The organism is Pseudomonas brassicacearum (assembly GCF_000585995.1).
Lineage (GTDB): Bacteria > Pseudomonadota > Gammaproteobacteria > Pseudomonadales > Pseudomonadaceae > Aquipseudomonas > Aquipseudomonas brassicacearum_A.
In genome coordinates, this window is sequence record NZ_CP007410.1 from 4,577,709 (window position 1) to 4,693,051 (window position 115,343).

At 61.6% G+C, this 115,343-nt stretch carries 84 protein-coding genes, 3 tRNA genes and 1 pseudogene (1 of these 88 only partly in view); 42 read left to right on the forward strand and 46 right to left on the reverse strand.

The window, feature by feature from the left end:
- Positions 1–53 precede the first annotated feature (53 nt).
- The 4 genes from CD58_RS19425 to CD58_RS19440 are packed head-to-tail and all read left to right on the forward strand — an operon-like array spanning position 54 to position 5,614.
- Positions 54–1,217 carry an isovaleryl-CoA dehydrogenase gene (locus CD58_RS19425; protein ID WP_025214656.1) on the forward strand — a complete coding sequence of 388 codons (1,164 nt, stop codon included), beginning with the start codon at positions 54–56 and terminating at the stop codon, positions 1,215–1,217.
- An 11-nt stretch (positions 1,218–1,228) separates the two neighbouring features.
- Entirely contained in the window at positions 1,229–2,836 is a 1,608-nt protein-coding gene (locus CD58_RS19430; RefSeq protein WP_025214657.1) for a carboxyl transferase domain-containing protein, read from the forward strand.
- A gap of 13 nt (positions 2,837–2,849) precedes the next feature.
- Positions 2,850–3,665: a gamma-carboxygeranoyl-CoA hydratase gene (locus CD58_RS19435; RefSeq protein ID WP_025214658.1), complete on the forward strand. Its 816-nt coding sequence runs from the start codon at positions 2,850–2,852 to the stop codon at positions 3,663–3,665.
- Entirely contained in the window at positions 3,665–5,614 is a 1,950-nt protein-coding gene (locus CD58_RS19440) for an acetyl/propionyl/methylcrotonyl-CoA carboxylase subunit alpha (RefSeq protein WP_025214659.1), read from the forward strand. Before CD58_RS19435 ends, CD58_RS19440 begins: the two co-directional genes overlap by 1 nt.
- 29 nt (positions 5,615–5,643) lie before the next feature.
- On the opposite strand, the gene CD58_RS19445 is transcribed toward CD58_RS19440, so the two are convergent.
- On the reverse strand, positions 5,644–6,291 hold the full coding sequence (locus tag CD58_RS19445) for a LexA family protein (protein ID WP_025214660.1): 648 nt from the start codon (positions 6,289–6,291) through the stop codon (positions 5,644–5,646).
- 129 nt (positions 6,292–6,420) lie between these two features.
- Here CD58_RS19445 and CD58_RS19450 point away from each other — a divergent pair, with 129 nt between their 5' ends.
- Together CD58_RS19450 and CD58_RS19455 are read left to right on the forward strand one after the other, a co-directional pair.
- On the forward strand, positions 6,421–6,762 hold the full coding sequence (locus tag CD58_RS19450; RefSeq protein WP_025214661.1) for a DUF6124 family protein: 342 nt from the start codon (positions 6,421–6,423) through the stop codon (positions 6,760–6,762).
- Positions 6,763–7,265: 503 nt separating this feature from the next.
- Positions 7,266–8,417, forward strand: a complete 1,152-nt coding sequence (locus CD58_RS19455) for a M14 family metallopeptidase (protein ID WP_025214662.1) — start codon at positions 7,266–7,268, stop codon at positions 8,415–8,417.
- A 154-nt stretch (positions 8,418–8,571) separates the two neighbouring features.
- Here the strand turns inward: CD58_RS19455 and CD58_RS19460 are convergent, their stop codons facing one another.
- Together CD58_RS19460 and CD58_RS19465 are read right to left on the reverse strand one after the other, a co-directional pair.
- The gene (locus tag CD58_RS19460; RefSeq protein WP_025214663.1) at positions 8,572–9,108 is read right to left on the reverse strand and encodes a cytochrome b; all 537 of its coding nucleotides are present in this window, start codon (positions 9,106–9,108) and stop codon (positions 8,572–8,574) included.
- The gene (locus CD58_RS19465) at positions 9,105–10,184 is read right to left on the reverse strand and encodes a catalase family peroxidase (RefSeq protein ID WP_025214664.1); all 1,080 of its coding nucleotides are present in this window, start codon (positions 10,182–10,184) and stop codon (positions 9,105–9,107) included. Before CD58_RS19465 ends, CD58_RS19460 begins: the two co-directional genes overlap by 4 nt.
- Positions 10,185–10,350: 166 nt before the next feature.
- Between CD58_RS19465 and CD58_RS19470 the strand changes: the two genes are divergently transcribed.
- Together CD58_RS19470 and CD58_RS19475 are read left to right on the forward strand one after the other, a co-directional pair.
- Entirely contained in the window at positions 10,351–10,857 is a 507-nt protein-coding gene (locus tag CD58_RS19470; protein WP_025214665.1) for a sigma-70 family RNA polymerase sigma factor, read from the forward strand.
- Positions 10,854–11,606 (forward strand): anti-sigma factor family protein, encoded by a 753-nt coding sequence (locus CD58_RS19475; protein WP_025214666.1) that lies wholly within the window; start codon positions 10,854–10,856, stop codon positions 11,604–11,606. The genes CD58_RS19470 and CD58_RS19475 overlap by 4 nt, the downstream gene beginning before the upstream one ends.
- A 134-nt stretch (positions 11,607–11,740) precedes the next feature.
- On the opposite strand, the gene CD58_RS19480 is transcribed toward CD58_RS19475, so the two are convergent.
- Positions 11,741–12,577 carry an IclR family transcriptional regulator gene (locus CD58_RS19480; protein WP_025214667.1) on the reverse strand — a complete coding sequence of 279 codons (837 nt, stop codon included), beginning with the start codon at positions 12,575–12,577 and terminating at the stop codon, positions 11,741–11,743.
- A 243-nt stretch (positions 12,578–12,820) separates the two neighbouring features.
- Here CD58_RS19480 and CD58_RS19485 point away from each other — a divergent pair, with 243 nt between their 5' ends.
- The 8 genes from CD58_RS19485 (at position 12,821) to CD58_RS19520 (ending at position 20,965) form a co-directional block, all read left to right on the forward strand.
- The gene (locus CD58_RS19485) at positions 12,821–13,846 is read left to right on the forward strand and encodes an ABC transporter ATP-binding protein (RefSeq protein WP_025214668.1); all 1,026 of its coding nucleotides are present in this window, start codon (positions 12,821–12,823) and stop codon (positions 13,844–13,846) included.
- Positions 13,843–14,712 (forward strand): ABC transporter permease, encoded by an 870-nt coding sequence (locus CD58_RS19490; protein WP_025214669.1) that lies wholly within the window; start codon positions 13,843–13,845, stop codon positions 14,710–14,712. Before CD58_RS19485 ends, CD58_RS19490 begins: the two co-directional genes overlap by 4 nt.
- A 6-nt stretch (positions 14,713–14,718) precedes the next feature.
- Positions 14,719–15,513, forward strand: coding sequence for an ABC transporter permease (locus tag CD58_RS19495; protein WP_025214670.1), 795 nt, complete (start codon positions 14,719–14,721; stop codon positions 15,511–15,513).
- Positions 15,514–15,520: 7 nt separating this feature from the next.
- Positions 15,521–15,811, forward strand: coding sequence for a (2Fe-2S)-binding protein (locus CD58_RS19500; protein ID WP_025214671.1), 291 nt, complete (start codon positions 15,521–15,523; stop codon positions 15,809–15,811).
- Positions 15,812–15,977: 166 nt separating this feature from the next.
- A complete protein-coding gene (locus tag CD58_RS19505; RefSeq protein WP_025214672.1) occupies positions 15,978–17,333 on the forward strand; it encodes an NAD(P)/FAD-dependent oxidoreductase in 1,356 nt (451 codons plus the stop codon).
- Positions 17,330–18,445 (forward strand): NAD(P)/FAD-dependent oxidoreductase, encoded by a 1,116-nt coding sequence (locus CD58_RS19510; RefSeq protein ID WP_025214673.1) that lies wholly within the window; start codon positions 17,330–17,332, stop codon positions 18,443–18,445. Before CD58_RS19505 ends, CD58_RS19510 begins: the two co-directional genes overlap by 4 nt.
- 17 nt (positions 18,446–18,462) lie before the next feature.
- Positions 18,463–19,524 (forward strand): ABC transporter substrate-binding protein, encoded by a 1,062-nt coding sequence (locus tag CD58_RS19515; protein ID WP_025214674.1) that lies wholly within the window; start codon positions 18,463–18,465, stop codon positions 19,522–19,524.
- A 94-nt stretch (positions 19,525–19,618) separates the two neighbouring features.
- A complete protein-coding gene (locus CD58_RS19520; RefSeq protein ID WP_025214675.1) occupies positions 19,619–20,965 on the forward strand; it encodes a leucine-rich repeat-containing protein kinase family protein in 1,347 nt (448 codons plus the stop codon).
- Between the two features lie 3 nt (positions 20,966–20,968).
- Here CD58_RS19520 and CD58_RS19525 read toward each other — a convergent pair whose 3' ends face one another.
- Positions 20,969–21,673: a YebC/PmpR family DNA-binding transcriptional regulator gene (locus CD58_RS19525; RefSeq protein WP_003199952.1), complete on the reverse strand. Its 705-nt coding sequence runs from the start codon at positions 21,671–21,673 to the stop codon at positions 20,969–20,971.
- Positions 21,674–21,892: 219 nt separating this feature from the next.
- On the opposite strand from CD58_RS19525, the gene CD58_RS19530 reads away from it, so the two are divergent.
- Positions 21,893–23,299 (forward strand): type VI secretion system Vgr family protein, encoded by a 1,407-nt coding sequence (locus CD58_RS19530; protein ID WP_025214676.1) that lies wholly within the window; start codon positions 21,893–21,895, stop codon positions 23,297–23,299.
- A 130-nt stretch (positions 23,300–23,429) separates the two neighbouring features.
- The gene (locus CD58_RS19535; RefSeq protein WP_025214677.1) at positions 23,430–23,978 is read left to right on the forward strand and encodes a cytochrome b; all 549 of its coding nucleotides are present in this window, start codon (positions 23,430–23,432) and stop codon (positions 23,976–23,978) included.
- A gap of 7 nt (positions 23,979–23,985) precedes the next feature.
- Here CD58_RS19535 and CD58_RS19540 read toward each other — a convergent pair whose 3' ends face one another.
- Both CD58_RS19540 and CD58_RS19545 read right to left on the reverse strand, forming a co-directional pair.
- Complete coding sequence (locus CD58_RS19540; protein WP_025214678.1) at positions 23,986–24,894, reverse strand: 1-aminocyclopropane-1-carboxylate deaminase/D-cysteine desulfhydrase; 909 nt, start codon at positions 24,892–24,894, stop codon at positions 23,986–23,988.
- 1,799 nt (positions 24,895–26,693) lie between these two features.
- Positions 26,694–28,733: an FAD-dependent oxidoreductase gene (locus CD58_RS19545; RefSeq protein ID WP_025214679.1), complete on the reverse strand. Its 2,040-nt coding sequence runs from the start codon at positions 28,731–28,733 to the stop codon at positions 26,694–26,696.
- Between the two features lie 239 nt (positions 28,734–28,972).
- Here CD58_RS19545 and CD58_RS19550 point away from each other — a divergent pair, with 239 nt between their 5' ends.
- The 3 genes from CD58_RS19550 (at position 28,973) to CD58_RS19560 (ending at position 32,531) form a co-directional block, all read left to right on the forward strand.
- The gene (locus CD58_RS19550; RefSeq protein ID WP_025214680.1) at positions 28,973–30,190 is read left to right on the forward strand and encodes a DUF3422 domain-containing protein; all 1,218 of its coding nucleotides are present in this window, start codon (positions 28,973–28,975) and stop codon (positions 30,188–30,190) included.
- 170 nt (positions 30,191–30,360) lie between these two features.
- Positions 30,361–31,491, forward strand: coding sequence for a carbon-nitrogen hydrolase family protein (locus CD58_RS19555; protein WP_025214681.1), 1,131 nt, complete (start codon positions 30,361–30,363; stop codon positions 31,489–31,491).
- A 2-nt stretch (positions 31,492–31,493) separates the two neighbouring features.
- Entirely contained in the window at positions 31,494–32,531 is a 1,038-nt protein-coding gene (locus CD58_RS19560; RefSeq protein ID WP_025214682.1) for an AraC family transcriptional regulator, read from the forward strand.
- 322 nt (positions 32,532–32,853) lie between these two features.
- Here CD58_RS19560 and CD58_RS19565 read toward each other — a convergent pair whose 3' ends face one another.
- From CD58_RS19565 to CD58_RS19610, 10 genes are all read right to left on the reverse strand, one after another.
- Positions 32,854–33,666 (reverse strand): DUF2242 domain-containing protein, encoded by an 813-nt coding sequence (locus CD58_RS19565; protein WP_025214683.1) that lies wholly within the window; start codon positions 33,664–33,666, stop codon positions 32,854–32,856.
- A 227-nt stretch (positions 33,667–33,893) separates the two neighbouring features.
- Positions 33,894–35,765, reverse strand: coding sequence for a SurA N-terminal domain-containing protein (locus tag CD58_RS19570; RefSeq protein WP_025214684.1), 1,872 nt, complete (start codon positions 35,763–35,765; stop codon positions 33,894–33,896).
- 224 nt (positions 35,766–35,989) lie between these two features.
- Complete coding sequence (locus CD58_RS19575) at positions 35,990–36,262, reverse strand: HU family DNA-binding protein (RefSeq protein ID WP_002552737.1); 273 nt, start codon at positions 36,260–36,262, stop codon at positions 35,990–35,992.
- 148 nt (positions 36,263–36,410) lie between these two features.
- Positions 36,411–38,807: an endopeptidase La gene (gene lon / locus CD58_RS19580; protein ID WP_025214685.1), complete on the reverse strand. Its 2,397-nt coding sequence runs from the start codon at positions 38,805–38,807 to the stop codon at positions 36,411–36,413.
- A 160-nt stretch (positions 38,808–38,967) separates the two neighbouring features.
- Positions 38,968–40,251, reverse strand: a complete 1,284-nt coding sequence (gene clpX / locus CD58_RS19585) for an ATP-dependent Clp protease ATP-binding subunit ClpX (RefSeq protein WP_025214686.1) — start codon at positions 40,249–40,251, stop codon at positions 38,968–38,970.
- 107 nt (positions 40,252–40,358) lie between these two features.
- Positions 40,359–41,000: an ATP-dependent Clp endopeptidase proteolytic subunit ClpP gene (gene clpP / locus CD58_RS19590; RefSeq protein ID WP_003183177.1), complete on the reverse strand. Its 642-nt coding sequence runs from the start codon at positions 40,998–41,000 to the stop codon at positions 40,359–40,361.
- A gap of 93 nt (positions 41,001–41,093) precedes the next feature.
- The gene (gene tig / locus CD58_RS19595; RefSeq protein ID WP_025214687.1) at positions 41,094–42,404 is read right to left on the reverse strand and encodes a trigger factor; all 1,311 of its coding nucleotides are present in this window, start codon (positions 42,402–42,404) and stop codon (positions 41,094–41,096) included.
- A gap of 416 nt (positions 42,405–42,820) precedes the next feature.
- Positions 42,821–42,905, reverse strand: a tRNA-Leu gene (locus tag CD58_RS19600).
- 58 nt (positions 42,906–42,963) lie between these two features.
- Positions 42,964–43,039 (reverse strand) — tRNA-His (locus CD58_RS19605).
- Positions 43,040–43,079: 40 nt separating this feature from the next.
- Positions 43,080–43,156: transfer RNA gene (locus tag CD58_RS19610), tRNA-Arg, on the reverse strand.
- A 281-nt stretch (positions 43,157–43,437) separates the two neighbouring features.
- On the opposite strand from CD58_RS19610, the gene folD reads away from it, so the two are divergent.
- Both folD and pbpG read left to right on the forward strand, forming a co-directional pair.
- Positions 43,438–44,292, forward strand: a complete 855-nt coding sequence (gene folD / locus CD58_RS19615; RefSeq protein ID WP_025214688.1) for a bifunctional methylenetetrahydrofolate dehydrogenase/methenyltetrahydrofolate cyclohydrolase FolD — start codon at positions 43,438–43,440, stop codon at positions 44,290–44,292.
- A 343-nt stretch (positions 44,293–44,635) separates the two neighbouring features.
- Entirely contained in the window at positions 44,636–45,574 is a 939-nt protein-coding gene (gene pbpG, locus CD58_RS19620) for a D-alanyl-D-alanine endopeptidase (RefSeq protein WP_025214689.1), read from the forward strand.
- A 250-nt stretch (positions 45,575–45,824) separates the two neighbouring features.
- Here the strand turns inward: pbpG and CD58_RS19625 are convergent, their stop codons facing one another.
- Both CD58_RS19625 and CD58_RS19630 read right to left on the reverse strand, forming a co-directional pair.
- Entirely contained in the window at positions 45,825–46,028 is a 204-nt protein-coding gene (locus CD58_RS19625; protein WP_025214690.1) for a DUF6021 family protein, read from the reverse strand.
- 100 nt (positions 46,029–46,128) lie between these two features.
- Positions 46,129–46,806 (reverse strand): hypothetical protein, encoded by a 678-nt coding sequence (locus CD58_RS19630; RefSeq protein ID WP_025214691.1) that lies wholly within the window; start codon positions 46,804–46,806, stop codon positions 46,129–46,131.
- 224 nt (positions 46,807–47,030) lie between these two features.
- Here CD58_RS19630 and CD58_RS31275 point away from each other — a divergent pair, with 224 nt between their 5' ends.
- Positions 47,031–47,192 (forward strand): hypothetical protein, encoded by a 162-nt coding sequence (locus CD58_RS31275; RefSeq protein ID WP_185045864.1) that lies wholly within the window; start codon positions 47,031–47,033, stop codon positions 47,190–47,192.
- A gap of 73 nt (positions 47,193–47,265) precedes the next feature.
- On the opposite strand, the gene CD58_RS19635 is transcribed toward CD58_RS31275, so the two are convergent.
- Both CD58_RS19635 and CD58_RS19640 read right to left on the reverse strand, forming a co-directional pair.
- Positions 47,266–48,015, reverse strand: a complete 750-nt coding sequence (locus tag CD58_RS19635; RefSeq protein WP_025214692.1) for a TerC family protein — start codon at positions 48,013–48,015, stop codon at positions 47,266–47,268.
- A 27-nt stretch (positions 48,016–48,042) separates the two neighbouring features.
- A complete protein-coding gene (locus tag CD58_RS19640) occupies positions 48,043–48,294 on the reverse strand; it encodes a hypothetical protein (RefSeq protein ID WP_025214693.1) in 252 nt (83 codons plus the stop codon).
- Positions 48,295–48,434: 140 nt separating this feature from the next.
- On the opposite strand from CD58_RS19640, the gene nhaR reads away from it, so the two are divergent.
- Positions 48,435–49,331 (forward strand): transcriptional activator NhaR, encoded by an 897-nt coding sequence (gene nhaR / locus CD58_RS19645; protein WP_025214694.1) that lies wholly within the window; start codon positions 48,435–48,437, stop codon positions 49,329–49,331.
- On the opposite strand, the gene CD58_RS19650 is transcribed toward nhaR, so the two are convergent.
- Complete coding sequence (locus CD58_RS19650) at positions 49,328–50,485, reverse strand: MFS transporter (RefSeq protein WP_025214695.1); 1,158 nt, start codon at positions 50,483–50,485, stop codon at positions 49,328–49,330. The two genes, nhaR and CD58_RS19650, sit on opposite strands and share 4 nt — an antisense overlap.
- Positions 50,486–50,771: 286 nt before the next feature.
- On the opposite strand from CD58_RS19650, the gene sstT reads away from it, so the two are divergent.
- Positions 50,772–52,004, forward strand: coding sequence for a serine/threonine transporter SstT (sstT, locus tag CD58_RS19655; RefSeq protein ID WP_025214696.1), 1,233 nt, complete (start codon positions 50,772–50,774; stop codon positions 52,002–52,004).
- Between the two features lie 215 nt (positions 52,005–52,219).
- On the opposite strand, the gene CD58_RS19660 is transcribed toward sstT, so the two are convergent.
- Positions 52,220–52,729: a DUF1993 domain-containing protein gene (locus CD58_RS19660; RefSeq protein ID WP_025214697.1), complete on the reverse strand. Its 510-nt coding sequence runs from the start codon at positions 52,727–52,729 to the stop codon at positions 52,220–52,222.
- 131 nt (positions 52,730–52,860) lie between these two features.
- Here CD58_RS19660 and CD58_RS19665 point away from each other — a divergent pair, with 131 nt between their 5' ends.
- On the forward strand, positions 52,861–53,508 hold the full coding sequence (locus tag CD58_RS19665) for a YceH family protein (RefSeq protein ID WP_025214698.1): 648 nt from the start codon (positions 52,861–52,863) through the stop codon (positions 53,506–53,508).
- Positions 53,509–53,515: 7 nt separating this feature from the next.
- On the opposite strand, the gene CD58_RS19670 is transcribed toward CD58_RS19665, so the two are convergent.
- Positions 53,516–54,334, reverse strand: coding sequence for a shikimate 5-dehydrogenase (locus CD58_RS19670; RefSeq protein ID WP_025214699.1), 819 nt, complete (start codon positions 54,332–54,334; stop codon positions 53,516–53,518).
- Positions 54,335–54,592: 258 nt separating this feature from the next.
- Here CD58_RS19670 and CD58_RS19675 point away from each other — a divergent pair, with 258 nt between their 5' ends.
- On the forward strand, positions 54,593–54,943 hold the full coding sequence (locus CD58_RS19675; protein WP_025214700.1) for a hypothetical protein: 351 nt from the start codon (positions 54,593–54,595) through the stop codon (positions 54,941–54,943).
- Between the two features lie 87 nt (positions 54,944–55,030).
- Here the strand turns inward: CD58_RS19675 and CD58_RS19680 are convergent, their stop codons facing one another.
- The 5 genes from CD58_RS19680 to CD58_RS19700 all read right to left on the reverse strand — a co-directional run bounded on the left by CD58_RS19680 (position 55,031) and on the right by CD58_RS19700 (position 62,750).
- Positions 55,031–56,551 carry a nucleobase:cation symporter-2 family protein gene (locus CD58_RS19680; RefSeq protein ID WP_025214701.1) on the reverse strand — a complete coding sequence of 507 codons (1,521 nt, stop codon included), beginning with the start codon at positions 56,549–56,551 and terminating at the stop codon, positions 55,031–55,033.
- A 134-nt stretch (positions 56,552–56,685) separates the two neighbouring features.
- Positions 56,686–57,510 carry an arylamine N-acetyltransferase family protein gene (locus CD58_RS19685; RefSeq protein WP_025214702.1) on the reverse strand — a complete coding sequence of 275 codons (825 nt, stop codon included), beginning with the start codon at positions 57,508–57,510 and terminating at the stop codon, positions 56,686–56,688.
- Between the two features lie 113 nt (positions 57,511–57,623).
- Entirely contained in the window at positions 57,624–58,418 is a 795-nt protein-coding gene (xth, locus tag CD58_RS19690) for an exodeoxyribonuclease III (RefSeq protein WP_025214703.1), read from the reverse strand.
- Positions 58,419–58,488: 70 nt separating this feature from the next.
- On the reverse strand, positions 58,489–61,065 hold the full coding sequence (locus tag CD58_RS19695; protein ID WP_025214704.1) for an EAL domain-containing protein: 2,577 nt from the start codon (positions 61,063–61,065) through the stop codon (positions 58,489–58,491).
- Positions 61,066–61,178: 113 nt separating this feature from the next.
- A complete protein-coding gene (locus tag CD58_RS19700; RefSeq protein ID WP_025214705.1) occupies positions 61,179–62,750 on the reverse strand; it encodes a diguanylate cyclase in 1,572 nt (523 codons plus the stop codon).
- A gap of 299 nt (positions 62,751–63,049) precedes the next feature.
- Here CD58_RS19700 and chrA point away from each other — a divergent pair, with 299 nt between their 5' ends.
- The gene (chrA, locus tag CD58_RS19705; RefSeq protein WP_025214706.1) at positions 63,050–64,408 is read left to right on the forward strand and encodes a chromate efflux transporter; all 1,359 of its coding nucleotides are present in this window, start codon (positions 63,050–63,052) and stop codon (positions 64,406–64,408) included.
- On the opposite strand, the gene arsN2 is transcribed toward chrA, so the two are convergent.
- Positions 64,405–64,836, reverse strand: coding sequence for an arsenic resistance N-acetyltransferase ArsN2 (gene arsN2 / locus CD58_RS19710; protein WP_025214707.1), 432 nt, complete (start codon positions 64,834–64,836; stop codon positions 64,405–64,407). The genes chrA and arsN2 overlap by 4 nt on opposite strands.
- Before the next feature lie 175 nt (positions 64,837–65,011).
- Here arsN2 and CD58_RS19715 point away from each other — a divergent pair, with 175 nt between their 5' ends.
- The 3 genes from CD58_RS19715 (at position 65,012) to CD58_RS19725 (ending at position 66,190) form a co-directional block, all read left to right on the forward strand.
- On the forward strand, positions 65,012–65,278 hold the full coding sequence (locus CD58_RS19715) for a type II toxin-antitoxin system RelE/ParE family toxin (RefSeq protein WP_049866994.1): 267 nt from the start codon (positions 65,012–65,014) through the stop codon (positions 65,276–65,278).
- 2 nt (positions 65,279–65,280) lie between these two features.
- Positions 65,281–65,568 carry a helix-turn-helix domain-containing protein gene (locus CD58_RS19720; protein WP_025214709.1) on the forward strand — a complete coding sequence of 96 codons (288 nt, stop codon included), beginning with the start codon at positions 65,281–65,283 and terminating at the stop codon, positions 65,566–65,568.
- A 133-nt stretch (positions 65,569–65,701) separates the two neighbouring features.
- Positions 65,702–66,190 carry a hypothetical protein gene (locus CD58_RS19725; RefSeq protein ID WP_025214710.1) on the forward strand — a complete coding sequence of 163 codons (489 nt, stop codon included), beginning with the start codon at positions 65,702–65,704 and terminating at the stop codon, positions 66,188–66,190.
- A 32-nt stretch (positions 66,191–66,222) separates the two neighbouring features.
- On the opposite strand, the gene CD58_RS19730 is transcribed toward CD58_RS19725, so the two are convergent.
- Positions 66,223–67,248 carry a DeoR family transcriptional regulator gene (locus tag CD58_RS19730; protein ID WP_025214711.1) on the reverse strand — a complete coding sequence of 342 codons (1,026 nt, stop codon included), beginning with the start codon at positions 67,246–67,248 and terminating at the stop codon, positions 66,223–66,225.
- A 183-nt stretch (positions 67,249–67,431) separates the two neighbouring features.
- On the opposite strand from CD58_RS19730, the gene CD58_RS19735 reads away from it, so the two are divergent.
- A complete protein-coding gene (locus CD58_RS19735) occupies positions 67,432–68,583 on the forward strand; it encodes an MFS transporter (RefSeq protein ID WP_025214712.1) in 1,152 nt (383 codons plus the stop codon).
- A gap of 217 nt (positions 68,584–68,800) precedes the next feature.
- On the opposite strand, the gene CD58_RS19740 is transcribed toward CD58_RS19735, so the two are convergent.
- From CD58_RS19740 to CD58_RS19790, 11 genes are all read right to left on the reverse strand, one after another.
- Positions 68,801–71,236 carry a TonB-dependent siderophore receptor gene (locus CD58_RS19740; protein WP_025214713.1) on the reverse strand — a complete coding sequence of 812 codons (2,436 nt, stop codon included), beginning with the start codon at positions 71,234–71,236 and terminating at the stop codon, positions 68,801–68,803.
- Positions 71,237–71,334: 98 nt separating this feature from the next.
- On the reverse strand, positions 71,335–72,318 hold the full coding sequence (locus CD58_RS19745; protein ID WP_025214714.1) for a FecR family protein: 984 nt from the start codon (positions 72,316–72,318) through the stop codon (positions 71,335–71,337).
- A 37-nt stretch (positions 72,319–72,355) separates the two neighbouring features.
- On the reverse strand, positions 72,356–72,856 hold the full coding sequence (locus CD58_RS19750; RefSeq protein ID WP_025214715.1) for a sigma-70 family RNA polymerase sigma factor: 501 nt from the start codon (positions 72,854–72,856) through the stop codon (positions 72,356–72,358).
- Positions 72,857–73,117: 261 nt separating this feature from the next.
- Positions 73,118–73,558, reverse strand: a complete 441-nt coding sequence (locus tag CD58_RS19755; RefSeq protein ID WP_025214716.1) for a carboxymuconolactone decarboxylase family protein — start codon at positions 73,556–73,558, stop codon at positions 73,118–73,120.
- 307 nt (positions 73,559–73,865) lie between these two features.
- Positions 73,866–75,308, reverse strand: a complete 1,443-nt coding sequence (locus CD58_RS19760) for a mechanosensitive ion channel family protein (RefSeq protein WP_025214717.1) — start codon at positions 75,306–75,308, stop codon at positions 73,866–73,868.
- A gap of 208 nt (positions 75,309–75,516) precedes the next feature.
- Positions 75,517–76,383, reverse strand: a complete 867-nt coding sequence (locus CD58_RS19765) for a pirin family protein (protein WP_025214718.1) — start codon at positions 76,381–76,383, stop codon at positions 75,517–75,519.
- A gap of 226 nt (positions 76,384–76,609) precedes the next feature.
- Positions 76,610–77,224, reverse strand: coding sequence for a response regulator transcription factor (locus CD58_RS19770; protein ID WP_025214719.1), 615 nt, complete (start codon positions 77,222–77,224; stop codon positions 76,610–76,612).
- A 115-nt stretch (positions 77,225–77,339) separates the two neighbouring features.
- On the reverse strand, positions 77,340–77,774 hold the full coding sequence (locus tag CD58_RS19775; RefSeq protein WP_025214720.1) for a response regulator: 435 nt from the start codon (positions 77,772–77,774) through the stop codon (positions 77,340–77,342).
- 143 nt (positions 77,775–77,917) lie between these two features.
- A complete protein-coding gene (locus CD58_RS19780; protein WP_025214721.1) occupies positions 77,918–81,139 on the reverse strand; it encodes a transporter substrate-binding domain-containing protein in 3,222 nt (1,073 codons plus the stop codon).
- 344 nt (positions 81,140–81,483) lie between these two features.
- The gene (locus tag CD58_RS19785) at positions 81,484–82,818 is read right to left on the reverse strand and encodes a lysine N(6)-hydroxylase/L-ornithine N(5)-oxygenase family protein (protein WP_025214722.1); all 1,335 of its coding nucleotides are present in this window, start codon (positions 82,816–82,818) and stop codon (positions 81,484–81,486) included.
- A 144-nt stretch (positions 82,819–82,962) separates the two neighbouring features.
- Positions 82,963–83,445, reverse strand: a complete 483-nt coding sequence (locus tag CD58_RS19790; protein ID WP_025214723.1) for a sigma-70 family RNA polymerase sigma factor — start codon at positions 83,443–83,445, stop codon at positions 82,963–82,965.
- 458 nt (positions 83,446–83,903) lie between these two features.
- Here CD58_RS19790 and CD58_RS19795 point away from each other — a divergent pair, with 458 nt between their 5' ends.
- From CD58_RS19795 to CD58_RS31950, 4 genes are all read left to right on the forward strand, one after another.
- Positions 83,904–85,055, forward strand: a complete 1,152-nt coding sequence (locus CD58_RS19795; protein WP_025214724.1) for an efflux RND transporter periplasmic adaptor subunit — start codon at positions 83,904–83,906, stop codon at positions 85,053–85,055.
- A complete protein-coding gene (locus tag CD58_RS19800) occupies positions 85,056–87,026 on the forward strand; it encodes a MacB family efflux pump subunit (protein ID WP_025214725.1) in 1,971 nt (656 codons plus the stop codon).
- A 10-nt stretch (positions 87,027–87,036) separates the two neighbouring features.
- Complete coding sequence (locus CD58_RS19805; protein ID WP_025214726.1) at positions 87,037–88,431, forward strand: efflux transporter outer membrane subunit; 1,395 nt, start codon at positions 87,037–87,039, stop codon at positions 88,429–88,431.
- Between the two features lie 836 nt (positions 88,432–89,267).
- Positions 89,268–89,444, forward strand: a complete 177-nt coding sequence (locus CD58_RS31950) for a DUF6124 family protein (RefSeq protein ID WP_419178808.1) — start codon at positions 89,268–89,270, stop codon at positions 89,442–89,444.
- Between the two features lie 204 nt (positions 89,445–89,648).
- Here CD58_RS31950 and CD58_RS19815 read toward each other — a convergent pair whose 3' ends face one another.
- Positions 89,649–91,271 carry a hypothetical protein gene (locus CD58_RS19815; RefSeq protein ID WP_025214727.1) on the reverse strand — a complete coding sequence of 541 codons (1,623 nt, stop codon included), beginning with the start codon at positions 91,269–91,271 and terminating at the stop codon, positions 89,649–89,651.
- Positions 91,272–91,586: 315 nt separating this feature from the next.
- Here CD58_RS19815 and pvdM point away from each other — a divergent pair, with 315 nt between their 5' ends.
- The 5 genes and pseudogenes from pvdM (at position 91,587) to CD58_RS19840 (ending at position 101,320) form a co-directional block, all read left to right on the forward strand.
- A complete protein-coding gene (pvdM, locus tag CD58_RS19820) occupies positions 91,587–92,957 on the forward strand; it encodes a pyoverdine-tailoring dipeptidase-like protein PvdM (protein ID WP_025214728.1) in 1,371 nt (456 codons plus the stop codon).
- Positions 92,954–94,234 (forward strand): aminotransferase class V-fold PLP-dependent enzyme, encoded by a 1,281-nt coding sequence (locus CD58_RS19825; RefSeq protein WP_025214729.1) that lies wholly within the window; start codon positions 92,954–92,956, stop codon positions 94,232–94,234. Before pvdM ends, CD58_RS19825 begins: the two co-directional genes overlap by 4 nt.
- A gap of 24 nt (positions 94,235–94,258) precedes the next feature.
- On the forward strand, positions 94,259–95,134 hold the full coding sequence (locus tag CD58_RS19830; RefSeq protein WP_025214730.1) for a formylglycine-generating enzyme family protein: 876 nt from the start codon (positions 94,259–94,261) through the stop codon (positions 95,132–95,134).
- 348 nt (positions 95,135–95,482) lie between these two features.
- The gene (locus CD58_RS19835) at positions 95,483–97,141 is read left to right on the forward strand and encodes a cyclic peptide export ABC transporter (protein ID WP_025214731.1); all 1,659 of its coding nucleotides are present in this window, start codon (positions 95,483–95,485) and stop codon (positions 97,139–97,141) included.
- Positions 97,142–97,178: 37 nt separating this feature from the next.
- A pseudogene (locus CD58_RS19840) lies at positions 97,179–101,320 on the forward strand (amino acid adenylation domain-containing protein).
- A gap of 204 nt (positions 101,321–101,524) precedes the next feature.
- Here the strand turns inward: CD58_RS19840 and CD58_RS19845 are convergent.
- The 3 genes from CD58_RS19845 to CD58_RS19855 form a co-directional block, all read right to left on the reverse strand.
- Positions 101,525–103,990, reverse strand: a complete 2,466-nt coding sequence (locus tag CD58_RS19845; RefSeq protein WP_025214732.1) for a TonB-dependent siderophore receptor — start codon at positions 103,988–103,990, stop codon at positions 101,525–101,527.
- A 527-nt stretch (positions 103,991–104,517) separates the two neighbouring features.
- Positions 104,518–107,745 (reverse strand): non-ribosomal peptide synthetase, encoded by a 3,228-nt coding sequence (locus CD58_RS19850; RefSeq protein ID WP_025214733.1) that lies wholly within the window; start codon positions 107,743–107,745, stop codon positions 104,518–104,520.
- Positions 107,742–115,343, reverse strand: partial view of a non-ribosomal peptide synthase/polyketide synthase gene (locus CD58_RS19855; RefSeq protein ID WP_025214734.1) — the 3' portion only. It continues 5,946 nt past the right edge of the window; 7,602 of the gene's 13,548 nt are visible here — the last part of the coding sequence; its start codon lies off the right edge, out of view — the gene reads right to left on this strand; the stop codon is at positions 107,742–107,744. The genes CD58_RS19850 and CD58_RS19855 overlap by 4 nt, the downstream gene beginning before the upstream one ends.

A 115,343-nucleotide genomic window follows, 5' to 3' on the forward strand; every position in this document is an offset into this window, starting at 1 on the left:
TGAGAGCCATTCCTCAGCTCTCCGCACCCGATAAAAAAAGCCAAAGGTGTCCCATGAGCTACCCATCCCTGAACTTTGCCCTCGGCGAAACCATCGACATGCTGCGCGACCAGGTTCAATCCTTCGTCGCCAAAGAGATCGCCCCCCGCGCCGCTCAGATCGACATCGACAACCTGTTTCCCGCCGACCTGTGGCGCAAGTTCGGCGACATGGGCCTGCTGGGCATCACCGTCCCGGAAGAATACGGCGGCGCCGGCCTGGGCTACTTGGCCCACGTGGTGGCGATGGAAGAAATCAGCCGCGGTTCAGCCTCGGTCGCCCTCTCCTACGGCGCCCACTCCAACCTCTGCGTGAACCAGATCAACCGCAACGGCAACCATGAACAGAAAACCAAGTACTTGCCCAAGCTGATCAGCGGCGAGCACATTGGCGCCCTCGCCATGAGCGAGCCAAATGCCGGTTCCGACGTGGTTTCGATGAAGCTGCGCGCCGACAAACGCGGCGACCGTTACGTGCTCAACGGCAGCAAGACCTGGATCACCAACGGCCCCGATGCCAACACCTACGTGATCTACGCCAAGACCGACCTGGAAAAAGGCGCCCACGGCATCACCGCCTTCATCGTCGAGCGCGACTGGAAAGGCTTCAGCCGCAGCAACAAATTCGACAAGCTCGGCATGCGCGGCTCCAACACCTGCGAGCTGTTTTTCGATGACGTCGAAGTGCCGGAAGAAAACATCCTCGGCGTGCTCAATGGCGGTGTGAAAGTACTGATGAGCGGCCTGGACTACGAACGCGTGGTGCTCTCCGGCGGCCCGACTGGGATCATGCAGGCCTGCATGGACCTGATCGTGCCCTACATCCACGACCGCAAACAGTTCGGCCAGAGCATCGGAGAATTCCAGCTGATCCAGGGCAAGGTCGCCGACATGTACACCCAACTCAACGCCAGCCGCGCTTATCTCTATGCCGTGGCCCAGGCTTGTGAGCGCGGCGAAACCACCCGCAAGGACGCCGCCGGGGTGATTCTCTACAGCGCCGAACGCGCCACGCAAATGGCCCTCGACGCGATCCAGATCCTGGGCGGCAATGGCTACATCAATGAATTCCCGGCTGGACGTCTGCTGCGTGACGCCAAGCTGTACGAAATCGGCGCGGGCACCAGTGAGATTCGTCGGATGTTGATCGGCCGCGAACTGTTCAACGAAACCCGCTAACGGAGCTGACCATGGCCACGCTGCACACTCAGCTCAATCCGCGTTCGCCGGAGTTCATCGCCAACCGCGATGCGATGCTCGACCAGGTCGAGGCCCTGCGAACCTTGCTCGCGCAAGTCGCGCAAGGTGGCGGTCCGAAGGCACAAGAACGTCACACGTCACGGGGCAAGCTACTGCCTCGTGAGCGGATCAATCGTCTGCTGGATCCCGGCTCGCCGTTTCTGGAAATCAGCCCACTGGCCGCCTATGAGGTGTATGGCGAAGACGTTCCAGCCGCCGGGGTGATTGCCGGCATCGGCCGCGTGGAAGGCATCGAATGCATGATCGTCGCCAATGACGCCACCGTAAAAGGCGGATCGTATTACCCGCTGACGGTGAAAAAACACCTGCGCGCCCAGACCATCGCCCAGCAGAATCGCCTGCCCTGCATTTACCTGGTGGACTCCGGTGGCGCCAACCTGCCGCGCCAGGACGAGGTGTTCCCGGACCGCGAGCATTTCGGCCGGATCTTCTTCAACCAGGCGAACATGAGTGCCCAGGGCATCCCGCAGATCGCCGTGGTCATGGGCTCCTGCACCGCCGGTGGCGCCTACGTGCCAGCCATGGCTGACGAAGCGATCATGGTCCGCCAGCAAGCCACGATTTTCCTCGCCGGACCGCCCCTGGTGAAAGCCGCCACTGGCGAGGTGGTCAGTGCCGAAGACCTGGGCGGTGCCGATGTGCATTGCAAGATCTCCGGTGTCGCCGATCATTACGCCGACAGCGACGAACATGCCCTGGCCATCGCCCGCCGCAGCATCGCCAACCTCAACTGGCGCAAGCTTGGTGAAGTGCAGCAGCGGGCTCCAATCACTCCGCTGTACAGCAGCGATGAGTTGTACGGCGTGGTGTCGGCCGACGCCAAGCAGCCGTTCGATGTCCGGGAAGTGATCGCGCGGCTGGTGGACGGTTCGGTGTTCGACGAGTTCAAGGCGCTGTTCGGGACGACGCTGGTGTGCGGCTTCGCCCATCTGCACGGCTACCCCATCGCGATCCTCGCCAACAACGGCATCCTGTTCGCCGAAGCCGCGCAGAAAGGCGCGCACTTCATCGAACTGGCCTGTCAGCGCGGCATCCCTTTGCTATTCCTGCAGAACATCACCGGGTTCATGGTCGGCCAGAAGTACGAGGCCGGCGGCATCGCCAAGCACGGCGCGAAACTGGTGACCGCCGTGGCGTGCGCCAAGGTGCCGAAATTCACCGTCATCATCGGCGGCAGTTTCGGCGCGGGTAACTACGGCATGTGCGGTCGCGCCTACGATCCACGTTTCCTGTGGATGTGGCCGAACGCCCGAATTGGTGTGATGGGCGCCGAACAGGCGGCCGGTGTCTTGGTGCAGGTCAAGCGCGAACAGGCCGAACGCAGTGGCCATCCTTTCAGCGCCGCCCAGGAAGCCGAGATCAAGCAACCGATTCTCGACCAGTACGAAGAACAGGGTCACCCCTACTACTCCAGCGCGCGGTTGTGGGACGACGGCGTCATCGACCCCGCCCAGACCCGCGATGTGCTGGGCCTGGCCTTGTCCGCGTCGCTGAACGCGCCCATCGAACCGAGCCGCTTCGGCGTGTTCCGGATGTAAACGGTGAATGCCCATGGATAACTTCAACACCCTCGAACTGCTCACCGACTCCCGTGGCGTCGCCACCCTGTGGCTCAGCCGCGAGTCGAAAAACAACGCGTTCAACGCCGAAATGATCCGCGAGCTGATCCTGGCCCTGGATCACGTCAGCAGCGATCCGAGCCTGCGCTTCCTGCTGATCCGCGGGCGCGGCAAGCACTTCAGCGCTGGCGCCGACCTGGCCTGGATGCAGCAATCGGCCGAGCTCGATTACCACACCAACCTCGACGACGCCCGGGAACTGGCGGAGCTGATGTACAACCTCGCCAAGCTGAAAATCCCGACGCTGGCGATCGTCCAGGGCGCGGCGTTTGGTGGCGCCCTGGGGTTGATCAGCGCCTGCGACATGGCCATTGGCGCCGATGAAGCGCAATTCTGCCTGTCGGAAGTGCGCATTGGCCTGGCACCCGCCGTGATCAGCCCGTTCGTGGTACAAGCCATCGGTGAGCGCGCGGCCCGGCGTTACGCCCTGACCGCGGAACGCTTCGGTGGGCAACGGGCGAGGGAAATCGGCTTGCTGTCGGAAAGTTACCCGGCCGCGACACTGGATCATCAGGTCGAGCAATGGATCGACAACCTGTTGCTCAACAGCCCGGCCGCGATGCGCGCCAGCAAGGACCTGTTGCGAGAGGTCGGCAACGGCGCCCTCACCCCGGCGCTTCGGCGCTACACCGAGAATGCCATCGCCCGCATCCGTGTCAGCCCGGAGGGCCAGGAAGGGTTGCGGGCCTTCCTGCAAAAACGCGCGCCGAATTGGCAAGCCGAATCGAATAACAAGGAGCCGCGTTGATGAGCGCCCCCGTCCTCACCACGTTGCTGGTGGCCAATCGCGGTGAAATCGCCTGCCGCGTGATGCGCACCGCCAAGGCCATGGGCCTGACCACCGTGGCCGTGCACAGCGCCACCGACCGCGATGCCCGCCACAGCCGCGAAGCCGACATCGGCGTCGACCTGGGCGGCAGCAAGGCCGCCGACAGCTACCTGCAAATCGATAAACTGATTGCCGCCGCGAAAGCCAGCGGCGCTCAGGCGATTCACCCTGGTTATGGTTTTCTTTCGGAGAACGCTGGGTTCGCCCGGGCGATTGAAGACGCCGGCCTGATCTTCCTCGGCCCGCCCGCCTCGGCCATCGACGCCATGGGCAGCAAATCCGCCGCCAAGGCCCTGATGGAAACCGCTGGCGTGCCCCTGGTGCCCGGGTATCACGGCGAAGCCCAGGACCTCGACACCTTCCGCGACGCCTGTGAACGCATCGGTTATCCGGTGCTGCTCAAGGCCACCGCCGGTGGCGGCGGCAAAGGCATGAAAGTAGTCGAGGACGTCAGCCAACTGGCCGAAGCCCTGGCCTCGGCCCAGCGAGAAGCGCAATCGTCGTTCGGCGATTCGCGGATGCTGGTGGAAAAATACCTGCTCAAGCCGCGCCACGTTGAGATTCAGGTCTTTGCCGACCAACACGGTAACTGCCTGTACCTCAACGAGCGTGATTGTTCGATCCAGCGCCGGCATCAGAAGGTCGTCGAAGAAGCACCCGCGCCGGGCCTGAGTCCGGAGCTGCGGCGTGCCATGGGCGAAGCCGCAGTGCGCTCGGCGCAGGCCATCGGTTATGTCGGCGCCGGTACCGTGGAGTTTTTGCTGGATGCGCGCGGCGAGTTCTTCTTCATGGAGATGAACACGCGCCTGCAAGTCGAACATCCGGTGACCGAAGCCATTACCGGACTCGACCTGGTGGCCTGGCAGATCCGCGTGGCACGTGGCGAGCGACTGCCGATCACCCAGGAGCAAGTGCCGCTGCTGGGCCACGCCATCGAAGTGCGGCTGTACGCCGAAGACCCGGCCAACGATTTCCTGCCGGCCACCGGGCGCCTGGCGTTGTATCGCGAATCTGCCGAGGGGCCGGGACGTCGTGTGGACAGTGGCGTCGAAGAAGGTGATGAGATTTCGCCGTTCTACGACCCGATGCTCGGCAAGCTGATCGCCTGGGGCGAGGACCGTGAACAGGCGCGCCTGCGATTGTTGAGCATGCTCGATGAATTCGCGATCGGTGGGCTGAAAACCAATATCAGCTTTCTGCGACGGATCGTCGCCCACCCGGCCTTCGCGGCGGCGGAACTGGACACCGGATTTATCCCCCGTTACCAAGCACAACTGCTACCAGAGCCTGGCGAATTGGATGACGACTTCTGGCTCGCAGCGGCCCAGGGCTTCGCGTTGAGCCTGACGCCGCGTGTACGCTGCGACGACCCCCACTCGCCCTGGGCCAATGCCGCCGGGTTGCGCCTGGGGCTGCCAAGGGAAACCACCTTGCACCTCAGCTGCGAGGGTCAGGATCGGGCGATGACGCTGGACGTTAAAGCCCCTTGCACGCAACTCCAGGGCGATCAACTGATCATCGAGCACAACGGCCTGCGCCGCAGACATCGCGCCATCCGCCAGGGCGACAGCCTGTATCTGCAATGGGAAGGCGACCTGCACCGAATCGATGTGTATGACCCGTTAGCCGCCGCTGAGTCCAGCCATGGCCATCAGGGCGGCCTGACCGCGCCTATGAACGGCAGCATCGTTCGCGTACTGGTCAATGTCGGCCAAACGGTAGAGGCCGGGACGCAACTGGTGGTGCTGGAGGCGATGAAAATGGAGCACAGCATCCGCGCGCCCAAGGCCGGGGTGATCAAGGCACTGTATTGCCAGGAAGGTGAAATGGTCAGCGAGGGCAGTGTGCTGGTGGCGTTCGAAGAATAGGCATCGGCCCTTTGTTCGGGCCGATCCAGTTAGAACCTGATGGTGGCCTGCACCACCACACCGATAATGCGGCATTGTTCGGTGTACAGGTTTTTCGGGTAAGTCGGATTGAGCGGAACCAGGTAACGCTGCCCGCTCTCTTCGATCAGTTTGCGAAAGGTCGCATCGCTGCTGTCAGGCAACTGAGCGACCACCAGTTTGCCCGGCACCGCCTCGATGGCCGGGTCCACGAGGATCGACATGCCCTCGGGGATGCTCAACCCGCTCGGAGCGGTCATCGCATCGCCGACCACTACCAACCAGAACGCGCGCCCCTGGGCGTGGTAATCCGTCAGCTCATAGCGCGCCTGGCGGTAGGCGGTGAGATCGCCTTCGCGGATTTCACCCACCTCGTTCCAATCGCTCACTGGGTAGCGGAAGTACGGGTTGTACTTCTGCGCCAGGGCCATGCCTTCTTCGGTCGTGGTGTCCGGCTCGCGAATTACCATCGCCACTTCCAGAAATTCCAGCCCCAGCTCCTGCAGAACCCGATTCATGTCTTCGACACTGGGCTGCCGGCGCTTGGTCAGCCAATGGCCGACGCCGCCCTGAGACATGCCCAAACGTTCTGCGAGCACCACTTGCGTGACGCGCAGCTCCTTCATCTTGGCCTTGACCAACTCTATCCATTTATCCATGTGCGGCACGATACGTGGCTGGCTCTGACCATCAAAACACAAATTGTAGTATTTAAATTATCGTCACAATTACGATAAGTACTATTCTGGACTGAGGATTTCAGCCCCCACACGGAGAATCTCGACATCATGGACACCCCCAACAAGGATCAGCCCAACAGCCCTTTCAACAGCACGTTTCCTTCACTGCAGGATTGCCCGGCCGCCCAACGCGCCCTCGACTACTACTTGAAACCAAGTGTTTCGGATGCACAGCAAGAGCACCGTTTCTTCGACGTCAACCACAACATCAGCGCAGAGGAAGCCCTGGTTCACGCCTGTGACCTGCTGCGCTGTGCGGCGGCCACCGCCCACGAATCCGCCAACCAACTCAATGGCTCGAGCCGTGACCTGGCATTTTCGGTGGTGCATATGATTGATCTGGTCAAGGTGATGCTTGACCGATCCCTGGATGGCTACCCTACTCGCTAGGCGTAACACAGGGGAATGGCGTGGCGAACGCGCACGCGAGAAAAAAAATTCCAATCGATGCGATAAAACCATTTGACTTGCAAATGATAATGATTATTATTGCATCAGCTGGTCGCGAGATCAGTCGATAGGCCAGAAGACCTTAGGTCGGACTTCTGGAATATCTCCTCATCAGGCTAATCACGGTTTTTGACCCGGCTTTTTGCCGGGTCTTTTTTTTGCCGATTTTCGGCTTATGGCTTCAGGCTAATGAAGTCTTTGGGTGTCGCAAATTCGGTGGCGGCGATGATAGCAAATGAATATTCATTTACAAGCATCCGTCCGCCACACCGGCGAAAACAATCGATAGGCAAGCACTTGAGTATCCATCGCTGACTCTCTAAGCTGCTTTGGCGTCCAGGGAGGGCGCCCCCTTCTTCACCCCTTTTTCAAATGACGCAAATCGTCTGACTTTTCCCTTCTTGCGTGTAAAGTAACGGCCATAAAAATCCTTTTCAGGAGCCGTGACCGTGGCTAAATCCTCTTTTGATATCAGCGCCAATTTTGACAGCGGCAACATTCAGGTCGTCGACATCAGCAACCCGTTGCAGTCGCTGCTGAAGATCAGGCCCGACACCCGCAGCGCCCACTTCCAATGGTTCCACTTCAAGGCCAGCGGCCTGCATGTGGGTCAGGAATATTCCTTTCGCCTGCTCAATGCCAGCCAATCGTCCTACAACAAGGCGTGGACCGGTTACCAGGCGGTCGCCTCTTACGATCATGTGAACTGGTTCCGTATTCCCACACAGTTCGAAGGCGACGCCCTGCGCTTTCACTTGGAAGCCGAACAACCTCACGCCTGGTTTGCCTACTTTGAACCCTACAGCCGCGGCCGTCACGATTGGCTGATCGAGCAAGCGCTGCACAAGGCCGGTACCGAACTGCTGGCCACCGGTAAAAGCGTGGAAGGTCGTGACATTCCATTGTTGCGCAAAGGTAGCGGTGCGCCAGGACGGCGCAAAATCTGGATCATCGCCCAGCAGCATCCGGGCGAGCACATGGCCGAGTGGTTCATGGAAGGTGTGATCGAACGCCTCCAGCATCAGGATGACGCGCAACTGGAGCAACTGCTTGCCGAGGCCGATCTGTACCTGGTGCCGAACATGAACCCGGACGGTGCGTTTCATGGCCATCTGCGTACCAACGCCATGGGCCAGGACCTCAACCGAGCCTGGCAGAACGCCAGCCCGGAAGTCAGTCCCGAGGTATTTTTCGTACAACAGCAAATGGAAAAGTACGGCGTCGACCTGTTTCTCGACGTTCATGGCGATGAAGAAATCCCCTACGTCTTCACTGCCGGATGCGAAGGCAATCCGGGCTACACGCCGCGCATTGCCGAACTCGAAGAACGCTTTCGCAGCCATCTCAAGCATCAGACCAAAGACTTCCAGACCACTTATGGCTATACCCGCGACGAACCGGGCCGTGCCAACATGACCCTGGCCTGTAACGCAGTCGGTCAGAAATACGATTGCTTGTCCCTGACCCTGGAGATGCCGTTCAAGGACCACGACGACCACCCGAACCCGCTCACTGGCTGGTCCGGCAAGCGCTCGATGCAATTGGGCAAGGATGTGTTGAGCACCGTTGCGAGCATGATCGACGAATTGCGCTGATCCAACGATTCCCGTGGCGAGGGAGCTTGCTCCCGCTGGGCGGCGCTGCCGTCGTAAACCGGCCGACACGATCCACCTGGAAGATCGCGTCAACCCATCTAGGGGCGGCTTCGCCACCCAGCGGGAGCAAGCTCCCTCGCCACGGGTTTGCCCATCAGCCCTTGCCTCGCAACATACTGTCCAACACCTCATCCCGGCGCACCCAACCGTGAAACAGCGCCGCCGCCAGATGCACCAGCACAGTCAAGAACAACACATACGCCAGGTACCCATGGGCCTTGCGCAGCAGTGCGAAAGTCTGGGCGTCCGCCGGCAGGATCGAGGGCAGTTGCAGCGAGCTGCTGAGCATCACCGGGTCTCCGGCCGCCGAAATCATGCCCCAACCCAACAGCGGCAGGATCAGCATCAGTGCATACAGCAAAACGTGCGAGGCTTTGGCCGACAACATCTGCCAGCCCGGCAGATCGGCCGGTAGCGGCGGTTGTCGGGTACTGAAACGCACCACCAGGCGCACGATCACCAGCAGCAGAATCGCAATGCCCAACGGCTTGTGCAGTTGGATCAGCCATTCATGGCGCTCGGACACCGAGGCAACCATGCCGGCGCCGATAAACAACATCGCAATGACCATCAATGCCATCAGCCAGTGCAGCAACCGGGCCAACGGGGCGAAGTGACGAGGGGTGCTCATGGGCGGGACTCCTTGGCAGGCAGTTGGCTGACTTCACTGGTACGCCGCAGATAGGAACTGGCATAGGCGGCGGAACGCGCCGCCAGCAGCGGGTCTTCGGAGCCTTCGATGCCGCTGGGCAAGATCAGCGGGTCATAGTTGATATCGCGGCACTCGCCATTGTCCTGTGGCTGGGTACGCTCCAGCACCAACGTGCCTGCATTGAGTACCTTGCGATCAGAGGGCCAGGCTTTGCTGGCATCGTTCACCGGGTCGCCCGGATTGGCCAGGGTGATGTTCAACTGCCAGCGCAATGGCCCGGCAGCGAGACGTTTCACCAGATCCTGCTCGAGAAAATCAGCGCCCTGGGGTGGCATCGCATCGGCAGCATCCTGGCTCATCGGCACCACGCCCCAGCGCACCGCCTGTCGTTGCCCCGCCGGGTTGACCAAATAGAACGCATTGATGCCGTTGTAGGTTTCAGTGGCGTAACTGGCCGACGGCTTGGCGGTCTTGATCCATTGCAGGAAAGGCACAGCCTCCGGGTGCGCGGCGAAGAACGCCGGCACGGCGGCAGGGTTCGGTTTCCCTGTGGCCGGGTCCGGTGATTGAGCCTGTTGAAGTTGATAGAAGGCTTCGGGCGTGCCCACCGGAAACACTGGCATGCTGTTCATGCCGGTGCGCCATTGCTGGCCGTTGGCCTGGGTGAAACGCAACGCCAGGCTGCGGATCGGCACGCTGCCGTCAGGTGCATAGGGGTTGCCACTGGGCAAGGCAAAACGCCCGACCACCGGCGTTCGCGCGTCCATGAACACCTGAGCGCTGGAAAAGACCCGGGCCTCGCCGCTGCTCTCGAAGTAGCCGGCGACGCAGACACCTTTTGAGTGATTACGCCGGAAACCCGGGTGAACACCGTTATTTTTTTCCAGCACGTTGACCAGCGCATCCGGCGTCAGCCGCTGTGGGTCGAGGGTGCCATGGACATAGGCAAACGCCCCGGCCAGCGCGGCGACGATCACGGCAATGCCGCCCAGGCGCAGCGTCAGGCTGGCCACGCTCAACGGCGGCCGACTCAGTGAAGAGGAAGGGTCAACCATGAAGAAGCTCCAGGGCTCAAGGCCATTTGCGGAAAGGACCCGTCAGACGAAGCCCTGACAGGTTTATTCCCACGCCTCATATTTATTTTTCCTGCACTGGAATAATCTCGTGCGCGGGTCGTCTTTCCAGTCCCGGTGCAGTGATGCCTACAGAAGCCATATTCCCATGAACGAACTCGACGAACAGTTGCGCGAGCTCATCCCCAGGCTACGGCGTTTTGCCGTGTCGCTGACGCGTAACCCGAGCAACGCCGATGACCTGGTGCAGGCATGCCTGGAGCGGGCGTTGTCCAAATGGAACGACAAGCGCCCGGACGGCGATCTGCGGGCCTGGCTGTTTTCGATTCTTTATCGGCAGTTTCTCGACGCCCATCGCCGCTCCCGGCGCTATGCACGCATGTTGGAGTTTTTCACCGGCCGCGACGATGCCCATCCCTCGGCCGAGCGCAGCGTGATCGCGCAATCCTCCCTCCAGGCTTTCGAGCAACTCACCACTGAACAACGAGCACTGCTGCTATGGGTGTCGGTGGAAGGCTTGAGTTACCAGCAAGTCGCCGACATCCTCGGCGTGCCGACCGGCACCGTGATGTCTCGGCTGTCCCGCGCCCGCCAAGCCCTGCGCCAACTCAGCGACGGCGAAATCACCCGCCCTACCCTGCGGAGACTCAAATGATCAACATGCCCCCCAGCGACAGCGACCTGCACGCCTATGTCGATCGCCAACTGAGTGACGACGACCAGCGCCTGATGGAAACGTACCTCGGCACTCATCCCGAAGTCGCCGCTCGGGTCCGCGCCTGGCAACAGGACGTGCAACACCTGCGCACGGCCCTGAGTGGTGCTTTGCAACAGCCCGCTAATCCGGATCTCGATCCGGCAATGATTCGCCAACACCTGAAACATCGCTCCCGTCGCCATCTGGCCAGCGCCGCGGTGTTGCTGCTGGCGGTCAGCGTGAGTGGCTACAGTGGCTGGCAGGCACGGGAAATGACCTTCATCAGCGCCGCAGCGCCCATGGCAGATGCCCTGGAGGCGTACCGGTTGTTCGCCCAGCAGGGCATCCTTCCAGCCGATTACCAAACGGGTGACGAGGGCAGCATGCAAGGCTGGCTCGACCGTTACTTCACCCAGGCCAACCGCTTGCCGGACCTGTCGGGCGCGGGCTTCAAGCCGGTCAGCGGCCGCTTGCTCAGCACCGAGCAAGGCGCGGCGGCGATGGTGGTTTATCAGGACCCGAGCGGCCAGAAAATCAGCTTCTACGTACGCCCGCCCGGTCCGAAAAACTACCTGCTGCCCCGTGGCAGCCGCCGTGACGGCGAGCTGTTGGCCGCGTATTGGTCCGGGCCGGGATACAACTATGCGATGGTCATACCCAGCGATACGCCGACGGTGCAAAGGCTCAAGCAGACGTTGGACTTCTGAGCTCCACCGTTCCCTTGTGGGAGCGGGCTTGCTCGCGAAGGCGACGGTACATCCAACATTGATGTCGTCTGGCACACCGCTTTCGCGAGCAAGCCCGCTCCCACAGGAAATCTGCGGTGTTCATCTGAGTCCACTCACCCCTGCCCAAACACCTGCGAAGGCCTGCGCAGCAGCGGGTCGAACGGGTTGACCCGCGGTCCGATCAGGGCCGCCTCGCGCTTGAGCATTTCCACCACGGTTGGCAGGCGATCAGGCCCCAGTCGATCACTCACCGTTGCCACGCTCAAGGCCGCCACGGCCCGGCCTTCACGGTCCAGGATCGGCACCGCCACCCCGGCCATGCCTTGCAATACGCCGGTGTTCCGCCCGGCGTAACCCAGCGTGCGCACGTTCTCCACTTCCGAGCGCAGGAAGACTTCGTCGTACAAATGGAAATCCTTGAGTCGTGGCAAGTTGTATTGAATCACTGTGTCACGCTCTTCCTCCGGCAGGAACGCCAGGATGACCAGGCTGCCCTGCCCTACGCCCAACGCCACGCGTCCGCCGATGTCGCCCGTAAACGTACGGATCGGAAACGGCCCTTCGCTGCGGTCCAGGCAGATGGCATCAAAACCGCTGCGCGCCAGCAGAAATAACGAATCCCCCAGGGATGCCGACAGCCGCAGCATGGCCGGCCGTGCAAGGTCGCGCAGGTTGCCGGTGTTGCCGGCGCGGGCGGCCAAGGCGAAGAAATCCAGGCTCAGGCGGTAGCGTTTACTGCGCGCGTCCTGCTCGACCATGCCCTCGTCCATCAGGCTGCGCAGCAAGCGATGGGTGGTGGGCTGGGACAGGCCGATGCGCTGGGCCAACTGCGTCACCCGCTCCCCGCCTTCGACGGTGTCGCCCAGGCTGCGTAATACGGCAAACAGCCTGGAGACCGCGCCAACACCCACTTCGCTTTTCTCATTATTCCGATCAGTGGAATCTTTCATTAAATTTCCAATTAATAAATTTACTCACCGAATGAAACTGAAAATAGTCTTCGCTTCAGTGAAATAGTCCATTGAGCCCATCCTATTCTTCGTCCTACTCTGCGTCCATACAGGGGCGATTCGAACAACAGCGGCAGCCGACTAAGGTCGAGCGCCAACGCACCCCGCAGCACCCTTTCGTATCTGCCCATAAAAAAAGCGCGCCCCACGGCGACGCATAACAATCTCAGGTGGAGCGCAGCGATGGCTTTTGTGCAACTTGAAGGACTTGGCAAACGTTACGGTGAGATCGACGCCGTGGTCGCCACCAACCTCTCGGTGGAGAAAGGCGAATTCGTCTCGCTGCTGGGGCCCTCCGGCTGCGGCAAAACCACGACGCTGCAAATGATCGCCGGCTTCGTCGAAGTCAGCAGTGGCCGCATCCTGCTGGACGGTCGCGACATTACCCACGCCAAGCCGGCCAGCCGAGGCCTGGGCGTGGTGTTCCAGAGTTACGCGCTGTTTCCCCACATGACCGTCAAGGACAACGTCGCCTTCGGCCTGCGCATGCGCAAAGTGGCCAACGTCGAGCTGCAACAACGGGTGGATCGGGTGCTGAAACTGGTGCGCCTGGACCCGCACGCCGAACGTTACCCACGGGAACTCTCGGGCGGCCAGCGCCAACGCGTCGCCCTGGCCCGGGCGTTGGTGATCGAACCGCCCGTGCTGCTGCTCGACGAACCGTTGTCCAACCTCGACGCCAACCTGCGCGAGGAGATGCAATACGAAATCCGCCGCATCCAGCGAGAAGTCGGGATCACCACATTGATGGTGACCCACGACCAGTCCGAGGCGCTGTCGATCAGTGACCGGGTCGTGGTGATGCAGGCCGGGCGCATCACCCAGATCGACGCGCCATACACCCTTTACGAACACCCGCGCACCGAGTTCATTTCCGGCTTCGTCGGCAAAGCCAACCTGCTGCCCGGCACCCGCGACAATGCAGGCGCCGTTCAAGTTTGCAGCCCGGGCAACGGGGGACTGACCCTGAGCCTGCGCCCGGAAAAAATCGACCTGTGCGAAGCCGGTTCGGGTCGCCTGCAAGGCACCCTCACCAGCCGCTTCTTTCTTGGCAGCCAATGGCTGTATGGCGTCTCGACCAGCCTGGGCGAACTCTGCGTGGTGCGCCGCAACGACGGCTCCGCGCCCATGGCCGAAGGCACGGCGGTGGGCCTGGACTGGGACCCGGCGCTGCTGCGGGTGCTGAGCGTGGACGAGGTGCCGGCATGAAGCTGCTCGACGCGATGCGCCGGGGACGCCAGGGTTACCTGATGTCTGCGCCGGCCCTGGCCTTGTACGTGGGACTGCTGGTCATTCCCCTGGGCCTGACGCTGGTGCTGTCGTTCAACGTCTTCGACTACAGCTCGGGCATTGACGGCGACGCCTATACCTTCGACCACTACGCCAGCCTGCTGGGCGACCCGTACTTCTACGAGATCTTCCTGCGCACGCTCTGGATCAGCGCCCTGACCACAATTTTGTGCGTACTGATCGGCGTGCCCGAAGCCTACGTCCTCAGCCGCATGCGGGCGCCGTGGCGCTCGATCTTCCTGATCCTGATCCTCACCCCGCTGCTGATTTCAGTGGTGGTGCGGGCCTTCGGCTGGAGCCTGTTGCTCGGCGCCGATGGCCTGGTCAACCAGGCCTTGCAAGCCTTCGGCGGCTCGCCGATGAAGCTGCTCTATACGCCGTTCGCCGTGGTCATCGCCCTGGTCCACGTGATGTTGCCGTTCATGATCATTCCGGTCTGGACCTCGCTGCAGAAACTCGACCCGGCCGCCGAACAGGCCGCGCTGTCCCTGGGGGCCAGCCAGTTCACGGTGATCCGCCAGATCGTGCTGCCGCAGATCATGCCCGGCGTGCTGTCGGGCACGCTGATTGTGTTCGGTCTCGCCGCCAGCTCCTTCGCCATTCCCGGCCTGCTCGGCGGCCGCCGTTTGAAAATGGTCGCCACGCTGATCTACGACCAATACCTGTCGGAGCTGAACTGGCCGATGGGCGCGGCCATCGCCGTCGCGCTGCTGCTGCTCAACCTGCTGATCATGCTGTCGTGGAACCGGATGATCGAAGGCCGCTACAAGAAGTCATTGGGGTAATCAATCATGTCCAGGAACGGTCCTTTCGCCCTGCTGTTTCATGCCTTGGTGGTGGTGTTCATGCTGGCGCCGCTGGTGGTGGTCTGCCTCGTCGCCTTCACCCCGGAAAACACCCTGAGCCTGCCGACCACGGCATTTTCCCTGCGCTGGTTCCGCGCAGTGTTCGAGCGCGCGGATTTCATCGATGCGTTCTGCAACAGCCTGATCCTCGCCTTCTGCGCGGCCTCGCTGGCGACGTTGATCGCGGTGCCGGCGGCCCTGGCGATCACCCGGCTCGAGTTCCCTGGCCGAGACTTTTTCAACGGTCTGTTCCTGTCGCCGATCATCATTCCGCACCTGGTATTGGGCGTGGCGCTGCTGCGCTTGTTTGCGCTGATGGGCGTGAACGGCAGCTTTGCCTGGCTGATCTTCGCCCATGTGCTGGTGATCACGCCGTATGTGCTGCGCCTGGTGCTCGCTTCGGCCATCGGCCTGGACCGCAGCGCCGAACAGGCCGCGCAATCGCTGGGGGCCGGGCGCTTCACACTGTTTCGGCAAATCACTTTGCCAATGATCCTGCCCGGGGTGGCCGGGGGCTGGTTGCTGGCGTTCATCAACAGTTTCGATGAAGTCACGTTGTCGATTTTCGTCACCTCGCCGGCCACGCAAACCTTGCCGGTGCGCATGTACGTCTACGCCACCGAATCCATCGATCCGATGATGGCGGCGGTGTCGGCGCTGGTCATTGCCCTGACTGCGGTGACCATGATTCTGCTCGACCGGGTCTATGGCCTGGATCGGGTCCTGGTAGGCAAACAATGAGGGCGCCATGGCTCTGCTGAAACGACTGGCCGAAGGCGACCGCCCGGCCCTGGACTTTACCCTCGATGGCAAACCTGCCAGCGGCCTGCTGGGTGACACGCTGCTGACCGCCGTGCTGACCTGCAGCGAACATCTGCGCGGCAGCGACTTCAGCGCCGAGCCCCGGGCCGGTTTCTGCCTGATGGGCGCCTGCCAGGATTGCTGGGTCCGCCTGGGCGACGGCCGCCGCGTCCGCGCCTGCTCGACCCTGCTCGAAGCCGGGCAGGACATCCGCCGCGAGCCGGGGCGTCAGGTATGAACAATGCCGCCTGGAATGGCCCCATCGCGAGCAAGCTCGCTCCCACAGGGAAGCGGCAGCGCTCACACAACCAAAACCCGGCCCCGATCCAATGTGGGAGCGAGCTTGCTCGCGATGGCGGCTTCAACAGCACCATAAATCCACAGCGCCTGTCGATGAGGTGGCTATGAAACCCGTCGTCATCATCGGCGCCGGCCCGGCCGGTATCCGTGCCGCGCAGACCCTGGTCGCCCACGGCGTGTACCCCGTCCTGCTGGACGAAGCCGCCCGCGGTGGCGGGCAGATCTATCGGCGTCAACCGGCCAACTTCAAGCGCTCGCCCGCCAAGCTCTATGGCTTCGAAGCGCACAAGGCCAGCGCCCTCCACCAGACCCTCGACGAGTTGCGCGAGCAGCTCGATTATCGTCCCGACACACTGGTGTGGAACGCCGAAGCCGGCCTGCTGGACACTTTGCATGAAGGCCGCGCCGATCGTCTTGAATACGCCAGCGTGATCGTCGCCACCGGCGCCACCGACCGGATCCTGCCCGTGCCGGGATGGACCCTGCCCGGGGTGTACAGCCTGGGCGCGGCGCAGATCGCGCTGAAGTTCCAGGGCTGCGCCATCGGTGAGCGGGTGGTGTTCGCCGGCAGCGGTCCCTTGCTGTATCTGGTGGCGTATCAGTATGCCAAGGCCGGTGCCAGCGTGGTCGCGGTGCTCGACAGTTCGCCCTTCAGCGCCCAGGCCCGCGCCCTGCCCGGCTTGCTGGCGCAACCGGTCACCCTCGCCAAGGGTCTCTACTACCGCGCCTGGCTGACCGCCCACGGCATCCGCGTGCATCAAGGCGCGAGTCTGTCGCGTATCGACGGGGAGCGCCGGGTCCAGTCGCTGACATGGCGCAACGCAAAAGGTGAGCAACCCCTCGCTTGCGACGCGGTGGCCTTCGCCCACGGTTTGCGCAGCGAAACCCAGTTGGCTGACCTGCTGGGCTGCGAGTTTTCGTGGAGCGCCCTTAACCGCGCCTGGCTGCCACTGCGCGACCACGCTGGACGCAGCAGCGTGCCCGGGGTTTACCTGGCGGGTGACGGTGCCGGAATCATGGGCGCCGACGCCGCCGAGATGGCCGGTGAACGGGCGGCCCTGGCCTTGCTTGAAGACATCGGTTACTTGATCGACCCGCAGCGCTGCACCGAGCTGGAACAATCCCTCAAGCGCATCGGCCATTTCCGACAAGGCCTGGAGCGCGCATTTGCCTTTCCCGAAGATTGGGCCGCCGACGCAGCTGACAACCTGATGATCTGTCGCTGCGAAGAAGTCAGCGTCGGCGACATCCGCCAGGTGGTGGGCGAAGGTCATTGGGAGATCAACCGGGTCAAGGCCCATTGCCGGGTCGGCATGGGGCGTTGCCAGGGACGGATGTGCGGTGCCGCCGCAGCGGAAATCATTGCCCGCGAGAGTGGCCGCCCGGTCGCCAGCGTCGGCCGCTTGCGGGCCCAGGCGCCGATCAAACCGGTGCCGTTCGGCCTGGAGGTCGAGCCATGATCGACGTGGATGTGGTGATTATTGGCGGCGGCATCGTCGGCGCCTCGGCGGCGTTGTTCCTGAGCAAGGCCGGACGGCGGGTGGCCCTGCTGGAGCGGGATTTCTGCGGTTCGCACTCCAGCGGCGTGAACTACGGCGGTGTGCGCCGCCAGGGACGGCCGTTGTCGCAACTGCCCTTGTCGCAACGGGCCCATGAAATCTGGAGCCAGTTGCCCCAGTTGATCGGCATCGATGGTGAGTACCAGCGCAGCGGCCATCTGAAACTGGCCCGCAGCGCTGAAGACCTGCAAGCGTTGCAGGACTATGCCGCCAGCAGCCAGGGTTTCGGCCTCGATCTGCAACTGCTCGACCGCGATGAGCTACGCGCGCGGTTTCCGTGGGTCGGTACCGTCGCGGTCGGGGCGTCGTTTTGCCCGGATGACGGCCATGCCAATCCGCGCCTGGTGTCGCCGGCGTTCGCCCAGGCGGCCCGCCGGCATGGCGCGCAGGTCCACGAACAATGCGCCGTCAGCGCCGTGGCGCACGACGGCCAGCGCTTTGGTGTACACACCGAAACGGGCCTGGCATTCCACGCGCCCTGGCTGCTGAACTGCGCCGGCGCCTGGTCGAGCCAGTTCGCCGCACAATTCGGCGAAGCGGTGCCGATGTCTGCCGGGCACCCGGCGATGCTGGTCACCGAGCCGTTGCCCTTGGTGATGAATGCCAGCACCGGTGTCGAGGGCGGCGGCATTTACGCCCGCCAAGTCGCGCGCGGCAATTGCGTGCTGGGGGGCGGCCAAGGTTTCGCCCTGGACGCTGCTCGCGCCCGGCCCGGGCAGAACGCGGTGATTGAGATCTTGCGCCAAGCGGTCGAACTCTACCCATTTTTGGAAGGTGCCCAGGCGATTCGTACCTGGAGCGGCACCGAAGGTTACCTGCCCGATCGCCAGCCGGTGATCGGCCACAGCAGCACCCAACCCGGTCTGTTGCATGCATTCGGCTTTGCCGGTGCAGGCTTCCAGATCGGCCCGGCGGTGGGCCAGGCGCTCACCGAGATCATCTGCAGCGGCGCCTCAACCACGCCGCTGGATGCGTTTTCCATCACCCGGTTTCACTCCATCTCCGTTGCTTGATAGAGGAAGGTCGCGCCATGAATAACGTCAAACGCAGTGCATTGTTCGGTTTCTGCTCGCTGGGTTCCGCTTGCCTGGGCGCCCTGCTCCCGGTCACCCAGGCATTGGCCGAACCGACGCTTTACCTGGGCATGAACGGCGGAACCATGGAGCGGCTCTACGCCGACAAGGTCTTGCCGGCTTTCGAGAAAGCCAACAACGTCAAGGTGGTGATCGTTCCCGGCACCTCTGCCGACATCCTGGCGAAAGTCCAGGCCAGCAAAGGCAACCCGCAGATGCACGTGATGTTCCTCGATGACGGCATCATGTACCGCGCCATCGCCATGGGCCTGTGCGACAAGCTTGAGGACAGCCCGACCCTGGCGCAGATTCCGGCCAAGGGTCGCATCAAGGATCAGGCCGTGGCCGTTAGCCTGGGGGTGACGGGGCTGGCCTACAACACACGGTTGTTCAAGGAAAAAGGCTGGAGCGCGCCGACCTCATGGATGGACTTGGCCGATCCGCGCTTCAAGGACAAAGTGGTATTCCAATCGATGGCCTCGTCCACATTCGGCCTGCACGGTTTCCTGATGTTCAACCGGATCCAGGGCGGCAGCGAGGCCGACGTCGAGCCGGGTTTCAAGGCCTGGCCAAACACCGTCGGACGCAACGTGCTGGAGTACATCCCGAGCTCGGCGAAGATTTCCGAAATGCTGCAGACCGATGAAGCCGCGCTGTTCCCACTGACGCCGACCCAGGTCACCGCGCTGAAACTCAAGGGCATGTCGGTCGAGTACGCGCAACCGAAGGAAGGTGCCGTAGTACTCAATGTCGCCGAATGTGCCATCGCCCAAAACACCCAGCCTGAACTGGCGCAAAAACTTGCCGCGTTCCTGCTGTCCCCGCAAGCCCAGGCCGTCGCCCTGGAAGAAGGCGACCAGATCCCGTCCAACCCCAACACCCCGACCACCGACAAGACCCGTGGCCAGGTCGAGGCGATGAAGCAATATCTGGAAACCGCGATTGCCGTGGATTGGGACCAGGTCAACGAACAGCGCCCGGCCTGGAACGCACGCTGGAACCGCAGCATCGAGCGCTAGAACGGTGGCGAGGGGTTTTGTGTTGGGTTGATTATTGGTTAACTGTCGGGCTTCGGACCTAGCGCCCGCCCCTTGATCAACAGCGAACCCCTCCATGGATACCCTCGCCCAACTCCGCGCCGGCCAGCTGTCGGGCATCACCCGGCTGGACTTGGCCTGCGGCCTGACGCAGTTTCCCCGGGAAATCTTCGACCTGGCCGATTCCCTTGAGGTCCTCAACCTCAGCGGCAATGCGCTGGACACGCTGCCCGACGACCTGTATCGGCTGACCCGCCTGCGCGTGCTGTTCTGTTCGGACAACCGCTTTACTGAACTGCCCGAATGCCTGGGCCGTTGTGCCGCGCTGACCATGATCGGCTTCAAGGCCAACCGCATCGAGCGCGTAACCGGCGCCGCCCTGCCGCCGCTGCTGCGTTGGTTGATCCTGACAGACAACTGCGTCAGCCAATTACCGGATGAGCTGGGCCAACGCCCACATCTGCAAAAGCTGATGCTGGCCGGCAACCGTTTGCAGCAATTGCCGGCGAGCCTGGGCCAGTGCCATCGCCTCGAACTGCTGCGCATTGCCGCCAATCAGCTGACCGAACTGCCGCAATGGTTACTGGAGCTGCCCCGCCTCAGTTGGCTGGCCTATGCCGGCAACCCGCTGGAAGCCCAAGCCGATGCCCTCGCTGCCACAACGCCTCTCGACTGGTCGCAACTGAGCCTGCAACAGCGGTTGGGCGAAGGGGCGTCGGGGGTGATTCACCAGGCACTCTGGCAGCCGCCAGGCCAGGTTGCGCGCAAAGTCGCGGTGAAGTTGTACAAAGGCCAGATCACCAGCGACGGCTCGCCGCTGCATGAAATGCAGGCCTGCATCACCGCAGGTCGGCATCCGAACCTGATTGACGTGTTGGGCCAGATCGTCGGGCATCCCGAGGAACAGGCCGGGCTGGTGATGGCGCTGATCGGGCCCCGTTACCGTAACCTGGCCGGGCTGCCGAGCCTGGCCTCGTGCACCCGCGACGTGTATGCCGACGAGCTGCGCTTGAGCGCCCCGGTAGCCTTGCGCATCGCCCGCGGCATCGCTTCGGTGGCGGCGCACCTGCATCGCCAGGGCATTACCCACGGCGATTTGTACGGACACAACATCCTTTGCAATGACCAGGGCGATTGCCTGTTGGGGGACTTTGGCGCAGCGTCTTTTCACGCCAGCGCCGATACCTTGCAAACTCGAGCGCTGCAACGCATCGAGGTGCGGGCCTTCGGGATTCTGCTGGGGGAATTGCTGGCGCGGATCGAACCGGCGCTCGGTGCGCAGGATCTTGCATGGCTGTTGGATTTGGAGGCGCGCTGCTGTCAGCCGGATGTGCTGGCAAGGCCAGGCTTCGATGAAATCGAAGGTTCACTGCGCGTCCGTGGCGAGGGAGCACACTCCCTCACCACAGGGCATGGCGGGTAGTGCTTAACCCGCCAACCCAACGAACATATCCTGCACATCATCATGGTTGTCGAGGCCTTCAAGGAACGCTTCGACTTCAGCCATTTGTTCATCGGTCAGGCCGCTGACCGGGTTTTTCGGCTGATAGCCCAGCTTGGCCGACAACACGGTAAAGCCCTGCTCCGGCAGCGCCTTCTGCACGGCGTCAAGGTCGGCAGGATCGGTGAGGAACAACGTCGCACCTTCTTCGCCCGGCTCGAAATCCTGGGCACCGGCCTCGATGGCGGCCATTTCCGGATCGGCGTCCGGGCTGTCCGGCGCGGCCTCGATCATGCCGACATGGTTGAAGTCCCATGCCACCGAACCCGAGGCGCCCAGTTGGCCCTTGCGGAACGCGACGCGAATTTCGGCAACGGTGCGGTTGATGTTGTCGGTCACGCATTCAACGATCAGCGGCACCTGATGCGGGGCGAACCCTTCGTAAGTGACGCGATGGTATTGCACGGTCTCACCGAGCTGACCGGAGCCTTTCTTGATCGCACGCTCCAGGGTCTCGCGGGGCATCGAGGCCTTCTTCGCCTGCTCGACCACCAGTCGCAAGTGCGCGTTGGTCGCGGTATCGGCGCCGTTGCGCGCGGCGATGGTGATTTCTTTCACCAGCTTGCCGAAGATCTTGCCCTTGGCGTTGGCAGCCGCTTCTTTGTGTTTAACCTTCCACTGTGCGCCCATTACTCACTCTCTTGTCTGACGCGCCGAGACATCTGCCGGCCGGCGCTGTGGCGCAAGTTTATACGGCCTAAACCGGCTGATCGACCAAAAAATTTGGCCTGTTGAATCGACATTTGCGCAGGATGTTGTAGGGGGTTTCTGAAATAGCGATTCGCTAGCGCCGTTCTTCCCCAGGGTTTCGTACCCTCTGCGCCTTTCTCCCTGCGAGTAAGAGCCGCGATGCGCAACGACACGGAAAGTCCCTTCAGCCTGACCCTCACGCAAAGCGACTTGCGACTGCAAGTATTGCGGTTCAACGGTCGGGAAGCCCTTAACCAGCCGTACCGTTTTGACCTCGAGCTGATCGGCCTGGCGCCGCCAATGAGTCCCGACACGCTGCTGGGGCAACCGGCCTTCCTGCGCCTGGACGGCGAATCGGGCATCCATGGGATTGTCCACAGCGTCAGCCTGAGCGCTCATGCCCCGCACCGCATCGGCTACCGTGTGACGCTGGTGCCTTACCTCCAGTATCTGGAACAAGGCCCACGGCGCCGGGTTTTCCATCGGCTCAGCGTTGTGCAAGTGCTGCAACGGCTGTTGGAGGACAACGCGTTGCCCACCCACACCTACCGTTTCGATTTGCCCCATGGGCAGTACCCGTGCCGTCCCTTCTGCATCCAGTACGAGGAAAGCGATCTGGATCTGTTGCAACGTTTATGCGAAGAAGAAGGCATCCATTATCACTTCGAACATGGTTTCCAGGGGCATGTCCTGGTGTTTGCCGAGGACCCGAAAAGCTTCCCCGCGCGGCCGGTCGAGCTGACGCTACAACAGGACGCCGGCCCCCAACCGGCGGTCCAGCGGCTGTACCAACGTCACCACTCGATAGCCCCTGGCCTGCCTGCCGGCTTCAGCGACCGGGGGCTGACCGAAACGGCAGCCAGCGCAGCGAATCACGCTTTCAACGGTGTCGACCACGAAACCATGCGGAGCAATCCAGCGCTGGCTTATCGTGACCAGGTCGGTCGCCGACACCTTGAACGGTTGCGCTGTCGGCAACGACAGATCCACGGCCACAGCACCCAGCCGGCCCTGCGCAGCGGTCATGTCGCGCAGATCAGCGAACACCCGGTCTCCGCCTTCAATGACCAATGGCTGATCACAGAAGTCCAACATCGCGGGCGGCAGTTTTCGATTCTTGAAACCGATCTGCCGCCCACACCGCCCGCCCAGGACTATCGCAACCGATTCTCGGCCATTGCCTGGTCCACCGTGTTCAGGCCGGCACTCAAGCATCGCAAGCCGTGCATCCCCGGTTATCACCTGGCTCATGTGCTCGGCCCTGCCGGCCAGCCGGCCAGACTCGATGAGCGCGGCCACGTCAACGTCAGCCTGTGGGCGCCGGATGGCGAAGGCATCACCCTGCCCGTGTCGCGACTGACGCTGGAGGACTGCCCCGCCCTGATAGCCGGCAGTGAAGTACTGGTGAGTTTTCTCGACGGCGACCCCGACCGGCCGGTGCTGTGCCCGGGCGCGGTGGATACCGGCGCAGGATCGGCCGCCGCTGCGCCGAAACCACCGTTGCGCGATCACGATGCGGGGCTGCTGTTGGACTGGCTGCTGAACCCGCCGGACTTGACGCCTTGAACCAACCCCGTCGCGGGACTTCCTGCTGACAAAACTGATCTGACTCAAGCAAACCCAGCGAAACGGGCTTACAGTAAGCACACAACGCCGCAAAAGACGGCGCATTACCCTGATGTTGGAGAGACCTGCAATGCCCTGGAAAAACTCGCAAAGCCGCTACAGTACCGTCACGGTGACCCTGCATTGGCTGATGCTGGTCCTGCTCGCCGTGGTTTACGCCTGCATCGAGTTCCGCGGGATCTTCCCCAAGGGCAGTGGCGGCCGGACCCTGATCAAGGAAGCGCATTTCATGCTCGGCCTGACGGTGTTTGTGCTGGTCTGGCTGCGCCTGTTCGCCCGCAGCATGGGCAAGGCACCGGCGATTTTTCCGGCTTCGCCTGTGTGGCAAACCGTCCTGGCGCGCCTGATGCACTGGGCGCTGTACCTGTTCATGATCGCCATGCCACTGCTCGGCTGGCTGATCACCAGCGCCGAAGGTCACCAGGTGATGTTCTACGGTTTCGATTTGCCGCTGCTCATCGATCAAGACAAGGACTTCGCCAAACGGCTGGAAGGCTGGCATGTGCTGGGCGGCACCATCGGCTATTGGTTGATTGGCCTGCATGCCTTGGCGGGGCTGTATCACCATTACGTGGTGCGCGATAACACGCTGCTGCGGATGATGCCAAAGCGCGGTTGACGGCGGGTTACCCGAACCCTCGGCGGCCTTGCAAGCCGCCGGTGTGCACGAAGATCAAGCGGGTGCCCGGGACAAATCGCCCGGCCTCCACCTGCGCCTTGAGCAACATCAGCGCTTTGCCGGTGTACACCGGCTCCAGCTCGATTGCTTCGGTGGTTTCGATGAAGGCGCTGAGTTCGGCATCGACCCGGGCGAACCCGCCACGGCTGCCGTCGAACAACTCATAACGCGGACTACAAAGCCCCGCCGCCGCCACGATACTTGCGACCTGCTGCGCCACGCCGTGATCCTGGGGCACCGCCAGCACGCCATGGACCGGGCGCTCCCCCGCTTCAGCCAGCACCAGCCCCGCCAGCGATGTTCCGGTGCCGCAGGCCAACCACCAGCCCTGATAATCCGCCCACCCCAATGTCACCAGTTGTTCACGGGCACTGGTCACCCAGCTCATGCAGCCCTGCGCACCGGGCAATCCTGAACCGCCCTCGGGCACCGGATGCAAATGAGGATAACGCGCCTGCCACGGCCCCCAGAAATCCGCGGCGTGTCGCGCTCGGTATCCGCCATACCCCAACCAGTGCAGCGTCATACCGAACGCTTTCAGGTCGAGCACCGTTGGCGTGTCCTGGGGATGGCCGCGCAGCAGCCCGACCGTTGCAAAACCGAAGCGCTTGCCTGCCGCGGCCAGGGCATGCAGATGGTTGGAATACGCGCCCCCCAGGCTCATGACCCCTTCGGCACCGGCCTCGTGGGCGGCGCGTAAGTGGTGAACCAGCTTGAACCACTTGTTACCACTGATCAGCGGATCGATCCGGTCCAGACGCAACACCGCCACTTCAATGCCGGCACGGGCAAGCCAGTCCAGATGAAGGGGTTCGAGGTGGGGTTGGGGTTGCCAGTCGAGGGCGGGAAACAGCATTGCGGTGGGCCAAATTGGAACGAGCTGGAATCTTAACAGCTCCCTCGGGGATGACCTCAGTATCCATGTTCATTGCATTCCCTGTGGGAGCCCGCTCCCACAGGGGACTGGCGGCGGACACTGAGTTTGTGAACGGCCGAGAACAAATGTGGGAGCGGGCTTGCTCGCGAAGACGGCGGTACATCCAACATCGATGCAAGCTGACTCACCGCTTTCGCGGGCAAGCCCGCTCCCACAAGGGACTGGCGGCGGACACTGAGTCTGTGAACGGCCAAGAACAAATGTGGGAGCGGCCTTGCTCGCGAAGACGGCGGCACATCCAACCTCGATGCAAGCTGACTCACCGCCTTCGCGGGCAAGCCCGTTCCCACAGGGGGCTGGCGGCGGACACTGAGTCTGTGAACGGCCGAGAACAAATGTGGGAGCGGGCTTGCTCGCGAAGACGGCGGCACATCCAACCTCGATGCAAGCTGACTCACCGCTCTCGCGGGCAAGCCCGCTCCCACAGGGGACCGGCGGCGGACACTGAGTCTGTGAACGGCCGAGAACAAATGTGGGAGCGGGCTTGCTCGCGAAGACGGCGGTACATCCAACATCGATGCAAGCTGACTCACCGCTTTCGCGGGCAAGCCCGCTCCCACAGGGGACTGGCGGCGGACACTGAGTCTGTGAACGACCGAGAACAAATGTGGGAGCGAGCTTGCTCGCGAAGACGGCGGCACATCCAACCTCGATGCAAGCTGACTCACCGCCTTCGCGGGCAAGCCCGCTCCCACAGGGGGCCGGCGGCGGACACTGAGTCTGTGAACGGCCGAGAACAAATGTGGGAGCGGGCTTGCTCGCGAAGACGGCGGCACATCCAACCTCGATGCAAGCTGGCTCACCGCTTTCGCGGGCAAGCCCGCTCCCACAGGGGACTGGCGGCGGACACTGAGTCTGTGAACGGCCGAGAACAAATGTGGGAGCGAGCTTGCTCGCGAAGACGGCGGCACATCCAACCTCGATGCAAGCTGACTCACCGCTTTCGCGGGCAAGTCCGCTCCCACAGGGGACCGGCGGCGGACACTGAGTCTGTGAACGGCCGAGAACAAATGTGGGAGCGAGCTTGCTCGCGAAGACGGCGGCACATCCAACCTCGATGCAAGCTGACTCACCGCCTTCGCGGGCAAGCCCGCTCCCACAAGGGACCGGCGGCGGACACTGAGTCTGTGAACGGCCGAGAACAAATGTGGGAGCGGGCTTGCTCGCGAAGACGGCGGCACATCCAACCTCGATGCAAGCTGACTCACCGCCTTCGCGGGCAAGCCCGCTCCCACAAGGGACTGGCGGCGGACACTGAGTCTGTGAACGGCCGAGAACAAATGTGGGAGCGGGCTTGCTCGCGAAGACGGCGGCACATCCAACCTCGATGCAAGCTGACTCACCGCTTTCGCGGGCAAGCCCGCTCCCACAGGGGACTGGCGGCGAACACTGAGTCTGTGAACGACCGAGAACAAATGTGGGAGCGGGCTTGCTCGCGAAGACGACGGCACATCCAAAATCGATGCAAGCTGACTCACCGCTTTCGCGGGCAAGCTCGCTCTCACAAGGACTGGCGGCGGATACTGAGTCTGTGAACGGCCGAGAACAAATGTGGGAGCGAGCTTGCTCGCGAAGACGGCGGCACATCCAACATCGATGCAAGCTGACTCACCGCTTTCGCGGGCAAGCCCGCTCCCACAGGGGACTGGCGGCGGACACTGAGTCTGTGAACGGCCGAGAACAAATGTGGGAGCGAGCTTGCTCGCGATAGTTGCGCCTTACAACTGCGCCGCCAACCGTGAGCCCTGGTTGATCGCCCGCTTGGCATCCAGCTCCGCCGCCACGTCGGCACCGCCGATGAGGTGGACGTTCTGCCCCGCCGCTTCCAGGCCTTCCTGCAACTCGCGCAACGGGTCCTGGCCGGCACAGATCACGATGTTGTCCACGGCCAGCACTTGCGGCTCGCCGGTTTCGCCGATGCGAATGTGCAGGCCGTCGTCATCGATCTTCAGGTACTCGACGCTGTTGAGCATTTGCACCTGCTTGTTCTTCAACCCCGTGCGGTGAATCCAGCCGGTGGTCTTGCCCAGGCCGTCGCCAACCTTGGATGTCTTGCGCTGCAACAGGAACACCTGACGCGCCGGGGCATGGGGCTCGGCCTTGATTCCCGCCACGCCGCCGCGAGCCTGGAGCAAGGTGTCGATCCCCCACTCCTTCCAGAACGCTTCACGGTCCTGGCTGGTGGCGACGCCCTGATGAACCAGGAACTCCGACACGTCGAAGCCGATACCGCCCGCGCCGATCACCGCCACGCTGCGACCCACCGGCTTGCGCTCGAGGATCACGTCCAGGTAGCTCAACACCTTGGCATGCTCCACACCGGGAATCGCCGGCACGCGCGGCGCGATACCGGTGGCGAGGATAATCTCGTCGTAACCGCCCGCCACCAGTTGCGCCACATCCACACGGGTGTTGAGGCACAGCTCGACGTGGCTGGTCTGCAATTTGCGCTGGAAGTAACGCAGGGTCTCGAAGAACTCTTCCTTGCCCGGCACGCGCTTGGCAACGTTGAACTGGCCACCGATTTCACTGGCCGAATCGAACAGCGTCACCTGATGACCGCGCTCGGCCGCCACGGTGGCTGCCGACAACCCGGCCGGGCCGGCGCCCACCACGGCGATTTTCTTCACCTGGGTTACCGGCAAGTAGTTGAGTTCGGTTTCATGGCACGCCCGCGGGTTCACCAGGCAACTGGTGAGCTTGCCGCCAAAGGTATGGTCGAGACAGGCCTGGTTGCAGCCGATGCAGGTATTGATTTCATCGCCACGACCCGCGGCGGCCTTATTGACGAACTCCGGATCCGCCAGGAACGGCCGCGCCATGGAGACCATGTCGGCGTCACCTTCGGCAAGAATCCGCTCGGCCACTTCCGGTGTATTGATACGGTTGGTGGTGATCAGCGGGATATTCACCGAACCGCGCAGTTTGGCCGTGACTTTACTGAACGCCGCCCGCGGGACCTTGGTGGCAATGGTGGGGATCCGCGCCTCATGCCAGCCGATGCCGGTGTTGATGATCGTCGCACCGGCCTGCTCGATGGCCTTGGCCAGTTGTACGATTTCCTCCCAGGAGCTGCCGCCCTCCACCAGGTCGAGCATCGACAGGCGAAAGATAATGATGAAATTCGGGCCGACCGCTTCGCGCACCCGACGCACGATTTCCACCGGCAGGCGCATGCGGTTTTCGTAGCTGCCGCCCCAGCGGTCAGTACGGTGGTTGGTGTGGGCCGCCAGGAACTGGTTAATGAAATAACCTTCCGAGCCCATGATTTCGACACCGTCGTATTCGGCTTGCTGGGCCAGCACCGAACAGGTGACGAAATCGCTGATCTGCTTCTCGATGCCCTCTTCGTCCAGCGCCTTGGGCTTGAACGGGTTGATCGGTGCCTGGATCGCGCTCGGCGCCACTTGCTTGGGGCTGTAGGCATAGCGCCCGGCGTGAAGAATCTGCATGCAGATCTTGCCACCGGCCTCGTGTACCGCCCGGGTGACGATCTGGTGCTTGAGGGCCTCTTCTTCAGTGGTCAGCTTGGCGGCGCCGGAGTACACGCCACCCTCATCGTTCGGCCCGATCCCGCCGGTGACCATCAGGCCCACGCCGCCCCGCGCCCGTTCGGCAAAATACGCCGCCATGCGTTCGAAACCGCCAGGTTTCTCTTCAAGGCCGGTGTGCATCGACCCCATCAGGGTACGGTTGCGCAACGTGGTAAAACCCAGGTCCAACGGGGCCAACAGATGCGGGTAATGAGAGGCGGTCATCGGGTCACTCCACAACGGCAATCACGGGAATTGCGGAAGCTCTGCGGCTTCCATCAGTCATGCCCGACAGACTAAGAGCCGGGATGCAGGCGCTCAATGACCGTAACTGACAACTTAATGATCCAAATGCGCAGTGCGCCGATCAACAGCACGTGACTCTCGGCTGGGGGCGCCAGTCCTATGAAGGCTGGCCCAGGTGCTCAAACAGACAATAACGCTAATAACACGGTCGCCACTGCATGCATCCCCAACGAACAATGCTGCACAACGAGTTGCACGCCCGCCCATCGTTGTATTTCGACGAGCCGGCCCACGTCTTTCACCTGGCGTTTCTGGGCGACAATGCCCAGTGCAATGCACTACTTGAGCGCCTGTGCCCTGACACCGTCGTGCCGCATGCCGCACAGGGCATCACCCGGTTGCAAGGGCACCCGCTCAAGTGGGAGCGACACGCCGAGTTTTTCACCCTGACCCTGGTCGTGCCCGCCGACAGCCATGAACTGCAGTGGACAACGCTGCCTGAATACCTTGCCCGGGGTATCGAAGGTCACTCTCAGCACATCATCAACGCCGTTCAGGTCGTGGTGCGCGCAGAAGCTGGTCTCGACCTGCCCAGCTACGGGTTCAAGGACCCCTGCGGCTCTTGCGTGGGCGGTGGCGATGCCGTGGTCTGGAGTGATTTTCGCTTGACCGAGGACGGCACCAACCGCTTGCTGTTCATCAATCGTCGACTCAACGCCTATCGCCAGGGGCGCATGATCCGACGTCTGCTGGAAATCGAAACCTATCGCATGATGGCGTCCTTATCGCTCAATATCGCCAAGACGCTGGACCCGCAACTGAACGAATTCGATCGTACCCTGGTGGCCCTTTCCGAACGTAACGCCAACGCCAGCGGCGTGCACGCCAAAGTCCTGCTGGAAGACATCGCCCTGCTGTCTCGCCAGGTCGTTAGCAGTACGGTCAAGAATCGCCACCGTTTCAGCGCGACCCGAGCGTACGCACAACTGGTGTTCGAGCGCCTGGGCGAGTTGCGTGAGAGCCATCTGGGTGACTGCCAACGGCTGGGCGTGTTTATCGAGCGGCGTTTCAAACCGACGGTGCGCTATTGCGCGGCCACTGAACAGCGTCTCGAACAGTTGGCCATGAGCGTCGCCAACCTCGGCGACCTGCTTCAAGCACGGGTGCAGGTTGAAATGGAAGACCAGAATGCAGAGATCCTGCGCAGTCTCAACGCCCGCGCCGATGCACAGATAAAAATCCAGCGTGCGGTGGAAGGCTTGTCAGTCATTGCCATCGCCTATTACCTGATCAATCTGTTCAAATTAGTCTACAGCGGGCTGCACACACTGGGCGCGAACCTCTCGGCGCGTGATGCGCTACTGGGCATGGCACCGCCCGTGTTGTTGATCATGTTGCTGATTTTGATTCGAATCAGGAAGGCCAAGAGTCATTAGGGCGCCTGGCAATCGCAACGGGCGTTCAGTGGCCTCATGGACGCCGTTGCGTAGGCTCCCAGTCAGCACAAATAAGCCCGCGCCCTTCGCTAATCCCTTGTTTTACCGTACCCTGCCCCGTAGCTCTTGATGAAGCATCACGAACCTGCATACGGCCGCTGACTGTCCCCATGCGCAAATTTCTGTACCTGCTGTTTTCACTGGCCTTGATTGCCGCCCTGATCACTTATGCACTGTGGACGGCGGATCGTCCGGCGGGTCATTACCTGTCAGACCTTCGCATCAACCTGGCGGTCGACCAGGGTACCCGCGCCGACCGGGGCAACTTGCTGGGCATCCAGCCCGAGTTGTTTCCCACCGACTACCAAAGCCCCGAGCACCTGCGTCGCAAACTGGCGGCCTATTTGCAGAACGCACGCGACCTGGGGTTTCTCAATGACAAAACCATCGTGGTCTTGCCCGAGCATATCGGCACCTGGTTGATGGTCAGCGGTGAAAAAGACGAGCTGTATCAGGCCGCCACGTTGAAGGACGCCATGAACTGGTTGGCGATCAGCAACCCGCTGGCGTTTACCCGCGCGCTGTTCAGTGCTCAAGGCAACAATCGACTGGACGATGCTTACCTGCGAATGAAGGCCGATACCATGGCCCGTGACTACCAGGCGCTGTTTGGCGGGTTGGCCAAGGAATTCGGCGTGACCCTGGTGGCCGGCTCCATCGTGCTGCCCGAACCCAGCGTCAGCGAAGGTGAACTGAAAGTTGGCCGCGGCGCGTTGTATAACAGCAGCCTGGTGTTCGGCAGCGACGGGCGGCCGATCGGCCAGCCCCAGCGTCAACAACATCCAGTGTTCGAACAGCGAGACGTGCTGGGGACTGATCGCCCGAGCGCAACCCGTGTCATCGACACCCCTGCCGGCCGCCTGGGCGTACTGATCGGCAGCGACAGCTGGTACCCACTTCACTATCGACAACTCGACGAGCAAGGCGTGGAACTGATCGCCGTACCCGCCTTCGTCACCGGCCGCGACACGTGGGACAAACCCTGGAGCGGCTACAAGGGCGTGTCCACACCGAGCGAAGTAAGCCTCAAGCCTGGTGAAGTCAGTGAAGGCAAAGCCTGGCATCGCCTGACGCTCACTGGCCAGCTGCCCGTCAGTCGGGCCAGGGGCGGTGTCAGTGTCTTCCTGCGGGGCCAGTTCTGGGACAGCGGCAGCGCCGGCCAGAGTTTCATCAGCCACAACGGCGAACAGTTCCCCGACGGCGAGGCCCGTGGCGCCCGCCTGCTGAACCTTTGGCTGTGAGCATGAAACCGCAACCGATGCGCCTGGGGGATCTGTCAGTGGGCTTCGTCCACAGCCTGGCGGACGCTGTTGCCAGCCATGGACAGGACCCCCTGCCCTTGCTTGAACAATACGGCCTGGATGCCGCACGCCTGGCCGAGCCAGGTGCTCGACTGTCGATCCCGCGCTACATGCGCCTGGGCCACGCCGCGATCCAACAGACCCAGGATCCGGCTTTGGGCCTGCGCATGGGTCAACTCAGCCGCTTGAGCCAGGCCGGATTGGCCGGCGTTACTGCCGCCCAGGCGCCGACAGTACGCGAAGCCGCGCGCTGCCTGATTCGCTTCGAGCCGCTGTACGGCTCCAACTATCGTGGCCAATCGAGTTTTCATGAGGACGCCCGGGGTGCGTGGCTGCGGTTCTACTCCATCAGCCCGTATAACGCCTACAACCGCTTCGTCGTGGACTCGATCATCGCCGGCTGGCTGGCGCAGTTGTCCAGCGTGAGCGGCATGGCGCTACGGGCCGAACGCATAGACATCGAATTCGAGGAGCCGGCGTATCTGGAGGCCTACCGACTGTTCGGCGACTGCCCGATCCAGTTTGGCGCCGAACAGAATCAGCTGCGCCTGGGCCTGGACAGCCTCGCCCAGCGCAATCCACAGCATTGCCCCAGCACCTGGCAGCACCTGGTTCAACTGTGTGAACGGGAACTGGAGCAGTTGACCCGCACCCGCAGCCTGCGTGAGCGCATCATTCAACTGCTGGGACCATTGCTCAATGGCGGGCGGGAGCCCGACCTGGAAGAAGTGGCGGCACGCCTGAAGCTGCCGACCTGGACGTTGCGCCGCAAACTGGCCGAGGAAGGCACGCAATTTCGCGCCATCCTCAACGACACGCGCCGAGACCTGGCCATGACCTACATCCGCGATACCGAACTGGCGTTCGGCGAAATCGCCTACCTGTTGGGCTTCGCCTCAGCCGAGGCGTTTCAACGGGCCTTCAAGCGCTGGAACGACCAGACGCCCGGAGAGTTTCGTCGCAGTCACCGGATCATTTGAGCTTCAGCTTGCCGCTTTTGATGTGTCGCCTGTCGCTGCATCAGAGCTCTGTCATTAGAGCCCCGTCATTAGAGCTCCGTCGCATCCTCGGCGGGTTCCAGTGGGTCCAGTTCATACGCCTGGTATTCCAGCAGCTCTTCCTGATAATCATCCATTATGCGTCCTTCCCCTGTCGTTGAAACCGATGCCTGATGGCGCTGGTATCAGCATAAAGCTGCTTTATGAACAAAACATGAAGCAAAAGCTTCATGAATTAAACGTAGCACAGCGTCGGGAAATTACCGCGAGGAGGCTGGCAAGGGGTTAACCCTCGCCGAGCGCCTCAGGGAAGTGGCTGGATTGGCTCGGTCGGAGCCGGCAACGTACTGGGTGGCGGCGCAGTGATGGTTTCCGTCGCTGGCGCTGGCTCTGACGACTCGGGGGCAATCGGCGTCGACTCGGCTGGCGGGGCGATCGGCTCCGACACCGTCGGGGCGGTTTCGGCAGGTGCTGGCGCAGCTTGCGGCGCGGCAGCTTCAGGAGCAGGCGTCAACGCAGCCGGCTCGACCTTGGTTTCCGGAACGCCCAACTCGGTTTTTGGTTTTTCGACGTTCTCAACGGGTTTTTTCGCTTCTGGTGGCAGGAACAGTTCCACCAAGGCAAAGAATCGCTCGTAGAACTTGGCCGCCGACACGGTTTCGCTGGCGACCTTGACCATCGAATCATCTGACGAGCCGATCGGCATCGACACCGACCCCAACACTCCCACGCCCAGACTGGCGGAGTTATTGGTTTTCTTCAGCGCATAACGGTCCTGCAGGGCGTTGGCGAATATGGTCGCACGGTGCCCACCGCCGTCTTCGGCACAGACCAGGTTGAAGCTGATCTCCATGTGGGTTTCGCCGGTCTGCTGAAAGCTCTTGTGACCGCTGACCAGCTTCGCATCGCTGCTGGTAATGATGTAGCCCTGACTGAGCAACGCCCGGCGCCCGGCTTCACATGTCGCGGCATCGCTCACTGGATAAGTCCGCGAGAACGTACCGGAATCATCGAAATTTTCATGCTCGTAAATGGCGGCTTTCTTGGACGAGCAACCGGCTGCGGCGGCCAGCGCCAATGCAAGCCCGAGGGTGCGCATGTGAGGTGATCTGAACATTGAACATCCTGAGAAAAACAGTCCGGGCCGTATTGTGCAACAGAACACGGCTCGGCAGCGTGAAGTAATCACGACTAAAAGGGTGACCAGTCTACTGGGGGTTGTTGGCAGGAAAAAGGTGCGATTTCCACGGATCGACGAACATCCCGCCACTGGCAATAAGCAGATACAAAAAGACCCCGGCTTTTCGGCCGGGGTCTTTGCTTAACAGTAAGCCATCAAGGCACTCAGAAACGCTTGATGTCCGCCTGGCTCTCCAACTGCTTGCGATAAGCCGCGAAGTCCTGCTGGCCGATACGAGAAGCGAGGTATTGACGGTACTGGGCTTTCTCTTCGTCGGTCGGTGCCGCCGCTTCATTCACGCCGTTCAGACGCACGACCACAAGACTGCCGTCGGGCAACGTCACGCTGGTGAATGTCGGCTTGTCTTTCGACTCGGGCTTGGGCATGCGGAACAGTGCTTGCAGCACCGCCGGATCGATACCTTCCTGGTTGCGAGTGGCCGCTTCGCTGACTTTCCAGTTTTGGCCGGCGACAGGTTTATCCAGCGCAGTCTTGCCGTCACGCAGGCCGGCGATCAACTCATCGGCCTTGGTCTTGGCCGCCGCGCTGGCGTGCTCCTTGGACAGCTGGGTGCGAATCGCCGCAGCCACGCTTTCCAGCGGCATTTGCTCAGGCTTGCGGTGTTCCTTGGCGCGCAGCACCACGACGGTTTCCGGGTCCAGTTCGATGGCAGTGCTGTTGGCACCCTCATCCAGCACTTCCGGACTGAACGCAGCCGTCACCACGGCGCGGTTGGCGGCAATCCCCTCTCCGCCTTCGCGACCGAACGCTGCCGACGTGTGAACGGTCAGCTTCAAGTCCTGGGCCGGCTGCGCCAGGTCGGAGGCTTCGAACGAGGCGTCTTCCAGTTGCTTGGTCGCCTCTACGAAACGCTGCTCAACCTGTTGGGTTTTAAGCTCGCGGGTCAGCTTGTCCTTGAGACTGGCAAACGTCGGAACCTCAGGCGCTTCGACGCCCAGCAGCTTGATCAGGTGCAAACCGAAGTCGGTGCGCACCGGTGCCGAGACCTGGTCCTTGTTCAAGGCATACAGCGCCTTTTCAAACGCCGGATCGTAGACGCCAGGACCGGCATAGCCGAGGTCGCCGCCGTTGTTCGCCGAACCCGGGTCCTGGGAGAACTCCTTCGCCAGGGCTTCAAACGATTCGCCTTTGGCCAGACGGGCCTGGACTTCTTCGATCTTTGCCTTGGCCTGGGCCTCGGTGACCTTGTCGTTCACTTCGATCAGGATGTGCGCAGCCCGACGCTGTTCGGACAGATTCGCGATTTCTTTCTGGTAGGCCGCCTGCAGGTCTTCGTCCTTCACGCTGACCTGATTGAAGAAAGAAGCCTTCTTCAACTCCAGGTAATCGATGACCACCTGATCAGGCGTCATGAATTCCTTGGCGTGTTTATCGTAGTAAGCCTTGACCTCGTCATCGGTCAGCTTCACGGCCGACGGGTCGACCTTGATGTTCAAGGTGGCAAAATCACGGGTCTGTTTTTCCAGGCGGGCGAATGCCAGCACCTGGGCATCCGTGACGAAACCGCTGCCTGCCAGACCGGCGCGCAGCTGACCGATCAGCATTTCCTGAGCCAGCATCTGGCGGAATTGCATGCGGTTGTAGCCCAACTGGCGAATCACTTGATCGAAGCGCTCAGGGCTGAATTTGCCATCGACCTGAAACTCAGGCGTTTGCAGGATGACCTGATCCAGTGCGGCTTCGGAGAACGCGAATTTCGCATCGTGTGCGCCTTGCAGCAACAGCTTGCGATCGATCAGGCCTTTGAGCGCCGAGTCACGCAGCATTTTTTCGTCCAGCAGGGAGGCGTCAAAATCCTTGCCCAGCTGTTGCATGAGCTGACGGCGTTGCATTTCGACCGCCTGGCTCAGCTCGTTCTGGCTGATTTCTTCGCCGTTGACCTTGGCCGCGTCATTGCTGTTCCGGGTGGCTTGAAAAATGGCATCGAAACCGGTCAACGCCATCAATGCGACGATAACCCCGATGATGGTTTTGGCAATCCAGCCTTGTGAATTGTCCCTGATATTCTGCAGCATGCGTCCCCCAGAAACGGTTGAACTTCAAAATTAGGCAACCGTGGAGCGTGGGTAGAATCCGGATAGAAGAAAGGCGCATCCGAGGATGCGCCTTCTCGTAACTGGCGGAGCGGACCGGGCTCGAACCCGCAAGCCCTGGCGTCACAGACCGGTAGCAACCGGTCGTATTACCGCTCCGCTGCCAAGCCAGGCATGACCCCGACCCGGATAAACTCAATGAAACCTTAGTTAACGGCTTCTTTCAGTGCTTTACCAGCTTTGAAACCTGGCTTTTTGGCAGCAGCGATTTCCAGCGTCTTGCCGGTCTGCGGGTTGCGACCGATGCGAGCTGGACGATCGGTAACGGAGAAGGTGCCGAAACCAACCAGAACAACGGAGTCGCCAGCCTTGAGAGCGCCAGTGACGGATTCGATTACAGCGTCCAGCGCACGGCCAGCAGCAGCTTTCGGGATATCAGCGGATGCAGCGATAGCATCAATCAGTTCCGACTTGTTCACTCTAAGTCCCCTTATATCTATTTGAGATGATTCTAAGTTTTTTTGGTGAAAGCAAAAACGAGTGCTGAATGGCCTACAGACACTTAAGAGCCGCTTTATAACAAGGGCTCTAAAAAACTGTCAAGGAAGCCCCCCAGGCAAATGCGTATTAATGCGTGCTAATTCTTTCCTTAGAGTCAGATTCTCGCTTTTCGTCCTTCGCGACTATCTCCGGAGCCACATCCGGCAAGGGCTCCGGCGCGTATTGCAGCGCAATTTGCAGGACCTCGTCAATCCATTTAACCGGTTTGATCTGAAGATCTTGCTTAATGTTGTCGGGAATTTCCTTCAGATCGCGGACATTCTCTTCAGGAATGATCACAGTCTTGATCCCGCCACGGTGAGCCGCCAGCAATTTTTCCTTCAGGCCGCCGATAGCCAGTACCTGGCCGCGCAACGTGATTTCACCGGTCATGGCGACATCGGCACGCACCGGAATCCCGGTCAGGGCTGATACCAGGGCCGTGCACATGCCTACGCCAGCGCTAGGACCGTCCTTGGGGGTCGCCCCTTCAGGCATATGGATATGGGTGTCGCGCTTCTCGTGGAAGTCCAGGGGGATGCCCAGGCTCCGGGCCCGGCTACGAACCACCGTCAGCGCCGCGGTGATCGATTCGACCATCACGTCACCCAGGGAGCCGGTCTTGATCAGTTGCCCCTTGCCCGGCACCACAGCCGCTTCGATGGTCAGCAATTCACCACCCACTTGAGTCCACGCAAGACCGGTCACCTGACCAATCTGATCCTGCTGCTCGGCAAGGCCGTAGCGGAATTTGCGCACACCCAGGAAGTGCTCCAGCAGGTCCGCAGTGACCTTCACCGAGAAGCGTTTTTCCAGCGCATGTTCCTTGACCGCTTTGCGGCAAACCTTGGCAATTTGCCGCTCCAGGCCACGTACACCGGCTTCACGGGTGTAGTAACGGATGATGTCGCGAATCGCTTCCGCATCGAATTCCAGCTCGCCCTTTTTCAGGCCGTTGGCCTGGATTTGCTTGGGCGAAAGGTATTTGACGGCGATGTTGATTTTCTCGTCTTCGGTATAGCCCGGCAGACGAATCACCTCCATCCGATCCAGCAATGCCGCCGGGATGTTCATGGAGTTGGAGGTGCAAAGGAACATCACGTCCGACAGGTCGTAGTCGACCTCCAGGTAGTGATCGTTGAAATTGTGATTCTGCTCAGGATCGAGCACTTCGAGCAACGCAGAGGCGGGATCACCACGCATATCGCTGCCCATCTTGTCGATTTCATCCAAAAGGAACAGTGGGTTGCGCACGCCAACCTTTGTCATCTTTTGAATCAATCTTCCTGGCATCGACCCGATGTAGGTACGACGATGACCACGGATCTCCGCCTCGTCGCGCACGCCACCGAGGGCCATGCGCACAAATTTACGGTTGGTGGCGTGGGCAATCGACTCGGCCAGGGACGTTTTACCGACGCCGGGAGGACCGACCAGGCACAGCACCGGGCCACGAATTTTCTTCACGCGCTTTTGCACGGCGAGGTATTCAAGGATGCGTTCCTTGACCTCTTCCAGGCCGTAATGGTCGGCGTCGAGGATGTCTTCGGCACGAGCCAGGTCCAGACGCACCTTGCTCTGGGCTTTCCACGGCACCTGGACCAGCCAGTCGATGTACGAGCGTACAACGGTGGCTTCGGCCGACATCGGTGACATTTGCTTGAGCTTGTTGAGCTCGGCCTGGGCCTTTGCCAGCGCGTCCTTGGGCAGGCCAGCGGCATCGATACGCTTTTTCAGCTCTTCGATTTCGTTGTGGCCTTCGTCGCCATCGCCAAGCTCCTTCTGAATGGCCTTCATCTGCTCATTCAGGTAGTACTCGCGCTGGCTGCGCTCCATTTGCTTCTTGACCCGACCACGAATGCGTTTCTCGACCTGCAACAGATCGATCTCGCCGTCGAGCAATGCCAACACGTGTTCGACACGGGCCGACAGATCAATGATTTCGAGAATCTCCTGCTTCTGCTCGATCTTGAGGGCCATATGGGCCGCCATCGTGTCGACCAGTCGTCCAGGCTCGTCGATGCTGTTAAGCGACGACAGGACCTCTGCAGGCACCTTCTTGCCCAGTTGCACGTATTGTTCGAACTGAGACAACAGGCTGCGGACAAACACCTCTGATTCACGCTCGGGGGCATCCACCTCTTCGATCAGCGACACCTCGGCCCGGCAATGGCCGTCCACTTCACTGAAACGCTCGACTGCACCCCGCTGCTCGCCTTCGACCAGGACCTTGACGGTACCGTCAGGCAGCTTGAGCAACTGCAGAACCGTTGCAATCGTACCTACGCGATAAAGTGCATCCTCGCCGGGATCATCGTCAGCAGGATTTCTCTGAGCCAGCAGAAGAATCTGCTTGTCACCCGTCATCGCAGCCTCGAGGGCTTCGATGGACTTCTCGCGCCCCACGAACAGCGGGATAACCATGTGCGGATACACCACGACATCGCGCAATGGCAAGAGAGGCAATTCGATGGTTGTCTTCATGATTTCGCCTCTACGGCGGCCACAAGGCCGGAAACAGATGGAAGTAAGCTTGAAACCAAGATGGGGGCAGCCTTGAAAAAAAACAAGCGCAAGACACGTCTAAAACGCGCTAAAAGAAAAGGGGCCCGAAGGCCCCTCCTTTGTTCCGGCAGCAGGACGCTTAAGCGTCCGGTGCGACCTTGGCAGTCGGCTCATTGTTTTCGTAGATATACAATGGCTTGGACTTGCCTTCGATAACGCTTTCGTCGATCACGACTTTACTCACCTCGGACTGCGAGGGGATTTCATACATCGTGTCGAGCAATACGCCTTCCAGAATCGAGCGCAACCCACGAGCACCGGTTTTACGCTCCAGGGCACGTTTGGCAACCGATTTCAGCGCGTCGGAACGGAACTCCAGGTCGACACCTTCCATTTCGAACAGCTTGGCGTACTGCTTGGTCAAGGCGTTCTTCGGCTCGGTCAGAATCTGCATCAACGCCGCTTCATCCAACTCGTCCAGCGTCGCCAGAACCGGCAGACGACCCACGAATTCCGGGATCAGACCGAACTTGACCAAATCGTCAGGTTCGACTTCACGCAGGGACTCACCGACCTTCTTACCCTCTTCCTTGCTCCGAACTTCGGCGTTGAAGCCAATGCCGCCACGGGTGGAACGGTTTTGAATAACCTTTTCCAGACCGGAGAACGCACCACCGCAGATGAACAGGATGTTACGGGTGTCGACCTGCAGGAATTCCTGCTGTGGATGCTTGCGACCACCCTGGGGTGGAACGGAAGCGACCGTACCTTCGATCAACTTGAGCAAGGCCTGCTGCACGCCCTCCCCGGAAACATCCCGGGTGATGGACGGGTTGTCGGACTTGCGGGAAATTTTGTCGATTTCGTCGATGTAGACAATGCCCATCTGGGCTTTTTCCACATCGTAATCGCACTTCTGCAACAACTTCTGAATGATGTTCTCGACATCTTCACCAACATAACCCGCCTCTGTAAGGGTGGTTGCGTCGGCGATGGTGAAGGGAACGTTCAGCAAGCGAGCCAAGGTTTCGGCAAGCAGGGTTTTACCCGAGCCTGTCGGGCCGATCAGCAGGATGTTGCTCTTGCCGAGTTCGACGTCGTCATTCTTCTTGTCGCGCTGGTTCAGGCGCTTGTAGTGGTTGTACACCGCTACGGCCAGTACCTTTTTCGCGCGTTCTTGACCAATCACATACTGGTCAAGGATGCCGCTGATTTCTTTAGGCGAAGGCAATTTATGCGCGCTGCTTTCGGCCTGGGCTTCCTGCACCTCCTCGCGGATGATGTCATTGCACAGGTCGACGCACTCGTCGCAAATGAAGACCGAGGGGCCGGCAATCAATTTGCGTACTTCATGCTGGCTTTTGCCACAGAAGGAGCAATAAAGCAGTTTGCCGTTGTCCTCGCCGTTGCGGGTGTCAGTCATTCGATCGATCCAAATCCGATAGGCTTGCAACACAAGATGAAGGCAATTGCGGGCTTTTTCAAGCCCGCAGGCGGCCGGTCATCCCAACCACCTGCATTTTGAGCGGCTTAGGCAGGCATTTGACGCTTGTTGATCACGGAGTCGATCAGACCGTATTCGGCCGCACGCTCTGCGCTCATGAAGTTGTCACGCTCGGTGTCACGCTCAATGGTTTCGAGGCTTTGCCCGGTGTGATGGGCCAGCAGCGAGTTCAGGCGCGAGCGAATATGGAGGATTTCCTTGGCATGAATGTCGATATCCGACGCCTGACCTTGGAAACCGCCCAGTGGCTGGTGAATCATCATGCGCGAGTTCGGCAGGCAGTGACGCTTGCCCGCTGCACCACCGGCGAGCAGGAACGCGCCCATGCTGCAGGCCTGGCCGATGCAGATGGTGGAAACGTCTGGCTTGATGAACTGCATGGTGTCATAGATCGACATGCCAGCCGTCACCGAACCGCCGGGTGAGTTGATGTAGAGATGGATATCCTTGTCCGGGTTTTCCGCTTCAAGGAACAGCAATTGCGCCGCGACCAGGTTGGCCATGTAGTCTTCAACGGGGCCGATCAGGAAAATGACGCGCTCCTTGAGCAGACGCGAGTAGATGTCATAGGCACGTTCGCCACGGGCGGACTGCTCGATAACCATCGGGACCAGGCCGCCTGCGGCCTGGATGTCAGAGCTCTGCTGATAAAAAGAATTGCGGGACATGTCTCGCAGTCACTCCCAAATAGTTATGTCTTGAATACGCATAAGCCAGCGCGAAGGCTGGCTTATGGGTGTGTATTTCTTACCGCAAAACAATCAATCGGCTTGTGGAGCTTCCACCGGCTTGACCGCTTCTTCGTAAGAGACCGCTTTATCGGTCACGCTAGCTTTCTGCAGAACAGTATCCACAACTTGTTCTTCCAGCACAACCGAACGGACTTCGTTCAGCTGCTGGTCGTTCTTGTAGTACCAGGACACGACTTGCTCAGGCTCTTGGTAAGCCGAGGCCATTTCCTGGATCAGCTCGCGAACGCGGGTTTCGTCAGGCTTGAGTTCGAACTGCTTGACCACTTCGGCCACGATCAGGCCCAGCACGACGCGGCGCTTGGCTTGCTCTTCGAACAGCTCGGCAGGCAGTTGGTCCGGCTTGATGTTGCCGCCGAACTGTTGAACAGCTTGCACACGCAGACGATTCACTTCGTTGTCGAGCAGTGCTTTTGGCACGTCGATCGGGTTGGAGGCCAGCAGACCGTCCATGACCTGATTCTTGACCTTGGACTTGATGGCCTGACGCAGCTCACGCTCCATGTTCTTGCGAACTTCGGTGCGGAAACCTTCCAGACCCGTTTCCTTGATACCGAACTGAGCGAAGAACTCTTCGTTCAGCTCAGGCAGCTTCGGCTCGGAAACGCTGTTGACGGTCACGGTGAACTCGGCGGCTTTGCCGGCCAGGTCCAGGTTCTGGTAGTCCTCAGGGAAGGTCAGGCTCAGCACGCGCTCTTCACCGGCTTTCGCGCCAACCAGGCCATCTTCGAAACCTGGGATCATGCGACCAGAGCCCAGCACCAGCTGAGTAGCCTTGGCGGAACCGCCAGCGAACACTTCACCGTCGACCTTGCCGACGAAATCGATGTTCAGTTGATCTTCGTTCTGGGCAGCGCGATCGGCCACTTCGAAACGGGTGTTCTGCTTGCGCAGGATGTCCAGCATCTTGTCCAGGTCAGCATCCGACACGTCAGCGCTCAGGCGCTCGACGGCGATGGACTCGAAACCGGCAACAGTGAATTCAGGGAACACTTCGAACGTGGCGATGAATTCCAGGTCCTTGCCCTTTTCCAGCACTTTAGGCTCGACGGATGGAGCGCCAGCCGGGTTCAGCTTCTGCTCGACAACCGCTTCGTAGAACGAAGACTGGATGACATCGCCCACGGCCTCCTGACGCGCGTCAGCTTCGTAACGCTGACGGATCACGCTCATTGGCACTTTGCCTGGGCGGAAACCTGGGATTTTGGCCTTTTGGGCAGTCTGCTGCAGACGCTTGTTGACCTGAGTCTCGATGCGCTCAGCCGGCACGATAATGCTCATGCGGCGCTCAAGAGCAGAAGTATTTTCAACAGAAACTTGCATGGATATTCCTCGTTGCACAGACGTTGGCCGGGCGTTTCCGACCCCAGAATCAAGGGCATGCATTCTAGTAGGTCAAACTCAAGAAGTCACCCTACTGAAAACGGGCAGGAAACAGGCGCCGAATTTAGGAGCGAGACAAACGGTCATGTCTCGCCCGGTTTGCAAATACAGTCGATCATCCCAAGGCTCTGCACCAACGCTTCTATATATAGAAGCACTGCACCAGCGCCACTGGCGTCCAGCCCCACGAGGGGACCAACGGGCATCGCGCGCATCATCACGAAACACAATCGCGACGAACCGACCACCCCACCCCGAAACGGAGCTGGCGATGAACACAAAACCACTGAAAACAAAAACGGCGCAGCCCTCTTCAGGTACTGCGCCGTTTTCTGCTATTTAAATAGCCACTTGTATGGTGCGGACGGAGAGACTCGAACTCTCACACCTTGCGGCGCTGGAACCTAAATCCAGTGTGTCTACCAATTCCACCACATCCGCGTATCAAGCTTTTAAAGCAAAGGCGCCAGACTGTTAAATCTGGCGCCTTCCTAGAATATGGGGTGGACGATGGGGATCGAACCCACGACAACGGGAGTCACAATCCCGTGCTCTACCAACTGAGCTACGCCCACCATATTGCCTTGTTGCGTTACTTGTGCCAAAGCTGCCTAATGGCGCACCCGGCAGGACTCGAACCTGCGACCATCCGCTTAGAAGGCGGATGCTCTATCCAGCTGAGCTACGGGCGCCTTTTTAATCTGTATTCTTGGACGATTACAAACTAAGTGCTTTCAGCTTTGCCGAGTTTAAACCACCAACTCCGCTCCACCTTCTTAACCAGTGCTAGGCTGTGCCCGACAAGTGCGACGAATCTTATAGACGGCCTTATGGGGCGTCAACTCTTTTTTAAAAAAAATTCATTTAATTAAAGGGCTTAGGGGAATTTGCAGACCAAGCGCCTTTGCCCTCACGCCTCGGCATGCGAGAATGCGTTCTCTTTTTTCCCCCTCTCGATGGTTAACCACGCGCAATGACTGCACAACTTATCGACGGCAAATCGATCGCCGCCAGCCTGCGCCAGCAGATCGCCCAACGAGTCACCGAGCGCCGCCAGCAAGGCCTGCGCACGCCCGGCCTTGCGGTGATCCTGGTCGGCAGCGATCCTGCCTCTCAGGTTTATGTCTCGCACAAGCGTAAAGACTGTGAAGAGGTCGGCTTCCTTTCCCAGGCCTACGACCTGCCTTCCGAAACCACCCAGCAAGCGTTGGCCGATCTGATCGATCGCCTGAACGATGACCCGAACATCGACGGCGTTCTGCTCCAACTGCCCCTGCCCGAACACCTCGATGCCTCCAAACTGCTGGAGCGTATCCGCCCGGACAAAGACGTCGACGGCTTCCATCCTTATAACGTCGGCCGACTGGCCCAACGCATCCCGTTACTGCGCCCCTGCACCCCCAAAGGCATCATGACGCTGCTGGAAAGCACCGGCGTGGACCTTTATGGCCTTGATGCGGTAGTCGTGGGCGCGTCCAACATCGTTGGCCGCCCGATGGCGATGGAGTTGCTGCTGGCCGGCTGCACCGTCACCGTGACCCACCGTTTCACCAAGGACCTGGCGGGCCACGTCGGACGCGCCGACCTGGTGGTCGTTGCCGCCGGCAAGCCTGGCCTGGTACAGGGCGAGTGGATCAAGGAAGGCGCCATCGTCATCGACGTGGGTATCAACCGCCAGGACGACGGCAAGCTGGTGGGTGACGTGGTCTATGAGACCGCCCTGCCCCGTGCCGGCTGGATTACGCCCGTTCCTGGTGGCGTCGGCCCAATGACCCGCGCCTGCCTGCTGGAAAACACGCTGTACGCGGCGGAGACGCTGCACAGCTGATAGACGCGCCAACAAAGACCCTGTGGGAGCGAGCTTGCTCGCGATAGCGGTGCACCGGCCAACATCCAAGTTGACTGACACACCGCTATCGCGAGCAAGCTCGCTCCCACAGGCGTTTTTGTCACCTGATCCTCAACCGACAGGCTGATGTTTTTATAGAAATCACCCAAATTACAAATTTTTCAGATTCGATTCGCCAAAATCACGCCTTCATTAAACTTTATTTATTCACAAGCCCTTGCGGCACAGGCATATAGCGCTGCCGTCGCCCATACTCATAAAATGCGACGTTTTTTAGAAAGCCATCGCCAACGGCACCTTCAACTCCATCGGACCTACTCGCGTGAAAATCCGTCTTTCGATCCTTAGCCTGTTCATCGCTTTCACAGGCACCTTTATCACGCAGAATGTCGATGCGCAGGAAACCATCGCGACCCCACGAGACACGTCAAAACTGCAAGTCGCCTCGGGCAGTGCGATCCTGTTGGATCTGCAAACGGATAAAGTGGTTTATTCCAGCAACCCGGACGTGGTGGTACCGATCGCGTCGGTGACCAAGTTGATGACCGGCTTGATCGTGCTGGATGCCAAACAGAACCTGGATGAATACATTTCCATCACCATCGCCAACACGCCAGAAATGAAGGGTGTGTTTTCCCGAGTGAAGCTCAACAGTGAACTGTCGCGCCGGGACGTGCTGCTGATCGCTCTGATGTCCTCGGAAAACCGCGCCGCCGCCAGCCTCGCCCACCATTACCCGGGCGGTTACGCGGCATTCATCGCGGCCATGAACGCCAAGGCCAAGTCTCTGGGCATGAGCAGCACCCATTATGTCGAGCCCACGGGCCTGTCGATCCATAACGTTTCCACCGCGCGGGACCTGACCAAGCTGCTGATCGCCGCCCGCAAGTATCCGCTGCTCAGCGAACTGAGTACTACCAAGGAAAAGACCGTCACTTTCCGCAAACCGGTGTATAGCCTGGGCTTCCGTAACACCGACCATTTGGTCCATAAGGCCAATTGGGACATTCAGTTGACCAAGACCGGGTTTACCAACCAGGCCGGCCACTGCCTGGTGCTGGTCACGAAAATGGGTAATCGTCCGATGGCGTTGGTGATTCTGGATGCCTTCGGCAAGTACACCCACTTCGCCGATGCCAGCCGGATTCGTAGCTGGGTCGAAACTGGCAAGAGTGCCAACGTGCCGTCGGTGGCCCTTCAGTACAAGGCGGCGAAGAATCTCAAGAGCCGTCAGAGTGGTGTTGTGGAGGCTTCTCAGTAGCCGTGCCTCGCAAAAGCCCCCGACTCGTCGCAATGCTGTTCACTTAAGAAAAATGATGGACCTGTGGCGAGGGAGCCTGCTCCCGCTCGGCTGCGAAGCAGTCGTAAACCGGCGGATGCGGTGTGTCTGATGCTCCGCATTTGGCAGGTTTTGGGTCCGCTTCGCGGCCCAGCGGGAGCAAGCTCCCTCGCCACGGGTTTGTCGGTTGCCTTAAGTGAACAGCATTACCGATTCGTCAGGGCCTTTCAGTTCAAGGCTTTAGATCACCAAGCGCGTCATAAGCCTTGGACGGGGACTTCTCCTGCTTTTCCTTATCCCGAGGCGCCTTGGCCGGCCCGACCGGATCCACTTGAGGATCCCCCAGATCCGGAGAATCAGGATCGAACCCCAGCTCATCGTCACCCGATGAATGCTCGGAAGAATGCGGCCCCGTAGGTGTTTTCGACTGCGCCATACCTGCCTCCTCGAATCATGGCCCGGAAACGCCGGGCCCTGACGATAAGAGCCTCAGGCATGCCTGGTCGTGCCCGGCAAGTGACGAACGGGACCGGCGATCAGTGGGCGGGGTCGAGCGCCTTGGTGGCCCGCGCCGCCTCCTGTTCCTGCCCTGCCCCGGCCAGCTCATCGGCCGCTTTCAGCCAGCGCTGCGCGTTGACATTGGCCGGAAGCTGCGTCGGACGCTGGAGCAATACCGCCCAGCCGCCTGCGCTTTTGAAGGCCGACTCGAACGAACTGAAGCTCATCAGCTGTCGCCGATCCATGCCTGATCGCAGCAAGACCGTCTGCTTCTGCCGGTTGTAGCCAGCGAGAATCCCATAGCGCGGCCCGGACCAGAACGCCGTTCCGCCGGTGTAGCGCAGTAACACGGGGTAGCCCGCCGCAACCTGCTCCAGCAGTGCCGACAGCTCGTCGTCGAGTGGGTACACCACCAACCCATATTCGCGCGCCAGGGTTTGCATATTCTGCTGCAAACCGGCTTCGCCTCCCGGCAGGTGCAAAGGTTTCTCCAGTAGCCCCGGCGTGATCACTGTGCCTTGCAACGTCAACAGGGCGGCCAGGGACTGCGGGGCACCCTGGTACATTTCGCCGCGAAAAAACGGCACGCTGTTGAGTTCCACCCGCTCGGGCAGGCGTTTGATCTGGGGCGACACGCTGCCCGCGCAGCCTGCCAGGGCCGCCAGGCAAGCCGTCGCCAATACCAGTGATCGAAAAGAGGAAATTACCGGCAACATTATGACTCTCTTGTTCAGGCACCCGATATTCGGGCCATGCTTAGGCCGTCGATCATAAAGTGCGCACACGCCTGGGTATATAGCCTTAAACAACAGTCGCACCGCCGCAATAGAGCGAACCACTGCGTCCTTGGCGTTGACGATCGACTACCTGCAACACTGGGTCGACTAGACTGTCTACTGTACTGATTGCGTGCCCTGAACCTGGGCGGAAGGAGGCACAGATGAGCCTGACAACGACAATTCTGATGCTGATATTCGGTTGGCTAAGCGTAGCCACGGCCATGCTGTGGGGTGTGCTGCGGATCACCCGTCGCCATCATCACGCGCCACCGCAAGCGGAAAAAACCGCAAAGTCCACCAGGCGCCACGCCGCCGCGCACTGACCCTCTCTGTTCAACATTCATAAAAAAGCCTCCCGGGCCTGGACCCGGGAGGCTTCTTTCTGTCTGCCTGGAATCAGGCTTTGTTGGCCAACGCCTTTTCCCGGCGTCGACGGGACATCATGTTCAACACCTCGATCGCCGCCGAGAACGCCATGGCGGCGTAGATGTAGCCTTTAGGTACATGCGCCCCGAAGCCTTCAGCGATGAGTGTCATGCCGATCATGATCAGGAAGCCCAGCGCCAGCATGACTACCGTCGGGTTGTCATTGATGAATTTAGCCAGGGGCTCGGCCGCCAGCAGCATCACCAGTACCGAGACCACAACCGCGATGATCATGATTGGCAGGTGTTCGGTCATGCCCACGGCCGTGATGATGCTGTCGATGGAAAACACCAGGTCCAGCATCAGGATCTGACCGATGGCGGCCGCAAAGCCCAGGGTCACGCCAGACGAGGCCGTTTTAGGATCATCCGGCGCGGGGTCCATGCTGTGATGGATCTCGGTGGTGGCTTTCCACAGCAGGAACAGGCCACCGGCGATCAGGATCATGTCCTTCCAGGAGAACGCATGGCCAAGGATTTCGATGACAGGCTCAGTCAGCTGCACGATGAACGCAATGGTGCTCAACAAGCCCAGGCGCAGGACCAGCGCCATGCTGATACCGATGCGCCGGGCCTTGGCACGATGCTGTTCGGGCAGCTTGTTGGTCAGGATCGAAATGAAGATCAGGTTATCGATGCCGAGCACGATTTCCATGACGACCAGCGTAGCCAGGGCGATCCAGGCGGTGGGGCTGGCAACGAGTTGCAGAAGATAATCCATGGGGCAGTCCTGACTCGATAGGGCGGGTTAGATGGTTTTGGTGGAATTTTCGGTTTTGTCAGCGTCGTCCGCCGGTTTCTTCTCGGGGCTGATCAACCCGCCCGTGGCCTCGCTGATGGCCTGTTCGGCGGCCTTATGGGTGTCGTCGATGGCCTGTTTGGCGGTTTCCGCAGCCTGCCCCATTAATTGCTGGGCGCTTTTTTCAGCCTGTTCACAACCCACGAGGGTCATTGAGGACATCGCCAGCAAGGTTACAAGCCCCAGGGATTTGTATGTCATGAAATAAATGCCTCTTAAGAAAACAGAAGGAGCCCGAAAGGTGGCCCCCCAATGGCAAGGCATTCTAGAGACGGGAATACTTCAGGAAAATTCGTATTTTCAGCGGTTATACTTCGTTTTTTACGAACTAATGTGACCCCATGCTCAATTACCGACAACTGCACTACTTCTGGGTGGTGGCGAAAACGGGCAGCATCGTGCGGGCCTGCGAGCAACTGAACCTCACTCCGCAAACCATCAGTGGGCAGATTTCCCTGTTCGAGCAGACCTATAACATCAAATTGTTTCGCCGCGTCGGGCGACAGCTGGAACTGACCGAAGCTGGCCGCCAGACGCTGCCCTATGCCGAACACATGTTCCAGCTGGGCGGTGAACTGGAGTTGATGCTGCGGGCCCAGCCCAACGAACAGCAAACCCTGTTTCGGGTCGGGGTAGCGGATGTGGTGCCCAAATCCATCGTTTATCGGCTACTGGCACCGACCATGGAATTGAGTGAACCGCTGCGCATCACCTGTCGCGAGGACAAGCTCGAACGGCTGCTGGCGGACTTGGCGATCCAGCGCCTGGACCTGGTGATTTCCGACAGCCCGATGCCGACCCACCTGGACATCAAGGGCTACAGCCAGAAATTGGGGGAATGCGGGATCAGTTTCTTTGCCACCGCGACGCTGGCCGAACGTTACGGGCAGGACTTTCCCCGCAGCCTGCATGACGCACCATTACTCATCCCCGGCCCGGAAACCGTGGTACGCAGCCGCCTGCAACGCTGGTTCGCCGAGCAACAGATCCAACCGCGCATCATCGGTGAGTTCGACGACAGCGCGTTGATGCAGGCCTTCGGCCAATCAGGCAGCGGGATTTTCATCGGCCCGAGCGTGATCGCCGAAGAGGTAAAGCGCCAATACGGCGTGGAGGTGATCGGCCAGACCGATGCGGTGAGCGAGTCGTTCTACGCCATTTCCGTGGAGCGCAAGGTCAGCCATCCGGGCATCGTCGCGATTGCCGAGGGGGCGCGTCGCGAGCTGTTCAGTGCCTAGCCCGAACAGGTGGCGCGCGGCTTGAAGGTCGTCAGCAACAACGCCAGCAGGATCGATACGAGGATGAACCCGGCCCCTGCAAAACCGACGCTGCCCAGGCCCAGGGTATCGATGACCTGCCCACCGACCATCGCACCCAGGCCAATCCCCAGGTTGGCGCCAGCGATGTTCAGCGACGCGGCAAAGGCCGGTGCTTCGGGCGCGGCCTTCATCAGCCGCACGTGGCTGACCAGGAACAAGGCCGCCTGGGTCACGCCCCAGAGGCCCATTGCCGCCGCCAGCCCGAGAGTCGAGTGAATGCTCGGCACCAGCGCCACCATGCCGCCAATCATGAACAGACAGAACACCATCGACGCCATCAACGGATGCCGGTCCACCGCACGGCCGCCCAGGGAATTACCCACCAGCCCCACGGCCCCGAAGCCCATCAGGCACCAGCCCACCAGCGTGCCGTCAAAACCAGCCAGGCGTTCAAGGATGTCTGCCAGATAGGTGTAGGCGGTGAACATGCCGCTGAACACCAGGATCGACAGCAGCACATGCCCTTGCATCAAGGGGCTGCGCAGGATCTTGAATTGTGAGCGCAAGCTCACCTGATGTTGGTGCAGGTTAGTCTTGGGCAGGTAGATAAACAGCAGCAAGACCTTGGCGAAGGCGATGACCGCCAGGATCGCAAAAGCGCTGCGCCAGCCGAACGCATCAGAAATCAACGTCCCGACGGGAATGCCAAACACCGTGGCACAAACGATGCCGAAGCCGATCCGGGCAATGGCCCGCCCGGCGTATTCCGGCCCGACGATGTCCACCGCCGTTTCACTGGCCAACGCCCAGAACACCGGCAGGCCCAGGGCCGGAATCAACCGTGCGACGGCCATCACCCAGATGTTTGGGGCCAGGGCCGCCAGCGTGTTGGCCAAGCCGAACATCACCAGCACGCTGATGAACAGCTTGCGCCGCTCGAAGCGGGCGAACCAGGCGGTCAGAAACGGCCCGAACGCCGCTACTGTGAACGCGAACAACGTCACCAGCAGCCCGGCCTGGGGAATGGTGACTTGCAGGTCGCGGGCGATGGATGGCAGCAGGCCAACGATGATGAATTCCGTGGTCAGCACCGTAAAACCGGCGGCCGACAACAGAAAAATGGGCAACAACATGTAGAACTCCAGCAAAACGACGACACCAGCGTTAGCCCAAGGGCCCGCTGGCGGAATAGAAAGGTGAGGAGACAAAGCCTACCAGAATGTGGGCATCAGACAAGCGCGCAGGATGACCCGGATAAGGGTGACGGATCGTCACAGGTCCGTCAGATTTTTCGTCGGCCTGTGATAAAGTCCGCGGCCTGCAAAACGCCGTACTCCTTTTCGGTCCCGCTCATGTGGCCTGCCCGCTTGTTGCCCTGACTCGTCGACCGTTGCACACAAAAAAACCAGAGATGCCGTCATGACCGCTTTGTCCCCTTCTCTCTTGCAACGCCTCAAACGCACCGGCCTGGTGATGCAAATCATCATTGGCCTGATCGCCGGTATTGTCCTGGCGTGGCTGGCACCGGACGTGGCGAAGTCCACGGCATTCATCGGCAACGTCTTCGTGTCCGCGCTCAAGGCCGTGGCGCCGATCCTGGTGTTCGTGCTGGTCATGGCCTCGATCGCCAACCACAAGCACGGCCAGGAAACCCACATCCGGCCGATCCTGTTCCTTTATCTGCTCGGTACTTTCGCCGCGGCCGTGGTCGCGGTGGTTGCCAGTACATTGTTTCCGTCCAGCCTGGTGCTGACGACCCAGGACGTTGCGGTCACCGCCCCCGGCGGCATCAGCGAGGTGCTGCAAAGCCTGCTGCTGAGCGTGGTGGACAATCCGGTGCGGGCGCTGATGAACGGTAACTTCATCGGTATTTTGGCCTGGGCCATTGGCATGGGCATTGCGATTCGCCATGCCGGCCAGACCACCCGCACCGTGCTCGAAGACCTGTCCAACGGCGTAACCGTGATCGTGCGCCTGGTGATCCGCTTCGCCCCGCTGGGTATCTTCGGACTGGTCGCCTCGACCCTGGCGACGTCCGGTTTCGGTGCCCTGCTCGGTTACCTGCACCTGCTGAGCGTATTGATCGGCTGCATGCTGTTCGTGGCGCTGGTGGTCAATCCGCTCATCGTGTTCTGGAAGCTGCGTCGCAACCCGTACCCACTGGTATTTACCTGCCTGCGTGAAAGTGGCATCACTGCATTCTTCACTCGCAGCTCGGCGGCGAATATTCCGGTGAACCTGGAATTGAGCAAGCGCCTGGGCCTGCACGAGGACACCTATTCGGTCTCGATCCCGCTGGGTGCGACCATCAACATGGCCGGCGCTGCCATCACCATCACCGTGCTGACCCTGGCGGCCGTCCACACCCTGGGTATTGCGGTGGACGTGCCGACGGCGGTGCTGCTGAGTGTCGTCGCGGCCATTTGCGCCTGCGGCGCGTCCGGCGTGGCCGGCGGCTCGCTGTTGCTGATTCCCCTGGCGTGCAGCCTGTTCGGCATTCCCAGCGAAATCGCCATGCAAGTGGTCGCGGTGGGCTTCATCATCGGTGTCCTGCAGGACTCGGCGGAGACGGCGTTGAATTCGTCTACGGACGTGCTGTTCACCGCAGCGGCTTGCCTGGGTGAGGAAGAGAAGCTCGCGCGTACGGCGTAATCAGGATCGACCTGCCTCCGGTGGCGTCTGTGACGCCGTCATCGCGAGCAAGCTCCCACATTGGATTTGTGTCTGTCGCAAACCCTGTGGGAGCGGGCTTGCTCGCGATAGCGGTAGATCACTCACAGATGACTAACCAGCTGATCCCATAAACAGCAGCCACAAAAAAGCCCGGAACGGCCCACACCGTTCCGGGCTTTTTCATATCGGCGGGTTTAGAACGCGCCCATGTAGTCGCGCTTGCCCACTTCCACACCGTTGTGACGCAGCAGTGCGTAAGCGGTGGTGACGTGGAAGAAGAACTGCGGCAGGCCATAGGTCAGCAAGTAGTTTTGGCCGGTGAAGCGTTTTTCCTTCGGCGTACCCGGGCGGGTGACGATTTCGATGCCTTCCTTGCCATCGATCTGCTCGGGGCTGATGCCGTCGACGAAGGCCAGCACCTTGGCGATCAGGGCTTGCAGCTCGGCGAAGGTAGTCTCGCTGTCGTCATACTTCGGCACTTCAAGCTCGGCCAGGCGCGCGGACACGCCTTTGGCGAAGTCCACGGCGATCTGCACCTGGCGCACCAACGGGAACATGTCCGGGTACAGGCGGGCTTGCAGGAAGGCGTTCGGGTCGATGTTTTTCGCGCTGGCGTGGGCTTCAGCCTTGTTCAGCACATCACTCAGGGCGTTGAGCATCTGCTTGAAAACCGGGACGGAAGCGGCGTACAGGGAAATAGTCATGGTGATCTCATGCAGGTGGTGGAAAAGGACAAATCAAAACGTGGAGCGATTATAGCCACGGCTGTTGCGCAGCTTGTCTTTTATTGCGCAAGGATTAGGCTAGGCGGCTTCCACAGCATAGGGAACGCGCGATGAGCATAGAAGAACAAAGCCAGGCTCAAGAGCCACGGCTCAACAGCACGGAAATCCGCATCCTCGGCGCGCTGGTCGAGAAGCAGGCCACCAACCCTGAGACCTACCCCCTGACCCTTAACGCCCTGGTACTGGCCTGCAACCAGAAGACCAGCCGTGAACCGGTGATGAACCTTACCCCAGGCCAGGTCGGCCAGAGCCTGCGGGCCCTGGAAGGTCGCGGCTTTACCAAACTGGTAATGGGCAGCCGCGCCGACCGTTGGGAACATCGGATCGAGAAGGCTTTGGAGCTGGTGCCGGCCCAGGTGATTCTGATGGGGCTGCTGTTCCTGCGCGGCCCGCAAACCGTCAATGAACTGCTGACCCGCAGCGGCCGCATGCACGACTTCGAAGATACCGAACAAGTGGTGCATCAGCTTGAACGCCTGATCGCCCGCGGGCTGGCGTTGCTGATACCGCGTCAGGCCGGCCAGCGCGAAGATCGCTATATGCACGCCATGGGCGACCCTGCGGACATCGAGGCAATCCTCGCCGCCCGCCAGCATCCCGTGGAACGCGGTGCCGGCAGCGGCGTGTCCCTGGAGCGCATCGAAGAGCTCGAAGCGCGGATCGCGGCGCTGGAGGAGCGTCTGGCGCGGCTGGAATAACAGCCGTTCAGGACCGGGCGAACGCCACGGCTTTTTCGAATTGCTCCAGGTCTGGCCGCACGCCGGTGTACAGCACGAACTGCTCCAGGGCCTGGATCGCAATCACTTCCAACCCGGTGATGACCCGTTTGCCTTCCGCCCGGGCGCGCATGATCAGTGGCGTCTCGGACGGAATCGCGACGACATCGAACACGGTCTCGGCCGCTGCGATGATGTCGGGCTCGAACGCCAGTTGATCGGCTTCCGGGCCACCGGTCATGCCGATCGGCGTGACATTGATCAGCATCTGTGGCCGTAGCTCACCCAACTCAGCTTGCCACTCGTAACCCAGGGACCCGGCCAGGGCACGTCCGGCCGTTTCATTGCGGGCAACGATCACACCGTTCTTGTAGCCGCCGTCGCGCAAGGCGCTGGCCACGGCCTTGGCCATGCCGCCGCTGCCGCGCAGGGCAAAGGTCGAGTCCTGGGGCACGGCGTGGGTTTGCAGCAACTGGGCGATGGCAATGTAATCGGTGTTGTAGGCCTTCAAATGGCCGTTGGTGTTGACGATGGTGTTAATGGATTGAATCGCCGCGGCGGAAGGATCCAGCTCATCGACCAGGGCAATGCAGGCTTCCTTGAACGGCATCGACACACCGCACCCGCGGATGCCCAAGGCGCGGATCCCCCCGACAGCGCCGGGCAGGTCCTGGCTGCTGAACGCCTTGTAATAGAAATTCAGGCCCAATTGTTCATACAGGTGATTATGAAAGCGCAGGCCGAAATTTCCGGGGCGCCCCGACAGCGACATGCACAGTTGGGTGTCTTTGTTGGGATTGATCTGCATGCTCATCTCCTTGCAGTCACTTTCGGACAGACGGAGTCACCGTCCCGTCAGGTTTTATTCGATGATTCAGCCAAGCCCAGCCAGGCCCCAGGCCAGCCGGGTTGCTCGGCGCGGTAAAGAAATCGGTACAGACCTTACACAATATTTACCCAACGGCGCGGTAAAATCTGGAAAAATCGCTGTCAGAGCAAGTATCCCCGCGACCCTCATTGGGTCTGTTGCAGACCACAGGCGCCGGGGCCGAAACGAGGAACAGCCATGAATCGTAAACTCCCCATAATCGCCCTGCTCATGGGGGCACTCGCGGTCACCGGCCAGGCATCCGCCCATGGTCGTGGTGGTTGGGAGGGTCCCGCAGTGTTTGGTGCCATCGTCGGTTCGGCCATCGTCGGTTCGGCATTGATCAACCGTGATCGACCGGTTTATGTGCAACAACCCGTCTACGTCCAACCGCAACCGGTCTATGTGCAGCAACCGCCACCGGTCTATTACCAGCCCCAGCCGGTGTATGTAGAGCAACCCATCTACTATCGCCCAGCGCCGGTGTATTACGGGCCACCACGGGGCTACTACTACGGCCCACCTCGCGGTCATTACGGTCGCTGGTAACCAGCCACTGCGGTGACGCAAAAAAAGCAGCCTGTGATCGAGGATCACAGGCTGCTTTTTTATTGGACCAGGGTCAGTCTGACTGGATCAGACATGCTCGCTGCTCTTCAGCCGAACCTGACCCTGTCCGATAGGCGCATGGGAAGGTTCCGTCACCACAGGTATCTCGTTGCCATCACAATCGTGCAACTTGCCGTCGCTGAAGTAATCGCCTTCACGCAGCGCGGCCAGGTCCTGGTAGCGCAACACCCGCTCGGTGCCGGCGGCAAAGACTGATTGTTGGTCGGAGTTGCCCGTGGTGAAGTGGTTGAATGCCAGGTTCAGCACGATTGCCATGATGGCCGAGGAACTGATGCCCGAGTGGAAGATCGTCGCGAACCAACTGGGGAAATGATCGTAGAAACTGGGTGCGGCGATAGGAATCATGCCGAAGCCGATCGAGGTGGCGACAATGATCAGGTTCACGTTGTTGCGGTAATCGACTTTCGACAGGGTTCGGATGCCACTGGCGGCAACGGTGCCGAACAGTACGATACCGGCGCCGCCCAGCACGGAGGTTGGCACCGCTGCAATTACCCGGCCCATGAAGGGCAACAGGCCGAGCACCACCAGGAACAGGCCGCCGGTCGCCACCACGAAACGGCTCTTGATTCCGGTCACCGCCACCAGCCCGACGTTCTGGGCAAAGGCACTCTGCGTGAAGGACCCGAAGATCGGCGCGATCATGCTCGACAGCATGTCGGCCCGCAAGCCGTTGCCCAGGCGCCTGGAGTCGACTTTGGTGTCGATGATCTCGCCCACCGCCAGGATGTCGGCGGAGGTCTCCACCAGCGTCACCATGATCACGATGCACATCGAGAGGATCGCAGCGACGTGGAAGGTCGGCATGCCGAAGTGAAAGGGCGTGGGGAAGCCGAACATCGGGCCTTGGCTGACGGAGGAAAAGTCCGCCATGCCCAGGAACACCGCGATGAGCGTGCCGATGACCATCGCCAGCAGAATCGACAACCGGGAGATGGTGGCGTTGCCCATTTTGCTCAATAACAGCACCAGCACCAGCGTGACGGCAGCCAGGCCGATGTTCGCCATGCTGCCGAAATCGGCGGCGTGACTGTTGCCGCCCATTGCCCAGCGTGCCGCCACGGGCATCAGCGTCAGGCCAATAGTAGTGATCACGATGCCGGTGACCAGTGGCGGAAAGAACCGGGTGATTCTCGAGAACACCGGGGTAATCAGCAAACCGATCAAGGACGCGGCGATCACCGCGCCCAGGATGGCCTGGAAGCCCCCCTCTCCGCCGCTGCCGACAATCGCCACCATGGTGGCAACGCCCGAAAACGAAACCCCCTGGACCAGCGGCAGCTGACAACCAAAGAACGGCAGGCCAAGGGTTTGCAACAAGGTCGCCAGGCCCCCTGCAAACAATGACGCCGCAATCAGCAGGCCGATATCCGCCGGTGAAAGCCCGGCCGCCTGGCCGATGATCAACGGCACCGCGACGATACCCCCGTACATGGTCAGTACATGTTGCAGGCCGTAAGCCATATTCGCACCGACGCCGAGGTTTTCATCCTCGGGCCGTGGGAGTGAAACATGGGGCGTTTTCATGGTTCGCAGGTTCCCTGTTTTTTGTTATGGGCACACTGTATTCAAAACTCAGGACAAATGTCCATAGAGTTGTATACAACTTGTTGCCGTTCACGCTTTCAACAGAGGATCAATCTGTTATCAGGAAGCCTGGCTCATGGCTGGAGCAACCCCTCGACTGCGGGCCGCAAGAGCTCCCTGGGGGGGACGCGCAAGCCAAATTCAGTTTCCAGCAGGTCAATCAATTCGTCTGCGTCGTCGATTGTTCGTCGCTCGCTCTCCTGCCCTATCCGGTGGACGGCATAGCTGTTGCCGTTAAGGGTCTTGCGCAGCCCGTCGCCGGTACGGGCCACCATCAACCGGCCCATGAAGGGCGATTCAGGATGGTTGCAGACGTACCAATTGCCGATGGTGTAGTCGATGTCCTGCTGACGCTGCAGATCGAACAGGTACATGGGCCGCCACTCACCGGCGACGTTGGCGCGCAACAGGTAGCCGTCGCCGTTGACCTCGATGCGGTACGGTTCGTGGGGGGTGAACTGGGTGTCTCGGCTGTCCAGCAACAGCGGCGCAGTGGGCACCATGCCGCCGAAGCCCACATCCGTGATGTAGCGCACACCATCGAACATCACCAGGCTGAGGCGGTGCGTCCGAGCAGTCCAGGCGCCCTCGGGGGCATTCATCACCACCCGTCCGGTGATGCCTCGGGCTTCGAAGCCCAGTTCCTGCAACAGCGCCAGGAACAGTTGATTGAGTTCATAGCAATAGCCGCCGCGCCCTTGTTCGAAGACCTTTCGCTCTACCGATTCGAGGTCAATGGGAACGGGCTGACGCAGCAGCGTCGAAAGGGTTTCAAAGGGAAACTCGGCTGTGTGGCGCCATTGAAGTTGACGCAGGGTCTCAAGGGTCGGTGGTGGCGGCGTATCGAAGCCCAGCCGTTGCAGATAACGACCCATATCGCTCAGTCGGGGTTGGCTCATGCGGGTATCCTTTCCTGGTCCAATGCAGGGCTTACAGAAAGCTCGCTGCTGTTGGGCGCCAGGTATAAGGCATTCCTTTTCCAGAGACAATAAGCGACCGGGCGCTGCCTCCCTCAACGGCGCTTTCGCGACGCCAAGCGGATCCACGTGGGGGCATGGTCGCTGGGGTGCGCCTGGTTCCTGACCCAGGCGTCCACGCCGGCCTCACTCAAGTAGGGGCTTGCCACGGGGTTGAGCAGCAGGTGATCGATGCGCAGCCCGGAATTCTTTTGCCAGTGCTGACGGAAATAATCCCAGAAGGTGTAGATCCGCTCTTCTGGATACAGATGGCGCAACGAGTCCGTCCAGCCCTGGTCGAGCAGCCGCTGATAACATTCGCGGCTTTCGGGCTGTAGCAACGCATCCTTGAGCCAGGACCGTGGGTTGTAGATGTCCATGTCGGTGGGCACCACGTTGAAGTCACCGGCCAGCACCACAGGATGATCGCTGGCCTGCAACCCTTGTGCGTAGGCGATGAGCCGTTCGAACCACGCCAGTTTATAGTCGAACTTGGGGCCAGGCTGCGGATTGCCATTGGGCAGGTAGAGGCAGCCCACCAGAACGCCATGCACCGCCGCCTCCAAGTAGCGACTGTGGCTGTCCTCATCACCACCGGGCAGGCCACGGCGACTCTCCAGCGGCTGCGCATCACGGGCGAGAATGGCAACGCCGTTCCAGGACGTCTGCCCGTGCCAGATCGCCCCATACCCCACCGACTCCAGCTCCGCCGCCGGGAAGTCCTTGTCCGCAGCCTTGAGCTCCTGCAAGCAGACGATGTCGGGGGTCTCTCGCTCCAGCCACTCCAGCAGGTTGGGCAACCGCGCCCGGATGCCGTTGATATTGAAGGTCGCGATCCGCAGGTTTTTCATGAAGACAACACTCGAGATACCAAGACATTAGCTGTGACCGACGACAGGTGGCGGTGGTTGCAACGAGTGCTCAGGAACCGGTTTTCGATAAGGGCCGACCGCTCTCCAGCAAATGCGCGAACGCCGCTTTGTCGATCGGTCGGCTGAGGAAATAGCCCTGTACTTCGTGGCATTGGTCCGTGCCCAGCGAGCCGAGCTGGGCCAGGGTTTCCACGCCCTCCGCGGTGACAGTCAACCCCATGGCCTTGCCCAGGTTGATGATCGCCTGCACCACGGCGCGGTCATTGCTGCTGTTACTCATGGACGCAATGAAACGCTTGTCGATCTTGATACCGTCGAATGGGTAGGTGCGCAGATAGCCCAAGGACGAATAGCCGGTACCGAAATCGTCCATGTTCAAACGCACGCCCAATTCCTTCAAGGCATTCATGACCTGAAGGGCGCCGTCCACATCGTTGAGCATTACGTTTTCGGTGATCTCGAGTTCCAGGCGACTGGCCGGAAAATGGGTTTCAATCAATACTTGGCGCACATCCTCTACCACATCGCTGCGCTCGAACTGCGCCGGTGACAGGTTGACCGAAACCATCAGCTCACCCGGCCAGGTCAGTGCGGTTTCGCAGGCCTCGCGCAATACCCAACGCGACAGCGGGACAATCAGGTCGGTTTGCTCCGCCAACGGAATAAAGGCGTCGGGGCCCAACAAGCCTTGGGTCGGATGCTGCCAGCGAACCAATGCCTCGACGGCGACGATCTCCCGACCATCGACCTTGTAGCGCGGTTGGAAATGCAGGACGAACTCGTTTTTCTTCACGGCCTGGCGCAGGTCGCTTTCCAGCTGGCGACGATGCTGGATCTGATCGTTCATCTGCGAAGCGAAATAGCACCAGGTTTTCTTGCCCTCGGACTTGGCCTGGTACAAGGCAATGTCGGCGCAGCGGATCAGTTCGCCGGGGACATAACCCTGGCGGCGGCTCACGGCGATGCCAATGCTGGCGCCAATGTGCAGTGAATGGCTTTCGTAAAGGATCGGTTGCTGCAGGCTGTCGATCAGCCGCCCACAAAAGCGGTCGATCTCAGTGGTGTTCTCCATCCCGTTGAGCACCACCACGAACTCATCCCCGCCCAGGCGCGCCACCAGGTCCTGCTCGCGGGTGCTATCGCGCAGGCGCTGGGCCACTTCCAACAACACCGCGTCACCGGCCGGATGACCGAGGGAATCGTTGATCGGCTTGAAGTTATCCAGATCCACCATCAACAGTGTCAAGGGTGCGGAATGCTCCTTGGCCACCAATGCATCATCCAGGTGCCGCGCCAGTTTGTTGCGGTTCGGCAGGCCGGTCAGCGCATCGTGCAGCGACAGATGTTGAACCTGGGCATGTGCGGCCACTTCGTCGGTGATGTCACTGGCAGTGCCGCGATACCCCACGACCTCGGCCTTGTTACAGATCGGCCGCGCCGACACCCGACAGAAGCGCAATTGCCCGGAATAGTCGCGGTAGGAACAACGCAAGTTGCTGGCGCTCTGTTCTTCCGTCAACTTGCCCAACCACAAGCCAATCGGCGTGGTGTCGCAATACAACAGTTGCTCGATGTCCTGTCCCAGCCATTGCTGATCGGAAAACCCGGTAACCGTACTGAAGCGCCCTGACAAATAGGTGATGTGTTGCTGGCCGTCGATTTCCCAGATCCAGTCGGAGGCTGCTTCGGCCACGGCCCGGAAGCGCTCCTCGCTGGCTTCAAGGGCCTGGGTCGAGGTTTCCAGGCTGTCATAACTGGCGTCCACATGACGTGCCGTGCGAAGGGCGTATCGAAAAAAGTAAGCGGTCAACAGGGCCAAGATCAGCAGTGCGCCACCCAGGGGCGGCACCAGGGACCAGAGCAATTGCTGGCCCGGCCGCTCCAGCCGGGACACCAGGCTGTAGCCAGTGCTGTCCAGGGGTACGGCGGGCTGGCCGGATTGCAGCTCGGTGTCTTTCTGGAGCGTCAAATCGGTCAAGCCGTAGCTCTTGCCCAGTTTGCGCAGTTTGACGGGCGTCAGCCGGTCGACGAACAACAACACCGATGTGCCGTTGGCATCGACCTGAGGGCGTCCGTCATTGGGCAGGATAATCGAGGCGGTCACGACGGCCGGCCAGCCTTCGAACAGGGTGTAGCGCACCGCCGAGACGGTCAGGTCGGGCTGCCTGCGCAACTGATCCACCAGATCCGTCAAAGGCAGGTCCATATAAGTGGCTGCATCCGCCTGGACATTCTGCCCCCGCACCACGGCGTACTTGGTGCGCTCGCGATCAATGACAAACACGCCTTCGTATTCGTCGTTGGTAAACAGGGTCTTGCCCATGTTCTGTTCGGCATAGGCCCATTGCACATCGACTTCACCGTTGAGGTGATCGTAGGCCGTCGTCCAATAGGTATAACTGGTGATGTAGTTTTTCGAGGCCGTAATACGATTCTCGAGGGCACGCTCGGTATAGAAGTGAGTCTTGCGCACATCCTCCGTGTCCAGCTTATCGGCGATGTTGAACAGCGCGGCCACGGCCACCAGAACACCCAGGACAAACAGCCCCGCGACGGCCACCACCAGGCGACGGGTAATGGGGGTGTGACGCGTGGTAGTTGAGGGAGTATCGGCAGTGAAATCCATTGACCTGCTCCTGTCCTGGCTACGCCGGCTTCGAGGAGTAGAACCGCCTCCATTTCGCCAGCGAAGTGTCTGAGCAATGGACCGTTGTCAGGGGCTGATGATTCCAACCAATCTCAACGATCCGAGCGCTCCAGCGCGTCGAGTCCGCTTTCGGTCGACAACGCCGCCACACGGTTGCGGCCGCCATGCTTGGCCTGATAAAGCGCCGCATCGGCCCGCTGGATGAAGACTTCGATGTTGTCCAGGCTGCTGGGCACAAAGGAGTAGCAACCCAGGCTCACCGTCAGGTAACCAGTCGGAGATCCTGCATGGGTGATGTGTTTGTCGATAACCCGGTGACGGATCTGTTCGGCCAACGCCATGGCCCCGTTCAGGTTGGTATCCGGCAACAGCACCGCGAACTCTTCACCGCCGTAACGCACCGCAAGGTCAGCCTTGCGGTGACTGCATTCCTTGAGTACCTGCGCCACTTCCGCCAGGCAATGATCCCCCGCCACGTGCCCGTAGGTGTCGTTGTAGCGCTTGAAAAAATCGATATCGACCATGATCAGGCCCAAGGGGCTGCGCTGGCGGGCGCCTCGACCGAACTCGATGTCCAGGGCCCGTTCGAACAATCGCCGGTTCGCCAGCCCGGTCAGGCTGTCATGGGTGGCAATCAGCTCCAGCGCTTCCTGGGCTTTGCGCAGGTCCGCTTCGATCCGCTCGCTGTTACGCACCTGACGCACGAATACCCAGCCGAACAGGCAAATGCCCAGGACCACCAAGGCCACAATGAGACTGGATTGGAAAGCCCGCTCATACCAGCCCGCCAGGATCGACTCTTCGGACATCGCGGCCGTGACCACCAGCGGATAGGCCTGCAAATGTTGATGGCCATAGAGCCTGACGACGCCGTCGACGGCGGAACGGATGATGGCATTATCGGACGTCCCGGTTACCGAGTCATGCTTGAAAATATGCTCTTCGGCCAGAGGACGGCCGATCCGCGCCTCGTCGAAAGGCCGACGGGCCAACAATGTCCCGTCGGACAACGCCAGGGCCATCTCGCCTTTTTCGTCGAGACTGAAGCTTTTAAAGAACTGATCGAAGTACGACATTTTGATGCCGGCCAGCAGCACGCCCTGGAAGTTGCCGTCCTGATCATTCAAGCGCCGGGAAACCGGGATGATCCATTCGCCATTTTGCCGACTGAGGATCGCCGGACCGATATGTGCGATCAGGGAGGCGTTCTGCTGGTGGAACTTAAAATACTCCCGATCCGCTACCCCTGCCCCCCTGTGCAGGTCTTCAAAGGAGGTAACGACCCAATGACCGTGCTTGTCGAACAGGAACAGGCCATGCAACTGCTCCAGGGACTGCACGCGCCGGGCAAAAGTACTCTGCAAGCGTGATTGCAGCTCGGGGCCGAAACCGTCAATTTGGATCCAATCTGCCAAACTGGCCAGTACCAGATCAGTCTGTAGGAAAGTATCCTGAGCCTGCTGGGACATGGCGCGGGTCAAGTTGGTCGAGGCGACACGAGCCAACTCCAAGTCGTGACGACGGGACTGCTCCAGTTGCAGGTAAAGCAAACCACAGAGGCACAGGCACACCGCCGCAATAAACGTTACCGCCGCTTTGAGCAGGGGCAGGCGTTTCAGGGCACCGCCATGGGCATGGAACGGATCGAAAATGGGGTTAGGCAAGCGAATTCCTGAAGAGGGCAAAGCATGAGCAAATCGCTCAAAGCCCCTTATATCCGTGAGCTTATCCTACCGCTTGTGGGGCGGCAATTTGCCTGTATTGTGCAGCCGATGGGCGGCTGGAGTGGATCCAAAAACCAGCGATCACCCCCCGCAGAAATAACGCTGCCTCACCACGCTGGCGACACCCGATTTCCCCCGCCCCGGCACTGCGTCTTGCCCCTTTTGCCGCCCGGGGGCTATCTAAATTGCGTAACGCCCCATAACGTAGACCGCCCCTGACTGTTAAGCACCCGCCAACCATGAGCCAACCCACCCGAACCGTCGACGAACACCCCCTCGCCCGGCCCTCGGTCGTCAGCCTGCGTGAAGCCTTTTGGTTCTGGCTCAAACTGGGCTTTATCAGCTTCGGCGGCCCGGCGGGACAGATCTCGATCATGCATCAGGAGCTGGTGGAGCGCCGCCGCTGGATTTCCGAGCGACGCTTCCTGCATGCGCTCAATTACTGCATGTTGTTGCCCGGGCCCGAGGCCCAGCAGCTAGCGACCTACCTGGGCTGGTTGATGCACCGCAGCTGGGGCGGGGTCATTGCCGGGACGCTGTTCGTGCTGCCTTCGCTGTTCATTCTCATCACGCTGTCCTGGCTGTACGTCGCCTTCGGCGAAGTGCCGGTGGTGGCGGGAATTTTCTACGGCATCAAGCCGGCCGTGACAGCGATCGTGGTACATGCCGCCCACCGGATCGGCTCCCGCGCGCTCAAGAACAATTGGCTGTGGGCCATCGCCGCCGCGTCGTTCACCGCGATATTTGCCTTCAACGTGCCCTTCCCCCTGATCGTGCTGGGTGCGGCTGTCATCGGTTACCTGGGCGGTCGCTGGGTACCGGAAAAATTCAGCCCGGGCAGTCACGACGCCCAGCACCGGTCCTTCGGCCCGGCACTGATCGACGATGACACCCCGACCCCAGACCATGCCCGATTCAGCACGTCGCGGCTCGCCCAACTGGCGCTCATCGGTGCCGTGTTGTGGACATTGCCAATGGGGGTGCTGACGGCGGTGTTCGGCTGGGAAGGCACACTGACGCAAATGGCCTGGTTCTTCACCAAGGCCGCACTGCTGACCTTTGGTGGCGCCTACGCGGTGTTGCCCTACGTGTATCAGGGCGCCGTGGGACACTTCGGCTGGCTGACGCCGACGCAAATGATCGACGGCCTGGCCTTGGGTGAAACCACGCCCGGGCCGTTGATCATGGTGGTGGCGTTCGTCGGTTTCGTCGGCGGCTACGTGATGCAGGTATTCGGCCCCGAACAGGCCTTTCTCGCCGGCGCCGTAGCGGCCACGCTGGTGACCTGGTTTACGTTCCTGCCTTCGTTCCTGTTCATCCTGGCCGGCGGCCCGCTGGTGGAGTCGACCCACAACGCGCTGAAATTCACCGCACCGCTGACCGCGATTACCGCCGCGGTGGTCGGGGTGATACTCAACCTGGCGTGCTTCTTCGGTTACCACGTGCTCTGGCCCAACGGTTTTGCAGGCGCGCTGGACTGGCCCTCGGCAATCATCGCGATCACCGCAGCCATCGCACTGTTTCGCTACAAACGCGGAGTGATCCAGGTCTTGCTGGCCTGCGGGCTGGCCGGGCTGGCGGTGCACCTGCTGCGCTAGGCGAGGCCCTTGCTCAGATACGTCGCCGAAGCCGGGCACAACGTCTTGAATTGGGCCGTTGCGCTGATCGACGCAGGCGCCAGCGAACGATCTCGTGCCTGATAGCCGTGGGCAGTAAAGAACGCGACGGCGCTGTCGGTGAGCAAATGGAGCCGCACGACCCCTTCGCTTTTCGCAAACGCCTCGAGTGCGCCCAACACCGCCGCGCCAGTGCCTCGCCCCCGCTGGCCCTCGAGGACCACCAGCGAGCGCAGCAACCGGTCGGCACCCCTGCCCTCGATTCCACCAAACGCCACGTCGATGCCGTGTTGGTTGAAGCTGAAAAACCGTCGGCCGGAAAGCGTCAGGTCGTCCACGGGTAGACCGGCCAGGGTCAGCGCGTGGCGCAGCGATTCCAGATATTCGTTGCTCAGTTCGATCATGCGCATAGTCGCTCTGTCCTGTGCCCTAGCCTAATCATCGGGACGATCCCAAATTTGGTAACAACTCACCGGGTGAACCAAGGAGTGAAGTCCAATAGCATTGCCGACTGGTAAGCCAGTGGCGTACATTAGCGATGATTTTATTGAGACTCCAATTTTTACCCGTCGGGCTAAAGAATTGATGAATGACGACGACTTTTCAGCCCTGCAGAACATATTGGTCCGCAACCCTTCGGCTGGCGATGTAATGGAAGCCACCAGTGGGATTCGAAAGATCCGTATCGCGGCAAAGGGCCACGGCAAACGGGGCGGGGCCAGGGTCATTTATTACCACTTTGTGTCTGCTTCGCAGATCGCATTATTGATGATATATCCAAAAAACGAACAGCAAGACTTGACCGTTGATCAACGCAAAGCATTGAAAATGATCATCGAGCACTGGAGATAACCATGAGCAGATTTTTCGATGAGTTGATGGAAAGCGTGCAGCAGATGGACGAAATTATCCGAGGCGAGCGTCAGCCTTCCCGAGAGTTCATCGTCGATGCGTTACAAGTGAAGGAAATACGCAAGGCTACCGGCCTGACTCAAGCCAAGTTTGCAGCATTGATCGACGTCCAACTGGGCACGCTTCGCAACTGGGAACAAGGACGACGTGAGCCAACAGGCCCCGCGAAAGCCCTCTTGCGGGCAATTCATAATGATCCTGAACATGTGATCAACGCCTTGGCGGTTTGAAACCAAGTCAATATGAAGAGAACGCGTGGAAAGGGAGCTTGCTATCGCTCCCACCATCGCCCCATGACCCAGCGCAAATAAACCCAACACCCCATCAGCTAAGCTCAACCTATCATCACGACAGGGAATCGACATGAGCAAGGCAGACGAGCTAGCGGCCAAACTGAGGAAAACCCAGCAGACCCGCGCGGATACCGACAACTGTGCCGACCTGGCAATCGAACATTGGCCCGCCCAAGTCTACGAGTTGTACCGCCAGATCGAAACCTGGCTGGCCCCCGTATGCGAGGCCGGGCTGGACATCCGGCGCAACCCCACTCACGTATTCGAAAGCCATTCCAGCGGTTCGACCTACCACTACGCCATCGATCAATTGGTGATTGAAGGCAACCATCACCGCCTTTCATTCGATCCCATCGCCCGCTTTTCTCCGAAGGGGGATGGGTGCATCGAGGTCCATATGAAAGGGCAAGCACGCTGCATTGTGCGAACACTCGGCGAGCATGGCCAATCTCTGTGGCATCTCCAGACGCTCCGGTCGAGCGGACAACCGCAACCTGAACCGGTGCCCCTGGACGAGGACGCCTTGCTCTTGCTGATCGAGGAAGGCCTGGGGCTTTAACGCCAATGGGCGCCCCTTTAGGTTAATGCCGATCAGCTAACCGACCCGGAACCCTGCGCGGATGGCTCTGGTATGGGTTTGGCCGTGCCGAACAGGCTGACCCGCACCTGCTCATCGCCCTGTTCCTGCAACAGGATCGGCACAATGCCGCCAGGCATCACGACACTCACCGGCCCCGCCTTCACCCAACCCACCCGCCACGCCGCGCAGGCCACGGCGCTGGCGCTGGTGCCCGAGGACGCGGTGGGGCCTTCGCCTCGTTCGAATACCCGGGCAGCGATCCGCCCTTCGGCTTCGAGCCAGGCCCATTGCAGGTTCACACCCATCGCGCACGGAATTCCGGACCCACAGGGAGCGGCGTAAGCGATGCGCGTCAGGGGTTGGGACAACGCCGTAGCCCGCATCTGCGGGTTGCTCGGCAACGCCTCGGCACCCTCCACCAACGTCACGCAGTGAGGGTTACCGATGCTCACGAATTGGCTGTTGCCCCACCCTGGGTTCAACGCCTGCAGCGCGGCGACTCGACTGATATCGCGTTGGTTAAAGGTCACGTTTTCTACGTCGCGGGCGCCAACCGCTTGAGATCCGAATAACGCTTGTCCCAACTCCAGCCAAAAACCCTGCGCCCCCTCGAACCCAGCGGCCCGAACCGACGTTTGCAGAGGGGACAAGCCGTGGGGTTGGTCGTGATGAACCTGTAGCAGACAATCCCGATCGTCCGGTATCAAGCCTTGCTCCAGCAGGGCCTGGGAGAAAATCGTCAGGCCGTTGCCGCTGCGTTCGGCCAGGGTGCCGTCGGTGTTGACGATCAAAACGTCAAAGGGTGGCTCACCCTGGAACGGGCCGATCAACAGTCCGTCACTGCGATGGGCCTTGGCATCCGGCGGCGCTTCGCCCGGCGCCCAGGCGCAAAAGGCGTGCACGGCAGCCACTGCCCAGGATTGACGCGTTTGTGCGGCCCGGGCCGCCGAGTGCGGTAGGTCCACACCGCGGGCACGGACCTGCTGTGGAGAAACGACCGCATAAATATTGCCGCGCGCATCATAAAACTGCGTCATGGACCAAACCCCGGAATCAGCCAGCAGGGCCGGTACTTTATGCTGGCAACGGTTCCGGGAGCAAAGCTTGCTCGCGCGCCCCGCACTTGTGTCGGCACCTTGGGGTCGCGGTGCGGTCAGTGGATATGCAAGCATAGGCCCCTGCCCCGCATCACCGCACCGCGAGAAAACCAAGGACGTTTCATGACTGCCATTACGCCCCCGCCCACCTTTATTCCCGGACGCCTGGAACAGATGTCCACCCGCATCGCGTATCTCATCGCTGGCATCGGCATCGCCGCCTGGGCACCGCTGGTGCCTTACGCCAAGGTGCGGGCGAACCTGGATGAAGGCACCCTCGGGTTGCTGTTGTTGTGCCTCGGCGTGGGCTCGATCCTGGCGATGCCGATTTCCGGCGCCCTTGCCGCGCGATTCGGCTGCCGTCGGGTGCTCAGCGGCGGCACGATCCTGATCTGCCTGGCGTTGCCGCTGCTGGCGACGATGACGTCCCTGCCCTGGCTGGTGGCCGCCCTGTTCTTGTTTGGCGCCGGGCTCGGCACCGTGGACTCGACCGTGAACCTGCAGGCGGTGATCGTCGAGCGCGCCAGTGGCAAGACCATGATGTCGGGCTTCCACGGCATGTTCAGCCTCGGCGGGATCATTGGCGCAGCCGGTGTGAGCGCCTTGCTCGGCCTGGGGCTTTCGCCGCTGGGGGCGACACTGGTGGTCAACGGGGTGCTGCTGGTGGCGTTGTTCAAGGCCGCGCCGCACCTGCTGCCCTACGGCAGTGAAAGCTCAGGACCGGCGTTTGCCATTCCCCATGGCGTGGTGCTGTTTATCGGCATCCTGTGTTTCATCGTATTCCTGGCCGAAGGTGCGGTGCTGGACTGGAGCGCCGTGTTTCTGACCACCGAGCGTGCGGTGGAGACCGCCTATGCCGGTCTGGGTTATGCCGCGTTCGCATTGACCATGACCGTCGGCCGCCTGACGGGCGATTCGGTGGTGCATCGCTTGGGCGCCCGGCGCGTGATCATTTATGGCGGTGCGATCGCTGCGGCCGGGTTCCTGCTGGCGACCTTGGCACCGATGTGGCAAGCGGCGTTGCTGGGGTATGCGTTGGTGGGGGCCGGGTGTTCGAACATCGTGCCGGTGTTGTACACCGCCGTCGGCAAACAGACCCTGATGCCTGAAGCGATCGCCGTACCGGCCATCACCACCATCGGCTATGCCGGCATCCTCGCCGGCCCGGCGCTGATCGGGTTTGTTGCCCATGGCAGCAGTCTGAGCTTTGCGTTTGGGTTGATTGCGCTGTCGCTGGTGGCGGTGGCCGTCAGCGGGAAAGTGTTGAAGGTTTGATGCCTCCGGGGAGCCTTGGCAAGTAAACCTGTGGCGAGGGAGCTTGCTCCCGTTCGGCTGCGAAGCAGTCGTAAACCAGTGGATGCGGTGTGCCTGAGGCGCCGCATTCAGCAGGTTTTGGGGTCGCTTCGCGCCCCAGCGGGAGCAAGCTCCCTCGCCACAGGATTGTATTTCAGCCCCTGGCATTGTGTTCCAAGCCATAGGGCCTGGTCCTCGATCAGAACCCCACACTCGCCTGCACAAAGAACGTCCGCGGTGCGCCGGCGTAGATGCCCGAGTTGTTGTCGCTGGAGCGGGTGTAGTACTGATGGTCGAACAGGTTTTTCACCCCGGCGCCGACTTTCAGGTTCGACAACTGCGCACCGAAGTCATAGCCGGCGCGCACGTTCCAGAGCACGTAGCCGGGCATGTCGCCAAACTGCCCGTCGGCGCTGCCGTCAGTGATGTAGTCGCCGCTGAAGCTGCCATCGGCGTTCACGTTGTTGCCCGGTGAACGCTGCTTGGACTGGGCAAAGGCATCGAGGTTGTAGGTCCAGCGGTTGATCTCATAGCGCAGGCCCAGATTGGCCACCTGACGGGAATAGAACGGCAGGTCGCGGCCCTTGAAGCTGGGGATTTCACCTTCGTAGGTCGCCCGGGTGTAGGTGAAACCGGCATTGGCGCTCAAGCCTTCGAGGCGCGGGTCCAGCGCGGCCAGGTCGTAGTGCACCGAGGCTTCCAGGCCCTGGTGCTGGGTGGCGCCCATGTTGGTCCAGCCCACATCGTTGCTGATGTATTGCAACTCATCATCGAAGTCGATGTAGAACAGCGTCACTTCCCCGCCCCACACGTCATCGTTGTAGCGCGTACCGATCTCGTAGGTCTTGGCCTTTTCCGGGCTCAGGCCGTTGGCGGTGTTGTTGCCGTCGCCGCCCTGGCCCAGTTGGAAATATTGCAGGCTGCCAAACGAGGTCTCGTAGTTGGCGAACAGCTTCCAGGCGTCGGACAGGTGATACATCACGCTCAGTGCCGGCAGCGGTTCGTTGCTGTCGATGCTGCGGCGTTTCTCCTGCACCGGACGGCCGGCGGTATCGAGCACCGGGCGGTCGTGCCATTGGGTGCTGATGCGCTCAAAGCGGATGCCCGGGGTGATGGTCCATTTGCCGATGTCGATCTTGTCATCGAGGTAGACCGCGTGGGCTTCAGTGCCGCCGGTACGGTCCTGGTAGACGTGACCGTCGGACCCTGGACGCACCACCGGCTGGTTATCCCGCAACGCCAGGCGACTGGCCTCCTCGTGCATGCCTTCCTTGAGGTAGCGATAACCGACGCTGGCCTCCTGGGTGGTGGAGCCCAGGTCGAACACATGGGATACCCGCGGCTCGATGCCGAAGGTGTAATAGGTGCGCGGGTAGGACGCCAGGTTGCGCTGGTCCCGGGAGGCGATGGTGCTGCCACGGTAGCTGTCGGAGTAGTAGGTCAGCACTTCGGCCTGGGTGCGGTCGTCGATCTGTCGCAACCACTTGAACGACACGTCCTTGCGCCGGCCACTGAAGTTGTCCCAATCGCGGTCGGACTGGTACGGGTCGGCGTCGTATTGCTTCTGGGTCAGGCCACCGGGCATGTCGGCCTTGGCGTCGTAGTAATGGAAGTTCAGCGAGAAATCGTCTACCTCGGTGGGCGCCCAATGGGTCTTGAGGATGACGTCGTCGATGTCATTGCCATTGTTGCTCTGGCGATAGCCGTTGCCGTTCACGCCGGAATACAGCAGCGCGACGCCCAGGCCATTGTCCGCCGTGCCACCGAGGAAGGCCGTGTCGATGTGTTTCCAGCCGCCGCGCTGGGAGGTTTCCAGGGTGGTGCCGATTTCACCGGTGGCTTTTTCCGGAATCGCGCGGGTCACGAAATTGATCACGCCGCCGACGTTCTGCGGCCCATAGCGCACGGAACCGGCGCCGCGCACCACGTCGATGCTGTCCAGGTTGCCCGAGGAAATCGGTGCCATGGACAGTTGCGGCTGGCCGTAGGGGGCGAATGCCGCCGGAACGCCGTCGATCAGCACCGTGGAGCGTGGTGACAAACGCGAGGTCAGGCCACGCACGCCGACGTTCAGGGAGATGTCGCTGCCGCCAGTGCCGTTGGCGTCCTGCACCTGCACCCCCGGCACCCGCCGCAGCACATCACGGACGTTCATGGCGCCCTGCTCCACCATCGCTTCGCGGCGGATCACCGTCCGCGCGCCGGGGTGGTTCTGCACCACTTCGGCGTTGGCATCGCCGAGCCAGTCGCCGACCACCTGGATTTCAGTCGCCCCCAGCTCCAGCGGGCCAGCGTCGGATACCGGCGACGGTGGCAACACCGTCACTGAACCGTCATTGATCTGGTATTGCAGGCCGCTGCCCTGCAACAGTTGGCGCAAGGCCGCTTCCGGGGACAGGTTGCCGTCCACCGCCGGGGCTTGCTTGCCGGCCACCAGCTCGGGGTTGAAGAACACCTGCAACGAAGTCTGCTGGCCGAGTTGGCTCAGGGCCTGGCCCAGCGGCTGCGCCTGGATATGAATGTTGCTGGCCTGATCGGCGAACGCCTGGGGCAGCGCGGCGCTGACGGCCAGGGTCAAAGCCAGCGGCAGCCAGCGCGAAGAGGTGCGGTTGTGGTTTTGGGCGGAGGTTTTCACGTCGAACCTTGTCCTGTCGAATCGCAAGAATACGCGTCTGTTAATGCAAACCAGTTGCAGTTGGACAAGAAGACGAAGAACTCGAAAAAAACCTGAATCTATCGCGCAATTATTTCCTGGCTGCCGTCTTCCAGGGTCCGCACGGCCACCGGCAGGATGTTTGGCAGCGCCTTGAGCAGCGCCTCGGGATCATCGGAGCGGAACACGCTGGTCAGGCGTAGATTGCCCACCGCCGCGCTGCCGACCCGCAAGGGCTCGGCCCGGTAGCGGGAAACCTCCTCGGCCACTTCACTCAACGGCGCGTTGTTGAACACCAGTTTGCCGCTGCGCCAGGCAGTCAGCGCATCGGCGTTGATCGCGTAAGGCGCGGCGACCTTGCCCTGGGCATCGATCTGGGTGCCCAGGCCCGCCGTCACGCTGACGACCTGCGCCCGTGGCGCATCCCGTCCCAGGACCTTGACGCTGCCCTGCTCCACCGCCACCCGGGTGGTGTCAGCATCGCGACGCACGTCGAAGCGCGTCCCGGTCACCGTCACCTGGCCATTACCCGCTTCGACGGTGAATGGCCGGCCAGCGTCATGCTCGACACTGAACAAGGCCTCGCCTTCGAGCAGTTCCACCCGCCGCTGATGGTGAGCGAATTGAACACGTATCCGGCTACGGCTGTTGAGGTCGATCATCGAACCGTCCGGCAAGGCGAGGTGCCGACGCTCGCCGAAGGCGGTGGCAAATTCGCCGCTGTAATCGGTGGAAGAACTCAAGCCGCTGAACAAACCCAACCCGACCGCCACCGCGAACAGCCCGGCGGCGACCGCGTAGCGCAGCAGCGGCCGACGCTTGGGACGTTCCGCAGGCCGCTCGCACAATGCTTGCAGGCGTTCCCGGGGCAGCAGGTCCGTGGCACTCCAGATCCCTTGCAGCAATTGAATTTCGTCGCGGTGGTTGGGGTGTTCGTCGAGCCAGGTATCGAAACCCTGGCGCTCCTCGACACTCATGGCGGGCGCTTGCAGGCGCACGAACCATTGCGCCGCCTCGTCGCGAACCCTGTTCTGCCCGCACGGGCATTCACGGCTATCCATCATGGAAGGTCCTGTGGCTCAGGTGGAAGATGACGACGGATCATTGGCCGGGCCCGTCCAGGCGGTCGCGCAGATGCCGCAGGGTGCGGATCATATATTTTTCCACCATGTTTTTTGACAGGCCCAGCCGCTCGGCGATTTCCGCCTGGGTCAGGCCTTCGATCTTCTGCCAGACAAACACCGTACGGCAGTTGGCCGGCAGCTCGGCAAGCGCTCGCTCGATGGAGTCTGCCAGCTGGATCGCGTGCATGTAGTGCTCCGGGTCGCCCGACAGCGACTGGCTATGGTCGACGGCTGCCTCCTCCATGGCCCCCCGTCGATCTTCGCGCCGATAGCCATCCACTGCAATGTTGCGCGCCGTCTGGTGCAAATAGGCCCGCGGCTGCTCGACCCCGGCCGAATCGGACTCAAGCACCCGCACAAAGGTGTCGTGGGCCAGGTCCTCGGCCTGCTGGCGATTGCGCAAGCGACGGGTCCAGGTGCCGATCAACTCTTCGTAATGCTCGAAAAAGCCGGGTCTGCGGGGCAGCTTGGGGGTCATCGCGGCGCGCTGTGGAAACGGGGTACGGATAGTAATGCTTCCCATTAAGGCGAAGCAAACCTATTGCGGTACCTGTCGTCCGAAGCTTTCAGATTGAGAATGTCCTGTGGGAGCGAGCTTGCTCGCGATGGCGGTATATCAGGCACCCTCACTGTTGAAGGTCAGTCCGCTATCGCGAGCAAGCTCGCTCCCACAGGGTGTGGTGTTTCTATTGAGGACGGCAGGACACATGCCCTGTCCGTATAGAGGGGGGTGGCAATATTAAGCCTCAGGCATCTTGCGAAAGCCCACCGCCAGGCGATTCCAGCCATTGATGGCGTTGATCGCCACCGTCAGGTCGACCATTTCCTTGGGGGTGAAATGCTGGTTCAGCAGTTCGTAGTCGGCATCCGGCGCGTGGGTCTCACTCAGGCGGGTCAGGGCTTCGGTCCAGGCCAGTGCGGCGCGTTCGCGCGGGGTGAAGAACGGTGCTTCGCGCCAGGCGGTCACGGCGTACAGGCGACGTTCGGTCTCGCCGTCCTTGCGGGCATCGGCGGTGTGCATGTCGATGCAGAAGGCGCAGCCGTTGATTTGCGAGGAACGCAGCTTGACCAGCTCCAGCAGGGACTTTTCCAGGCCCAGCTTCGAGACAGTGGTTTCGAACGTCAGCATGGCTTTGAGGGCGTCGGGGGAAGCGGTGTAGAAGTCGATACGCGGTTGCATGATGAACTCCAGAACAATGGGGTGTGGTGCTACGTTAGCGTTGCGCTGGCGCAGTACAAATAGCCAATTGTTGGGAAGTTCGGGTGGCCAATGGCGGCGCAAGACGTGACCGGGTATTGGCCTTTTCAAGGGAGTCCAACCCTACGGGCTGTTGTGGCGAGGGAGCTTGCTCCCGCTCGGCTGCGAAGCAGTCGTAACCCAGCCGATGCGGTCTGCCTGGAAAACGGCGTCAGGCCATTTTGGGGCGGCTGCGCCACCCAGCGGGAGCAAGCTCCCTCGCCACAGGGTGGACACTTCAAGAGAGGGTTCAGGCCCGGCTGCGCAGCCATTGCAAAAAGCGCTTCTTGGCGACGGGCTTGGGCAGCTCGCGGGTCAGGTTCTGGGCGAGGTGCATGCGTACGTCCAGCAGGTTTTTCATGGCGTCGTTGATGTCGTGACGAGCGTCGAGGCAAGGTTTGAGGTAACTCTTCTCGATGCGATAAAGGGTGCAGAACGTCTTGGCCGAAAAATTGGCCAATGCTGCCTGGTCGGAAATGATGCCGGCTTCGCCGATCACCTCCCCCGGCCCCATCCTCCCGCCTTCCAATACCTGGCCGTTATGCAGCAGGGTCACACTGACCACGCCGGATTCAATGATGAACAAATGATCGCTGACTTCCCCCGCCGGCAAAATCATGTCGCCGGCCCGGAACGTCTGCAGGGTCATGTTCTGGCTGAACGTGTCTTTCTCATCCTGGCGCAAGGTGGAAAAGATGTTCGAGCTTTCCAGCAACGCCCGGGGCCGCGACGCATCCTTGGCCGTGGCGCTTTCACTGTTGGACAACAGGCTCACGCCCGATGCCTGCAAATGCCGGAACGCCAGGTCGAACAGCTGGTTGCGCACCTCGCGCTTCTGGGCCCTGGAGACGACGAACCCGCTGATCTCGTATTCCGCACCGTCACTGCTGCTGCTTTTGAGCGTCACGCAGGGTGCCGGGTTGGCGAGCAGGGTCCGACAGCCGATCATGGCCCGCTCCAGCGCGTCGATCACGGTTTGTGGCCGCGCGTGGGGGCTGACCTGGACGCTGATGGACAACCCATGGACATCGCTGGGTCGGCTGAAGTTGATGACCTTGGCCTTGGCCGCGAGTGAGTTGGGGATCACCGCCATGCTGCCCTGGGCGGTCTGCAACCGCGTGGCCCGCCAGTCAATGTCGGTGACCCGGCCTTCGGTGCCGTCGATGGAGATCCAGTCATCAAGCTGATAAGGCTTGGTGGTGTTGAGCACGATCCCGGAGAACACGTCGCTGAGGGTGCTCTGCAAAGCCAGGCCGACGATGATCGCCATCGCCCCAGACGTCGCCAGCACACCCTTGACCGGGAGGTCCAGCACATAGGCCAGCGCCGCGATGACGGCGATCAGGAAAATCACCGCGCCGAGCAAATCCTGCAACAAGCGCCCGGTGTGACCGACCCGCTGCATCATCACCGCACCCATCATCACCGTCAGGGTTCGCGCGGCGAGCAGCCACCAGGCGATTTGCAACCCGGTGGCCGCCAGGTGCCGTGGCACATCGTCGACCCACTGCGCCGGTTCCATGGGGTTGAGGCCTTCGTTGAACAGCAACATGCTGAACAAGGAGAAAATCACCAGCCGCGCGCCGATTTTCCAATAGGTCCGATCCGCACTGACCAGTCGCCACATCAGTATGTCGAGCACCAGCAGCGCCAAGGCACAGAGCAACGGGTGGTCGGAGATCAGAGACAGCATTGGACAGCTCCAGAAAGATCATTTGGGCCGAAGATTGGCACAGATTGAACGCCCTGTAGAGATCACCGCAGAGCCTTTGTGGGAGCGGGCTTGCTCGCGAAAGCGGTGGGTCAGTCACTTCCAGGTTGGATGTGCCGACGTCTTCGCGGGCAAGCCCGCTCCCACAGTGGATCCGCTTTGTCCGTTACTTAGCCTTCAGCTCGGGGCATCAATCGTCCATCTGGCCGAAGCGTCCGGAGTGGAAATCGTTGAAGGCCTGGTGGATTTCCTGTTCGCTGTTCATCACGAACGGACCATGGCCGACGATGGGTTCGTCGATGGGCTCGCCACTGAGCAACAGCACCACCGCATCGTTATTGGCTTGCAGGCTCAACTGGTCGCCGACCCGATCGAACAGCGCGAGTTGGCCGGCCTCGACCCGTTCGCGGTCATTGACCTGGACCGAGCCATGCAGCACCACCAGGGCGGTGTTGTGACCGTCATGCAGATCAAGGGTCAGGCTTTTCCCGGCATTCAGGCGGATGTCCCAGACGTCGATGGGGGTGAAGGTCTTCGCGGGCCCTTGATGCCCCTCGAAGCGCCCGGCAATCAGGCGCAGGCTGCCGGCATCGTCCTTCAGCGCAATGTTCGGAATGTCGCCCTTGAGGAGTGTCTGGTAACCGGCCGGAGCCATTTTGTCCTTGGCGGGCAGGTTGACCCACAGCTGGACCATCTCCATGAACCCGCCTTGGCGAGCGAAGGCTTCGGAGTGAAACTCTTCGTGGATGATCCCGGATGCGGCGGTCATCCATTGCACGTCGCCAGGGCCGATCTTGCCGCCGCTGCCGGTGGAGTCGCGGTGTTCAAGTTCGCCCTGGTAGACGATGGTCACGGTTTCAAAACCGCGATGCGGGTGTTGGCCAACGCCGCGACGCTCGGTGGTGGGTGTGAATTCGCTTGGGGCCGCGTGGTCCAGCAGCAGGAACGGGCTGATGTGCTTGCCCAGGTTGTCGTAGGAAAACAGCGTGCGAACCGGGAAGCCGTCGCCGACCCAATGGGGCCGTGGGCTGGTGTAGAGGCCGATGATGTTCTTCATGCTGTGTCTCCAAATCAGGTACTGCAATTCAATGGACACAGGATAAAACCGCCACCTTTGAAGCACTAGACTGCAAAAACCGGCCATAGCGTTCTATCTGGAGAACAGTCAAATAGCACTGTGGGAGCGAGCTTGCTCGCGATAGCGGTGTATCAGCCGACGATGCATCGATAGGCGGACCGCTATCGCGAGCAAGCTCGCTCCCACAGGTTCAGGTGTTACACCCTCACAGGTGATTGCGCTTGGCGAACTCCGACAGGCCCACCAAGGATCGCAAGCCGAGCTTTTCCAACAGCCGAGTCTTGTAGGTGCTGACGGTCTTTGGACTCAGGAACAGGTTCTCGGCAATGTCCTTGCCGCGCATGCCCATGGACAGCATGCGCAGAATGGATAACTCGCGGGTGGACAGGCTTTCCAGTGACTGCTGTTCGGTGCGCTGCTGAAAATCCAGCCTGACCGACACTTGAGGAAAATAGGCATAACCGGACTTTAGCGCATGAATGGCCTTGGTCAGCTCTTGCAGATCGCTTTTCTTGGTCACGAACCCCCTGGCCCCGGCCGAGATGCAACGATTACAGAAGTGCTGCGCATCCTGGGCAGTGAACACCAGCACATTGCACTCAGGAAACTGGGCCATGATCCAGACCAGCAGGTCCAGGCCATCGAAACCGTTCATCACCAGGTCCAGGATCACCAGGTCTGGCATCCCGTCCTTGATGAGGCGCCTGGCATCGACCACGCCGCTGGCATCCCTGATGCGGGTGAACCCCTCGTTCTGGCAGATGAGCCGCAAGGCCCCGCGTATGACAGGGTGGTCATCCACGATCAACACGTCTTTCAAGGCAGTCCCCCAAGGTCAATACAAACGGCGCCGGTGCCATGACTGCACCGGACTCTTGCACAATCGCCAAGCCATGCCACCTGTCAGATCCGACAGTGCGGACCAACGGTCTGCCTCAACCTGAACCGCCCTGTCGCAGGCCATGGTCCCAAGCTGGCAGCGACTCGCTGACCTGACGATCGATCCGCGCCATCAGGTCCCGCAGCGCGGCGAGATCAGGCAGCGGGGCCTGGCTCAAGTGCATGCTCGATCGACGCGCGACAGGTGCTGACGACTGACTGACCTGCTGAACGTTGTAGATCATCCCGTGACAAACCTGTGGGTTGTAGATAACAAAATCGTGCAGGTTCAGCGCCCCGCTCGCCAACCCGGCGTTGACGACCACCAGGTCGAACGGCTCGCTGCCGTACTCCACCAGCGTCAGCAACTCCTGCAGATTGCTCACCGGGACAATTCGGAAATAGCCCTGTTGATTGAACAAGCGCTCCAGCACGATTCGATGAGTATGTTGTGGGTCGGCAATCAGGATACGTAGTGCTTTGTTCGGCATGGCAGGCATTCCAATAGCGACGCGCCAGGTATGAACCGGCTTATGAACGTTATTAAGGGGCGTCAGGCTAGAGGAAGCTTTTGAGAGGCGCTGTAGGACTAGTCCTAAAATGAAGCCAGACGCAGCCCTTGCGGCGAGAAGACTTATTCCCTCGCCCCAGGGATCTCCAGTTGTTCAGCCAGTTGTTCCATCGCCTGGTGCAGGTCGTCGACCGCTTGGGCGAGCAACGTCCTGTCGGACGCTCGGCAAGCGTTTTCCAGCGCCTCGCAGGCGGCGATCAGGCGTTGCGCCTGGATGATCCGCGCCCCGCCCTTGATCCGATGCGCCAGGTCCGCCAAACCCGGCAGGTCTTGTTGGGCGGACAAGTGCAACAGCCGCGCGGCATCTTCGGCATTGCTGCTAACCAGTTCCTTCAGCAATTGCTGGATGGCAGTCGAGTCGTTGCCCGCCAGTTGTGCCAGGCTGGTCAAGTCGAAAGGGTCGGCGGACGGAGCCGCCTCGGCATCCGGCATGACCGAAGCCAGGCGCGCATTGAGGTCCCTGAGGCTGATGGGCTTAAACAGGCAATCGTCCATCCCGGCTTCGACGCAGCGGTCCTTTTCCTCGGGTTGGGCGTTGGCGGTGAATCCCAGGATGACCGTAGAAGCCAGGCCTCGAGCTTGCTCCTCGTCGCGAATGGCGCGGGCCAGTTCGTAGCCGTTCATCATCGGCATGTTGCAGTCGGTGATGACCACATCAAAGTGTTCGCTGCGCCAGGCGCGCAAACCTTGGGCGCCGTCCGGCGCATCCTGGACCCGATGCCCCAGATAGCTCAGTTGCTGGGACAGCAGCAAGCGGTTGGCCGGGTAATCGTCGACCACCAGAATGTTCAGCGTCCGTCCCGGCTCCAGCGTCTCGACCTCGGCAGGCGGCGCTGCCGGCAGGGCATCGAGCACGGGCAGGCTCAGCCGGACCTCGACCTGCGTGCCCTCCCCCGGCACGCTGCTCAGCGTCAGGCTGCCGCCCATCATTTCACACAAGGTGCGGCTGATCACCAGCCCCAGCCCGGAGGCGCTGCGGGCCGACTGGGCGCTATGGCTGGCCTGGGTAAAGGGGCTGAACAAACGTCGCTGGTCCTCCACCGAAATACCGCAGCCGGTGTCCTCGACCCGCAGGCAGATGCCCAGGCGCCCGTCATCGCGCCCCGCTTCGGCGCGCACACTCAGGCGCACCTCGCCCTGCTCGGTGAACTTGATGGCGTTGCTCAACAGGTTCGACACCACCTGCTTGAAGCGCAACGGGTCGATCAATACGTCACGGTTGATCGCTGCCTCCAGGTCCAGTGGCAGGCGCAGGTGTTTCTGCCACGCCAGGCCTTCGAAAATCCGCGCCACCGACTCGATCAGCTCCCGCAGGTTGGCGCGCTCCGGCGCCAGGGATAATTTGCCTGACTCGATGCGGGCGATGTCGAGGATGTCGCCGATCAACTCCAGCATGCCCCGGGCAGCCCCCGAAGCGACTTCGATGGCAAACCGGTCCACGACGCCCTGGTCGGCCTTTTTCATGGCCAGCTCCAGCATGCCGATCACCGCATTCATCGGCGTGCGGATTTCATGGCTCATGGTCGCCACGAACGTGGTCTTGGCCCGATTGGCGTCGTCGGCGCGTTCCTTGGCCACACGCAACTGCTCCAGCAGGCGCCGCAGGTAGGCGACCCATCCAAATGCCAGCAGCAACAGCAGCGCGGCGATAGCAAACCCTTGGACGATGGTGGTGCGGTTACGCAGCCAGTAGCTGTCGTCGATCACCACTTCACTGCGCCAGCGGTTGGTCAGCTCGTCCATTTCTTCGGGGGAGATACTCAGCAGCGCCTTGTCCAGAATCGAATGCAGCTCCGGTGAACCCTGGCTGGTCGCCAGGGCAATACGCGCCGGCAAGGTGCCCACGGTGCTGGTGATTTGCAGTGTGTCGCGGTATTGGCGGGAGATCATGTAGCGGGCGCTGATCAGCGAATTGACGGCGCCGTCCACCGTGCCGGCGGCGAGCATGGCCATGGCCTCGGGCACGTTTTCCGCCGGGACGAGGCTTACCCCGGGAAACGCCTCCAGCAGGTATTCATGCAAGACATTGCCACGCACCAGCGCCAACCGCTTGCCATCCATCTGATCCAGCGTCAGCGGGGCCTTGGCCTTGAGCGACGTCACCAGCACGTAGGGGTTGGTCAGGTACGGCCGGGTGAAGCGCAACGCGTCCTTGTCCTCGAGCTCCGTGCTGGTGGTGATAGCCGCCAGCACGTCGGCCTTGCCACTCTTGACCTGCTCGATCAGGTCGGGGACCGAGTGACTGCGCTGGATATCGAACTTCAACCCGGTGCGCAAGCTGATCCTCGCCAGCACATCGGCGCTGATGCCGCGCAGATGGCCTTGCTCATCGAAGAACGTCAGCGGCAGGAAGTTTTCGTTGATGGCCACCTTGATCCGCGGATGAGCATCCAGCCAGCGCTGCTCCTTGACGCTGAAATGCAGCGCTTGCTGACCCGGCATGCTCGCGCCCCCAGCGCTCCAGCGGCGCAGGATGTTCATGCGCTCGCCGGCCGGAATGGCTTGCAGTGCGGCGTTGACGACGCGCAACACACGCCCATTGTCGCGACTGACCGCAAAGGCGAACGGCTGCACTTCCATGCGCGAAAAATCCGCCAGCTGGACGTTGTTCAGGTAGTTCTTGCTGATCAGGTAATTGGCGCTGATCGAGTCTCCTAGATAGACGTCGGCCTGGCCGAACGCCACGGCGCCAATGGCGCTCAAGGTCGAGGGGTACAACTGCAGGGAAGCCTCGGGGTAGAACGCCTCGACCGTGTCCGGCGGCAAGTAGTGGTAAAGCATGGCGATACGCTTGTTCGCCAGGTCCGCAGGCAAATCCTGGCTGTCATCGATACGAGCCACGAGGGTGGGCAGGTCATCGGCGTAGGCCTGGGACATCGCCAGGACCGGGTCGCTGGCCTCGAAGCCGTTGGCGGTGCCGAGCAAGTCGATCTCACCGCTGCGCAGGGCCTGGAGCGATTCAGCACGGGACGGATAGCGCAGCACCTGCACCTCGACGTGCAAGAGTTGCCCGAGCAATTGCGCGAAATCGGCGGTCAGGCCTTCATAGTCGCGGCCATTGCCGGTGATGCTGAAAGGCGCATAGTCCGGGGCCGAGGCGCCCAGCAATAACCGGCCTTTTTGCCGCAGCCAGGCCTGGTCGGCCGCGTCCAGGGACACCGAATAGTCGTTCACATTGGAGCGCCCGAGCACCTGCAGCGTCCCGGGTGCCGCGCCAACCCGTGGCATCACACTCAATGAGCCCAGCAACAGCACCACCAGGCCTGTGCGTCGAAGCAGCATCATCTGGATCAGGTTGTTTCGCTTGGCGTAGTCGGCCCGGTACACCCGCGACTTCACAATCAGTCAGGGGGACCGGCTGATGGGTTCAGACTGCCAAAACGAGGGAACAGCGAACCGTCTAGGCGCCCTGCAAAAATGCACAGGGCGCGAAATGAGTGTAGGAAACTTCTGAAGAATTTCCTGCGGGTGACCTGATGCAGGTCAGTTCAGGGTTCAGACCTGTGGGAGCGGGCTTGCTCGCGAAGGCGGTGGGTCAGTTACATTGATGTCGACTGTCCCACCGCATTCGCGAGCAAGCCCGCTCCCACAGGGTTTGTGCATTGACTGATAAGTCGCGCAGCGCTGGCCTACACGGCGGCGAGCAACAGATCGCGCACCGGACGCGCCTGGCCGCGATTTTTCCCGTGCTCGTAGAGCGAGCCGGCGATTTCATCGGCGCGCACCGGCAGGATCGACAGCAGGGTATCGCTCAGGCCATGGCTGGCCTGGCAGAAGCCCTGCATGTAGATCGCCGCCTTGCAGCGCTCGTCGGTGATCAGTTTGTAGTTGCGATCCACCTCGAAATCTCCCAGGTACTGCGCCAGCGGCTCCAGCAGGGTGCGGTGCATCTGCCGTTCATAACCGGTGGCCAGCACCACCGCGTCGTAGCGGCGCACAGTCAGCTCGCCAGTGGCGTTGTTGCGCATCGCCAGCTCCACGCCGCCGTCAGTGGCCGTGGCTTTCTCCACCGTGGTGAGGGTACGGAACGCATGGCGAGCGATGCCCGAGACCTTTTGCCGATAGAAAATCCCGTAGATGCGTTCGATCAAGTCGATGTCCACCACCGAATAGTTGGTGTTGTGGTACTCGTTGACCAGGCGCTCGCGCTCGCTGTGGGGTTGCTGGAACACCAGGTCGGTGAATTCCGGCGAGAACACTTCGTTGACGAACGGGCTGTCGTCCGCCGGCTTGAGGGCCGAACCCCGCAGGATCATGTCGACCTGCACCGACGGGAAGCTGTCGTTGAGGTCGATGAAGGCCTCCGCCGCGCTCTGTCCGCCGCCGATGATCGCGATGCTCATCGGTTGGCCGTTCACGCACGGCTGGGTCGCCATGCGCTCCAGGTACTGGGAATGGTGGAACACCCGGCCGTCATCCTTGAAGGCCTTGAACGCCTCGGGAATCCGCGGCGTACCACCGGCACTGACCACCACCGAACGGGTGGTCCGCACGAACTCTTCGCCCTGGCGGCCGCGGGAAATCACCCGCAGGGCTTCGACCTGCTGGTTGTGCAGCAGCGGTTCGATGCGCAGCACTTCTTCACCGTAGCGGCTCTGTTCGGCGAACTGCGCGGCCACCCAGCGCAGGTAGTCGTTGTACTCCATGCGGCACGGGTAGAAGGTGCCAAGGTTGATGAAGTCCACCAGGCGGCCATGGTGCTTGAGGTAATTGACGAACGAATAAGGACTGGTGGGGTTGCGCAGGGTCACCAGGTCCTTGAGGAAGGAGATCTGCAACTCGCTCTGGGTCACCAGGGTGTTGCCGTGCCAGCGGTAATCGGCCTGTTTGTCGAGGAACAGCACATCCAGTTCGCCCTGGACCGGGGCCCGCTCCTGCAGCGCGATGGCCAGCGCCAGGTTCGAGGGGCCGAAGCCGATACCGATCAAGTCGTGAACGGTGGGCGATGCAATTGCCTGTGTCATGTCCAGTGTCCTCTGGAGAAGCCCTCAACAGGGCACAAAAAGCCTGGGGGACCTGACCAGCGTTTGTGCGGCCGGCAAGTCGTCTGTTGAGAGAAACGAGGACAATGAAAAAAAATTTACCGCGATGCGACCGCCGTCGACGGATTAATGCGCGTCCCACTGTCGTACACGAATGCGACAGTGCTTCATGGCGTTGACGATGTGCTTCTCCACCAGCGCCCGGGAAATACCCAGGCGCTCGGCGATTTGCGGATGGGACAGGCCTTCGAGCTTGCGCAGCAGGAAGCTCTCGCGGCACAGCGGCGGCAGCTCGGCCAGGGCACGCTGCAGCATGTCCAGGCGCTGGCCATGGTCGAGGCTGGTGTGGGGCGACGGCGTGAAGAAGCGCTCTTCGCTGTCCAGCACATCCAGGGATTCGACCTGGCGCAAGGTATTGCGCCGATGACCGTCGATCACCAGGTTCAACGCGGTGCGGTACAGGAAGGCCCGGGGTTGTTCGATGGGGGTGTCACTGGCGCGCTCCAGCACCCGCACATAGGCGTCATGCACCACATCCTCGGCCGCCTGGCGGTTGCCTAGCCTGGCGTTCAGGAAACACACCAGCTCGCGATAGTAGTTTTCCAACATGACTCCCGTGCGCATGGCTGCGACAGCTATCCCTGTGCCCATTCGGCATGCCTGGGTAGGCAATGGCACGATAGTGGCAAATTCAATGGCGTAATTTATAGTAATTCTCATATAGATTTAAAGCTTTCGTTTGTATCGGGGGTGATTCGTTCAGTTGACGAGGCGCTGGCCCCAGGCTTTTGTGGCGAGGGAGCTTGCTCCCGCTGGGGCGCGAAGCGGCCCTGAAACCTGAATCTCGGATCCGTCAGGTTAAGGAAGCGTCTGTTTCGGGCCTGCTGCGCAGTCCAGCGGGAGCAAGCTCCCTCGCCACAGGGGTCGGTGACGCTTCAACTGATTTTTCCAACCTGCTACCAAGTGTTTCACACAGTAAATTCCCGCCCCAAGCGCTCGTTTACCAGAACAGCCCCCCGTCCCTGTCCTGCCAGCGACGGGCCCGATACCTCCGGCCGGAACCCTGCATGAAACGTCCCCGCCCTACCCGACGCGCCTGGTTTTTAACCTTGGCCCTGCTTCCGGCCGTGGCCTTCGCCGCCTGGCAAGCGGTTGCACCGAATCGCGAGCCCTTGGCAACGGCGCCTGTCACCCGTGGCGATATCGAAAACAGCGTCACCGCCCTGGGCACTTTGCAACCGCGTCGCTACGTGGACGTCGGCGCCCAAGCCTCCGGGCAAATCCAGAAGATTCATGTAGAAGCCGGCGACGAGGTGCGTGAAGGCCAGTTGCTGGTTGAAATCGACCCTTCCACACAAAAGGCCCGGCTGGACGCCGGACGCTTCTCGATTGAAAACCTCAAGGCCCAGCTTCAGGAACAGCGCGCCCAACACGACCTGGCCCGGCAAAAATTCCGCCGTCAGCAACAACTCAAGGCCGGCGGCGCCACCCGCGAGGAAGACGTGCAGACCGCCCAGGCCGAAGTGCGGGCGACCCAGGCGCGGATCGACATGTTCCAGGCCCAGATCCGTCAGGCCCAGGCGAGTTTGCGCAGTGACGAGGCCGAGCTGGGCTACACGCGGATCTATGCGCCCATGAGCGGCACCGTGGTCGCCGTCGGCGCGCGGGAAGGCCAGACCCTCAACGCCCAGCAACAAACCCCATTGATCCTGCGCATCGCCCGGCTGTCGCCGATGACGGTCTGGGCTGAAGTTTCAGAAGCGGACATCGGCCACGTCAAGCCGGGCATGACCGCCTATTTCACCACCCTGTCCGGTGGCACCCGTCGCTGGAGCAGCACCGTGCGCCAGATCCTCCCGGTGCCGCCACGCCCGCTGGAAGCCAGCCAGGGCGGCAGCCCGACCGGTGGCCGCAGTGGCAGCGAACGGGTGGTGCTCTACACCGTGCTGCTCGACGTGGACAACGCCGACCGCAGCCTGATGACCGACATGACCGCCCAAGTGTTTTTCGTCGCCGCCCAGGCCCAGAACGTACTGACCGTGCCCACCGCTGCATTACAGGACAACGCCGGCCAGGTGCGGGTGCTGGCCGACAATGGCGATGTCCAGTCGCGGGCCGTGCGCACCGGCGTCAGCGATCGACTGCGCATCCAGATCGTCGACGGCCTGAGCGAGGGCGAACAGGTGCTGATCGGCCCAGCCACCGGCAGCGGAGGCTGAATGAACACGCCCCTGATCGAACTGCGGGACATTCGCAAGGCCTACGGCGGTGGCGACAGCCCCCGGGTGGAGGTGCTACGCGGCATCGATTTGTCCATCCACGCGGGGGAATTCCTGGCGATTGTCGGCGCGTCCGGCTCCGGTAAATCCACCTTGATGAACATCCTCGGCTGCCTCGACCGCCCCACCAGCGGCGAGTACCGTTTCGCCGGTGAAGACGTCGCCAATCTGGGCAGCGATGAATTGGCCTGGCTGCGGCGCGAAGCCTTCGGGTTCGTGTTCCAGGGCTATCACTTGATCCCGTCCGGCACCGCCCAGGAAAACGTCGAAATGCCGGCCATCTACGCCGGCACCTCGGCCGCCGAACGCCATGCCCGCGCCAGCGCCCTGCTGGAACGCCTGGGCCTGGCCAGCCGCACCGGCAACCGTCCGCATCAGCTGTCCGGTGGCCAGCAGCAACGGGTGTCGATTGCCCGGGCACTGATGAACGGCGGCCACATCATCCTCGCCGACGAACCCACCGGCGCCCTCGACAGCCAGAGCGGCATCGAAGTCATGGCCTTGCTCGACGAACTGGCGAGCCAGGGCCATGTGGTGATCCTGATCACCCACGACCGCGAAGTGGCGGCCCGGGCCAAACGCATCATTGAAATCCGCGACGGCTCGATCATCAGTGACAGCGCCACCTCTTTGCCGGCCGACGTGCAAGCCAATCCAAAGGCCCTGCAAGCCGTGGACCTGCGCCAGCGCCTGAGTGCCGGCAGCGAACACAACGGCGCCTGGAAAGGTGAGCTGGTGGACGCGGTACAGGCCGCGTGGCGGGTGATGTGGATCAACCGTTTCCGCACCGCCCTGACCTTGCTCGGCATCGTCATCGGCGTGGCCTCGGTGGTGGTGATGCTGGCGGTGGGCGAAGGCAGCAAGCGCCAGGTCATGGCCCAGATGGGCGCGTTCGGCTCCAACATCATCTACCTCAACGGCAGCGCACCCAGCCCACGCGCGGCCAAGGGCATCATCAGCGAATACGACCTGGCTGCCCTCGCCGCCCTGCCCGAAGTGCAGCGGATCATGCCGGTCAACGGTGCCGAAGCCAGCGTGCGTTTCGGCAACCTCGACCACACCAGCTACGTCGGCGGCAATGACACGAATTTCCCGATCATCTTCAATTGGCCGGTGGCCCAGGGCAGTTACTTCAGCGAGGCCGATGAGCGTAGCGCCGCCGCGGTGGCGGTGATCGGCTACCGGGTCCGGCAGAAACTGCTCAAGGACGTCGCCGACCCCATCGGCCGCTACATCCTGATCGAGAACATGCCGTTCCAGGTGGTCGGCGTGCTGGCCGAAAAAGGCGCCAGCTCCGGGGATTCGGACGCCGACAACCGCATCGCCGTGCCCTACTCCGCCGCCAGCGTGCGGCTGTTCGGCAGTCGTCATCCCGAGTACGTGGTGATCGCCGCCAAGGACGCGGGCAAGGTCAAGGAAGCCGAGCAAGCCGTCTCTCGAACGCTGTTGCGCCTGCATGAAGGCAAGCAGGATTTCGAACTGACCAACAACGCCGCGATGATCCAGGCCGAGGCCCGCACCCAGGGCACGCTGTCGCTGATGCTCGGCGCCATCGCGGCGATTTCGCTGTTGGTGGGCGGCATCGGCGTGATGAACATCATGCTCATGACCGTGCGCGAACGGACCCGGGAAATCGGCATCCGCATGGCCACCGGCGCTCGCCAGCGCGACATCCTGCGCCAGTTCCTCACCGAAGCGGTGATGCTCTCGGTGGTCGGCGGGCTGGCGGGCATCGGCTTGGCCCTGCTGGTGGGCGGCGCATTGCTGCTGGGCAAGGTCGCCGTGGCGTTCGAATGGCTGGCAGTGTTCGGCGCCTTCGGCTGCGCCCTGGTCACCGGCGTCGTCTTCGGTTTCATGCCGGCCCGCAAGGCCGCCCGCCTCGACCCGGTCGCGGCCCTCACCAGTGAATGAACCTCCTCCCATGAAAGCGCCCCTGACCCTCCTGGCCGCCAGCCTGCTATTGGCGGCCTGCGCCAGCCCGTTGTCGCCGCCGGACAGCGGCATCCAGCCGCCACCGGCCTGGCAGCACCTCGACACGCCCAGCGCGCGCGCCGATAACCAGCAATGGTGGACGCACTTCGGCAGCCCACAGTTGAACCGGCTGATCGAACAGGCGCGCCTGGACAGCCACGACCTGGCCGCCGCCATGGCCCGGGTGCGCCAGGCCCAGGCCAGCGCGGTGATCGCCGGCGCGCCGCTGCTGCCGGAAATCCAGGCCGGGCTCAATGGCAATCGCCAGGAGTTGCTGCGGGGCAAGGGTTATAGCCAATTGGACGTGGATCAGAATAACCGCACCATTGATTACTACGACGCCAACCTCAGCGCCAGCTATGAACTGGATTTCTGGGGCGGCAAACGGGCGGCCCGGGACAGTGCGTTGAGCACGCTCTCGGCCAGCCAGTTCGACCGGGCGACCGTGGAATTGACCTTGCTCAGCGCGGTCGCCAACAGCTACACCCAAGCATTGTCCCTGCACGAACAACGACGCATCGCCGAACTGAACCTGGCCAACGCCGAAAGTGTGCTCGAGCTGGTACAAACCCGCTACGACGCCGGCAGCGCCACGGCCCTGGAGCTGTCCCAACAGAAAAGCCTGGTGGCGGCGCAGCAACGCCGCTTGCCCCAAGTGCAGCAACAGGCCAAGGAAGCACTGATTACCCTGGCGGCGCTGCTGGGGCAACCGGTGCAGGCGGTCAGGCTCGACGATGAGCAGTTCGAACACCTGCAGTGGCCTTCCATCGACGCCGGGGTGCCCAGCGACCTGCTACGCCGCCGCCCGGACATCGCCGCCGCCGAAGCGCGCCTCACCGCTGCCCAGGCCGACATCAGCGTGGCCCGCGCCGCCATGCTGCCCTCCGTCACCCTGGGCCTGAGCCTGGGCACTGGCGCCGACATCGCCGACCAGTTGCTGCGCAACAACGTCTACAACCTCAGCGCCGGTTTGGCCGCGCCGATCTTCAACAACGGCCGCCTGCGGGCCGAACGGGACAAGGCCACTGCCCGCCAGGAGGAACTGCTGGAACTCTATCGCGCCGCCATCATCAACGGCTTCGCCGACGTCGAAAAAGCCCTGAACAGCATCCACGGCCTGGACCAGCAGCGGCAGTGGCAAACCGAAGAACTGCACCAGGCCCAGACCGCCTTCGACATCGCCCAGCGCCGCTACCAGGCCGGCGCCGAAGATTTGCTCACCGTACTGGAAACCCAACGCACCCTCTACACCGCTCAGGACATGAACGTGCAACTAAGACTGGCGCGGGTGCAGGCGAGCGTGGCGTTATACAGGGCATTGGGTGGGGGGTGGCGGGTGATGTAAGCCTGAAGCCAAGTGACACCTGTGGCGAGGGAGCTTGCTCCCGCTGGGCTGCGCAGCAGCCCAAATGACCGGCACCTCGGTGGGACAGAAGTTTTGAGGGGCCTGGTTTTGGGGCTGCTGCGCAGCCCAGCGGGGATAAATCCCCTCGCCACAATGGTGTTCACTTGAGTTCAATCCCAAGCCAAGTACACCTGTGGCGAGGGAGCTTGCTCCCGCTGGGCTGCGCAGCAGCCCCAATGGCCGGCACCTCGGTGGGTCAGATGTTTTTGAGGGGGCTGGTTTTGGGGCTGCTTCGCAGCCCAGCGGGAGCAAGCTCCCTCGCCACAACTGCGTTCGCTTCAGTGCTGTTGAGGCTGCAATGTAGGACGTCCGAGAGAGGCTACGCCGCCTTGCGCCATTACCTACAACTGCGCCAGAATCCGCCGGCTTGTGCGCCTGGCTCGTGGCTTTTACTGTTTCCGGGTCGCTGATTTCAGCGATCGGGTTTGGTAGCCCGTGAGTTAACTAGGCGCAAGCGCCACCTCCTACAGATGCTCTCTCGGTGTCTGTTTCATGGTGGCCGTGCGCAGGGCGTCTTCGGGCGCGCCGGGTTCCTAGTGCTCCGGTCTACCAACCCGCGTACGGCCGCCACCCCATCGTTTGGTAGCGATAGTGTCGGCTCCTGAAACTAATACTAGGAGTTACACCATGTTCAAGATCACCCCCAATCCCCCGAAGACGATTCCAAAAAACTCAACGAAGCCGCCGACCGCGCCCTCGCCTTTTACCTCGATCCCAAACCTGAAAAACCCAATCCGCCACCGGGCCAGTTGTTCACTGTTGCAGAAGGCGTGGACATGGAAGGCCTGCTGGCCAACCTCAGCGAAACCCTGGCTTCGGTCAATGCCATGGCCAGTGACCTGGCGTTTGAACTGGACGGCTCGCGGCGGCATGTTGCTTTGGAGATTCAGCAGATGATCGAGCTGGGTGAACTGTTGGCGAATCGCGCACTAGACATCGCCGCGCCGCGCTAAAAACCTTCACAACAAATCTCAAGCCAAGCGATACCCGTGGCGAGGGAGCTTGCTCCCGCTGGGCTGCGCAGCAGCCCCAATGGCAGGCACCGCGGTGGGTCAGATGTTTTTGAGGGGGCAGGTTTGGGGCCTGCTTCGCAGCCCAGCGGGAGCAAGCTCCCTCGCCACAACTGCGTTCACTTTAGTTTTTTGGGGCGGCGGGGTTTACACCGGCTTGCTCTTGAGATTGCGCGCATACCACGGCCGTTGCGGCACGCGGCGAAACAGTTCGGAGAGCTTTTTGTCGTCGCTGCCGAAGGTAATGCGCAGCGCCAGTTTCATGGTTTCCGGGTCCATTTCCACCGAGCGACCGACCTGCAGCCCGGGCGTGGTGCTGCAGCCGTGGGTGTCCGGGCCCAGCCAGGGGTCGGCGATTTCCACCCAGCGGCCGGGGGCGAACCAAGGTACGCCGTTGACTTGCAACCGGCTCACTTCACCCGGATGAAAACGCTCATGGGCACGGAACCAGTCTTCGAGGCGGTCGTCGATCCAGCCATGGAAGGCCCAGAACACTGGGCTCACATGGGAGGAAAATGGATCACCGAGGAAGTCGTTTTCCGCCGCGTACCAGCGCTGGGCGAAGTCGTCCGGGTCGCGGGCGAACGGCACCGGGTGACCGTTGGAAGGGTCACGCGGCACCGAGGCCCAGCGCATGTGCAACCAGTCGTGCAGGCCCAGTTCCACTTCCGAGCCGAACTGGCCCAGGGTCAGTTTCGACAGATAACGCGGGTCGCGGTAGCGCGATTCCCAGACCTGGAAATTGCTGTGGTAGGTCTCGGCGGTCTTGATGTCGCTGACCCACTGGGCGTATTGCTCGTCGCCATCGGCCAGCCAGGTGGGCGGCAAGGCGGTGCCGTCGTGGTTGTCGAAATAGCGGGCGAACCCCTGGCGATCACGCTCCAGCTCCGGTTGCGGCAACGGGAAGCGCGGCCATGATGGCAGCGGCTGGAACGAACGCGCGGTGCCGAGCATGTGCCGGTGCATGAAAAAGAAATCGACGCCCGAGCCGTTGCGATCCTTGCGCGGCCCGCGGGCGTCGCGCTCCTGATCCCTGGGCCCGGGTTGCCAGCCGATGCCTCGCAGGGCGTTGCGTTTGTCTTCGTCCAGGGTGTGCCATTTATCCCGGGAGGCATGCCAGAGTTGGTGGAACAGCCGATGCTCGGGCGACACCAGCCAGGCCAGCAGCGCCGGGCTCAGCGGCGTACGCTCGCGGGCTTCGGGGAATGGCTGCTTGCGGGCGATGAATTGATTGTCGAGTTCCAGCAGGCCCAGCGGACGATCCAACCGCAACACCCGACCGCTGAGCGTCGCGGGGCCGGCATTGCCGAAGCCGGCCCAGACTTCATCCAGGGTCATGGTGAATTCGTAGTCCGGCGCACCGCCCGGGGCCTGGGCTCCGATCAGTCGCCAGCTCAGTTGCTTGGGGTCGGTGCCGGCCAAATCGCCCAACACCCGATAGCGTGGCTCATCCCCGGCGCGCAACCGCTCGGCGGTGTCGAGGCACCCCACCAGGCCACGGCCCTTGTGGCCGATATCGAGGAACACCTGGAGATCGTCCTGGGGTAAGCCGTCGAGGCCGGCGTCGCGACCGGTGAAACGGATCGTCCATATGCCCCGCAACGTATCGGCCCGACGCTGGCCCGCCACGTCCGCCACATCGAACGAGGCCTCGCCGGGGGTGATGGTCGGGTCCGGCCGGGTCAATTCGCGATGCCCGTAATACACCGCAGGCACGGCGGCACCAGTCAGCGCCAGGCCTGCCATGAACCATCGTCGAGAAATCGTCATTGCCTTACCTGTGTCCAGCCCTGGAACGGGCTTTATCCAAGCTAGAACGATGGGCGGGCTGACAAATTTATAGAGGCTTCGAGGGCCCCATCGCGAGCAAGCTCGCTCCCACCATAGAGGTGAGTACATTCGATGAAATTTTGATGGGTTCAAGGCCGCCTTCGCGAGCAAGCCCGCTCCCACAGGTGACCGCGTTCCAATGTGGGAGCGAGCTTGCTCGCGAAGGGGCCCTTGAAAGCGCCTAAATTTTCCGCCCGATCACTCGTTCTCCCCAGATAGCAAAGGCCCCTGCGGCGAACCTGACTGAGATCGGCAATGACAACACGACGTTCGAAAAAGGCTCTTTTCATCGGCCTGCCATTGGCCCTGGCGCTGGCCGTCGGTGGCGGTCTGGCAGCCTGGGACCACTGGTGGCGGGACAACCCCGGCTACCCGGTCAAGGTGATGAAAGAAGCCCGGGAGCTGCACGAACGCCTGCTGTCGTTTGACAGCCACATCACCGTGCCGCTGGATTTCGGCACCGCTGGCAACGAAGCCGACAAGGACGGTAGCGGCCAGTTCGACCTGGTCAAAGCCAATCGCGGGCAGCTATCCGGCGCGGCCCTGACGGTATTCGGCTGGCCCGAACTGTGGAACGGCGACAACGCGCCGCACAAACCTACCGCCGGTTTCGTCGAGGAAGCACGCAACCAACAGGAAGTGCGCTACAAGATCATCACCGGCCTGGTCCGGGACTTCCCCAACCAGGTCGCCATCGCCTACACCCCGGATGATTTCCGCCGCCTGCACGGCGAAGGCAAGTTCGCGATTTTCATCAGCATGCTCAACGCCTACCCCCTGGGCCATGACCTGAGCCTGCTGGACCTGTGGACGGCGCGGGGCATGCGCATGTTCGGCTTCAGCTACATCGGCAACAACGACTGGGCCGACTCCTCGCGCCCGCTGCCGTTCTTCAACGACTCCCCCGACGCCCTCGGCGGCCTGTCAGACATCGGCAAGCAAGCGGTGACGCGCCTGAACGACCTCGGCGTGATCATCGACGTGTCGCAAATGTCGACCCAGGCCCTGGAGCAAGTCGCGCAGCTGAGCCGCACGCCGCTGGTGGCCTCCCACTCCGCGCCCCGGGCGATGGTGGACATCCCGCGCAACCTCAGCGACAAGGAACTGCAGCTGATCAAGGCCAGTGGCGGCGTGGTGCAGATCGTCGGCTTCTCCCAATACCTGCGCCCGCTGACGCAAAAAACCCAGGACAAACTCAACGCCTTGCGCGAGCGTTTTGGTCTGCAACCGCTGCCCAACCTGGCGATGGCGCTGATGCCCGGCGACCCGATCATCGCCGCCTGGCCGGAGCAGAAGTTCGGCCAGTACGCCTCCCAGCTCTACGCCATTCTCGAGGAAGAACCCAAGGCCAGCCTCAAGGACCTGGGGGATGCCATCGACTACACCGTGCGCAAGATCGGCATCGACCACGTCGGCATCAGTTCGGACTTCAATGAGGGTGGCGGCGTGAAAGGCTGGGAGAACGTTGGCGACATCCGCAACGTCACCGCCGAACTGCTCACCCGTGGCTACTCCGAAGCCGACATCGCCAAACTGTGGGGCGGCAATTTCCTGCGGGTCTGGGACCAGGTGCAGAAAGCCGCAAAACCCGCATTGGCCTCGAACCAGAAGGCCGTCCAGCCATGAATGAACGCCGCAAATTCTTGAAGCAAGCCGGGATCCTCGCCGCCGGTTTACCGCTGGCCGCCAGCCTGCCAGCCACGGCCGCCGCCGATTCGCTGCCGCCACTGCCGCGTAACAAATGGGCGCAGTTGCGCACGCTGTTCGACCAGGACCCGAACTACCTGCACTTCTCCAATTTCCTGGTCACCACCCACCCGCGCCCGGTGCGCGAGGCCATCGAAAAACACCGCGCCGCGTTGGATAAAAATCCGGGGCTGTTGATGGACTGGGATTTGGGCGTCACCGAGGAACGCGAGGAAAACGTGCGGACCTGGGCCGGCCGTTACCTGCAAGCAAACTCGAAGCAAATCGCCCTCACCGGCAGCACCACCGAGGGCCTGGCGATGATCTACGGCGGCGTCCAGGTGGCGGCCGATCAGGAAATCCTCACCACCGCCCACGAGCATTACGCCACCCACACCATTCTCGATCTGCGCACCCAACGAGACGGCACCCGGGTGCGCAAGATCAAGCTGTTCGAAAACGCCCACAACGCCAACCACGAAGAAATCCTCACGGCCATCGACCGCAACATCCGCCCGCAAACCCGGGTATTGGGCATGACCTGGGTGCATTCGGGCAGCGGCGTGAAGCTGCCGATCGACAAGATCGGCGCCCTGGTGGACAAGCACAACCAGGGCCGCAGCGATGAGCAACGCATCATTTACGTGGTGGACGGCGTCCACGGTTTTGGTGTCGAGGACCTGGGCTTCCCGGCGATGAATTGCGACTTCTTCATCGCCGGCACCCACAAGTGGATGTTCGGCCCACGGGGCACGGGCCTGGTGTGCAGCCGCAGCGAAGAGCTCAAGTACGTCACGCCGATCATTCCGACCTTTTCCGAAGCCACGGCGTTTTCCACCACCATGACGCCGGGCGGCTACCACGCCTTCGAGCATCGCTGGGCGGCGGACGAAGCGTTCAAGCTGCACCTGCAACTGGGCAAGGCCGAGGTGCAAGCGCGGATTCACGCCCTCAACACCTACCTGAAAAAACAGCTGGCGGCACTGCCGCAGATCGAACTGGTCACGCCCCTGAGCCCGGACCTGTCAGCCGGTTTCACCTTCTTCCGGGTCAAGGGTCGCGACAGCGATGAGATCGCCGGCTACCTGATGAAGAACCGAGTGATTGCCGACGCCGTGCATCGCGACGCAGGACCGGTAATCCGCACCGCGCCGGGGTTGCTCAACACCGAAGCCGAGATCGACCGCTTCATGGGTTTGCTGGGCAAGACACTCTGAACCTGACGTTATCGAGAGAAATGGATGAACAGTTTTTCGTTGAAGCTATTGCCGGCACTGACCCTCGCCGCCCTGTTGCCCTCCGGCGCCCAGGCCTCGCAACCGGGCCAGGTGTTCCGTGACTGCAAGGACTGCCCGGAAATGGTCGTGCTGCCCACCGGCACCTTCCAGATGGGCACCCCGGAAGGCGAAGTCGGCCGCGAACCCGACGAAGGCCCGATGCACCCGGTGACCTTCGCCAAACCACTGGCGATCAGCCGCTTCCAGGTGCTCAAGGGCGAATGGTTCGCCTACCTGCGCGACACCGGCTATTCGATGCCCGACGGCGATAAGCGCCCCGGTCGCGCCTGCAAGGCCGGCATTCCGGATTACCAGGGCAGCGACCCGCGCAAGCAATACACCGACCGACACCCGGCGGTGTGCATGGACTTCGCCGAGGCCAACGCTTACGTGGCCTGGCTGTCGAAAAAAACCGGCAAGCACTACCGGCTGGTCAGCGAATCCCTGCGCGAGTACGCGGCGCGCGGCGGCAGCACCGGCCCGTTCCCCTTCCCGTTCGACGAGGGCAAGGAATACAGCATCGCCCAACACGCCAACACCTACGGCGCGGCGGACGGCTACAACTTCACCGCACCGGCCGGCAGCTATGCGCCCAATGTCTTCGGCGTCTACGACATGCACGGCAACATCTACGAGTGGACGGCCGATTGCTACAACGACAGCTATGTCGGCGCGCCGAGCGACGGCAGTGCCTGGCTGACCGGCAAGTGCGAGTTCAAGCGTATCCGTGGCAACGATTGGGGCGAAGCACCGGTGTTCTCCCGCTCGGGCAACCGCAACGCGCTGGTGCCCAGCGATCGGGGTGACTGGATTGGTTTTCGGGTGGCGCGGGATATGTAAATCAACGGTCTCGCCCAAATACCTGTTTGGACCGGGGACATGGTTAACCTTGTGGCGAGGGATTTATCCCCGCTGGGCTGCGAAGCGGCCCCCAATGAAATACCACCTCGATATTTCTGACTGATCGGTGTCGCTTGTCTTGGGGCCGCTTCGCGGCCCAGCGGGGATAAATCCCCTCGCCACAGGTGCCTTGCTCGTCCCGATAGATGGGGTGAGCACCACTAAATCCCCTCCACTACCAATCGTTCTACAGGTGGGCGCGCCCCAACCGGCGTGCCGCCGTCCTCCAGCCCATGCGGTGAATGCCCGCGATGGCCTTCGCCCTTTTCATCAAGCAGGGAAACCTCCATGAGCCAACCAACCCGCGGGGTGATCAATGAAATGTTCACCTTGCTCAAACCCTTCCGGCTGATTGTCGTAGGCTCCATCCTCTTGGGCATGCTGGGTGGCCTGAGCATCACCGCCCTGCTGGCGACCATCAACGACGCCCTGAACGCCGCCACAACGCCCACGCCACGGCTGCTGGTGACGTTCGCCGGGCTTTGCGCGGCGGCGCTGCTGGCCTCGATTCTGTCGGACATCGGCACCAACCATGTCGGCCAGAACATCATCGCCGAGCTGCGTAAATCCCTGGGCAAGAAAGTCCTGCTGGCGCCCATCGAACAGATCGAACGTTATCGCAGCCATCGGCTCATTCCGGTGTTGACCCACGACGTCAACACCGTCAGCGATTTCGCCTTTTCTTTCGCGCCGCTGGCCATCGCCTTCACGGTCACCCTCGGTTGCCTGGGTTACCTGGCCTACCTGTCACTGCCGATGTTTTTGCTGCTGCTGGTGGCGCTGGTGATCGGCACGGTCGTGCAATACCTGGCACGTGCCCGCGGCATCCGGGGGTTCGAAGCCGCCCGTGAGGCCGAAGATGCACTGCAGAAACACTACGGCGCCATCGCCGCCGGGGCCAAGGAACTGCGTATTCATCGCCCACGCCGCCAGCGCATGTTCAGCCAACGCATCGAAGCGACCGCCGACTATATCTGCGCGACCAACATCCGCTCGGTCAACACGTTCGTGGTGGCCAAGACCTTCGGCTCGATGCTGTTTTTTGTGGTCATTGGCCTGGTCCTGGCCCTGCAATCACTGTGGCTGGGCATTGATAAAACCGTGCTCAGCGGCTTCGTGCTGGTGCTGTTGTACATGAAGGGCCCGCTGGAATACCTGGTGATGACCTTGCCGGTGATCAGCCGGGCGAACATTGCCTTCAAGCGCATTGCCGAACTGGCCGAGCAATTCTCCTCACCCGAGCCGCATCTGCTGCTCAACGACAAGCACCTGCACAAACCCACGATCCAGCAGCTGGAACTGCGTGATGTGCACTACGCCTTCCCGGTGGTCGAGGGCAGCCAACCCTTCGCCCTGGGACCGGTCAACCTGTCCATCGCCCAAGGTGACATTGTGTTCATCGTCGGCGAGAACGGCGGCGGCAAGACCACGCTGATCAAACTGCTGCTGGGCCTCTATTTCCCCCAGGGTGGTGAAATCCTCCTCGACGGCGCGCCGGTAGGGGCCGCTCAACGGGACGATTATCGCCAGTTGTTCACCACGATTTTTGCCGATTACTACCTGTTCGATGAGCTGGTCCAGGGCGATCAACAGGTGCCCAAGGACGCCAATCGCTACCTGGAGCGTCTGGAAATCGCCCACAAGGTCAGCATCCGCGACGGTGCCTTCAGCACCACCGATCTGTCCACCGGCCAGCGCAAACGCCTGGCGTTGCTCAATGCCTGGCTCGAGGAGCGTCCCGTGCTGGTGTTCGACGAATGGGCCGCCGACCAGGATCCGCTGTTCCGGCGGGTGTTCTATACCGAACTGCTGCCGGAACTGAAGGCGCTGGGCAAAACCATCATCGTCATTTCCCACGACGACCGCTATTTCGACATCGCCGATCAACTGGTCCGGATGCAGGCCGGTCAGGTGGTCAGTGAAAAAGCTCCGGCGGCGTTTGCCTGAACCCGCCCGACGCAATGCTGTTTACCGCGAGAACACCATGAACGAACTGCTAGATGATGATCTGCTGACGCTGCTGCTGGAGGATGTCGCTGGCGACATGCAAGCCAACTCCTGCCGACTGGACCGCGCCCCCTGTCTTTCGCCCAGCAACGCTTGTGGCTGGAGCACCAGCGTGACCCGGCCCGTTCGGCCTACAACCTGCCACGCGCCCTGCGCCTGAGCGGTGAGCTCGATGCCGAGGCCCTGGAGCAGGCCCTGAATCGTGTCATCGACCGCCACGACATCCTGCGTACCGCGTTCAATGACATCGACGGCGCGCCGGTCCAGGTGGTCGAGCGCAACGCCTGCCTCGTCCTGCACCGGGAAGACCTCGGCGCCCTCGCCCCCCATGCGCGTGCCACGGCACTCTCACAACGCATCGAACTGCACGCCGGGCAACCGTTCGATCTCAGCCGCGCGCCGCTGATGCGGGCCACGCTCCTGAGGCTGGACAGCGACGAACACGTGCTGTTGCTCAACATGCATCACATCGTCTCCGATGCCTGGTCCAACACGATCCTCATGCAGGACATGACCCAGGCCTATGCCCGGGCCGTGCTCGGCGATCCGACACCGCTGCCACAATTGCCCATGCAATACGCCAACTACGCGACCCGCCAGCGAGGCGAGTATTTGCAAAGCACGGCCTGCCAGCGCAGTGGCGAATACTGGAGTCGCTACTTGGGGCAGGACCTGCCCACGTTGGAGCTGCCCCAGGATTTCCCCCGCGCCACGGGCCAGCAACATATGGCCGGACGCGTACATCTGTCACTTGCCCCCGCAATGGCCCAGGCCCTGGACACGTTCTGCCAATGCCAGGGGCTGACGCCTTTCGTGGTGGCGCTGGGGGCCTGGCAAATGTTGCTGGGCCGATACAGCAACCAGGACGATTTCACCGTCGGCGTGCCCAACGCCAACCGCAACAACCATGAAAGCCAGGACCTGGTGGGGTTCTTCGTCAGCAGCCAGGTGTACCGGACGCGGATCGATTCGAGCCACAGCGCGTTGGATTTTCTGCAGAATTTGCGCGCCCAGTCCCTCGCGGCGCTGGAACATGCCGACTACCCGCTGGAGCTGATCCTCGATCAACTGCAACGTCCCGGCGCACAGGGCTTGTTCCAGGTCTTGTTCAACTGGCGCACCGGCTCACCGGCCCAGCCGATCTCGCCCAAAGGCGAACTGGCCCTGGAGTTTCTCGATACGGGCGACAGCCAGGCCAAGTTCGACTTGTCGCTGGATGTCGACTATTCACAGCAGCAGATAGTGGCGACGTTCGAATACAGCCGTGATCTCTATCGCACTGAAACCATCGAGCGCATGGCCGAGCACTGGCAGAACCTGTTGCGGAGCCTGATCGAAACACCTGAACGTGCCCTCGGCGAACTGCAATTGCTCAGCGCGGATGAACGCCAGCAAACCCTGCACGACTGGAACCGCCAGCCGACCCAACTGCCCCGTGAGCGTTGCCTGCACCAGGTGATTGAACGCCATGCCGCCGCCACGGGCGACGCCATCGCCCTGACCTTTGAAGGGCAGCACATGAGCTATGCCGAGCTCAACCGACAAGCCAACCTATTGGCCCATCGGCTGATCGAGCAAGGCGTCGGGCCCGACGTGCTGGTCGGCATCGCCGTCGAGCGGTCGCCGCAGATGCTCATCGGCCTGCTGGCGATTCTCAAGGCCGGTGGCGCCTACGTGCCGCTGGACCCGGCCTACCCCGCCGACCGTCTGGCCTACATGATCCAGGACAGCGGCGTCACCCAGATCCTGACCCAGGCTCATTTGCGTGAATCGCTAGCGCTGCCCGCGGGCATAGGCTGTCTGTTGCTGGATTCGGACGATGCCGATAGCGCCTATCCCGAACACAATCCGGATGTGCCAATGCATCCGGATAACCTGGCGTACGTGATCTACACCTCAGGCTCGACCGGCAAGCCCAAGGGCGCACTGCTGGCGCACCACAACGTCAGCCGCTTGTTCCAGGCCACGGAGCACTGGTTCAGCTTCGATCACCAGGACGTGTGGTGCCTGTTCCATTCCTATGCCTTCGACTTTTCCGTGTGGGAGATTTTCGGTGCCTTGCTGCACGGCGGCCGGCTGCTCATCGTGCCTCACGCCGTAAGCCGTTCGCCGCAGGAGTTCTACGCCCTGCTTTGCCAGGAAAACGTCACCGTGCTCAACCAGACGCCCTCGGCGTTCAAGTCATTGTTGCAGGTCGCCTGCGAGCCTCACCAGCCGCTTGAGCACCGGTTACGCCAAGTCATTTTTGGCGGCGAAGCGATTGATGTGCAGAGCCTGCGTCCCTGGTTCGAACGTTTCGGCGACCAGTCGCCTCGATTGATCAATATGTATGGCATCACGGAAACCACGGTCCATGTCACCTGGCGACCGCTGTCGATGGATGACCTGAACAGCGAGGCCGCGAGCCCGATCGGCCAGCCCATCGTCGACCTGTCCTGGTATCTGCTCGACGCGCACCTGAACCCGGTCCCCAAGGGTTGCACCGGTGAGTTGTATGTCGGCCGGGCCGGCCTGGCTCGTGGCTACCACCAGCGCGCCGACCTGACCGCCAGCCGGTTTGTCCCCGATCCGTTCGATCCGCTGCCGGGTGGACGCCTGTATCGCACCGGCGACCTGGCGCGCTACCGCACCAACGGCAGCATCGAATACATCGGGCGTCTGGATCATCAGGTCAAGATCCGTGGATTCCGCATTGAATTGGGCGAAATCCAGGCGCGCCTGCAAGCGCTGCCGCAGGTGCGCGATTGTGTCGTGTTGACCCATGAAGGCCCGGGCGGCCTGCAACTGATCGCCTATGTGATTGCCACGCAAGCGTCCACGACCGAATTACGCGAAGGTTTGTTGAGCGCGCTCAAAGCACAGCTGCCGGACTACATGGTGCCCAGTCATCTGCTGTTCATCGATCACTGGCCGCTCAATGCCAATGGCAAGCTCGACCGCAAGGCCTTGCCGGAGCCCGATGCCAGCCTCCGGCATTCGAACTACGTAGCGCCCCGCACTCAGTTGGAAGAGGCCCTGGCGCAGCTCTGGCAACAGTCCCTCAAGGTCGAGCGCGTGGGGGTCAACGACAGCTTCTTTGAACTGGGCGGGCATTCGATCCTGGCCATCGAGCTGATCGCCAACCTCAAGGCCCGTCTGAATATCACGGTGCGGCTGCAAGAGCTGCTGGCCCACCCGAGCATCGCCGAGCTGGCCCTGTTCATTTCGCAAAAACATCGGGAGCAGACCCCATGCCTTGTCGAATTGAACAACGCACCCGCCAGCGCACCGCAGTTATTTTGCCTGCATCCCAGCGGGGGTATCGTCTTCTGCTATCAGCCACTGGCGCGCAAACTCCAACACCGGGCGCGCACCTTTGGCGTCATGCACCGTGGCTTCAGCGAACCCCATGCGAGCCCTGAAGCCTGGCGCGAGATGATCGCCGATTACAGCCGGGAAATCGTCAACGCCCAGCCCCAAGGCCCGTATTACCTGATGGGCTGGTCCCTGGGTGGAACCATTGCGCTGGACATCGCGGCGACGCTGGAAAGCCAGGGCCACACCGTGAGTTTTCTCGGCCTGGTGGACAGCACGATTCCGGAACACCTGTACCCGGCAACCTTGGCGCGTCATCGGCATTTGCCAGGCGATGGGCAAATCGACCCGGCCTCCCAGGATCTGCTTGGAGCCATCGAATACTTCGACCTGCTGTTCCCAACCCTCACCGAGCGCACGGCGGCTTACCGACAAGAGCACCCCAACAGCACGGTCCAGGCATTCCACCAATGGGCCGCCAGCCAGATCGAGCCGGGGCGAGGCGACTTGTTGTCAATCGTGCAGAGCGTCAAGGATGAAGTCATGAACGCCCAGGCGTTCTCGGTGCATGATCGGTTGCTGGAAGCGTTCGACGGATTCACCTTCAAACCGGTACGGGTACGGCCCAGTTGCTGGTGGACCCAGGCGGAAAAAACTGCGGAAGAGCTGGCCTTCTGCGAAGCCTTGATCAAGGGCTACAGCCTGACCGGTGAGCTGCAGTGTTCGGTGCATTCGCCGTTGCGCCATCGCAGCATGATCTTTGATGAGGGGTTGCTTGATTCGCTGATCGAGGTTTTTCTGGGCAGTGCGACACCCGATAAATAGCGTCAGGCACAGTCATTGTGGTGAGGGAGCTTGCTCCCGCTGGGCTGCGCAGCAGCCCTTTTTTGTGAGCGCTTCGCACTCAAGCGGGAGCAAGCTCCCTCGCCACAGGTTTTGCATTCCCCTGAAAACTGGCTGGACGGCCTGGCAAACCCCATAAAAAAACCGACCCGCACAAGGCGGGTCGGTTTTTTCTGTACGTGTGAATCAGAACTGCGGTTTGTACGTCACGCTGAACATCATGTTGCGTGGATCACCGTAGTAGTTATTCGCGCTGAGCTGACTGTAGGACGGAATGAAGTACTTCTTATCGAATATGTTGTTGAAGTTCACTGCCAGGTTCACTTCATCAGTCAGGTCATACCCCACTCGCGAGCTCCAGATGGAAAAACCCGGCTGATCGAATTGGCGATCATAGCTGACCGTGCTGCTCTGGGTGTTGACTCCACCCCCGACACTGACTTTGTGCCAGTCACCCGGCAACCGATAGTCAGCCCAGATACGTACCATGTGCTTGGGTGTCCAGGTACTGAACACCTTGCCCTTGTAATCCGCGTCTTCCAGAAACTTTGTGATGTTATAGGTGTAGCTGCTCGACACCTGTAAGCCCGGTGCTACTTCACCACTAACTTCAGCTTCGAAACCTTGGCTTCTGACCTTGCCCGTCGCTACCGAACAATACCAACCATCACAAGCGAGACCACCGCTGATGTCGCTGACCGCACGGTTCTCGTGATCGTATCGGAAGATCGCAAACGAGGTATTGAGCTGGCCATCCATTAGCTCGCCCTTGAGGCCCAACTCGTAGTTGGTGCCCTCGACCGGCTTGAGGATCGACTGACTCGTATCGCGCACGGTCTGAGGAATGAACACATCCGAGTAGCTGGCGTAGGCCGACCACTGGTCGTTCAGGGCATACACCAGCCCGTAGTATGGTGTGACCTTACCGCTATGCTTGGCCGTGCTGCTTGCTGGATCAGCGTTCTCGACACGAGCAAAATAGGTCTGGGCGTCATAGGCAAAGTCATACCAACTGGATCGCGCACCGACGATCAGTGTCAGCGGCTCCGTCACATTGACGCGCCATGTGCCATAAATGCCTTTCTGCCGCACGTCATAGGTGCTTTCGGTCAGGTTCGCACTGTCGGCAATGCTATCGAAGGTGGGGGACGGTCGATGATGATTGATGTCGTCAATGTCCACTCCAGGTGTAAAAGCCCGGGCGAAAGCGTCGTTGGTTTTAAGCTTGGTGTAGTTGGCGCCCAACATCACATTCTGTTTGAACGACAGTGCTTCGAAGTCGCCATTGACGTAGGCATCGAACCCAAGTGTCTTGGTAGAGAAATCGGTTGAATAATCCGCATAACGCGCACCGGTCCCATCGGCCGCTATCGTACCGGTGATGAACTGATACGTCGCTTCATTGGACTCGTTCATGGCCATAGCTGCGGCTTTGACCTTCCAGTTATCATTGAAGTGGTGCTCCAGATCCAGGAACACCGAAGTTTGATCATTCATCGCTCGGTTCCAACTGGCGCCAGCAAATGAGGAGCGCCCCAAGTTCAAGGCCGTACCGTCGCTGTAGCGCGGAAGACCGATCAGGTAAGGGGTGGAGTGACTTTTCTTATTGCTGGCACCGATGCCAAGCACCGTATCCGGGCTCAGGTCAAAATCCACGGCGCCATAGACAGTCTGTTCCCAGTTCGACACATAATCCGTGAACGAATTGCCTTTTTCATAATTGACCACGGCCCGACCACGAATGGTGCCTTCGGAGTTCAGCGGACCGCCGACATCCGCCTGGCTTGCATAGCGGTCCCAACTGCCGGCCTTGGCGCTCAACGTAACTGTTGGCACGGCTTGCGGGCGTTTGCGTACCATATTGATCGCGCCCCCAGGACTGTTGGCGCCCTGCAACAGGCCAGCCGCGCCACGAAGGAATTCAACGCGATCATAAACAGCCATGTTTTCGGTGATGTAGCTACCCAGCGAGTAAACATTACGCGGGACCGGAACACCGTCGTACTGCAGCGTTTCGATATCGAAACCACGGGCATAGATGAACATGCCGGGGCCGGGTGATTTAATCGAACTCATCCCAGGGGTGCTTTCAATGGCCTGGGTCAGGTTGGTGATGTTCTGGTCATCCATGCGCTTGCGGGTCAAGACACTGACCGACTGCGGGATATCCTTGAGCTTCTGGTCCCCCTTTCCGATGGTCACCGCCCCCGTGGTGTAAGAGTTGGTGCCCTCGGTGGTCACACCCAATTGCCGGCCGCTGATTGTCGTCGCGCCCAGCTCAATCGCCGAACTCGCATTACTGCGCGTGATTATCAGCGTATTGCCTTCGACGCTGTAGCGCACACCAGTGCCCTTGAGCAATTCGGCGATGGCCGCCTGCGGGCTCATCTTGCCGCTGACGCGGGTGCTTTTCAGGCCGGCCATGTCGGCGGCGTTGTAGATCACTTGCTGGTTGGTCTGCTGACCGAATGCTTGCAGCGCTTGCGGCAGCGGTTGCGCAGGAATGTCGATGCTGACGTCTTCAGCCATCACCTGAGCGCTGAGTGGCAGTACGCAGACCAACCCCAAACCGGCCAACACCCGACGTGAACGCAGGCCGCGGGACATGACGAGTGCCTTGAACAGAGGTTTCAACTCATGAATTGCTGACATCGCGCTCTCTATTATGGGTAAGTAAAAGTCCATGGGGCCGAAGGGCCCGCCGCTCGCCAGCACAGGTGAACCCGCACGATCGATTGCCTCGGGGCAATGGGTCAGTGCGTGGCCGACCGGCCCCTCCCCGGGCACGGTCATCTGGCTGGACGACGGCGAAATCTTTACTGGACAAATCCGGCACCTGGGCTGCCCTGCCCAACCTGATTTGCCCGCATACCTTAGTAAGACGCAGCACCTGCAAAAAACCGGAATGAGTTTATTTATCATTCGCGTAAAAAATAAAAAAACCGGCGCTGATGGGCGCCGGCTTTTTTAATGAACACCGCCAATACCAAAGCGGTGAACACACAATTGTGGTGAGGGGATTTATCCCCGCTGGGCTGCGCAGCAGCCCTAAAACCAGGCAACTCGGTGTGTCAGGAAGATCTGAGCTCATTGCTTTAGGGCTGCTTCGCAGCCCAACGGGGATAAATCCCCTCACCACAATGTTCTGCTTGGGTTTTAAGATTTGATCCGTCCTTGGATCAGCCCAGCGGCGCAGCCCTGGCGGCTTGCAGCTGCCTTGCCTGTTCGGTCAGGAGGGCCTTTTCCTCGGGGCTCATCGCCTCCATGCGCAGGCGCACCTGGGCGATTTTTTCCAGCTGCCCCGGACTGCTTTCCACCGCCCGCAAGGCCAGTGCCAACGACGCCACGGTCGGATGATCGAAGACCAGCCCCGGATGAATGTCGCACTGCAACAACTTGCGAATACCGGCCACCAGTTTGATCACCAGCAACGAATGCCCACCGGCGGCGAAGAAGTCGCGGTCGATGCCCAATCGCTCCAGCCCAAGCAACTGCGCCATGCGCGCGGCGAGCAATTGCTCCAGTGCATCGCGCGGGGCCGCGTCTTCGTCCGCCATCGCCGCCCCCGCCATCTGTTGCAACGCCTTGCGATCGATCTTGCCGTTGGCCAGCCGCGGGAACCGTTCGATCAGTTGCAGCTGCTGCGGCACCATCACGCTGGGCAGGCGGGCGCTCAGCTCAGCACGGACGGCGTCCAGCAAGCCCTTTGAGCTGCCCTGCTGCGCCACGACAAAGGCCAACAGCCCCTGCTCGGCCGACACCGCCGGCAGCACCAGCGCTTCGGCCACCTGCGGCACGCGCAGCAGCTCGGCCTCGATCTCCGCCAGTTCAATCCGGAAGCCGCGCACCTTGACCTGCTGATCACGCCGACCGTGCAACTGGATCGCCCCGTCCGCGCGGTAACGCGCCAGGTCGCCGCTGCGATACAAGCGCTGGGCCGGATCGAATGGGCTCTGGATGAACGCTTGCTCATCAGCCTCGGCATTCAAATAGCCCCGGCACACCTGCGCACCGCCCAGGTACACCTCGCCCAGCACCCCCACCGGCGCCAAGCGCAGATCGGCGTCCAGCACGTAAACCTGGTTGTTGCCCAGCACCTGCGTCAGCGCCGCACACTCGTCGGCGGCGCCGTCCAGGGCCAAGGGATGGATCATCACCCCGACCGTGGTTTCGGTCGGGCCGTAGTGGTTGAACACCCGGCAATCGCTGCGCAACCGGGCGATGCGCTCGATCAACGGCGGCGGAATCGGCTCGCCACCCAGTACCAGCGTACGCGGCAGGATCGCGTGCTCACTGTCGAGCAGCGCCGCGAGGTGCGATGGGACGATTTTCAGGCAGTCGATCCGGTGCTGTTGCAGGTACTCGGCAAACAACGCGCCGTCCTGCATTTGCTCATCGCTGGCCACATGCAGGGTCGCGCCATTGAACAACGCGCCAAACAACGTCGTGTTGCCCAGGTCCGCCGCCACGGTGGACGTGAACCCGACGTCCTTGCACTGCTCAAGTCCCAGGGCCTGGCTGGCCTGGACGGTGTAGTTGAGCAATTGCCGATGCTCGATCACCACGCCCTTGGGCACACCGGTGGAGCCAGACGTAAACAACACATAGGCCATGTCGTTGCCCTGAGTGACCAGGTCCGGCAATGCCCCCGTCGACTGACTCAGCTCCGCCACGGTCAGCGCCTTGTACGGCTGATCCTGCCAGGCCGGCAGATGCGCCGCATCGGTCAGCAACATAGCCGCGCCGGCCTGTTCCAGCATCAACGCCTGGCGCGCCTGGGGCCACTGCACATCAAGGGGCAGATACGCCGCGCCCACACGCCAGCTCGCCAGCATTGCAATCACCAGCTCCGCCGAGCGCGGCAACGCCAGCGCGACAATCGAACCCTCGCCCAGGCCTTGCTGCTTGAAGCCCTGGGCCAGGCTATCGACCCGGGCTTGCAACTGGCCATAGCTCAACTGCTGATGGGCGTCAGTCAGGGCGATGGCGTCCGGTGTATGAATCGCCCAATCGGCGATGCGTCGGGGCAGATAGCGGCCATCGACCAAGGCCTGCATCGGCGGGTTGATCGCTCGCAAGCGCTGTTCTTCGGCGCGACTCAACAGGTTGAGCTGCGCCAGTGGGGTGTGCCCGGCCGCAAGGATCGAAGCCAACAGCACGCCGTACTGTTCCAGCACGGCACTGGCCGAGGCTGGCGAATACAGCGCGCTGGCGTAATACAGATCGATCCCGGCAAGCTGCTCGGCACCGTTCAATTGCACCTGCAACAACCACTCGAACCCATCGGCCCGCGCAGGCGCCGACACCGGCGCCCAGTGCAGACCGCTGCTGTCCTGGGCACGACTCGCCTGGGCAACCGTAAAACCGTAGACCGGGTGCGCCGCGTCAGGGCTCAGTTCCGGCGTCCAGTATTCCTGCCAGGTGCGGTGTTCTTCGAGGCGAGCCGCCAGCGTCACCAACCACTCGCTGAACGACAGGGTGGCGGGCATCGAAACGCACAGCGGCAAGGTTTTCTCGAACACACCCACGGCATTGGCGAAGTATTCATAGTCGCCACGGCTGTCATGACGCACGCCGACCAGCGCCTGCTCACGCCCGCTCAAACGCCCCAGCAACACCCACCAGGCGCCTTGCAGCAGCGTGGCAAGCGGCTGCCCGAGCTGCGCGGCCAGACGTTGCAAAGCCTCACGCTGGGCAGGTTCCAGCGTCAGGGCCACGCACGCGTCGCAAGCGCGGGTCTCCCGGCTGGCGCTGCGGGCGGCCAACCATGGCGTGGCGATGTCCGTCTGCTGGCCTTGCAGGTGCTGCTGCCAGTAGGTGCGCGCGCTGGCGGCATCCTCATCCAGCACCACTTCACTGCGCCATTCCAGGTACTGGGCAAATTCGCCCGGTGCTTCGTCTTCCGATGCCAGAACCCCGGCGTACGCCTGCTGTACTTGCTCAAGCAGCAGATTCAGCGATTGCCCATCGGCACTGTAGCGGGCGACACCCAGCAGCAGTTGCCATTGCTGGGGCCCCAGGCGATACAGCACAGCCTGGACGCTTGCCGATTCGCCGACCACAAACGCACGGCCCATCGATTCCTTGATCTGCGCCTGGACCTCTTCAGCCCCTTGCTCGCCCGCCTGCACCATCAGCGGGAAGCGCCCGGCACTGGCAGCGGCCTGACGCAAACCGTGGAACCCGGCGACTTTTCCCAGTTGCGCTAGCAGCATCGGCTGCTGCGCCAGTAGCGTATCGAACGCCATCTGCAAGCGCTGCGGATCGAGATCGCCGTCAATGACCACCTTCAACCAGCGCAACGCGTCGCCACAGGTCGCCGTGGTCGACAGTTGCTCAAGCACGGTTTGTTGCTCGGGCGTCAGGGCGAAACCCGAATCGTGCGCGTCCATCGTGACCTCGTTCATGCTCCGGTTTCCTCGGTATTGAGTGCGCCCTGGGTGGTTTTCCCGGCGGCAGGCCGGTGCTCAAGACTGCTGTGGTCGTACATATCGCCCATGGCCACCACGATCTTGCGGGGCCCCTCGAACGGATCGCGGGCGTGGGCCACCAGCATGTTGTCCAGCAGGATCACGTCGCCTTTGTGCCAGTCGAAACGCACCGCACAGGCTTCGTACAACTCACCGATACGCGCCATCACCTCGTCTTCGATCGGCATGCCGTCGCCGTAATACACCTGCCGTGGCATGCGTTCGAGGCCGAACATCGACAACAGGTCTTCCCGTACGTCCGGCTCCAGCCAGTAGATGTGATGCAACTGCACCTGGTTGAAGAACGACTTCTCGCCAGTGATCGGGTGGGTGATGATCGCCGGGCCCGGCGTGCGGGTTTGCAACTCGTCGTTATCGAGCCAACGCCACTGGATGCCACCCGCCCGGCAACGGGCCTCGACTTCGCGGCGGTCTTCAGTCTTGAAGAAGTGCTGCCACGACACGTCGAGTTTGTCGGTGAAGGTGCGCACGTAGAGCAGGCCTTTGTCCTCGAACTTCTCGCGAAGGTCCGCCGGCAGCTTTTCGTACATCAGGCGGCAATCCACCACCGGGGTGGCGCCGCCCACGGGCGCGGCTTGCTCGCAATAGAACATCTGCTTGCGCGGCCAGCGGTCCTGATGGGAGCTCTCGTTGTGGAACAGGATCATCTTGCGCTCGGGGTACGGCGTGGAACGGTAGGTGTTCTTGCCCCCTTCCTTTTTGGGCAGGTCGCCGTACTGACCATAAAGGCCCGGCTGGATCGCTTCGGCGAACGCTTCAAAGCCCTGGATGCCGTCCAGCTCGAAACCGCGAAACAGGATGCCCGCATGTTCGGCCAGCTTCTGTTCAATGAACGGCCGGTTCTGCTGGATCCACTCGATGACATCCAGATGGGGCTCGCCCGGCTCCAGCATCAGCGGGAATCGTTGCGGCGCCGCCACCAGTGATTCGCGCACCCGCGTTGGACGGGGCCTGGCGACCGGTGTCGCGGAACGCTTGAGAAACTTGCCCAGCTTATCGGCCTTGGGCCCCGGGACGGTGGCAGGCCTGGCGGCTGCCGCCAAGTGGTCGACTGGCATGCGGATGGCTCCCAATTGAATGTCCTGATCAGCGACGATCTGTTCCAACAGGGCTGTCCAGGCCTGAATCAGGTGCTGAATGCGCTCATGTCCGAACAAGGTTGTGGCGAACTGCCAATTACCGCGCAGTTGCCCTTCTTCTTCGTCAACGAACAACGCCATGTCGAATTTAGAATGGGTCTCAAGGGCCGGCAGGGCCTCCACGTTAAACCCTGCCACGGTTCGGCTGCGCACCGGTACGTTGTTCATCACGAACAACACCTGGAGCAACGGGTTCATGCCCTTGTGTCGCGGTACGCCAGACGCCTCGACAATCTGGTCAAACGGCAGGTCCTGATGCTCCAGCGCGCCGAGCAGGTGGTCCTGGGTGTGAGCCAGGAAAGTCGAAAACGTGAGTTCGGCGTCAAAGCGCGAACGCAGTGGCAGCACGTTGACGAAGAAACCGATCAGGCGTTCAAGCTCAGGCTGTTCACGACCGGCCACGTCGGCACCCACCACGATGTCTTGCGCCGCGCAGACCCGGTGCAACAACACCTGGAACGACGCCAGCAGCGTGCTGTACAGCGTGACACCGGCCTCGCTCGACAAACGCCGCAAGGCCCCCGTCAGCCCGGGGGAAAGGTGGAACTGCAACGCATCGCCGTCATAGGAGGCCGTCTGCCACCGCGGGTTTTCCAGTGGCAGACTCAGGCGACCGTCATAGCCACTGAGTCGGTTTTTCCAGTAGTCGGCCTGACGCGCCAGCACGCCCTGCTCTTCCAGCGCCTGCTGCCACAACGCGAAGTCGTAGTACTGAACGTCCAGGGGCGGCAGCGGCATCGGTTTGCCGTTGAGGGACGCTTCGTAGACTTGCACCAGTTCGTTGATCAACAGCCCCATCGACCAGCCATCGGAGATGATGTGGTGCATGGCATACAACAACACATGCTCGGTCGGTCCCAGGCGCAGGATCCGCCCGCGCCACAGCGGAGCCTGTTGCAGGTCAATCGGCGTGCGCGCGTTTTCCAGCGTTGCCCGGGCCACCTGTTCTTGCTGGGCACTGGGCGAAAGGCCCGACAAATCGATCACCGGGAAGTCCCCCTCGATCTCATCGGCAATCAGCGCCAGCGGATCGCCTTCGTCATCCTGGACATACGCCGTGCGCAGCACGTCATGGCGGCGGACCACTTCGGCGAAGCTGCTCAACAGATGCTCCACCGACAACTCGCCCGACAAGCGCAACGCCAGGGGCATGCCGTAGGCCGAGGTGCCGCCAGACAATTGTTCGGCGATCCACAGGCGCCGCTGCACCAACGACAACGGTGCCGAACGTTGCGGTCCATGGGCCTTGAGCCGGACCCTACGGGAGTCGCCCGCCCGAACCGCGCCATCCGCACTCCCACCCATCAGGGCCGCCAGCGCCTTGAGCTGCGGATGATCGAACAGGTCCCGCAGGCTCAGCGGATAGTCCGTCAGCTTGCGCAGGCGCGAGACGGCCTGGGTGGCCAGCAACGAATGGCCGCCGCGTTCGAAGAAATGATCGTTGCGCCCGACCTGCTCCACTTCCAGCACTGCTTGCCAGATGCAAGCAATCCGTTGCTCCAGCTCACCCTCGGGCGGTACAAAGCCTTGCTGCGACTGGTTGGCGTCGAATCGGGGCAGCGCCTTGCGTTCCAGCTTGCCGTTCGGGCTCACCGGCATGCGCTCAAGCCAAACCCAATGCTGCGGGACCATGTAGTCCGGCAGATGCTGGCTCAAATGGGTCTTCAAGGCCTGCTCGAAGGCAAGGCCGATACTGGCCTCGGCATTCAACTGCGCCGAGGATTGCGGCACCACATAGCCCACCAGCAACGTGCCGTCCTGGGCGATCACCACGCTGTCGCGGACTTCGGCATGTTCGGCCAGGCGCGCCTCGATCTCGCCCAGTTCAATGCGCAGGCCACGGATCTTCACTTGATGATCCAGGCGCCCGGCGTACTCGATCACACCGTCGGCCCGGTAGCGCGCCAGGTCGCCGGTACGGTACAGGCGCGCGCCGTCACCGAACGGGCTGGTGACGAAGCGCTCGGCGGTCAACGCCGGGCGACGGTGGTAACCCCGTGCCAGGCCTTCGCCTCCCAGGTACAGCTCGCCGGTGACTCCTACCGGCAACGGCGACAGGTCCGGATCGAGGATAAACGTGCTCAGGTTGGCGATCGGTTGGCCAATCGGCACCGCGTCCCGGCCTTCGTCGACACAGGTCCAATGGGTCACGTCGATGGCCGCTTCGGTGGGGCCGTACAAGTTGTACAGGCCGGCAGCGGGCAGTTTGGCGAACACCTGCGACTGGGCATCCACCGGCAAGGCTTCGCCGCTGCAAATAATCCGTTTCAGGCTCTGGCAACGACCCACCGCCGGGTCTTGCATGAACACCTGCAACATCGACGGGACGAAGTGCAAGGTAGTGATCTGCTGCGCGCTGATCAGCTCGATCATCTGCGCCGGGTCGCGGTGGGCGCCGGGCGGCGCCATGACCAGGGTCGAACCGGTCAGCAATGGCCAGAAGAACTCCCAGACCGACACGTCGAAACTGAACGGCGTTTTTTGCAGCACCCGGTCGCTCGCCTCCAGCCCATAGGCGTCCTGCATCCAGAACAACCGGTTGACCAGCGCCGAATGACGGTTACCCGCGCCCTTGGGTTTGCCGGTGGAGCCCGACGTGTAGATGACGTAGGCGAGGTTTTCGGCATCGACCGCGACCGCTGGATTGCTGTCGCTGCGGCCAGCCAGCCAGTCGCCGGGCTGGTCCAGTACCAGGCTGCGCAGGCCCGACGGCACCGGCAAGTGTTCCAGCAAATGATGTTGGGTCAGCAGCAAGCCAATGCCGCTGTCGTCGAACATATAGGCCAGGCGATCCTGGGGATACTCCGGGTCCAGCGGCACGTAGGCACCGCCGGCCTTGAGGATCGCCAACAGGCCGACCACCATTTCCACCGAGCGTTCTGCCGCGATGCCCACCAGCACATCCGGGCCGACCCCTTGCTCGATCAGCACATGGGCCAGGCGGTTGGCCTGGGCATTGAGGTCGGCATAGCTCAGCCGTTGGGAGGCAAAAACCAGGGCACAGGCGTCGGGGGTTTTATCCACCTGCGCTTCAATCAGTCGATGCACACTGCAATCGAGGGGGTAATCCATCGAGGTGGCGTTCCAGCCCTGCTGAACCTGTTGCTGTTCGGCATCGAGCAATGACAATTGCCCGACCGAGCGCTCGCCGCCCAGGGTCAGTTGCTCCAGCAGATGGCACAGGTGCCCGCCGATACGGATCACGTCGGCCGGCGTGAAGCTGTCGTGGCTGTAACTCAAGAGCAACGACAGCGTTTCCCCCAGGTTAACCGCCAGGGTCAGCGGGTAGTTGGTTTGCTCGTGATTGGCCACCTCGCCGAAGCGCAACGTGGCCGGCGCCCCCTCTTGCAACGCCTGGGCAACCGGGTAGTTCTCGAACACCAGCAGTGTGTCGAACAGCGCCGCACCGCCCTGCCCGGCCCAGCGCTGGATATCGAACAACGGCGTGTGTTCGTGTTCGCGCAGGCTCAGGTTGCGCCCCTGGACCTCCTGCAACCATTGGCCGACGCTCTGCTCGGCCCGTGGCCGGCCGATGACCGGCAAGGTGTTGATGAACAGGCCGATCTGCTGCTCCACGCCGGGAATCTGTGCCGGACGTCCGGCCACGGTGGCGCCGAAGGCAACGGCGGCGTGTCCGGTACAGCGTTGCAGCAACAACTGCCAGGCCGCTTGCACCAGCGTGTTGACCGTGACTTTCTGCTCACGGGCAAAGCGCTGGAGACGCGCAGTGGTTTGGGCATCGAGCAACTGCTCGTGTTCGCCGTGGCCATGGCTGGCATCGGTGCGGTTGTCCCGGGCAAAAGCCCCCGTCAGCAGCGTCGGCTCGTCCAGTTCGGCCAGTTGCGACTGCCAGAATTGCTCGTTGGCCCGTGGGTCTTGAGCCGACAGCCACTCGATGTAGTCGCGGTAGCTTCCGGATGGTCGGGCCAGGACTTGGCCGCTGTAGCGTTGCAGCACTTCGCCGAGCAACTGCGAATTGCTCCAGCCATCCATCAGGATGTGATGGCTGGTGTAGATCAAGTGATAGCGGTCCTCTGCTACGCGCGCCACCACCAGCCGCAGCAACGGCGCCGCATCCAGTGCAAAGCCCTGGCGCTGTGCCGATGCAAGGGTTTCAAGGTCTTGGGCCAGGTCCGTCCTGGCGCGCCAGTCATGGGACACAAACGCAACGTCCAAGCGTTTGTGCACCACCTGCAAGGCGCGCTTGAATTCGCCTTCCCAGACAAAACTGCTGCGCAGCACGTCATGGGCGTCCATGGCCGCCTGCCAGGCCTGGCGGAAGCGCTCGACGTCCAAGCCTTCGACATCTACCCGCAACTGATTGATGTAGTTGCCGGCCTGTTGCTCAAGCAACGTGTGGAACAACATGCCCTGCTGCATGGGCGACAACGGATAGATATCCTCGACTTGTCGCGGCGCCAGCGCCAAGGCGTCCAGTTGCGCCTGGGACAACCCGGCCAGGGGGAAGTCCGACGGTGTGAAGCCCTGGTGCTGCGCCTGGCAGCAGTGCTCGATCAGCGCCTGCAACTCTTGACCGTAGTCCACGGCCAGCGCCTGGATCGTCGAGGCGTCGAACATCTGCGCGCTGAACGTCCAGTCGATGCTCAGCTCGCCCGCGTAGACACTGCCGTTGAGCGTCAACCAGTTGTCCAGCGGCGCCAGGGGACTCTGTGGCTCGCCAGCCGATTCACTGGCCGGGCTGAACAGCCCGTCGGCCTCCTCGGCAAAACCGCTGTCGAACTGGCCCAGGTAGTTGAAGGTGATCCGCGGCTTCGGCAACGCTTGGAGGGTGCGCCGCGTCGGCTCGTCGCCCAGGTAGCGCAATACACCGAATCCGAGGCCTTTGTCGGGTATCGCCCGCAATTGCTCCTTGATGGCCTTGATCGACTCTCCTGCGGTCGCTGCCGGTGTCAACCGCACCGGGAACAGGCTGGTGAACCAGCCAACGCTGCGGCTCAGGTCCACCTCATCGAACAGCGCTTCACGGCCATGGCCTTCCAGTTGAATCAAGGTCGAGCCATCGGTGGTCCATCGACCGATGACCCGGGCCAGGGCGGTCAACAGCAAATCGTTGACCTGGGTTCGATAGGCCGCTGGCGCTTGCTGCAAGAGTCGGCGGGTCTGCTCTTTGTCCAGCCGCGTCTGGACCTGCGCCCCATCGCACCTGCGCAATTCGCCGTGAGGTCGGTCGCAAGGCAGATCGTGACGAGCGCCCGCCAGTTGCGCTTGCCAATAAGCCATCTGCGCCTGCAACGCCGCGCTGTCGGCATGTAACTTCAAGCGTTGCGCCCAGGCCTGCGTAGCGCTGGTCTTGGCCGGCAGCTTGAGGGGCTGGCCGGCTTGCAATTGCTGGTAAGCCTGTTGCAGGTCTTCCAGCAGAATGCGCCAGGACACCCCGTCCACCACCAAGTGATGAATCACCAGCAACAGCCGTTGACTGCCGTCGGCGAGGTTTGCCAATACCCCGCGCAACAACGTGCCGCTTTCCAGTTCCAGGCTGCGCTGGGCTTGTTCGGCCAAGCGTTCGAGCGCCGGGGCATCGGCCACTTCGGCGGTCCACAACAGCGGTGAGCGTTGCCAAGCCGCCTGCTGCTCGGCGAGGGTTTGATGGTGCGCAGCCCAGCTGCCATTTTCACGCTTGAAGGCCAGGCGCAAGGCATCGTGGTGGACCACCAAGGCCTGGAGCGCCTGCTCCAGATACCCACCGTGGATCGGCCGCAAGTCCTTGAGCAGCACCGACTGGTTCCAGTGATGAGGCTCGGCCATGTCGTGTTCGAAAAACAACTGCTGGAACGGCAGCAACACCGCGTTCCCCGTCACCGGCCCCTGGTCGATGCCAGGGCGGCTGTCATCCAGGGTCGCCACGCTGGCGAGGCCTTGGATGGTCTGGTGGACGAACAAATCCTTGGGGCTGAAATGGATCCCGGCCTGACGGGCCCGGCTGACCACCTGGATGGAGATGATCGAATCGCCTCCCAGCTCGAAGAAGTTGTCGCTGACGCCCACTTGCGCTTGCCCGAGCACGCTTTGCCAGATACCGGCCAGCGCCTGTTCCATGGTGGTATGCGCTGCGACGTAAGCCTTGGGGCTGGCGCTGAGATCGGCTGGGGGCAGCGCCTTGCGCTCCAATTTGCCGTTGGGGCTGACCGGCATTTTTTCCAGCCACAACCAGTGCTGCGGCACCATGTAGTCGGGCAAGGACTGGCTCAAATGCGCCTTGAGCCGGCCTTGCAGCGCCTGGCGCACGGCCTCTTCGGCGCTCAGTAATTCAGCACGTGTCGGCACCACGTAGGCCACCAGCAGGCTACCGCCCTGGGCGATCACCACGGTTTCGCGCACGTCATCGTGCTCGGCCAGGCGCGCTTCGATTTCCCC

Excerpts from the sequence above, each read along its gene's own strand:
- CD58_RS19425 (WP_025214656.1), top strand. The coding sequence starts at position 54 with ATGAGCTACCCATCCCTGAACTTTGCCCTCGGCGAAACCATCGACATG.
- CD58_RS19430 (WP_025214657.1), top strand. The coding sequence starts at position 1,229 with ATGGCCACGCTGCACACTCAGCTCAATCCGCGTTCGCCGGAGTTCATC.
- CD58_RS19435 (WP_025214658.1), top strand. The coding sequence starts at position 2,850 with ATGGATAACTTCAACACCCTCGAACTGCTCACCGACTCCCGTGGCGTC.
- CD58_RS19440 (WP_025214659.1), top strand. The coding sequence starts at position 3,665 with ATGAGCGCCCCCGTCCTCACCACGTTGCTGGTGGCCAATCGCGGTGAA.
- CD58_RS19445 (WP_025214660.1), bottom strand. The coding sequence starts at position 6,291 with ATGGATAAATGGATAGAGTTGGTCAAGGCCAAGATGAAGGAGCTGCGC.
- CD58_RS19450 (WP_025214661.1), top strand. The coding sequence starts at position 6,421 with ATGGACACCCCCAACAAGGATCAGCCCAACAGCCCTTTCAACAGCACG.
- CD58_RS19460 (WP_025214663.1), bottom strand. The coding sequence starts at position 9,108 with ATGAGCACCCCTCGTCACTTCGCCCCGTTGGCCCGGTTGCTGCACTGG.
- CD58_RS19465 (WP_025214664.1), bottom strand. The coding sequence starts at position 10,184 with ATGGTTGACCCTTCCTCTTCACTGAGTCGGCCGCCGTTGAGCGTGGCC.
- CD58_RS19470 (WP_025214665.1), top strand. The coding sequence starts at position 10,351 with ATGAACGAACTCGACGAACAGTTGCGCGAGCTCATCCCCAGGCTACGG.
- CD58_RS19475 (WP_025214666.1), top strand. The coding sequence starts at position 10,854 with ATGATCAACATGCCCCCCAGCGACAGCGACCTGCACGCCTATGTCGAT.
- CD58_RS19480 (WP_025214667.1), bottom strand. The coding sequence starts at position 12,577 with ATGAAAGATTCCACTGATCGGAATAATGAGAAAAGCGAAGTGGGTGTT.
- CD58_RS19485 (WP_025214668.1), top strand. The coding sequence starts at position 12,821 with ATGGCTTTTGTGCAACTTGAAGGACTTGGCAAACGTTACGGTGAGATC.
- CD58_RS19490 (WP_025214669.1), top strand. The coding sequence starts at position 13,843 with ATGAAGCTGCTCGACGCGATGCGCCGGGGACGCCAGGGTTACCTGATG.
- CD58_RS19495 (WP_025214670.1), top strand. The coding sequence starts at position 14,719 with ATGTCCAGGAACGGTCCTTTCGCCCTGCTGTTTCATGCCTTGGTGGTG.
- CD58_RS19500 (WP_025214671.1), top strand. The coding sequence starts at position 15,521 with ATGGCTCTGCTGAAACGACTGGCCGAAGGCGACCGCCCGGCCCTGGAC.
- CD58_RS19505 (WP_025214672.1), top strand. The coding sequence starts at position 15,978 with ATGAAACCCGTCGTCATCATCGGCGCCGGCCCGGCCGGTATCCGTGCC.
- CD58_RS19510 (WP_025214673.1), top strand. The coding sequence starts at position 17,330 with ATGATCGACGTGGATGTGGTGATTATTGGCGGCGGCATCGTCGGCGCC.
- CD58_RS19515 (WP_025214674.1), top strand. The coding sequence starts at position 18,463 with ATGAATAACGTCAAACGCAGTGCATTGTTCGGTTTCTGCTCGCTGGGT.
- CD58_RS19520 (WP_025214675.1), top strand. The coding sequence starts at position 19,619 with ATGGATACCCTCGCCCAACTCCGCGCCGGCCAGCTGTCGGGCATCACC.
- CD58_RS19525 (WP_003199952.1), bottom strand. The coding sequence starts at position 21,673 with ATGGGCGCACAGTGGAAGGTTAAACACAAAGAAGCGGCTGCCAACGCC.
- CD58_RS19530 (WP_025214676.1), top strand. The coding sequence starts at position 21,893 with ATGCGCAACGACACGGAAAGTCCCTTCAGCCTGACCCTCACGCAAAGC.
- CD58_RS19535 (WP_025214677.1), top strand. The coding sequence starts at position 23,430 with ATGCCCTGGAAAAACTCGCAAAGCCGCTACAGTACCGTCACGGTGACC.
- CD58_RS19540 (WP_025214678.1), bottom strand. The coding sequence starts at position 24,894 with ATGCTGTTTCCCGCCCTCGACTGGCAACCCCAACCCCACCTCGAACCC.
- CD58_RS19545 (WP_025214679.1), bottom strand. The coding sequence starts at position 28,733 with ATGACCGCCTCTCATTACCCGCATCTGTTGGCCCCGTTGGACCTGGGT.
- CD58_RS19550 (WP_025214680.1), top strand. The coding sequence starts at position 28,973 with ATGCATCCCCAACGAACAATGCTGCACAACGAGTTGCACGCCCGCCCA.
- CD58_RS19555 (WP_025214681.1), top strand. The coding sequence starts at position 30,361 with ATGCGCAAATTTCTGTACCTGCTGTTTTCACTGGCCTTGATTGCCGCC.
- CD58_RS19560 (WP_025214682.1), top strand. The coding sequence starts at position 31,494 with ATGAAACCGCAACCGATGCGCCTGGGGGATCTGTCAGTGGGCTTCGTC.
- CD58_RS19565 (WP_025214683.1), bottom strand. The coding sequence starts at position 33,666 with ATGTTCAGATCACCTCACATGCGCACCCTCGGGCTTGCATTGGCGCTG.
- CD58_RS19570 (WP_025214684.1), bottom strand. The coding sequence starts at position 35,765 with ATGCTGCAGAATATCAGGGACAATTCACAAGGCTGGATTGCCAAAACC.
- lon (WP_025214685.1), bottom strand. The coding sequence starts at position 38,807 with ATGAAGACAACCATCGAATTGCCTCTCTTGCCATTGCGCGATGTCGTG.
- clpX (WP_025214686.1), bottom strand. The coding sequence starts at position 40,251 with ATGACTGACACCCGCAACGGCGAGGACAACGGCAAACTGCTTTATTGC.
- clpP (WP_003183177.1), bottom strand. The coding sequence starts at position 41,000 with ATGTCCCGCAATTCTTTTTATCAGCAGAGCTCTGACATCCAGGCCGCA.
- tig (WP_025214687.1), bottom strand. The coding sequence starts at position 42,404 with ATGCAAGTTTCTGTTGAAAATACTTCTGCTCTTGAGCGCCGCATGAGC.
- folD (WP_025214688.1), top strand. The coding sequence starts at position 43,438 with ATGACTGCACAACTTATCGACGGCAAATCGATCGCCGCCAGCCTGCGC.
- CD58_RS19625 (WP_025214690.1), bottom strand. The coding sequence starts at position 46,028 with ATGGCGCAGTCGAAAACACCTACGGGGCCGCATTCTTCCGAGCATTCA.
- CD58_RS19630 (WP_025214691.1), bottom strand. The coding sequence starts at position 46,806 with ATGTTGCCGGTAATTTCCTCTTTTCGATCACTGGTATTGGCGACGGCT.
- CD58_RS31275 (WP_185045864.1), top strand. The coding sequence starts at position 47,031 with ATGAGCCTGACAACGACAATTCTGATGCTGATATTCGGTTGGCTAAGC.
- CD58_RS19635 (WP_025214692.1), bottom strand. The coding sequence starts at position 48,015 with ATGGATTATCTTCTGCAACTCGTTGCCAGCCCCACCGCCTGGATCGCC.
- CD58_RS19640 (WP_025214693.1), bottom strand. The coding sequence starts at position 48,294 with ATGACATACAAATCCCTGGGGCTTGTAACCTTGCTGGCGATGTCCTCA.
- nhaR (WP_025214694.1), top strand. The coding sequence starts at position 48,435 with ATGCTCAATTACCGACAACTGCACTACTTCTGGGTGGTGGCGAAAACG.
- CD58_RS19650 (WP_025214695.1), bottom strand. The coding sequence starts at position 50,485 with ATGTTGTTGCCCATTTTTCTGTTGTCGGCCGCCGGTTTTACGGTGCTG.
- sstT (WP_025214696.1), top strand. The coding sequence starts at position 50,772 with ATGACCGCTTTGTCCCCTTCTCTCTTGCAACGCCTCAAACGCACCGGC.
- CD58_RS19660 (WP_025214697.1), bottom strand. The coding sequence starts at position 52,729 with ATGACTATTTCCCTGTACGCCGCTTCCGTCCCGGTTTTCAAGCAGATG.
- CD58_RS19665 (WP_025214698.1), top strand. The coding sequence starts at position 52,861 with ATGAGCATAGAAGAACAAAGCCAGGCTCAAGAGCCACGGCTCAACAGC.
- CD58_RS19670 (WP_025214699.1), bottom strand. The coding sequence starts at position 54,334 with ATGCAGATCAATCCCAACAAAGACACCCAACTGTGCATGTCGCTGTCG.
- CD58_RS19675 (WP_025214700.1), top strand. The coding sequence starts at position 54,593 with ATGAATCGTAAACTCCCCATAATCGCCCTGCTCATGGGGGCACTCGCG.
- CD58_RS19680 (WP_025214701.1), bottom strand. The coding sequence starts at position 56,551 with ATGAAAACGCCCCATGTTTCACTCCCACGGCCCGAGGATGAAAACCTC.
- CD58_RS19685 (WP_025214702.1), bottom strand. The coding sequence starts at position 57,510 with ATGAGCCAACCCCGACTGAGCGATATGGGTCGTTATCTGCAACGGCTG.
- xth (WP_025214703.1), bottom strand. The coding sequence starts at position 58,418 with ATGAAAAACCTGCGGATCGCGACCTTCAATATCAACGGCATCCGGGCG.
- CD58_RS19695 (WP_025214704.1), bottom strand. The coding sequence starts at position 61,065 with ATGGATTTCACTGCCGATACTCCCTCAACTACCACGCGTCACACCCCC.
- chrA (WP_025214706.1), top strand. The coding sequence starts at position 63,050 with ATGAGCCAACCCACCCGAACCGTCGACGAACACCCCCTCGCCCGGCCC.
- arsN2 (WP_025214707.1), bottom strand. The coding sequence starts at position 64,836 with ATGCGCATGATCGAACTGAGCAACGAATATCTGGAATCGCTGCGCCAC.
- CD58_RS19715 (WP_049866994.1), top strand. The coding sequence starts at position 65,012 with ATGAATGACGACGACTTTTCAGCCCTGCAGAACATATTGGTCCGCAAC.
- CD58_RS19720 (WP_025214709.1), top strand. The coding sequence starts at position 65,281 with ATGAGCAGATTTTTCGATGAGTTGATGGAAAGCGTGCAGCAGATGGAC.
- CD58_RS19725 (WP_025214710.1), top strand. The coding sequence starts at position 65,702 with ATGAGCAAGGCAGACGAGCTAGCGGCCAAACTGAGGAAAACCCAGCAG.
- CD58_RS19730 (WP_025214711.1), bottom strand. The coding sequence starts at position 67,248 with ATGACGCAGTTTTATGATGCGCGCGGCAATATTTATGCGGTCGTTTCT.
- CD58_RS19735 (WP_025214712.1), top strand. The coding sequence starts at position 67,432 with ATGACTGCCATTACGCCCCCGCCCACCTTTATTCCCGGACGCCTGGAA.
- CD58_RS19745 (WP_025214714.1), bottom strand. The coding sequence starts at position 72,318 with ATGATGGATAGCCGTGAATGCCCGTGCGGGCAGAACAGGGTTCGCGAC.
- CD58_RS19750 (WP_025214715.1), bottom strand. The coding sequence starts at position 72,856 with ATGACCCCCAAGCTGCCCCGCAGACCCGGCTTTTTCGAGCATTACGAA.
- CD58_RS19755 (WP_025214716.1), bottom strand. The coding sequence starts at position 73,558 with ATGCAACCGCGTATCGACTTCTACACCGCTTCCCCCGACGCCCTCAAA.
- CD58_RS19760 (WP_025214717.1), bottom strand. The coding sequence starts at position 75,308 with ATGCTGTCTCTGATCTCCGACCACCCGTTGCTCTGTGCCTTGGCGCTG.
- CD58_RS19765 (WP_025214718.1), bottom strand. The coding sequence starts at position 76,383 with ATGAAGAACATCATCGGCCTCTACACCAGCCCACGGCCCCATTGGGTC.
- CD58_RS19775 (WP_025214720.1), bottom strand. The coding sequence starts at position 77,774 with ATGCCGAACAAAGCACTACGTATCCTGATTGCCGACCCACAACATACT.
- CD58_RS19780 (WP_025214721.1), bottom strand. The coding sequence starts at position 81,139 with ATGATGCTGCTTCGACGCACAGGCCTGGTGGTGCTGTTGCTGGGCTCA.
- CD58_RS19785 (WP_025214722.1), bottom strand. The coding sequence starts at position 82,818 with ATGACACAGGCAATTGCATCGCCCACCGTTCACGACTTGATCGGTATC.
- CD58_RS19790 (WP_025214723.1), bottom strand. The coding sequence starts at position 83,445 with ATGTTGGAAAACTACTATCGCGAGCTGGTGTGTTTCCTGAACGCCAGG.
- CD58_RS19795 (WP_025214724.1), top strand. The coding sequence starts at position 83,904 with ATGAAACGTCCCCGCCCTACCCGACGCGCCTGGTTTTTAACCTTGGCC.
- CD58_RS19800 (WP_025214725.1), top strand. The coding sequence starts at position 85,056 with ATGAACACGCCCCTGATCGAACTGCGGGACATTCGCAAGGCCTACGGC.
- CD58_RS19805 (WP_025214726.1), top strand. The coding sequence starts at position 87,037 with ATGAAAGCGCCCCTGACCCTCCTGGCCGCCAGCCTGCTATTGGCGGCC.
- CD58_RS31950 (WP_419178808.1), top strand. The coding sequence starts at position 89,268 with ATGGAAGGCCTGCTGGCCAACCTCAGCGAAACCCTGGCTTCGGTCAAT.
- CD58_RS19815 (WP_025214727.1), bottom strand. The coding sequence starts at position 91,271 with ATGACGATTTCTCGACGATGGTTCATGGCAGGCCTGGCGCTGACTGGT.
- pvdM (WP_025214728.1), top strand. The coding sequence starts at position 91,587 with ATGACAACACGACGTTCGAAAAAGGCTCTTTTCATCGGCCTGCCATTG.
- CD58_RS19825 (WP_025214729.1), top strand. The coding sequence starts at position 92,954 with ATGAATGAACGCCGCAAATTCTTGAAGCAAGCCGGGATCCTCGCCGCC.
- CD58_RS19830 (WP_025214730.1), top strand. The coding sequence starts at position 94,259 with ATGAACAGTTTTTCGTTGAAGCTATTGCCGGCACTGACCCTCGCCGCC.
- CD58_RS19835 (WP_025214731.1), top strand. The coding sequence starts at position 95,483 with ATGAGCCAACCAACCCGCGGGGTGATCAATGAAATGTTCACCTTGCTC.
- CD58_RS19845 (WP_025214732.1), bottom strand. The coding sequence starts at position 103,990 with ATGTCAGCAATTCATGAGTTGAAACCTCTGTTCAAGGCACTCGTCATG.
- CD58_RS19850 (WP_025214733.1), bottom strand. The coding sequence starts at position 107,745 with ATGAACGAGGTCACGATGGACGCGCACGATTCGGGTTTCGCCCTGACG.